Origin of the sequence: Wolbachia endosymbiont of Drosophila aff. chauvacae BK-2020 (assembly GCF_032848195.1) — a bacterium.
Classification (GTDB): domain Bacteria; phylum Pseudomonadota; class Alphaproteobacteria; order Rickettsiales; family Anaplasmataceae; genus Wolbachia; species Wolbachia pipientis.
On the sequence record NZ_CP136586.1, the window covers coordinates 57,672 to 173,014 of the forward strand.

Annotated in this window: 89 protein-coding genes, 4 tRNA genes and 9 pseudogenes (1 of these 102 only partly in view); 39 read left to right on the forward strand and 63 right to left on the reverse strand. The window is 35.4% G+C overall.

Features of this window, described 5'->3' with window-relative positions; all coding sequences use genetic code 11:
• The first annotated feature begins 101 nt into the window (after nucleotides 1-101).
• The 3 genes from secB (at nucleotide 102) to putA (ending at nucleotide 6,480) form a co-directional block, all read left to right on the forward strand.
• Complete coding sequence (gene secB, locus R0F62_RS00330) at nucleotides 102-605, forward strand: protein-export chaperone SecB (protein WP_006279761.1); 504 nt, start codon at nucleotides 102-104, stop codon at nucleotides 603-605.
• 14 nt (nucleotides 606-619) lie between these two features.
• A complete protein-coding gene (gene acnA / locus R0F62_RS00335) occupies nucleotides 620-3,205 on the forward strand; it encodes an aconitate hydratase AcnA (protein WP_274979155.1) in 2,586 nt (861 codons plus the stop codon).
• A gap of 134 nt (nucleotides 3,206-3,339) precedes the next feature.
• A complete protein-coding gene (gene putA / locus R0F62_RS00340) occupies nucleotides 3,340-6,480 on the forward strand; it encodes a bifunctional proline dehydrogenase/L-glutamate gamma-semialdehyde dehydrogenase PutA (protein WP_274979156.1) in 3,141 nt (1,046 codons plus the stop codon).
• 141 nt (nucleotides 6,481-6,621) lie between these two features.
• On the opposite strand, the pseudogene R0F62_RS00345 reads toward putA, so the two are convergent.
• From R0F62_RS00345 to R0F62_RS00380, 8 genes and pseudogenes are all read right to left on the reverse strand, one after another.
• A pseudogene (locus R0F62_RS00345) lies at nucleotides 6,622-7,773 on the reverse strand (transposase).
• A gap of 266 nt (nucleotides 7,774-8,039) precedes the next feature.
• Nucleotides 8,040-8,384 (reverse strand): DMT family transporter, encoded by a 345-nt coding sequence (locus R0F62_RS00350; RefSeq protein ID WP_274978947.1) that lies wholly within the window; start codon nucleotides 8,382-8,384, stop codon nucleotides 8,040-8,042.
• 16 nt (nucleotides 8,385-8,400) lie between these two features.
• Entirely contained in the window at nucleotides 8,401-8,715 is a 315-nt protein-coding gene (locus R0F62_RS00355) for a DMT family transporter (protein WP_010082606.1), read from the reverse strand.
• 99 nt (nucleotides 8,716-8,814) lie between these two features.
• Nucleotides 8,815-9,921 carry a D-alanyl-D-alanine carboxypeptidase family protein gene (locus tag R0F62_RS00360; protein WP_010082605.1) on the reverse strand — a complete coding sequence of 369 codons (1,107 nt, stop codon included), beginning with the start codon at nucleotides 9,919-9,921 and terminating at the stop codon, nucleotides 8,815-8,817.
• 1,141 nt (nucleotides 9,922-11,062) lie between these two features.
• The gene (locus tag R0F62_RS00365) at nucleotides 11,063-11,821 is read right to left on the reverse strand and encodes a cell division protein FtsQ/DivIB (RefSeq protein WP_010962363.1); all 759 of its coding nucleotides are present in this window, start codon (nucleotides 11,819-11,821) and stop codon (nucleotides 11,063-11,065) included.
• Entirely contained in the window at nucleotides 11,802-12,755 is a 954-nt protein-coding gene (locus R0F62_RS00370) for a D-alanine--D-alanine ligase (protein WP_274979028.1), read from the reverse strand. Before R0F62_RS00370 ends, R0F62_RS00365 begins: the two co-directional genes overlap by 20 nt.
• 79 nt (nucleotides 12,756-12,834) lie before the next feature.
• Nucleotides 12,835-13,620 (reverse strand): hypothetical protein, encoded by a 786-nt coding sequence (locus R0F62_RS00375; protein WP_010082602.1) that lies wholly within the window; start codon nucleotides 13,618-13,620, stop codon nucleotides 12,835-12,837.
• A gap of 193 nt (nucleotides 13,621-13,813) precedes the next feature.
• On the reverse strand, nucleotides 13,814-14,188 hold the full coding sequence (locus R0F62_RS00380) for a ferredoxin family protein (protein WP_010082601.1): 375 nt from the start codon (nucleotides 14,186-14,188) through the stop codon (nucleotides 13,814-13,816).
• 61 nt (nucleotides 14,189-14,249) lie between these two features.
• Between R0F62_RS00380 and dprA the strand changes: the two genes are divergently transcribed.
• Nucleotides 14,250-15,338 (forward strand): DNA-processing protein DprA, encoded by a 1,089-nt coding sequence (dprA, locus tag R0F62_RS00385; RefSeq protein WP_038199450.1) that lies wholly within the window; start codon nucleotides 14,250-14,252, stop codon nucleotides 15,336-15,338.
• A 74-nt stretch (nucleotides 15,339-15,412) separates the two neighbouring features.
• On the opposite strand, the gene R0F62_RS00390 is transcribed toward dprA, so the two are convergent.
• Together R0F62_RS00390 and R0F62_RS00395 are read right to left on the reverse strand one after the other, a co-directional pair.
• Nucleotides 15,413-16,141, reverse strand: coding sequence for a triosephosphate isomerase (locus tag R0F62_RS00390; protein WP_274979029.1), 729 nt, complete (start codon nucleotides 16,139-16,141; stop codon nucleotides 15,413-15,415).
• A gap of 24 nt (nucleotides 16,142-16,165) precedes the next feature.
• Nucleotides 16,166-16,238 (reverse strand) — tRNA-Thr (locus tag R0F62_RS00395).
• 78 nt (nucleotides 16,239-16,316) lie between these two features.
• Here R0F62_RS00395 and rsmA point away from each other — a divergent pair.
• From rsmA to secD, 4 genes and pseudogenes are all read left to right on the forward strand, one after another.
• Complete coding sequence (gene rsmA / locus R0F62_RS00400) at nucleotides 16,317-17,129, forward strand: 16S rRNA (adenine(1518)-N(6)/adenine(1519)-N(6))-dimethyltransferase RsmA (RefSeq protein ID WP_038228092.1); 813 nt, start codon at nucleotides 16,317-16,319, stop codon at nucleotides 17,127-17,129.
• Nucleotides 17,130-17,245: 116 nt separating this feature from the next.
• On the forward strand, nucleotides 17,246-18,739 hold the full coding sequence (gene guaB, locus R0F62_RS00405; RefSeq protein WP_065095043.1) for an IMP dehydrogenase: 1,494 nt from the start codon (nucleotides 17,246-17,248) through the stop codon (nucleotides 18,737-18,739).
• A 63-nt stretch (nucleotides 18,740-18,802) separates the two neighbouring features.
• Nucleotides 18,803-19,783 (forward strand): annotated as a pseudogene (locus R0F62_RS06705) (IS3 family transposase).
• A 164-nt stretch (nucleotides 19,784-19,947) separates the two neighbouring features.
• Nucleotides 19,948-21,453 carry a protein translocase subunit SecD gene (secD, locus tag R0F62_RS00425; protein ID WP_317051382.1) on the forward strand — a complete coding sequence of 502 codons (1,506 nt, stop codon included), beginning with the start codon at nucleotides 19,948-19,950 and terminating at the stop codon, nucleotides 21,451-21,453.
• A 16-nt stretch (nucleotides 21,454-21,469) separates the two neighbouring features.
• Here secD and R0F62_RS00430 read toward each other — a convergent pair whose 3' ends face one another.
• Nucleotides 21,470-22,255 carry an enoyl-ACP reductase FabI gene (locus R0F62_RS00430; RefSeq protein WP_006280349.1) on the reverse strand — a complete coding sequence of 262 codons (786 nt, stop codon included), beginning with the start codon at nucleotides 22,253-22,255 and terminating at the stop codon, nucleotides 21,470-21,472.
• A 233-nt stretch (nucleotides 22,256-22,488) separates the two neighbouring features.
• On the opposite strand from R0F62_RS00430, the gene R0F62_RS00435 reads away from it, so the two are divergent.
• The 3 genes and pseudogenes from R0F62_RS00435 (at nucleotide 22,489) to R0F62_RS06710 (ending at nucleotide 25,779) form a co-directional block, all read left to right on the forward strand.
• On the forward strand, nucleotides 22,489-23,304 hold the full coding sequence (locus R0F62_RS00435; RefSeq protein ID WP_010962355.1) for a PAS domain-containing protein: 816 nt from the start codon (nucleotides 22,489-22,491) through the stop codon (nucleotides 23,302-23,304).
• Nucleotides 23,305-23,366: 62 nt separating this feature from the next.
• Nucleotides 23,367-24,539 carry a porin gene (locus R0F62_RS00440; RefSeq protein ID WP_070356730.1) on the forward strand — a complete coding sequence of 391 codons (1,173 nt, stop codon included), beginning with the start codon at nucleotides 23,367-23,369 and terminating at the stop codon, nucleotides 24,537-24,539.
• Between the two features lie 162 nt (nucleotides 24,540-24,701).
• A pseudogene (locus tag R0F62_RS06710) lies at nucleotides 24,702-25,779 on the forward strand (IS3 family transposase).
• A gap of 463 nt (nucleotides 25,780-26,242) precedes the next feature.
• Here the strand turns inward: R0F62_RS06710 and R0F62_RS00465 are convergent.
• From R0F62_RS00465 to R0F62_RS00510, 10 genes are all read right to left on the reverse strand, one after another.
• A complete protein-coding gene (locus tag R0F62_RS00465; protein ID WP_317051383.1) occupies nucleotides 26,243-26,623 on the reverse strand; it encodes a hypothetical protein in 381 nt (126 codons plus the stop codon).
• Between the two features lies 1 nt (nucleotide 26,624).
• Nucleotides 26,625-27,023: a hypothetical protein gene (locus tag R0F62_RS00470; RefSeq protein WP_274979026.1), complete on the reverse strand. Its 399-nt coding sequence runs from the start codon at nucleotides 27,021-27,023 to the stop codon at nucleotides 26,625-26,627.
• Nucleotides 27,024-27,088: 65 nt separating this feature from the next.
• Nucleotides 27,089-27,478: a phage tail tube protein gene (locus R0F62_RS00475; protein WP_316659837.1), complete on the reverse strand. Its 390-nt coding sequence runs from the start codon at nucleotides 27,476-27,478 to the stop codon at nucleotides 27,089-27,091.
• The gene (locus R0F62_RS00480; protein WP_010962350.1) at nucleotides 27,453-27,863 is read right to left on the reverse strand and encodes a hypothetical protein; all 411 of its coding nucleotides are present in this window, start codon (nucleotides 27,861-27,863) and stop codon (nucleotides 27,453-27,455) included. The genes R0F62_RS00475 and R0F62_RS00480 overlap by 26 nt, the downstream gene beginning before the upstream one ends.
• A 306-nt stretch (nucleotides 27,864-28,169) precedes the next feature.
• Nucleotides 28,170-28,718, reverse strand: a complete 549-nt coding sequence (locus R0F62_RS00485; RefSeq protein WP_038199076.1) for a head-tail connector protein — start codon at nucleotides 28,716-28,718, stop codon at nucleotides 28,170-28,172.
• Nucleotides 28,719-28,854: 136 nt separating this feature from the next.
• A complete protein-coding gene (locus R0F62_RS00490) occupies nucleotides 28,855-29,166 on the reverse strand; it encodes an ECH_0659 family protein (protein ID WP_015588824.1) in 312 nt (103 codons plus the stop codon).
• 148 nt (nucleotides 29,167-29,314) lie between these two features.
• Nucleotides 29,315-31,717 (reverse strand): ankyrin repeat domain-containing protein, encoded by a 2,403-nt coding sequence (locus R0F62_RS00495; protein ID WP_274979116.1) that lies wholly within the window; start codon nucleotides 31,715-31,717, stop codon nucleotides 29,315-29,317.
• 1,207 nt (nucleotides 31,718-32,924) lie between these two features.
• Nucleotides 32,925-33,503 (reverse strand): RlmE family RNA methyltransferase, encoded by a 579-nt coding sequence (locus R0F62_RS00500; protein ID WP_010962344.1) that lies wholly within the window; start codon nucleotides 33,501-33,503, stop codon nucleotides 32,925-32,927.
• Nucleotides 33,504-33,579: 76 nt separating this feature from the next.
• Nucleotides 33,580-34,155 (reverse strand): PopZ family protein, encoded by a 576-nt coding sequence (locus R0F62_RS00505; RefSeq protein WP_010082598.1) that lies wholly within the window; start codon nucleotides 34,153-34,155, stop codon nucleotides 33,580-33,582.
• A 19-nt stretch (nucleotides 34,156-34,174) separates the two neighbouring features.
• Nucleotides 34,175-35,398, reverse strand: a complete 1,224-nt coding sequence (locus R0F62_RS00510) for a TolC family protein (protein WP_274979250.1) — start codon at nucleotides 35,396-35,398, stop codon at nucleotides 34,175-34,177.
• Nucleotides 35,399-35,527: 129 nt separating this feature from the next.
• On the opposite strand from R0F62_RS00510, the gene rplM reads away from it, so the two are divergent.
• From rplM to R0F62_RS00525, 3 genes are all read left to right on the forward strand, one after another.
• The gene (gene rplM, locus R0F62_RS00515) at nucleotides 35,528-35,986 is read left to right on the forward strand and encodes a 50S ribosomal protein L13 (RefSeq protein WP_010082596.1); all 459 of its coding nucleotides are present in this window, start codon (nucleotides 35,528-35,530) and stop codon (nucleotides 35,984-35,986) included.
• Nucleotides 35,987-35,996: 10 nt separating this feature from the next.
• Nucleotides 35,997-36,452 carry a 30S ribosomal protein S9 gene (gene rpsI, locus R0F62_RS00520; protein ID WP_006279875.1) on the forward strand — a complete coding sequence of 152 codons (456 nt, stop codon included), beginning with the start codon at nucleotides 35,997-35,999 and terminating at the stop codon, nucleotides 36,450-36,452.
• 146 nt (nucleotides 36,453-36,598) lie between these two features.
• Complete coding sequence (locus tag R0F62_RS00525) at nucleotides 36,599-36,910, forward strand: HU family DNA-binding protein (protein WP_010082594.1); 312 nt, start codon at nucleotides 36,599-36,601, stop codon at nucleotides 36,908-36,910.
• Here R0F62_RS00525 and R0F62_RS00530 read toward each other — a convergent pair.
• Entirely contained in the window at nucleotides 36,903-37,610 is a 708-nt protein-coding gene (locus R0F62_RS00530) for a pyridoxine 5'-phosphate synthase (RefSeq protein ID WP_190321110.1), read from the reverse strand. The genes R0F62_RS00525 and R0F62_RS00530 overlap by 8 nt on opposite strands.
• Nucleotides 37,611-37,746: 136 nt before the next feature.
• Between R0F62_RS00530 and R0F62_RS06715 the strand changes: the two are divergent.
• Nucleotides 37,747-38,849: pseudogene (locus R0F62_RS06715) on the forward strand (IS3 family transposase).
• 429 nt (nucleotides 38,850-39,278) lie between these two features.
• Here R0F62_RS06715 and R0F62_RS00555 read toward each other — a convergent pair.
• The 9 genes from R0F62_RS00555 to R0F62_RS00595 all read right to left on the reverse strand — a co-directional run bounded on the left by R0F62_RS00555 (nucleotide 39,279) and on the right by R0F62_RS00595 (nucleotide 48,156).
• The gene (locus R0F62_RS00555) at nucleotides 39,279-39,914 is read right to left on the reverse strand and encodes a hypothetical protein (RefSeq protein WP_274979102.1); all 636 of its coding nucleotides are present in this window, start codon (nucleotides 39,912-39,914) and stop codon (nucleotides 39,279-39,281) included.
• Between the two features lie 128 nt (nucleotides 39,915-40,042).
• Nucleotides 40,043-42,559 carry a leucine--tRNA ligase gene (gene leuS / locus R0F62_RS00560; protein WP_010962340.1) on the reverse strand — a complete coding sequence of 839 codons (2,517 nt, stop codon included), beginning with the start codon at nucleotides 42,557-42,559 and terminating at the stop codon, nucleotides 40,043-40,045.
• 12 nt (nucleotides 42,560-42,571) lie between these two features.
• Nucleotides 42,572-43,168: a murein hydrolase activator EnvC family protein gene (locus R0F62_RS00565; protein ID WP_006279879.1), complete on the reverse strand. Its 597-nt coding sequence runs from the start codon at nucleotides 43,166-43,168 to the stop codon at nucleotides 42,572-42,574.
• 45 nt (nucleotides 43,169-43,213) lie between these two features.
• Nucleotides 43,214-43,540 carry a MerR family transcriptional regulator gene (locus R0F62_RS00570; protein ID WP_006279880.1) on the reverse strand — a complete coding sequence of 109 codons (327 nt, stop codon included), beginning with the start codon at nucleotides 43,538-43,540 and terminating at the stop codon, nucleotides 43,214-43,216.
• Entirely contained in the window at nucleotides 43,540-43,845 is a 306-nt protein-coding gene (locus R0F62_RS00575; protein ID WP_006279881.1) for an integration host factor subunit alpha, read from the reverse strand. The genes R0F62_RS00570 and R0F62_RS00575 overlap by 1 nt, the downstream gene beginning before the upstream one ends.
• A 60-nt stretch (nucleotides 43,846-43,905) precedes the next feature.
• Nucleotides 43,906-45,093, reverse strand: coding sequence for an MFS transporter (locus R0F62_RS00580; protein ID WP_274979103.1), 1,188 nt, complete (start codon nucleotides 45,091-45,093; stop codon nucleotides 43,906-43,908).
• 694 nt (nucleotides 45,094-45,787) lie between these two features.
• Nucleotides 45,788-47,290, reverse strand: a complete 1,503-nt coding sequence (locus tag R0F62_RS00585; RefSeq protein ID WP_010962337.1) for a leucyl aminopeptidase — start codon at nucleotides 47,288-47,290, stop codon at nucleotides 45,788-45,790.
• Nucleotides 47,291-47,386: 96 nt separating this feature from the next.
• Entirely contained in the window at nucleotides 47,387-48,028 is a 642-nt protein-coding gene (locus tag R0F62_RS00590; protein ID WP_010962336.1) for a protocatechuate 3,4-dioxygenase, read from the reverse strand.
• Nucleotides 48,029-48,033: 5 nt separating this feature from the next.
• Complete coding sequence (locus R0F62_RS00595) at nucleotides 48,034-48,156, reverse strand: hypothetical protein (protein ID WP_255322264.1); 123 nt, start codon at nucleotides 48,154-48,156, stop codon at nucleotides 48,034-48,036.
• Nucleotides 48,157-48,494: 338 nt separating this feature from the next.
• On the opposite strand from R0F62_RS00595, the pseudogene R0F62_RS00600 reads away from it, so the two are divergent.
• The 11 genes and pseudogenes from R0F62_RS00600 to R0F62_RS00650 all read left to right on the forward strand — a co-directional run.
• Nucleotides 48,495-49,065, forward strand: a pseudogene (locus R0F62_RS00600) (DUF6444 domain-containing protein); the annotation flags it as partial.
• 54 nt (nucleotides 49,066-49,119) lie between these two features.
• Nucleotides 49,120-50,499, forward strand: a pseudogene (locus tag R0F62_RS00605) (IS4 family transposase).
• A 52-nt stretch (nucleotides 50,500-50,551) separates the two neighbouring features.
• Nucleotides 50,552-50,854, forward strand: a pseudogene (locus R0F62_RS00610) (PD-(D/E)XK nuclease family transposase); the annotation flags it as partial.
• Between the two features lie 450 nt (nucleotides 50,855-51,304).
• Complete coding sequence (locus tag R0F62_RS00615) at nucleotides 51,305-52,081, forward strand: reverse transcriptase N-terminal domain-containing protein (RefSeq protein WP_213863355.1); 777 nt, start codon at nucleotides 51,305-51,307, stop codon at nucleotides 52,079-52,081.
• Nucleotides 52,027-53,052 carry a group II intron maturase-specific domain-containing protein gene (locus tag R0F62_RS00620; protein WP_197907114.1) on the forward strand — a complete coding sequence of 342 codons (1,026 nt, stop codon included), beginning with the start codon at nucleotides 52,027-52,029 and terminating at the stop codon, nucleotides 53,050-53,052. Before R0F62_RS00615 ends, R0F62_RS00620 begins: the two co-directional genes overlap by 55 nt.
• 95 nt (nucleotides 53,053-53,147) lie before the next feature.
• Nucleotides 53,148-53,459, forward strand: a pseudogene (locus R0F62_RS00625) (Rpn family recombination-promoting nuclease/putative transposase); the annotation flags it as partial.
• A 214-nt stretch (nucleotides 53,460-53,673) separates the two neighbouring features.
• Nucleotides 53,674-54,621: a hypothetical protein gene (locus R0F62_RS00630; RefSeq protein WP_274979022.1), complete on the forward strand. Its 948-nt coding sequence runs from the start codon at nucleotides 53,674-53,676 to the stop codon at nucleotides 54,619-54,621.
• A 63-nt stretch (nucleotides 54,622-54,684) separates the two neighbouring features.
• Nucleotides 54,685-54,762, forward strand: a tRNA-Arg gene (locus R0F62_RS00635).
• 82 nt (nucleotides 54,763-54,844) lie between these two features.
• A complete protein-coding gene (dnaJ, locus tag R0F62_RS00640) occupies nucleotides 54,845-55,963 on the forward strand; it encodes a molecular chaperone DnaJ (protein ID WP_012673045.1) in 1,119 nt (372 codons plus the stop codon).
• 209 nt (nucleotides 55,964-56,172) lie between these two features.
• A complete protein-coding gene (locus tag R0F62_RS00645; RefSeq protein ID WP_274979021.1) occupies nucleotides 56,173-57,807 on the forward strand; it encodes a ribonuclease J in 1,635 nt (544 codons plus the stop codon).
• 5 nt (nucleotides 57,808-57,812) lie between these two features.
• The gene (locus tag R0F62_RS00650; RefSeq protein WP_274979020.1) at nucleotides 57,813-59,075 is read left to right on the forward strand and encodes a protein TolB; all 1,263 of its coding nucleotides are present in this window, start codon (nucleotides 57,813-57,815) and stop codon (nucleotides 59,073-59,075) included.
• 41 nt (nucleotides 59,076-59,116) lie between these two features.
• Here R0F62_RS00650 and gatC read toward each other — a convergent pair whose 3' ends face one another.
• The 3 genes from gatC to R0F62_RS00665 all read right to left on the reverse strand — a co-directional run bounded on the left by gatC (nucleotide 59,117) and on the right by R0F62_RS00665 (nucleotide 61,556).
• Entirely contained in the window at nucleotides 59,117-59,470 is a 354-nt protein-coding gene (gene gatC / locus R0F62_RS00655; RefSeq protein WP_010962323.1) for an Asp-tRNA(Asn)/Glu-tRNA(Gln) amidotransferase subunit GatC, read from the reverse strand.
• Nucleotides 59,460-60,386: a ribose-phosphate diphosphokinase gene (locus tag R0F62_RS00660; protein ID WP_010962322.1), complete on the reverse strand. Its 927-nt coding sequence runs from the start codon at nucleotides 60,384-60,386 to the stop codon at nucleotides 59,460-59,462. Before R0F62_RS00660 ends, gatC begins: the two co-directional genes overlap by 11 nt.
• Before the next feature lie 303 nt (nucleotides 60,387-60,689).
• The gene (locus R0F62_RS00665) at nucleotides 60,690-61,556 is read right to left on the reverse strand and encodes an ankyrin repeat domain-containing protein (RefSeq protein ID WP_006280296.1); all 867 of its coding nucleotides are present in this window, start codon (nucleotides 61,554-61,556) and stop codon (nucleotides 60,690-60,692) included.
• 413 nt (nucleotides 61,557-61,969) lie between these two features.
• On the opposite strand from R0F62_RS00665, the gene R0F62_RS00670 reads away from it, so the two are divergent.
• A complete protein-coding gene (locus R0F62_RS00670; protein ID WP_317051384.1) occupies nucleotides 61,970-64,555 on the forward strand; it encodes a WD_0033/WD_0034 family tandem repeat-containing protein in 2,586 nt (861 codons plus the stop codon).
• Nucleotides 64,556-65,183: 628 nt separating this feature from the next.
• Here R0F62_RS00670 and purD read toward each other — a convergent pair.
• Nucleotides 65,184-66,455, reverse strand: a complete 1,272-nt coding sequence (purD, locus tag R0F62_RS00675; RefSeq protein WP_138264878.1) for a phosphoribosylamine--glycine ligase — start codon at nucleotides 66,453-66,455, stop codon at nucleotides 65,184-65,186.
• 34 nt (nucleotides 66,456-66,489) lie between these two features.
• Nucleotides 66,490-67,767, reverse strand: coding sequence for a serine--tRNA ligase (gene serS, locus R0F62_RS00680; protein WP_038198549.1), 1,278 nt, complete (start codon nucleotides 67,765-67,767; stop codon nucleotides 66,490-66,492).
• A gap of 80 nt (nucleotides 67,768-67,847) precedes the next feature.
• Here serS and R0F62_RS00685 point away from each other — a divergent pair, with 80 nt between their 5' ends.
• A complete protein-coding gene (locus R0F62_RS00685) occupies nucleotides 67,848-69,035 on the forward strand; it encodes a Ulp1 family isopeptidase (RefSeq protein WP_274979234.1) in 1,188 nt (395 codons plus the stop codon).
• 25 nt (nucleotides 69,036-69,060) lie between these two features.
• Entirely contained in the window at nucleotides 69,061-70,023 is a 963-nt protein-coding gene (gene dusB / locus R0F62_RS00690; protein WP_274979235.1) for a tRNA dihydrouridine synthase DusB, read from the forward strand.
• Nucleotides 70,024-70,029: 6 nt separating this feature from the next.
• Here the strand turns inward: dusB and R0F62_RS00695 are convergent, their stop codons facing one another.
• The 13 genes from R0F62_RS00695 to R0F62_RS00755 form a co-directional block, all read right to left on the reverse strand.
• On the reverse strand, nucleotides 70,030-78,543 hold the full coding sequence (locus R0F62_RS00695; protein WP_317051385.1) for a DNA-directed RNA polymerase subunit beta/beta': 8,514 nt from the start codon (nucleotides 78,541-78,543) through the stop codon (nucleotides 70,030-70,032).
• A 58-nt stretch (nucleotides 78,544-78,601) separates the two neighbouring features.
• Nucleotides 78,602-79,003 carry a 50S ribosomal protein L7/L12 gene (gene rplL, locus R0F62_RS00700; RefSeq protein ID WP_316659910.1) on the reverse strand — a complete coding sequence of 134 codons (402 nt, stop codon included), beginning with the start codon at nucleotides 79,001-79,003 and terminating at the stop codon, nucleotides 78,602-78,604.
• Nucleotides 79,004-79,029: 26 nt separating this feature from the next.
• On the reverse strand, nucleotides 79,030-79,548 hold the full coding sequence (rplJ, locus tag R0F62_RS00705; RefSeq protein WP_006279539.1) for a 50S ribosomal protein L10: 519 nt from the start codon (nucleotides 79,546-79,548) through the stop codon (nucleotides 79,030-79,032).
• Nucleotides 79,549-79,560: 12 nt separating this feature from the next.
• Entirely contained in the window at nucleotides 79,561-80,214 is a 654-nt protein-coding gene (gene rplA, locus R0F62_RS00710) for a 50S ribosomal protein L1 (protein ID WP_274978951.1), read from the reverse strand.
• Nucleotides 80,215-80,218: 4 nt separating this feature from the next.
• Nucleotides 80,219-80,659: a 50S ribosomal protein L11 gene (locus R0F62_RS00715; protein WP_274978952.1), complete on the reverse strand. Its 441-nt coding sequence runs from the start codon at nucleotides 80,657-80,659 to the stop codon at nucleotides 80,219-80,221.
• A 2-nt stretch (nucleotides 80,660-80,661) separates the two neighbouring features.
• On the reverse strand, nucleotides 80,662-81,498 hold the full coding sequence (gene nusG, locus R0F62_RS00720) for a transcription termination/antitermination protein NusG (protein WP_070356705.1): 837 nt from the start codon (nucleotides 81,496-81,498) through the stop codon (nucleotides 80,662-80,664).
• Nucleotides 81,488-81,688: a preprotein translocase subunit SecE gene (secE, locus tag R0F62_RS00725; RefSeq protein ID WP_022626186.1), complete on the reverse strand. Its 201-nt coding sequence runs from the start codon at nucleotides 81,686-81,688 to the stop codon at nucleotides 81,488-81,490. Before secE ends, nusG begins: the two co-directional genes overlap by 11 nt.
• 19 nt (nucleotides 81,689-81,707) lie before the next feature.
• A tRNA-Trp gene (locus R0F62_RS00730) sits at nucleotides 81,708-81,780 on the reverse strand.
• Nucleotides 81,781-81,793: 13 nt separating this feature from the next.
• The gene (tuf, locus tag R0F62_RS00735; RefSeq protein WP_010962309.1) at nucleotides 81,794-82,966 is read right to left on the reverse strand and encodes an elongation factor Tu; all 1,173 of its coding nucleotides are present in this window, start codon (nucleotides 82,964-82,966) and stop codon (nucleotides 81,794-81,796) included.
• Between the two features lie 11 nt (nucleotides 82,967-82,977).
• Nucleotides 82,978-85,053 carry an elongation factor G gene (gene fusA, locus R0F62_RS00740; protein ID WP_010962308.1) on the reverse strand — a complete coding sequence of 692 codons (2,076 nt, stop codon included), beginning with the start codon at nucleotides 85,051-85,053 and terminating at the stop codon, nucleotides 82,978-82,980.
• A gap of 21 nt (nucleotides 85,054-85,074) precedes the next feature.
• Complete coding sequence (gene rpsG / locus R0F62_RS00745) at nucleotides 85,075-85,554, reverse strand: 30S ribosomal protein S7 (RefSeq protein WP_007549313.1); 480 nt, start codon at nucleotides 85,552-85,554, stop codon at nucleotides 85,075-85,077.
• Between the two features lie 5 nt (nucleotides 85,555-85,559).
• The gene (rpsL, locus tag R0F62_RS00750; protein ID WP_006279787.1) at nucleotides 85,560-85,934 is read right to left on the reverse strand and encodes a 30S ribosomal protein S12; all 375 of its coding nucleotides are present in this window, start codon (nucleotides 85,932-85,934) and stop codon (nucleotides 85,560-85,562) included.
• A 525-nt stretch (nucleotides 85,935-86,459) separates the two neighbouring features.
• Nucleotides 86,460-86,612 (reverse strand): hypothetical protein, encoded by a 153-nt coding sequence (locus R0F62_RS00755; RefSeq protein WP_007549315.1) that lies wholly within the window; start codon nucleotides 86,610-86,612, stop codon nucleotides 86,460-86,462.
• A 434-nt stretch (nucleotides 86,613-87,046) separates the two neighbouring features.
• On the opposite strand from R0F62_RS00755, the gene prmC reads away from it, so the two are divergent.
• Nucleotides 87,047-87,886: a peptide chain release factor N(5)-glutamine methyltransferase gene (prmC, locus tag R0F62_RS00760; protein ID WP_010962305.1), complete on the forward strand. Its 840-nt coding sequence runs from the start codon at nucleotides 87,047-87,049 to the stop codon at nucleotides 87,884-87,886.
• A 164-nt stretch (nucleotides 87,887-88,050) separates the two neighbouring features.
• Here the strand turns inward: prmC and R0F62_RS00765 are convergent, their stop codons facing one another.
• The 8 genes from R0F62_RS00765 to R0F62_RS00800 all read right to left on the reverse strand — a co-directional run bounded on the left by R0F62_RS00765 (nucleotide 88,051) and on the right by R0F62_RS00800 (nucleotide 96,265).
• Nucleotides 88,051-88,899: a P44/Msp2 family outer membrane protein gene (locus tag R0F62_RS00765; RefSeq protein ID WP_010962304.1), complete on the reverse strand. Its 849-nt coding sequence runs from the start codon at nucleotides 88,897-88,899 to the stop codon at nucleotides 88,051-88,053.
• Nucleotides 88,900-89,020: 121 nt separating this feature from the next.
• Nucleotides 89,021-91,024 carry a type IV secretory system conjugative DNA transfer family protein gene (locus R0F62_RS00770; protein WP_095742602.1) on the reverse strand — a complete coding sequence of 668 codons (2,004 nt, stop codon included), beginning with the start codon at nucleotides 91,022-91,024 and terminating at the stop codon, nucleotides 89,021-89,023.
• A 30-nt stretch (nucleotides 91,025-91,054) separates the two neighbouring features.
• Nucleotides 91,055-92,047 (reverse strand): P-type DNA transfer ATPase VirB11, encoded by a 993-nt coding sequence (gene virB11 / locus R0F62_RS00775; protein ID WP_182309112.1) that lies wholly within the window; start codon nucleotides 92,045-92,047, stop codon nucleotides 91,055-91,057.
• 1 nt (nucleotide 92,048) lies between these two features.
• Nucleotides 92,049-93,509, reverse strand: a complete 1,461-nt coding sequence (locus R0F62_RS00780) for a TrbI/VirB10 family protein (RefSeq protein ID WP_274979100.1) — start codon at nucleotides 93,507-93,509, stop codon at nucleotides 92,049-92,051.
• 16 nt (nucleotides 93,510-93,525) lie between these two features.
• Complete coding sequence (virB9, locus tag R0F62_RS00785) at nucleotides 93,526-94,326, reverse strand: P-type conjugative transfer protein VirB9 (RefSeq protein ID WP_174515708.1); 801 nt, start codon at nucleotides 94,324-94,326, stop codon at nucleotides 93,526-93,528.
• Complete coding sequence (locus R0F62_RS00790) at nucleotides 94,313-94,993, reverse strand: VirB8 family type IV secretion system protein (protein WP_010082650.1); 681 nt, start codon at nucleotides 94,991-94,993, stop codon at nucleotides 94,313-94,315. The genes virB9 and R0F62_RS00790 overlap by 14 nt, the downstream gene beginning before the upstream one ends.
• A gap of 72 nt (nucleotides 94,994-95,065) precedes the next feature.
• A complete protein-coding gene (locus R0F62_RS00795; protein WP_010082649.1) occupies nucleotides 95,066-96,148 on the reverse strand; it encodes a GTP cyclohydrolase II in 1,083 nt (360 codons plus the stop codon).
• Between the two features lie 29 nt (nucleotides 96,149-96,177).
• A tRNA-Leu gene (locus R0F62_RS00800) sits at nucleotides 96,178-96,265 on the reverse strand.
• A 190-nt stretch (nucleotides 96,266-96,455) separates the two neighbouring features.
• On the opposite strand from R0F62_RS00800, the gene R0F62_RS00805 reads away from it, so the two are divergent.
• Nucleotides 96,456-97,730, forward strand: a complete 1,275-nt coding sequence (locus tag R0F62_RS00805) for a metallophosphoesterase (protein WP_022626184.1) — start codon at nucleotides 96,456-96,458, stop codon at nucleotides 97,728-97,730.
• Between the two features lie 27 nt (nucleotides 97,731-97,757).
• Here the strand turns inward: R0F62_RS00805 and dnaA are convergent, their stop codons facing one another.
• On the reverse strand, nucleotides 97,758-99,140 hold the full coding sequence (dnaA, locus tag R0F62_RS00810; RefSeq protein WP_010962298.1) for a chromosomal replication initiator protein DnaA: 1,383 nt from the start codon (nucleotides 99,138-99,140) through the stop codon (nucleotides 97,758-97,760).
• Between the two features lie 326 nt (nucleotides 99,141-99,466).
• On the opposite strand from dnaA, the gene R0F62_RS00815 reads away from it, so the two are divergent.
• The gene (locus R0F62_RS00815; protein WP_010963182.1) at nucleotides 99,467-100,204 is read left to right on the forward strand and encodes a type I glutamate--ammonia ligase; all 738 of its coding nucleotides are present in this window, start codon (nucleotides 99,467-99,469) and stop codon (nucleotides 100,202-100,204) included.
• A gap of 3 nt (nucleotides 100,205-100,207) precedes the next feature.
• Here R0F62_RS00815 and R0F62_RS00820 read toward each other — a convergent pair.
• Nucleotides 100,208-100,929, reverse strand: a pseudogene (locus R0F62_RS00820) (hypothetical protein).
• A gap of 175 nt (nucleotides 100,930-101,104) precedes the next feature.
• On the opposite strand from R0F62_RS00820, the gene R0F62_RS00825 reads away from it, so the two are divergent.
• The 5 genes from R0F62_RS00825 to ubiA all read left to right on the forward strand — a co-directional run bounded on the left by R0F62_RS00825 (nucleotide 101,105) and on the right by ubiA (nucleotide 109,433).
• Nucleotides 101,105-104,179, forward strand: a complete 3,075-nt coding sequence (locus R0F62_RS00825) for an efflux RND transporter permease subunit (protein WP_274979097.1) — start codon at nucleotides 101,105-101,107, stop codon at nucleotides 104,177-104,179.
• A gap of 88 nt (nucleotides 104,180-104,267) precedes the next feature.
• Nucleotides 104,268-105,830 (forward strand): transcription termination factor NusA, encoded by a 1,563-nt coding sequence (gene nusA, locus R0F62_RS00830; protein ID WP_070357032.1) that lies wholly within the window; start codon nucleotides 104,268-104,270, stop codon nucleotides 105,828-105,830.
• Nucleotides 105,831-105,839: 9 nt separating this feature from the next.
• Nucleotides 105,840-108,164: a translation initiation factor IF-2 gene (infB, locus tag R0F62_RS00835; protein WP_274979096.1), complete on the forward strand. Its 2,325-nt coding sequence runs from the start codon at nucleotides 105,840-105,842 to the stop codon at nucleotides 108,162-108,164.
• A gap of 9 nt (nucleotides 108,165-108,173) precedes the next feature.
• Complete coding sequence (locus R0F62_RS00840; protein WP_006279769.1) at nucleotides 108,174-108,572, forward strand: ribosome-binding factor A; 399 nt, start codon at nucleotides 108,174-108,176, stop codon at nucleotides 108,570-108,572.
• Between the two features lie 3 nt (nucleotides 108,573-108,575).
• Nucleotides 108,576-109,433 carry a 4-hydroxybenzoate octaprenyltransferase gene (ubiA, locus tag R0F62_RS00845; RefSeq protein ID WP_010963177.1) on the forward strand — a complete coding sequence of 286 codons (858 nt, stop codon included), beginning with the start codon at nucleotides 108,576-108,578 and terminating at the stop codon, nucleotides 109,431-109,433.
• Between the two features lie 778 nt (nucleotides 109,434-110,211).
• On the opposite strand, the gene R0F62_RS00850 is transcribed toward ubiA, so the two are convergent.
• From R0F62_RS00850 to R0F62_RS00860, 3 genes are all read right to left on the reverse strand, one after another.
• Nucleotides 110,212-111,690 (reverse strand): UbiD family decarboxylase, encoded by a 1,479-nt coding sequence (locus R0F62_RS00850; protein WP_038198474.1) that lies wholly within the window; start codon nucleotides 111,688-111,690, stop codon nucleotides 110,212-110,214.
• 87 nt (nucleotides 111,691-111,777) lie between these two features.
• Nucleotides 111,778-112,782, reverse strand: coding sequence for a Fic family protein (locus R0F62_RS00855; RefSeq protein WP_317051386.1), 1,005 nt, complete (start codon nucleotides 112,780-112,782; stop codon nucleotides 111,778-111,780).
• Between the two features lie 85 nt (nucleotides 112,783-112,867).
• Nucleotides 112,868-113,020 carry a hypothetical protein gene (locus tag R0F62_RS00860; RefSeq protein ID WP_010081826.1) on the reverse strand — a complete coding sequence of 51 codons (153 nt, stop codon included), beginning with the start codon at nucleotides 113,018-113,020 and terminating at the stop codon, nucleotides 112,868-112,870.
• 256 nt (nucleotides 113,021-113,276) lie between these two features.
• Between R0F62_RS00860 and R0F62_RS00865 the strand changes: the two genes are divergently transcribed.
• A complete protein-coding gene (locus R0F62_RS00865; protein WP_274979354.1) occupies nucleotides 113,277-114,035 on the forward strand; it encodes a DsbA family protein in 759 nt (252 codons plus the stop codon).
• Between the two features lie 190 nt (nucleotides 114,036-114,225).
• Nucleotides 114,226-114,822: a TIGR02217 family protein gene (locus R0F62_RS00870; protein ID WP_138265061.1), complete on the forward strand. Its 597-nt coding sequence runs from the start codon at nucleotides 114,226-114,228 to the stop codon at nucleotides 114,820-114,822.
• Nucleotides 114,823-114,952: 130 nt separating this feature from the next.
• Here the strand turns inward: R0F62_RS00870 and R0F62_RS00875 are convergent, their stop codons facing one another.
• Nucleotides 114,953-115,343, reverse strand: the final stretch of a protein-coding gene (locus R0F62_RS00875; RefSeq protein WP_274979353.1) for a hypothetical protein. 398 nt of this gene lie beyond the right edge of the window; 391 of the gene's 789 nt are visible here — the last part of the coding sequence; its start codon lies off the right edge, out of view; it ends in the stop codon at nucleotides 114,953-114,955.

The window sequence follows — 115,343 nt, forward strand, 5'->3', positions numbered from 1 at the left end:
TTTCATATCAACTTATAATCAGGTTTGCTATTCGTTTGTAAATGAATATATTATATAAGAAAGTATTAAATATCTCAACTTAATTAAAGGAGACGTAAGAAATGCCACAACAAAAAATGAGAATTCACGGTCAATATGTTAAAGATCTATCATTTGAGAATCCGAATTCGCCATTCCTTTCTTCTAGTAAAGCCCCAGATATTAATGTAATGGTTAATATCAATTCAGCAAAATTAGAAGGGACGAAAAACAAAGAAGAAGTGAATGAAGAAAAATCTTTTCATGAAATTACTTTGCATATAGAAGTCAAAGCAACGGTAAAAGATGAAGGCATAAAAGATGGTGTAGCTTTCATTTGTGAGACGAAATATTGTGGCATTTTTTCAATAGAAAATTTAAAAGAGTTGAGTGAGGAAGAGGTAAGACAAGCTTTGTTTATTGGCGGACCTACTTTTCTTTTCCCTTTTGCAAGAGAAATAATTGCAAGAGTGACAAGTAGTGGTGGATTTCCCCCACTGATGCTAGATCCTATAGATTTTGAAACTATGTATGAGCAGCAAGGTCAACAACAAAAAAGTAACGGTAGTAATTCCAATTTTAACTAATATAGTGTGATAGGATGAACAATTCTTTAAATGCAAAAACGACTTTAAACATTGACGGGAAGTCATACAACTATTTTAGCCTAAGTAGTGCTAGTGAATTTTTAGGAATAGATGTGACTAAATTGCCTTGCTCACTTAAGGTTCTGCTTGAAAGTTTATTGCGCAATGAAGATGGAGTAAACGTAAAGCTAGATGACATAAGAGTACTAGCAGACTGCGTTAATAAACACACTAATCACGAAATTAGCTATAAACCAGCAAGGGTGTTGATGCAAGATTTTACAGGGGTTCCTGCTGTTGTTGATCTAGCTTCAATGCGGGACTATGTTAAGAAAAATGGAGGAAACCCAAGCAATATAAATCCGTCTGTACCGGTTGATCTTGTGATTGACCATTCTGTTCAAGTAGATAGTTATGGAAGTGTTTCCGCATTCAGTAAGAATGTTGAGTTAGAAGTAAAAAGAAATTTGGAGAGATATCAATTTTTAAAGTGGGGAGAATCGTCCTTCACAAATTTTAGAGTAGTGCCGCCTGGCACAGGGATTTGCCACCAAGTGAACCTTGAATATTTAGCGCAAGTTGTGTGTAATAATGATGGAGTCATATATCCTGATACTTTAGTTGGTACTGACAGCCATACTACAATGGTTAACGGGTTATCAGTTCTTGGTTGGGGTGTTGGAGGCATAGAAGCTGAGTCTGTGATGCTTGGTCAACCAATTAGTATGGTGATTCCAGAAGTAGTTGGATTTAAATTAATTGGCAGACTGCCGGAAGGAGTAACTGCGACTGATTTAGTGCTGACGGTTACCAATATCCTAAGAACAAAAGGCGTTGTTGGTAAGTTTGTAGAATTTTATGGTGATGGTTTAGATTATTTATCTTTGGCAGATAGAGCCACTATAGCAAACATGGCCCCAGAGTATGGTGCAACTTGTGGGTTTTTTCCAATTGATCAGAAAACACTCGATTATTTACATTTAACAGGGCGACCAGAAAAGCTGATTAAGTTAGTTGAGGCTTATGCGAAAGAGCAAGGATTGTGGCGTGGCAATAATGAGTTAGCATTTTTTGACGCACTAGAACTTGATTTATCGAGCGTGAAGCCAGTAATGGCTGGTCCTAAAAGACCACAAGATAAGGTTTTTCTTTCACAAGTGGCAGAGTCTTTTTCTAAATCATTTTCAGTTAATGAGTCAAAGGAAAGCGATAAACTCCAAGATGGAAGTGTAGTTATTGCAGCAATAACAAGCTGCACTAATACTTCAAATCCAAGTGTGATGATTGCTGCAGGTCTTATAGCTCGTAATGCAATTAAACTTGGATTAAAATCAAAGCCTTGGGTTAAAACTTCTCTTGCTCCAGGGTCACAAGTTGTAACAGAATATTTAGAAAAGTCTGGATTGCAGGTAGATCTAAATGCTTTGGGTTTTAATCTAGTTGGATATGGTTGCACAACTTGCATTGGGAATTCTGGTCCACTTAATAAAGATATAGAAGATGGCATTAAAAACAAAAACTTAACCGTTGCTGCAGTTTTATCTGGCAATCGTAACTTTGAAGGAAGAATTCATCCGTTAGTCAAAGCTAATTACTTGGCATCTCCGCCACTTGTTGTTGCATATGCACTTGCTGGTACTGTGCAAATTGATCTGACAAAAGATTCAATATGCAAAGATAAGAATGGAAATGATGTCTATCTCAAAGATATATGGCCAACAAACAATGAAATCGAAGATTGTGTTAAAAGTGTGGTAACACGTGAGATGTTTATACAAAAGTATAAGGATGTTTTTTCTGGTGATGAACATTGGCGGAAGATAAAGTGTGAAAAAAGTGAAATCTATAATTGGGATGCAAACAGTACTTACATACAAAATCCGCCTTATTTTGATAACTTATCACCTAAAAATAATAAAATCGATATAAAGGGTGCACAAATATTAGCAATGTTTGGCGATAGCATAACTACTGATCATATTTCCCCTGCGGGAAATATTGCCTCGAGTAGTCCTGCCGGTCTATATTTAAAAGGGCTTGGAATTGAACCACGGGATTTCAATTCATACGGGTCTCGCCGTGGTAATCACAATGTAATGATGCGTGGGACTTTTGCTAACATTAGAATAAAAAATGAAATGGTTAGCACCGAAGGTGGATATACAAAATATATTCCTTCTCAAGAAACTATGCCAATTTTTGATGCGGCGATGCGCTACAAGGAAGCTCTCATCATTGTGGCAGGAAAGGAGTATGGCACAGGTTCAAGTAGGGATTGGGCAGCAAAGGGTACTTTATTGTTGGGGATTAAAGTTGTAATTGCAGAAAGCTTTGAGCGTATACATAGGTCCAACTTAGTTGGTATGGGTGTTCTTCCACTTATATTCCAAAATGGAATAACCAGAAAGATATTTGATGGTAGTAAGGTAATAAGCATAAAAGGTGAAGTAGTGCCAGGTGGAAATCTAGAATGTATCATCAAAGGAAAGGATAATTCTGAACAATCAATTCAACTCAAATGCTGTGTACAAACCGCAACTGAGACTAAATACTTGATGTGTGGTGGAGTGTTGAGCTACATACTTGCACAATCTTTTTGATTTAGTGAAGTTATTGCATGGACTTCTTTTAGCCAGCCCTGATCCCTTTGTAAATAGCAATTTGCTCTGCGCAAAGTTATGATATAATTTCACCATACATATGGTGTCGGAGTATTTTTTGGAGATAATTATATATGATAAGCTCTATACAAGAACCTAATGAACTCAGAAAACGTTTACAAGGATTTTATCGTACTGATGAAAAGAGTTATATACGTTATCTTGTAGAAAAAGCAGAGCTTTCGGCTGATTCAAAAAATAGAATTTATAATATTGCAAAACAAGTTATTGAAAAAATCAAACACAATAAATTAAGTATTGTAGATTCCTTTATGCAGCAATACTCGCTTTCCAATGATGAAGGAATAGCATTGATGTGCCTTGCTGAATCACTACTTAGAATACCAGATGATTATACAATAGACGAAATAATCAAAGATAAAATTGCCAATCAGGAATGGAATAAATATTTAGGGCACTCTTCTTCGTTGTTTGTCAATGCTTCCACATGGAGCTTGATGATAGGTAGCAGTATATTGAGAGATAATGAAGGCGATTCGAAGTTCTATTACGCAATTTCTAAGTTACTTAAGAATTTAGGAGAACCGATCATTCGCAAAGCAGTAAAACAAGCAATGTCTATGCTTGGTAATCATTTTGTTGTTGGAGAAACCATAGAAGAAGCTTTAAGGTATGCAAAACTAGATGACAATAGTAAGTTTTTATACTCTTTTGATATGCTTGGCGAAACTGCTCACACAGCTGAAGATGCAGAAGAGTATTTTAATTCATACATGCACTCAATAAAAGCTATAGGTGAATCCACTGAAATAAATGATTGTTTTAAATCGCATGGAGTTTCAATCAAATTGTCTGCGTTACATCCATGTTATGAATTTGGTCAATTCGATAATATAGCTGAAGAGTTGAGAGCTAAACTGCTAGAGCTTTGTCATGAAGCAAAAAAATACAACATTTCATTATGCATAGATGCAGAAGAAACAGAAAGGCTTGAAATGTCCTTAATCTTGTTTGAACAATTACGGCTTGATGAATCACTTTCTGAGTGGGAAGGGCTTGGCTTGGCTGTGCAAGCATATCAAAAGCGCGCTTTATCTGTTCTTGACTTTGTTGAAGATGTTGCTATCCGATCAAAGCACAAAATTATGGTGAGGCTTGTAAAAGGTGCATATTGGGATTCAGAAATCAAGCGTACGCAAGAATTGGGATTAAATGATTACTCAGTATTTACAAGAAAAAGCTATACTGACGTATCTTACTTCGTGTGCGCACAGAAACTTTTGAGTAAACCAAACAGCTTTTACCCATGCTTTGGAACTCATAACGTCTATACTTTTGCTTCTATCATGGAACTTGCTGATAAAAACCACCCTGGATTTGAATTTCAACGCTTACATGGAATGGCAAAAGACTTATATGATTATGCAATGTCAGAGCTTGCAACAAATGTTAGCTGTCGTGTCTACGCACCCGTTGGGGAACATAGTGACTTGTTGCCTTATCTTATAAGACGCCTTCTTGAAAATGGAGCTAATAGTTCGTTTGTTAATCAAATAAGTGATCCTAACGTTAAAATCGATGAGTTAATTTCAGATCCACTGGAAAAAGCTATAAATTTTAATTATGAACCTCATCCAGGCATTCCATTACCACAAGATATTTTGGGACCAGAAAGAAAAAATTCCTTGGGGATGGATATTAGTGATTCTGTGATAGTCTCACAATTTGCAGATGATATAAAGGGTTTTAGTGAAAAAAAGTGGCAAATTGGACCAATAATTGATGGAAAAGCACTATTTGATAATGCTGAATTTATCGAAGTAGTGAATCCTACACATTTGGAAAATGTAATTGGAGAAGTGTCAAGTGCAACAAGCGATCAAGCTTTAAACGCTCTTGAAATAGCACACAGTGCTTTTGCTAAGTGGCAGAATGTTTCAGCAGAAGAGCGCGCTAAATGCCTTGAAAAAGCTGCAGATTTGCTTGAGGAAAGGATGAAAGAGTTAATTTACATTCTGATTGTGGAAGCAGGAAAAATTTTATCCGATGCAATAGCAGAAGTAAGAGAGGCAATCGACTTTCTGCGTTATTATGCAATGATAGCAAAAAATGAACTGAGCGACTGGAAAAAATTGCCGGGCCCAACAGGTGAAGATAACTTCATCTTTTTTGAAGGCAGAGGAGTTTTCTTATGCATATCACCGTGGAATTTTCCGCTCGCTATCTTCATTGGGCAGGTCTCAGCTGCACTTGCAGCAGGTAATGCAGTGCTGGCAAAACCGGCAGAGCAAACGCCGATTATTGCCTACGAAGCTGTTAAGATACTACATGAAGCTGGGATACCAAAGAATGTGTTACACCTCATTCCTGGGGATGGTGGATATTTAGGCAAAATATTAGTTCCAGACAATAGAATTGCCGGAGTAGCTTTTACTGGCTCAACACAAACTGCTCAAATAATCAATAAAATGCTTGCAAATAGGGATGGTCCTATTGTGCCACTTATTGCTGAAACAGGAGGGCTCAATGCTATGATAGTTGATAGCTCTGCTCTTTTAGAGCAAGTGGCTATGGATGCTTTGCTTTCTGCGTTTCGTAGCAGTGGTCAACGCTGTTCTGCACTTAGAGTGCTGTTTATTCAAGAGGACATAGCAGAGAAGCAGATAAAAATGATATGCGGTGCAGCGCAAGAACTCAAGATTGGTGACCCAATACAACTTAGTACTGATATTGGTCCAATAATTGACAAAGCATCTATCGATATGCTAACTCAACATACGCAAAAAATGTCAGAGGACGAAGATTCAAATCTGTTATTTAAAGTACCCATGGATACAAATTCTCATAATGGTTATTTCTTTCCTCCATATATTTATGAGATACAAAAAATTTCGCAATTAAAGCAAGAAGTATTTGGTCCTATTTTACATATCATACGTTTTAACAAGTCACAATTAAATGAAGTTATAAGTGATATAAATAGTACTGGATATGGGCTTACGTTTTCTTTGCAGAGTCGTATACAAAGTCAAATTGACACTATAAGTAAAAAAATATCAGTTGGAAATGTCTACATCAACCGTAACCAGATAGGTGCAGCAGTTGGGATACAACCATTTGGTGGTAGAGGACTATCTGGCACTGGGCCAAAAGCTGGTGGTCCTCATTATTTACAGCGTTTTTCTACAGAAAAAGTTGTAAGTGTTAACACTACAGCATTTGGTGGTAACACTACACTTATGTGTTTGGATTAATTTGCGGGCCCTAATTTTTCTTACCCCTAAACTAGACGTTCGTGCAGTTATGTACACAGCGCTAAAACCCGAAAAGGACCAGCTCATGCACTGAAATAAATCGTATCCGTTCAGCCAATGGCGTCAACTTAAGAACTTTCATTAGCAAACTCTCCTAAAGACATGATGGCGTTTAGGCTTATCTACTTTATTGCGGCTGTCCCGGTCGGATTTTAACTTTAGCGCGTATACTTAAAAAGGGCTTGAAAGTTTTTTGGCGCAATAAGTACCTGATAGAGTTTCTGTCTCATTACACTAAATAAAACTGAAAAATTTAAACGATACTCAGTAATTTGATCTGGGTTCCAAGGCCCTTGTGCATCACATATATGAAGCGATAATATATTGCACATGACCAAGTTTGCCCAAAATTCTTGTAATACAGCCTCTCCAGAAAAATTCTCTAACTCTGCTCCTACTTTGAGTCGTTTATAGCACTCCTCTATGTGCCACCTTAACACATAAGCTTTGCTCCAAAGTCTCGGTCAAAAACTCTGTTTCTCAGTTGGCTAATGTCAGCACTATAACTCTTACTTTCTGTCCTTTCATTTTATTTTTTAGCTTTTCATTTTCTAATATAAAATCAAAATCTAATTCGCCAGCGTTCCCATAGCTTACTATAATTTCTTTAATTTCTTTTTGCAAGCGAAAAATAAAATCTACTTCCAAATTATAATGCTGCTGAATGAATTTTACTGAAGACGATCATAGATAAATAATAATTTCTCTTGATTTAATAAACGCATTTGAGTGATAACTTCGGGTAATTGCTCTGCCGCCAACGTTTGTTCACCTATATTCCAAGCTGCAAGACGAGCACTGCAAATCAGCGAAGTACACAAATCAACAAACAAATTGCCAATGGTGCCTGTTGTTCCATTTGGTTCAAACTCGGATACAATTTCCCCAGAGCTGGGTAATCTCATACCAGAACCATCTGCTGCAATAAGTCTATAGCCTCTCCAACTCAGGTTCATCCTGATAGGCTCTTTGGATGCTTAAATTCTTGAAAGCCTGTATGGCAAATCTTATATCTTGCTTTAGAAAAAGCTTGCTTTGAGGGTACATGTCAATGGCTCCATAAGTTCACATTCTATTCCCAAACTTTTTTTAACTAACTTTAAAATCATAGAAAATACTGTCGAAAAAGGAAGTTTTCTTGTTCGTGTAAAACTCAACACAATGGATTTTCTGAAAAGTTTTCGAGTATATTATATTTTTAATTTGTAGAATAAGGTTTTTTCCTTTTTGCATATTTCACCTAAAAAGGACACATTTTAGACTTCTTTGTTGAAATAAAACAGAAACAAAAGTGCTGTCCCTTGCACTCTTTGGATAATTTAATGATAAAAAATTTGGAGAGAAATTTTATACACAATCTCTGACATTTTTCCTTAAGTTGACGCCATTGTGTGAACGGTTACGGTTTCCCGTCTTCACCATGCTATATAGAAAAAAGTCTGGATTCCAATTTGCATGACAATATGGAGTATCTGCTTCTTTCATCCCAGTGGGATCTTTTATTCCATTTTATCAACAGTTTGTTTTGCAGTATCAAACAATTTTAATCCTATAATCCCGAATGTAACTAAAATAAAGCATATTACTTCGAATAAATTAACTGGTTCATCAAATAGGTAAACTCCAAGTATCGAAGCTCCTATAGCGCCCACTCCAGTCCAAATTGCATAGCATACTCCGATAGGTATAGAACGTGTAGCGAGCGAAAGTAAATATGTACTAAGAGCCATGGAGAGTATGCTAATTATTGATGGTACGAGATGAGTAAATCCATAACCATGCTTAAGTGTTATGACCCAGAACACTTCAATTAGTGACGATAAGAGTAAATATATCCAATTCATGCATAAATTTTTAGGTTTAAATAGAGAGCTTTAGCCCTATGCTTCCTATTACAATTAAAACGATACATAAAACTTGAGATAAATTAATATTCTCTGTGAAAGTGGTTGCACCAATTATAGTTATTCCAATTGTGCATATTCCAGAGGAAACTGCATAGCATACCCTAATAGGTAGAAAGCATGCTGCAAGAGATAAAAAGTAAATGCTAATGATCATAATTACCAATGTTGCAATCGAAGGCACAACTTTAGTAAAACTGTTACTAAACTTTAGCGTTACAGCCCACAGTATCTCTAGGATACTAGACAGCAACAAATACAACCAGCACATTTTCGTAACATTTCAATCTTGTATTGTAACAGAAATTGTTAGTTAAAACTACACTAAAGTGCAATAGATCTCTCTTTCGGAATTGCTTTAATATCAAACTTAAAACAACATCCTAAAAAACTTTTCTACGAAATTCAATTCCTGCACGTCATTTGCTGCATAAAGTGGTGTAGTTTGTTGCTCAATACCTGGTATTTCTACAAAAACTTTGCCCACTTCTTGACCTTTTTTAATGGGTGCAGGTATCATATCTTTATATTCAATACGCACCTTAATTTGGTCATGCAATTTGCGGTTGTAAGTTATGGTAACATCGTTTGCAACTGTAATAGGCACTTTTCTATCTTTTCCATAGAGAACATTTACTTCCTCAACTACGCTGTCTTTAACGAATATTTTCTTAGTGTTAAAATGATTTAAGGAGTATTGTATCAATCTTTTTGCTTCTTCTATTCGCTCTTTCTCAGTGTTTAAACCATTTACGACAGCAAAAATTCTCCTATCATTTCGTTTTGCAGATGCTACAATGCCGTAACCACCAGCATTTGTATAACCGGTTTTTAAGCCATCAACACCAATATCGTGAAAAAGTAGAAGATTTTTATTCTTTTGTACAATTTCATTATATGTCAAATATTGTTCGGAAAATAAATCATAATATTCAGGAAAATCGGTGAAAATCCTTTTTGCCAGCATTACCAAGTCTTTTGCGTTCATAAAATGATCTTCATCTGGCCACCCGCTTGAGTTGACAAAATGACTGTCATTCAGATTCAAATTTTGTGCAACTTCATTCATTTCAGCCACAAAATTCTCTTCTGATCCTGCAATGCCCTCGGCTAGTGTTATGCAGGCATCATTGCCTGAGACTATTGTAATTCCTTCAAGTAATTCCCTCACCGTAACGGATTGACCTTCTTTCAAAAACATAGAAGAGCCTCTCCTTTCCCACGCTTTTCTACTTACTCGAAATTTATCCTCCATGTGTATTATTCCAGCTTTTAGATAATCGAAGGCTATATATAAAGTCATTAGCTTGCTCATTGAAGATGGGGCCATTTTTTCATCAGAATTATGGTCAAAAATGAATGAGTCTGAAGCTAAATCTAAGACTACTGCTTGCTTTGCTTTGGTTCTAAACTGGTATGAGTATGAAGAAAAAGGAAGTATAAAAACTAATAGCAAAATTACCAATCTGCTTAACATATCTATAATTTTAAATTTATAGTGTACTAATTAATAGTATAATTTTACAGGGGCATTTCAATAGATCTCTTGCATAAAAATTCCTTGACAAACCTCGCCAGCCCCCTTACCATGAAACTGAAGCTATTTATTTATCTTCTCTGTACAGATTAAATGACAAAAAAACTCACGTATCTGGCGTCTCATGTTTAATTTTTTGCACTATGTGCACCTTATGTCTTTATAAAATTTTTAGGTTTTTACCTAATATAAGCTAAAATGCGCTTATAAAGCATTTAAAACATAAAAAAACGCCAACTTAAAAAATGGATAGTGAATAACTAGCTACCCTAGGGTTTCTTTTGCCTTTTTTTCTGTTTAGTAAATTTCTTAAACATTTATGACTAAAGGTTAGTTGCATTAAAAAGCAGCTAAATCGCGGTTATTAAGCGTTTAGAATAAAAAAACGCCATACTTGAAAGTATAATGTAAGTAATTAGCCAACCACGGGGCTTCTTTTGCCTTTTTTTTCGTTTGGTAAATTTCTTAAATATTTATAGCTAAACGACAACCGTCATCCCGCTACGTGTTAGCGGGATCTATGTTAAGGTATGGCGGTTAAATAAGGGATCTATGTTAAGAGATACCGTGAATGAATCGCGGTATGACGGTTCGTGACGGTATGACGGTTCGCGGTGACATGACGATAACCTCGTCATCCCGCTACGTGTTAGCGGGATCTATGTTAAGGTATGGCGGTTAAATAAGGGATCTATGTTAAGAGATACCGCGAATGAATCGCGGTATGACGGTTCGTGACGGTATGACGGTTCGCGGTGACATGACGATAACCTCGTCATCCCGCTACGTGTTAGCGGGATCTATGTTAAGGTATGGCGGTTAAATAAGGGATCTATGTTAAGAGATACCGCGAATGAATCGCGGTATGACGGTTCGTGGCGGTATGACGGTTCGCGGTGACATGACGATAACCTCGTCATCCCGCTACGTGTTAGCGGGATCTATGTTAAGGTATGGCGGTTAAATAAGGGATCTATGTTAAGAGATACCGCGAATGAATCGCGGTATGACGGTTCGCGGCGGGATTCCAGTGTCTGGGCACTGGGATGACAGGAAAAGGGGCTACTTGGATTACAGCAGATCACCTCTTCACAAAGATTTTATCAGTAATACGCATATCAATAATACTCCAATCGCTGAAAGTAAAATCAGTTGTATTGTGTAAGTGGTTTAAATAGTCCCATGCACTATAAGGGTTATCTTCAGGCAGTTTTACTGTGGAATCGTTATCAAGTATGATATTCCATCTTCTATTCCCTATATAAGCAAAAGAAGAAATGTGGTCACTTAATTGAGTTTTACTCTCTAACACATCTTTAACAAATTCTAGGTTTGATAATGAGTTTTGTCCTGTAATTACAACAAGATCATCTACTAGATAGTCATCTACGATCACTTTACCTTCAAAATCAATTACCGAGGTTTTGTTATTATCTTTCCAGAGAGCAAACGGTTTATGCTCATCTATATTAATGTGTAGAGTATTGGGCAAAATTCTGTGAACTCTTACGTGTTTTATCCATCTGCTTACGGATTGTATGTTACCGGCAAGTTTTGAAAGTGATATATACAGGATAGGTTGCGTTCTATCTGTCAAACTTAGAATATCCTTTTTGTTTGTAAATTTATTGCCGCTCACGACTACTTCGTCGATTGAAAATCCACTACTGAGTAATAAACTAGATAGGCAGTCATTGTACCAAGTAAAGTAGTAATTAAATCGATTTATTATTTTATCAAGTGAGCTGTAAAGTATTAGCGTAAGAAAAAGTGCTGTGATAACAACCAAGGCACACTTACGCAAAAAACTCCTTTGGCTTCTAGTAATACTGCTCAACATGACTTAAATCCCTAATATTTTTGTGCTGCAAACTATCTTCAATAATAATTTTAACTAATTCATTAAAATTGATTCCTTTTGCCAATTTTGCAATTTCTGGCACTAACGATAACTCAGTAAAGCCAGGATGTGTATTAATCTCAAGCATTTTTAAAGTGTTATTTTTGGGATTATAACGGAAATCTGAGCGGGAAATAGTTTTGCATCCTAAAAATTGATGTATTTTCAGTGCGTGTTCCAAGGTCATTTTATATATATTGTCAGGAATTTTAGCAGGAAATATATGTTCTGCAAATCCATCTGTATACTTTGCTTCATAATCATAGAATTTATTTTTTGGTCGTACTTCTATAGTGCCAATTGCTTCATCCAGCAATACAGCAGTATGTAACTCTATGCCCGGTATGTATTCTTCTACGATCATCTTTTCCATTATAGTAGAACTATTATTTTTCAGTTCTAAGTAATCCTCGTGCGAGAAAATTATGTACACTCCAATACTTGAACCTTCATTCATTGGTTTTAAGACGTACGGATAATCGATTTTAATATTATTTTTTAGTACATCTTCTCGGCTAATTACATAACCTTTTGGAGTGTCGATATTAAGGGATCGAAATATATGCTTTGACATCACTTTATTTATAGCAACGGCAGAAGCCATAACTCCTGAGTGTGTATATTTTATACCTAAGATTTCCAATAAACCTTGAATGCAGCCATCTTCACCATAAGGTCCATGCAGAGCGATAAAAGCAAGGCCCGGATTAATTTTTTTAAGCTTTTCAGCAATATTGCTGTCAACATCTATTTCTATTGCATTATATGAAAGGCTATCGAGCGCCTTCTTCACTGCTTTTCCGCTCATAAGCGATATTTCTCTCTCACAAGAAAATCCACCACTTAAAATTGCTATAGTTGGAATCATAAGCATTCTATGTTTTGCTATATAGCATACATAATGGTTACATTAAGCTTATTAAATACCTACTTTGGCTAACTATAAACTTTCTTCAAGCACTTTTTTTATCCACTTCAAATAGCGTGCTCTGCAACGGTAGTGGCGTGTTTGCTGCACCTTTATACTGTTCACAGATAAGCTTTTCTAAATCCTCAGCAGATTGTTCTTTTGCTTCTTCTTTTTTCACTACTCCACTAGTTACTAAATCAATTAAGGCTGTAGTGTGTATTATCATTCGATTATTTAGCTCAAATATCTTTTTTGTATCAAGTGAAGAGTTTCTAATTAAGGCAGATAGTGCATGCATATATTTGTCTATATCAGAAAGACTTTTGCTTATATCATAGTTGCTAACTAACATATATTCCTTCAAACGCTCAATTTCTTCTGGAGTAAACTTGTAAACTTCATCAAGTTTCCTTATTAAAGATATAGTAAGTATTCTACTTAGAACTCTCAATTCTCTAATAAATTGTACTCCTTCTCCTTCAGGATAAGACATTTCTTCTTTTTTATATTTCTTAAATAATTCTTGATCATAAGACTTTCTGAGATCTGACGTCATTGCCAATGCTAACTCTTTTGAACCTAGCTTAAAAACTTCGTTGAAGCTGCTTGCGTTGGCATCTTGTGCACTGCCTGCAGTAATTCCACAACTCCAAGAAATCTTTTCAAACAAGCTATGATACTCTTTTATCATCTCTTCCAGCAATATTTTAATATCATCTTCGGTTAACTCTACTGTTGATAATAGATCACATGCTTTTTCAAGATTACCGTTCGCTTGAAAAAGTAACCCTTCAATCTTTTTAATGGTTTCTCTTTTATTTATACTCATAACTTACCCCCAAGATTTAATGCTAACAGCTAGTTTTATAATCAAATATTTCAAAAGTCAATAAGCCTTTTTCCTTAATCCTTAAATTAATCGATACTAATTTATCAGCATAACAACTTAGATAACGCAACTATTTTCAGCAACCAAAAACAACAACCCTGAAATACAAAAAGTTTCTTTTCCTTCAGTAGCATTATTCTAAATTTTCATCAAAATAAGCTGTTTTATCCTTTTTTTCCTTATACTCTTCTGCAGTATAGAGGGGTTGCTTTTTAGCTGTGATATTTGGCCACTTTTGTGAGTATTCTACATTTATATCGTAAAATAACTTGAAAGTTTTTTGTTCGCTGCTCAGCAACTCTTCATCTAGTTCTAAAATATCTTTTATGGAATCATCAGTTACAATTGCATCTACTGGACACTCAGGTATGCACACTCCGCAATCAATACATTCATCTGGGTTAATCACGAGCATGTTTTTGCCTTCATAGAAGCAGTCAACGGGACATACTTCCACGCAGTCTGTATATTTACATTTTATGCATTTATCTGTAACAAAATGCGTCATAAAACACTGTATATTTGCATTATCTTGGGTACACTAAATTGATAAGAAATTCAAGCTTTTTATGAAGATAAATAAATTGAACAACAAAGAATTAGAAGTATGGTTAAGCCTGGCTAGAACCATAGGACCAATAAAGTTTTTTAGTATACTAAGAACACACGGATCGCTAGATGAGGTGCTAAAATATCTCAATAGGGTGGCTAATGATAAGGTGTATGGCATTCAAGATGCACGAGAAGAAATCAATAATGCAGAAAGAATTGGAGCTAAAATTATACCCGCATGTGACCCAGATTACCCTGATCTTTTAAGAAATATCCCTAGTTGTCCTCCTGTAATAACTGCGCTTGGTGATATATCATTATTAAGCCGTGAGATAATTGCAATAATCGGTGGGCGTAACTCTTCAATGAATGGAAGAAATTTTGCCAATAAGTTGGCACTTGATTTAAGCGAAGCTGGTTTTATTATCGTTTCTGGACTTGCAAGAGGAATTGATACTGCAGCAAACAGTGTAATATACAAAAATCATCCCACTATTGCTGTTACAGCAAGCGGAATTGATGTGGTGTATCCAAAAGAGAATTTTGATCTATACAAAAAAATCACTGGGAACGGTGGGTTAGTAATTACTGAGCTTCCATTTGCTACTAAACCAAAGCCTCAGTATTTTCCTCAAAGGAATCGAATTATATCTGGCCTATCGCTAGGTGTTGCAGTGATTGAAGCATCGAAACGTTCTGGCTCTCTAATAACAGCAGATTTTGCTTTAAATCAAGGGAGAGAGGTGTTTGCAGTTTCTGGTTTCCCTTTAGATTCACGCTGTAGTGGTAGTAATTATTTAATTAAAAACGGTGCTAAGCTTATCGAATCCGCTGATGACATAATAGAGAGTATTAGGTTTAGTTTACCTCCGCAGCAAAAAAACCTATTTGATGTTGAGCACCATTTTGTTAACCAAAAACAAGAAAAATTACAACAGGCAAAATCTGTTATAGTTGATCATATTAACTCTGTACCTGTTGATATAGATGAACTTATATTAGCAAGCGGACTTTCTACCAACATAGCTCTAATGGCTCTTTTAGAACTAGAGTTGGAAAACAAAATAGAGCGTTCACCGGGGAATAAAATATCGTTAATTTTCTAGATTACTTTAGCTATACTAGATGCTCGTACAGACATATGCTTGACACTGAAATGATGCCATTTGTTATAGGATTCTTAGTTGCTGATTTTAGAATTGATAAGAGAAAACTTTTTTTCAACTTGTTGTATAATTTTATAAAAGTGATCGAAATCTAAGCTTGCACTGCCAATTAAAACTCCTGATAAATTTGAGATACTGAGCAAATTTTCTATATTTTCTGAACTGACTGAACCACCATATATAATGTGTTTTTTACTAGTACACAATTTTATTACCTCTATCACCTTAGCAATTGCATCATTATTTGGCACATGACCTGTGCCTATTGCCCATATTGGCTCATATGCTACGGTATATTCACCGTGTGTTGGCAAACGGTTTTTGCATTGATATTCTATTACTTCTTTTGTTTTTTCATTCTTATAATCTTCTGAATTTTCACCCACACAGATAATTAGGTGTAAGCCTGATTCTATTGCTATTTCCGACTTAAGTTTTATTTCACTATCTTTTTCATTAGCCCTTTCAGAATGCCCAAGTATTACGTAAGTGCACCCTAGTTCTTTTAACATTTCTGCACTAATTTCACCTGTGTAAGAACCGAACTTTTTATGATGGCAATTCTGTGCTCCTATATTAATATTATTGTTCAACTCTATACTGCTTGGAAATGACGTAAAAGGAGGGCAAATCACTAGCTTAGAGGTAATTTCGTTGCTCTTGTTGTTAAGTTTGCCTATAAAGTCAACAAATGAAGAACGCATTCCATTCATTTTCCAATTTGCTACTATTAAAAAGGACATCAACTTTACTTATATGGGCGAGAGTGCCGGCTGTCGGACTTGAACTGACAACCTACTGATTACAAGTCAGTTGCTCTACCAATTGAGCTAAGCCGGCGTTAAACACATTAATAATATACAATTATCAATGAATTTTCGTCAACTAATTTTTAAAATACTGTATAATGAAAATAATATGAAAAAATTTTTACTGAAGCCAAAAAAGAGTCTAGGGCAAAATTTTATTTTATCGAGTGAGATAACAAAAAAAATCGTCGCTTTAGCTGGTAGTCTGGAAAATTTTAATGTCATTGAAATTGGTCCTGGATATGGTGCATTAACAAGAGAAATATTGGTGCATAATCCAAAGTCTCTACTTTCTATAGAAAAAGATAGAGATTTAGTAAAACACCATGACCAACTGCTAAATGAGCATCAAGGAAAGTATAGAATTATAGAAGCGGATGCACTGCATATTATAGAAGAAGAGCTGATAGAGCGCCCAGTTAAAGTTATTGCTAACTTGCCTTACAATATCTCGGTAGCGTTATTTTTAAAGTGGTTAGATAGTATAAAATTTTTTACGAGTTTGACATTAATGTTTCAAAAAGAGGTAGCAGATCGCATTACAGCAAGACCCAATTCTAAAGATTATGGTCCTCTATCAGTGCTAAGCCAGTTACTATGCGATATAAAAAAGGAATTTGATATTGAACCTAAAGAGTTTTTTCCAAGACCAAAAATACATTCTTCAGTAATTACAGTAAATCCTTTGCCTACCCCAAAGTTTGTAGTAAACTTGGAAACCTTAATAAAATTAATACGTGCTGTTTTTGCTCAAAGAAGAAAGATGCTGAGAAATAGCTTGCAAAATATAACGAACCACGCTGAAACTGTCCTTGAAAACGCTAAATTGAGTGGAAATGAACGTCCAGAAAACTTAACTATTGAGCAGTTCTGTTTGCTGGCAAATAATGTAGAATGCTTATTGTGCAATAAAATGTATTAGCAACTATATAGCTTTTCTATCTCCTAAAAACAGTTAGAGCTATACAATTAAAGGCTCCTAGCTAATTTTGCCTATTGCAATTTAATTAATTGGCGTATAAGCTTTAAATAAAGCCTATGAAAAAAATGGAAGCTTGTTATTCGTTTGACGATATACTTCTTTTGCCAGCCTATTCTAATATATTGCCTTGCGATGCAGATACAAAAACTTATTTAACAAATAGTATAGAACTAAATATCCCTCTCATATCCTCTGCAATGGATACTGTTACTGAATCGGGCTTTGCAATAGCTATTGCCCAACATGGAGGGATAGGTTGCATACATAAGAATTTATCAATAGATGAACAAGTTTTAGAAGTGAGAAGGGTGAAAAAATATGAAAGTTGGATCGTGTATAACCCAATTACGATTTCACCGGATAAAACAGTTGCGGAAGCAATTTCATTAATGAGAGAGCACAATTATTCTGGCATTCCTGTAGTCGATCAACGCAAGTTAGTTGGAATTTTAACTAACCGAGATGTGAGATTTATTGAAGACCAGAACATGAATGTAAAAGTTTCTGAAGTGATGACAAAAGATAAGTTAGTGACAGTGCGGGAGCAGGGCGTGAATAGTGCCTCAGCAATGAAATTGTTGCATGAAAATAGAATAGAAAAGCTTTTGGTCGTAGATGAAAATTCTTGTTGTATAGGTTTAATTACGGTTAAAGACATTGAAAAATACAATAGATACCCAAATTCATGTAAAGACAGTAAAGGGCGTCTCAGAGTTGCCGCTGCAATTGGCACTGGTAAAAAAGATGGTATAGACAGATGTGAAGCTTTGATCGGAGAAGAAGTTGATGTAGTTGTTGTGGATACTGCTCACGGTCATTCCGAAAACGTTATCAATACCATTAGGGAAATAAAAAAGATGTATCCTAATACGCAATTAATTGGCGGAAACATTGCAACAAAGGAGGCTGCTGAAGCGTTGATTGATGCGGGTGTTGATGCAGTGAAGGTTGGAATAGGACCAGGATCAATCTGTACAACCAGAATAGTTACAGGTGTTGGTGTGCCACAATTCTCTGCAATCAAGAATGTTGCAGAGGCGTGTAGAGCAAGAAACGTCAGACTAATTGCTGATGGTGGGGTAAAATACTCAGGAGATGTTGCAAAAGCTATTGCAGCTGGTGCTGACTCTGTGATGATTGGTTCGATTTTTGCTGGCACTGACGAAAGCCCAGGTGAGATTATTATGTATAAGGGCAGAGCATATAAAGGCTATCGAGGAATGGGATCTATTAGTGCAATGAAACGAGGTTCAGCTAGCCGTTATTTTCAAGATAAAGATTCAAAACTCAAATTAGTTCCACAAGGAGTGGAAGGAAGAGTTCCATTCAAAGGTCCAGCTTCAGGAGTAATCCATCAATTGATTGGCGGATTGCAAGCTGCAATGGGGTATACTGGTAATAGGAATATAGAAGAGATGAAAAAAAATTGTAAATTTGTTACTATTACTGCATCAGGATTAAGAGAGAGTCACGCTCATGATATAGTCATTACACAAGAAGCTCCAAATTATGCTTATCAAACGTCCAATTTGTCAACCGATTCGGAGTAGTCCAGAAAAAGTAGAGAGAAAGTTAAAACGTTTTTGGAGTAAAATAAAACGTTTTTTCAAAATATGACAAATAGAAGAGAATATACAGCAGAATTCAAATTAGAAGCTGTTAAGCTGGTTAAAGAAACAGGTCAAGCAAGTACAAAAATAGCAAAAGATCTAGGTATAGATGGCAGTATGTTAAGTAAGAAAATATAATGGAAAAATGTCTGGAGCATACGCATTTCCAGGCAAAGGCTCCTTATGACAAAGAAAGATTTGATCTAAAAAAAGAGCTAATAAGAGAAAGAGACATCTTAAAAAAAGCCCTGGGCAAAGAAAAAGAGTAAAGTATTCTTTTATATAGAAATTGCTATAAAACACAGGAACTATGTAGGGTTTTGTACTGGTGGTATGGGTTGCTAAGGAAAAAAGCAGTAAAGAATTAGCAAAAGAAGGGCTTCTAGCAGATATTCAAAAAATACATCGAGCTTCTAAATGCAGATATGGAGCCCCTAAAATTCACGCTGAATTAAAAGCTTTAGGCAAAAATTAAAACAGTACAAAGTGTTATGCAAGAAAATGGCATTAAAGCCAAGTTTAGACGAAGGTTCAAAAATAAAAAACAGCAAATAAGCAACCGAGTTGTGGCTCCGAACACATTGGATCAAAATTTTACTACTGATCAGCCAAATAAAGTTTGGGATTACCTACATAAAAACTAAAGAAGGTTGTTGGCGGCAATAATTGACCTATATTCACGCATGGTGGTTAATGAGTAACATGATAATTAGTTATAGATTCTTTATTGATGGCCGTTGATAAACGCAAACCCGATAAAAATCTGCTGTTACATAGCGATCAAGGGTCACAGTATACCTCTCAAAATTACCAATTTCTATTGAATACAAAAAACATCATTTCCAGCATGAGCCATAAGGGCTGTTGTTACGATAACTCTGTTGCAGAAAAGTTCACTTAAAAGGGAGCTGCTTATTGATACTTCTCGCTCAACAAACCAGAACTGCCATATTTGAATACATAGAAATCTTTTATAACAAATAACGTAGACATTCTACTATTAACTATTGCATTCCTGCACAATTTATTCTCATGATAAAAACGTCTTAACTTTCTCTCTACTTTTTCTGGGTAAGGTCAAATAGAGAATTTTACAAAAATCTATTTTTAACTTACAATCAATTATTACAATTTTAAACCTACAACTTATGTATAACAGACTTATAGTCAAATCTTTTTCAGTATTATGCATCTGTTTATTTGCTTTATACATAACACTGCCAAATTTCTTTGATAATAAGCTTTTTATTTCGAAAAAAAGAATAAACTTAGGCCTTGACCTGAAAGGAGGGGCATCTTTGCTTTTAAACATAGACTTAGACTTCTATTTTAAGGAAAAGCTAAGCATGCTAGCTAACGAAATAAAAGAGACATTGCTAACAAAAAATATTGAATCTAACGTACAAAATAGCGTTATAACTTTAAATAGTATTGATGATTATAAAAAAGCATCTGTGTTGATTAATGCGATAAATCCAAATTTAGAGCTAAATAGAAAAGATTCTTCGATTCTCATTTCGTATAAACCACATTATAAAAATTCTTTGATCAGTGAAGTAGCTGCAGAATCAATAAACAATGTCCAGCGCCGTTTGGACAAACTTGGCACAAAGGAAGTCAGCGTTCAAAAACAAGGGCAGAATAAAATATTAGTGCAGGTGCCTGGAGTAGAAGATACCAAGCAGATAAAATCTCTGCTTGGCAAAACTGCTAAGCTAGCTTTTCATTTGGCAAACACTAACATAGCCAAGGTGCAGGATATAGACCATGAAACCACTGTCATGCTCAAGGATTCTTTAGGTAATTCTTATCCAATATTCCGCAAAACTGAAATAGGTGGTGATTCGCTGGTTAACGCATCAGTTAGATTCGGCAATTTAGGTAAACCGACAGTGCATTTTAAATTTGACAGTATAGCGAGTAAAAGATTCGCGAAAATCACTAAAGAAAATGTAGGAAAGCCTTTTGCAATTGTTCTGGATAACACAGTTTTAACAGTACCTACAATACGTGAGCCAATTTTAAATGGAGAGGGAGAAATTAGCGGTAATTTCACTGAAAAACAAGCAAGCGAACTTGCAATACTTTTAAAATCTGGAGCACTGCCAGCATCACTTAAAATAATTGAAGAAAAAAACATTGGCCCAAGTCTTGGAGAAGAATCAATAAAGGCAGGGGAAATGGCAGCAACAATCTCTATTATAGCCGTGGCTTTATTTATAATCATCACTTACGGCAAATTAGGTGTATTGGCCTCTGTTGCACTTTTTTCTAATGTAGTTCTTATATTATCAATTCTCACTCTGCTTGAAGCAACTCTAACTTTACCTGGAATTGCCGGTATTACACTTACTGTTGGTATGGCGGTGGATGCAAATGTTTTAATATTTGAGCGAATTCGTGAGGAAATCAAATCTGGCAAGAGAGTGGAACGTGCTATTGAAGAAGGGTTTAAAAACGCTATAAAGACAATACTGGATTCAAATATCACTACATTAATTGCTGCAGGAATAATGTTCATTATTGGCAGTGGAGCAATAAGAGGCTTTTCTGTCACTCTATCAATAGGAATTTTATGTTCGATGTTTTCTGCAATCACAGTCACAAAACTCCTGATAGAGTTGTGTATGAACCCGAAGGAACTAGCGCTTTGAATTAAGGATTTAGATCTCAGTCAACCACCTTCATTCCCACAACGTTATATCCTGAATCAACGTGCAAAATTTCTCCAGTAGTGCCACTACTTAAGTCGCTTAATAAGTATAACGCTGCCTTGCCAACATCCTCTATTGTAACATTGCGTCTGAGCGGAGAGTTATTTCTATTCCATTCTGATATGGAGTGAAAATCGCTTATTCCAGAAGATGCTAAAGTTCTGATTGGACCAGCGGAAATTGCATTTACTCTGATATTTTGTGGCCCGAGATCACATGCTATATATTTTACACTTGCTTCAAGTGCCGCTTTACATAAACCCATAACGTTATAATTTGGCATAACTTTTTCAGCGCCATAATAAGATAAAGTAAGTAAACTACCACCATTTGACATCATTTTTTCAGCCCTTTGCGCTAAAGCAGTAAAAGAATAGCACGATATATGCATTGCATTGAGGAAGTTATCCAGTGAAGTATTGACATATTTACCATCTAACTCATTTTTATCGGAGAATGCTATTGCATGCACCAAAAAGTCAAGAGTACCCCATTTTTTCTCTATTATTTCGAAAGCGTTATCTATGATTTTTTCATTTGAAACGTCGCAGTGTAATATTAGCTCCACATTTAGTTCATCTGCTATTGGTGATAGTTTTTCTTTTATTATTTCATTCTGGTAGGTGATTGCAAGTTCTGCTCCGTGCTCTGAGAGAGTTTTTGCTATACCGTATGCTATTGATCTCTTATTTATTATTCCGGTTATTAATCCCTTTTTGCCTTGTAATAGACTTGTCGTCATAGAACTATCTGTTTTTTTATAATTTGGAATATTAACTAGGTAAAGTCAAGATATCACTATGTTTTAAAATATTTTTTGCAGTAACTTGAAGTCTATAAACAGTAATCTTGATTCTTCTACAACAAAGCCATTCCATATGACATTCTGCCTATACCCAATTAAGCATATTAATAAGTAAGTAAATCTTAATATAATCTTATTATACTTATAAATACGCTGTATAGAATGAAAGTATGGATGATTTCATAACTGCAAGAAGAAAAGATGATGCTGTGGTATCTGTTTGTCAGGATAATAAGAAAAAAAACGTGTTAATTTTAGGGCTCAATCAAGTTGCAAGGGATTTGTTAAAATATGAAGAGAAGAATTTGCTTAATAAGCCATTAATTAATATCTTAAGCACAAGAGCAGCTGACAACGTGAAGAATTATTTAGAGTATACCGAAAATGGACACGATTTACTTGATATACTACCTAAAGTGATAGATTTTTCCTTAATTGATGCTAAGGGAGAAGATATCAGGACAAAAGTAAAAGTTTTCCGCACTGCACAATTTGCCAGTAATAAAATAAATTATGAGCTATTAATACGTGATATCAGTTTGTCCCATAAACTAGGAATCTTTAGAGATAAATATCTAATGGGTAAAAAATATAAAAACCATGACTTATTCGATATACCGGGCAATGAGTCCACTATTCTAGAGTTATACGTTATATTAAATTTTGCCTTTCAACATCAAATTAATGCAGCTATAGGAGTGATTGGCTTAAATAGTAGCTGTAGTGAGACAAATAATGCACTGAAAGTTATCATAGAACATTTTTATAAAAATTGCCGTAGTGATGATTTTCTAGGGTATATTGATGAGAATAAAGTGCTTTTTGTTTTGATTAACTGCGATGTAAAAAGTATATCTAAAATAATTAATCGTATACATTCTGCCATTAATAAGCAGTTATTAAAGCGAAAATTACCAAGTGTATCAATAATTTATGGGAATATAGCTCAAAAACAGGCAGCAAAATCTACCAGCGGTGCCTTCTGAAAAGTTGTTTTTTATTTATATTGAGTTTAAACTTAAATTTTTATAAAGATTTAAGTTTATTTATGAAGTTAAAGTACTACCTGGTAGCACTGCTTTCATCATTGTTTTTGCAGAATAGTGCTAGCTCTAAAACAATTTTGGATAAGGAAATATTTTATGCAGAACTAGACGGAAAAATAGATTTGAGATTCGGCTACGCCTTCAACAGAGATTCTTTCAATGCTAAGCCTAAGGATAAAACTTCAAGTTATTCATACTTGCGCTTTCTTTATTTACAGCAAGTTTATCCAAATACTCAAATGGGGGTTAATGTTAAGGCAGGGGTTTCTGGTATTGCAAACCTAAAAGCGTTAGACATAGAAAAGTTAGACATGGAGGAATGGTATTTTATCATAAAAAACCAGGAACTTGGATCAATTGAATATGGTAAAAGAAGTTTAGTTGGTCAGAGCATGTTAATTAACACTTCAAAAATTTATGCAGCTGCTGGAGGAGTAAATGGTCATTGGACAAACTATGCAAATTTGCGCGGTGATCATAAAAAAGATGGTGACCCTGGATATAATCAAGACAAGGTGTTCTGGGTCAAGCCCAATATTTATAGCGATTATAATGAACTCGAACTAGGGTTAAAACAATCATCAATTAACTACATCTCCCCTGAAATCTATAACTTTCAACTCGGATTCAGTTATGTTCCAGGAAAAAATAACTTACAGTACAGCAATTTAATTGCTGCTGGCCTTTCCTATAAAAACAGCTTGTCAAATGATATAGGTTTTACTACTGCTTTGACTGGTGAATTTGCAAGAGAAAATTTAACTGGTTGCTCAGATGGAACTTCTAAAAATTATGAATGTCGCAATCAATTACTGCACTGGAATTTTGGTTTGAAGCTAAAATTGTTCGATCTTGATTGCATTTTTTCGTATGGTAATGGTGGTGAATCTGGTGAGAGGCGTAATCCTGAAATAAATAATACGTATTATATGAATGCAGGTATCGCTTACCATTCTGATTCTTACAAATCAAGCTTAACATATTTTAGTAGTGGTAGGGATATTGCAGGCGAAGGTACAAACGAGTTAACATCATATGCTTTAAGCCTTGAAAATTCTCTTTTTTTAGGTACTTCATACTATTTCGATATTGTAAAATTTAGTACCAAAGAACCTAAAATAGAAAATAACAACTCTGGTTATGTGCTCTTGGCTGGACTGAAATTAAGTTTTTAATATTGCCTCCTTCCAACACTCTTTTCTGTCATCCAAGGTAACCGTTCACACTTAATTTTTCAATCTCACTCATGGAGAGGCCAGTAAACTGACCTTACCCAGAAAAAGTGGAGAGAAAGAAAAGAGTTTTTTTGGGTAAAATAAAATTTTGGAGGATTAGAAATGGTAAGAGAATATACGGCAGAATTCAAATTGGAAGCTGTTAAGCTGGCAAATGAACAAAGAAAGGTAGGTCAAACAATTACAAAAATAGCAAGAGATTTAGGAATAAAGGGTGGTTTATTAGGAAAATGGATAAAGAAACACAACGAAAAAAAGTCAGCGGCAAATGCATTTCCAGATGTAGCACCTTATGACAAAGAGAGGTTTGATTTACAAAGCAAGAGTAACAAGGGAAAGAGACATTTAAAAAAAAGCCCTGGCCAGTCAAAAAGAGTAAAATATTTTTTTATATAGTAACTGCTATAAAGTACAGGAATTATGTAGGATTTTCTGCTAGTGGCTACTATAAGTGGACCACAAGAAAAATAAGCAGTAGAGAATCAGCAAATAAAGAGCTACTCGCAGCTATTCAAAAAATATATCAAGTTTCTAAATGTAGATATGGAGCTCCTAAAATTCATGCTGAATTGAAGGCTTTGGGTAAAAGTTGCAATTTGAAAACGGTGCAAAGTATTATGCAGAAAAATGACATCAGGGCTATACTGAGAAGAAAGTTTAAAATTAAAAAACAACAAACAGATAATAGAGCTGTAGCTCCCAATATACTAGATCAAAACTTTATTGTTGATCAACCAAATAAAGTATGGGATTACTTACATCAAAACCAAGGAGGGATGGCTATATTTGGCAGCAATAATTCTCACGTATGGTAGTTAATGAGTAGTGCAATAAATAAACAATTGGTTATGAACTCTTTATTAATGGCCATTAATAGGCGTAAACCTGTTAAAAATCTACTGCTGCACAGTGACCAAGGTTCACAATATACTGCGCAAGGGTATCAATATCTCTTAGCTGTAAAGAATATAGATGAGTAATAAAGGCTGTTGTTACGACAATTCTGTTGCAGAAAGCTTCTTTAGCTCATTGAAAAGAGAAATACTTATTGATACTTCACAACACTCTGCTCAACAAACTAGAACTGCAATATTTGAATACATAGAAATTTTTTATAACAAACAACGTCACTATTAACTATTGCATTCCAGAACAATTTGATGCATCATTCTTTTTGTAAAAAATATTCCACACTTTCTCTCCACTTTTTCTGGGTAAGGTCAATTTTCATTGCACCCTATATTGTCCATTCCATTAGCTTTACTACGCTCGTTACCTCACGCAGCATAATGGTCTGTTCTAGGCTGTTGGCTAGACTTTGCCTAAGTTGGATTTTCACCAACTGTATTCTAAACGCTTACTTGGCGCACCCATAACAAAAATGCCTGAAAAACGTTAATAATTATATACTATTATTAATAATTATTCAACCATATTTTAAGCTTACAATTTTGAGCTTAACTGACGCTTATGGATAGGGGCAACTCTATCACCCTGTGTTATGTTTATTTTCTAACGGACGCTGATTTTTGTATCGTAATTTCTTGCTATAAATTGGTTATATAAGAGCTGGCTTCTAAAATTTTATAACCCTAATTTGAATTAACAGACAGTAGAATCGAAAGATTATTACAAGGAGAAATCTACACAGATCGACCCTTTTGTGAATCTGCGTTTCTGCTTTCTTCAACTTGTTTTGCAAAAGATGTTTCCGGTTTCTGAAGTGGCTTAGCAATTTCACGCACAACGGCAATAACTGCTGTTAAAAACGTTTTTAACAATGCACCTAAAGCTCCACCAACTGCTTCCCTGCCATATATATGAGCTTGCTTTTCGTTACCGTCAGCAGTTTCCCCTGCCCTCCTTCTTGGATCCATCCTATGAGCAATCACCGAAAACAACACTCCCCTGATTGAAGACTTCACTTTTTCCTTTGCTTCGTGGACATCCCCATCTTTTGCTGTTTCATGTCCATGACTTAAGTGTTTAGCGTTCATTAGCTCCTTTTGTTGCTGGGCAAACATGCTACTTAATACTTCTTCTATCACTTGCTTTCTTCTCTCTAACTCTTTTCATAGATTCTGATTTATCGCGAGTGTGTTTGGTAGTTTCAAATTCTGCATCAATATCTTCGGACGCAGCCTGACTATATAAAGTCTCTATGAGCCTGTCTATGCTTCGCTTTATTTGCATAGTCCTTTCGTAACTATCCGAATTATCAATTCCTTCGTCGATCTGATTTAGAATATCCTCAAAAACTTTCAAATAGTCTTGAATATACTGTATTATGTATTGCTTATCTTCCTCTTTGTGTTGTTCTTCTTGATTTTGCTGATTTTCATTTTCTAAACTTCTCTCTCTTTTATCATCGTTATTTTCTTCAATATTATCACCGTCTTCCTCGAAAAGGTTTTCGTCATTCATGATTTTTTTTAATTTAGTTAAAATCCTCACCAGTTATTATTGTATATGAAAAAATTAAATTAACATTAATGAAAAGCGTTTACAACTTCAGCACTATTTAAAACTACAGTAAAGCTGTCAAAAGTAACAGGATCATAATACCTCTCATACAATTCAACTGAACACCTAAGCCTTATCTTTTCCTTAGCATTAAAACTAATTTCATAATCATTATTAGAGTTTAGCATAGCAGAATTACGTAATAATTCATCAGCTAATACAGAGTCTAAAATTCCATTAATTTTTATCGTAATGTGTCTGCTTCCAGCACAATTGAGCACTTTCCTCCAGCCAAAAGAAGAAATATCTTTCACCTCTTCTCTGTTATTACGCAAAGTAAACCTTAGGTTTCTTATATTATTTAATACAATAAAATTATTGTCATGATCTTTAATTTTTAGCTGTAATTTGCTCATTATCACCTCCTTTTATTAAAATATCAAAATTAATTGTTGAATGTAAAATTTCATCGTGCTGATCCATAGCACAATTACTTTCTAAAATGGCCTCATTATTAAAACCTTCAATGCTCTTAAGTATCAAGTTAATATGCCTTATAATGGCAAACATACTGTCTATATGATAAGTATATATGTCGCATGAAAATCTTGCCTTTGTAGCAAAATTGGACAGCATATGCAGGTTATTATAATTCACTACACACAATCTCAGGTAAGGAATGGTGACCTGTTTAGGTAAGTAGTCATAAATGTTAGTAACATATTTCCTTAAATCAGAGTTTGCTTTTAGTGCTTCATAAATGCTACTGTACAACTCGTTTATAGCTTGAATTTTTTTCATAATTAACCCTCGAAAGATATATAGAAACTCGTCATCCCGCTGCTTGTTAGCGGGATCTATGTTAAGAGATACCGCGAATGAATCGCGGTATGACGATAAGGTTTATACCTCGTCATCCCGCTACTTGTTAGCGGGATCTATCCGTGACGGTATGACGTAGGACTGCTGTCATTCCGCTACGTGTTAGCGGCTGAGATACCGCGGCGGTATGACGATAAGGTTTATACCTCGTCATCCCGCTGCTTGTTAGCGAGATCTATCCGTAACGGTATGACGTAGTAGCCCAGTTTGAATGACCAGAAAGAGCTACAAAACAACCTTTGGTTCGCGAAATGGAGAATATACCTTCTTCACTTCAGATAAATGGCTACTTACCTCCGATTCACGATTTTTGTAAAGAGCAGAAACATGCCGCATAATACCTAGTTTTATCTGCTCAGGAACATTGTTATAACCAGCTTCGTATACAACATCAACTCTTATTGCATTCAAACAATTGAAAAACTCAACATAGCCCCCTACATCACTAAAATAATACTTAAGTGTACTCTTCTCTTGATTTTTAGACATCATTGCAGTAGCCAATACTATCTTACTCACAGGGCCATAGCTTAAATAGATCCTACGAGGTACATAATCTTCATATGAAACTTGCCATGTTTGTTTCACCAGTGACTTTTCCATATGCCATTCAGCGTAATCAGTTGCCATAAAAATTAGATCTGAAATCAACTTATCATCCTGGTCGTTCTCAATGCGTAAAAAAGATTTAACCTCTTCTAAAGTAACTGGAAAAGATTCAGGCTTAGATTTACGTTGCACAGATATTCTTGGTGAAGTAGATCTTATTGACATAATAACCCTCCTTTTTGATATAGCTAGAATAAGTAAGGTTTACCTCGTGACAGCGTGGGGCAAATCTTACTTACTTTAGCTATGCAGCTTGCATGCAACATTAAGTTAAATTGGCGCAGCAACAACTCTGAGTGCTTTATCGTATGAATATATTAAGAAGAGAACGTATTAAAGCTGTTTCTCCTTTTTTGTTGATAAAATTTGAACTTATAGCATATTCAACTAGGCTGGATTTTAGTAGATTGACATTTTGAGAATGAATATTATTGAAGGTGGAGTTTAACTCTTTAGCAAGCAGACTGCGAAATTTTTGCACACTGTCATATGCGATATTTTCAAGTTCATGTGCAAATTTATCTTGAGCTATAGTTGTTATATCTTCAATTTCCTTATTAAACTCCTCTAGCTTTTTTTCGTTATTTTTAAAATTTTTCGTAAAAGTTTTCATACCAATTAAACTCAACTATTATTATGATTATAATGACAATGAAAAACTACCGAAGTAAAAAATTCACACTACTGTGTAACTTACAAATACTTTTTACTACATTCCAGCGTCACGCGCTGGAATCTATAGCAAGTGTACAAATTAAATTTTACAAACACCGTTGTGCTGAATCTTGAATATTCACTTCTTTCAATTCAGTGGTAGGTTTTGGTTCAGCGATGGGTTTTGATATTGTGTATGTAATGCCACCAGCTATCAGTGCAGGTACCACAGAAGCTGCAACTATTAATAGAGCAGACAATCCGGAAGCAATACTAAGAGCAGCACCTACTGCTAACATAGCTGCAAGGCTCGCATAGGCAACTTTTGGGGAAAATTGTCTTTTTCCTACTTTTTCTAGTGACACTTCATTTGTTTTAGTTTTGCCCAGTTCACCATCAAGTGGTGTGTTTTCATTCTCCAGACTTCTTATTTTTTGTGTTAGTGATTCATTCTCTTTATTGAATTCTTTCAACTTAGTCTCATGTCCAACTATGCAACTTTTTGATTCTGCTAGTTCCTTTTGCGCTTTTTCTAACAACACTTTTGTTTTAGAATGCTTATTTTCGTTTTCTTCTAATTCGCTATTAAGTGTTGTATTTTTACTTTCTAGATCTTGTATTTTTTGTTCTAGTGATTCATTCTCTTCATTGAGTTTCTCCAGTACTTCCAATTTAGTCTCATGTTCAGTGACACAATTTCTCAATTCTGTTAGTTCCTTTTGCGCTTTTTCTAATGGTACTTCGTTTTTTTTAGTTTTTGTTTTTTCTAATTCACCCTTAAGTGTTGTGTTTTCATTTTTTAGATTTTTTATTTCTTGTCTTAGTGATTCATTCTCTTCATTGAGTTTCTCCAGTGTGTCCAGCCTAGCTCCATGTCCAGTGATATAACTTTTCAATTCTGTTAGTTCCTTTTGCGCTTTTTCTAATGGTACTTCGTCTGTTTTAGTTTTTGTTTTTTCTAATTCACTATTAAGCGTTGTGTTTTTACTTTCTAGATCTTGTATTTTTTGTTTTAGCAATTCATTCTTTTTCTGCTCATCCTTTAGCTGAGTACGTAATTCTTTTAACTTAGCTTTACGTTTTTCAACCTTTTCTGCTTTTTCTGGAGTTTCCGTTGCGTTGTGTGTTTTGGAATGAGAAAAGGTACTAGGTACAACCTCAGATGGCTGATCACACATACTGTTTAGTCTATCTATTAGGTCTTCATCCTTTATCAATGAGCGATCTGCTCCATGCTTTATCAAAAGCTTTGCTAATTTTTTATTGTCATTTGCAAGAGCATAATATAAGGGAGTATGCTCAACTTTATCTTGTGCATTAACATTTGCTCCACCTTCTACTAGATATTCTGCAATCTCTACACAACCATATGCAGCAGCATAATGTAAAGGGGTCAGTCCATCTTTATCCTGTACATCAACTTTTGCTCCACATTTTACCAAAAGTTCCACTGATTCTTTATTGTTATCTGCAATAGCCCAATGTAAATGGGTCACGCCATCTTTATCTTGTGCATTAATATCTTCTCCATTTTCTAATATAGATTGGCCTAAAGCTTCAGATTCATCTGCATCAAAATATATTCCACTATCGCCACTATTACTTTTATTTAAAAAGGTCTGTTCCCCATTATATGTAGTATACTGCTCTGGATGTTGACTGTGCAAGTCATTATGTTCTATGCGCTTCTGATTATTGGCAAGTCTTTGTTCTGCCTCTTGCAACTTTTGCGCCATAGCATCTCTTTCTCTTATAGCCTGTTCTTTTTCTAATGTATCATCTACTTTGTCTGTATTGTTTTCATTAACGATTGAGTTTGAAGAAGTCTGTTCATCCTCATCTTGTACATAGACTTTTTTGTTGTTTGGTGTAATTCTACTATTCTCTTCCTGATGTTTTGCACCCCATGCTTGTACTGCAGCAGTTACGTTATTTCCGTTCAAAGCTAAATTTCCTGGAGTTTTATTATTAGGCTGCAGTAAAGTGCCTTGTCTATAAGGTTGTCTTCTCGTAGCTCTTGTCTCAGCATAACGTTGTTCTCCTTCCTCTAACATTTTTATTATAGCCTTTTTACCTTCTACATCGCCGACAATATCCCTTGGAGTTCGGCCTTGACTATCTTTTAGTAAAGGATTTGCGTCATTATTCAATAAAAGCTGAACTATCTCTTGATGACCATGCAAAGCAGCAATGTGCAAAGCAGTTAGCTTAGACTTCGCTTCATCAAGTTCATATATTGGTTCATTAACTTTTGCTTCCTTTGCTAGTAGGAGTTTTACTATTGGTACACTGTTACATTCCACAGCAAGATGTACCAACATATAATTTACAATTTTGTCTGAATCTAATATACTGAACATCTTATCTATCTTCAAATTGTTATAAGTGCTATATACTATTGAGTCTGCATCTTTTAGCTTATTCCCTATTCTTTCAAGTAAATTATTCTCATTTAAACCTTCACTCTTGCTTACCTCATTTATTATTTCAAAAAACTTTTTCTTTTCCATTGCCGTAACCTTTCCTCTCAATTTATTTATTATTGCTGAACCATCTCACAAAAAAGTTAAGTTTGTCGAAATTCCATGTTTGATCTAAAAATTAGTCATAAACATTTTCTATGCAAGTAGCTGACACTGGTTCATTCTATAATGGTGTCACAGCAGTCCTACATCATGCCACCGCGAACCGTCATACCACGATTCATTCGCGGTATCTCATCCGCTAACTGTTCTCCCTCATCATACCGTCACGGTATCTCCAGATCCCGCTAACAAGTAGCGGGATGACGAGTTACTATACCACCGCGAACCGTTATACCGCGATTCATTCGCGGTATCTCATCCGCTAACTGTTCTCCCTCATCATACCGTCACGGTATCTCCAGATCCCGCTAACAAGTAGCGGGATGACGATTGTCAGGGTGTCATCCCAGCGCCCCTATGATGTCATCCGAGTAGCCGACACTGGTTCCTTTATGATGGCAGTGCCCCTATGGTGTCATTCCAGTGCTTGACACTGGAATTCAGCCTTTCCATAATCATCAAAACATTGTATTTTAACGTAAAACAGCTATTTTTATGCTCACCAACTTAATAAAATTCCTGGATCCCAGTGTCAAGCACTGGGATGACAAGACATAAACCTTATCGTCATGCCGTCGCGAACCGTCATACCGCCGCGGTATCTCCAGATCCCGCTGGGATGACGATTGTCGTTTAGCTATAAATATTTAAGAAATTTACCAAATGAAAAAAAAGGCAAAAGAAGCCCTGGGGTTATTATCTGCTTTAAAATATTGGCGTTTTTTATGTTTTAAACGCTTGACAAGCAAGATTTAGCTGCTTTTAATTGCAACTCACCTATGCTGCAAATGTTTAAGAAATTTACCAAGCAGAAAAAAAGACAAAGAATCCCCGAGTTAGCTAGTCTTTTACTATCTCTGTCGAGTATTGGCATTTTTTGATGTCTTGTAACGCTTTATAAGCGCGTTCAGCTTATTTAGATAAAAATCTAGATGTAGATGAAGTTTTGTAAAGACATACAGTATCTATATACTGCAAAAAATTGAACATAAGACGCCGATACATTAAGTAATCCTTACCTTTTAATCTGCAGATTGGCGAAAGCAAATACAATAGCTTCAGTTTCATGATAAGGGGGCTGGCGAGGTTTATCAAGCAAGTTTTTTGTTTCTGCGGACTACCTAGATTAATATTATATAGAAGGTTTGCTGCCAATAAAGCCTAAACTTACCAAATACATTTCTGTAGATTCAGATCTACTTGACTTTGGTTTAAAGTATTTTACTGTTTTAAACATTTTTTTTAGCTCGTTACAAAAATCTTTGTCAGATTCTCCTTGGAAAATTTTTACTACAAACGTGCCACCATGACTCAAGAAATGCTTTGCAAAATTGAGCGCTGCTTCGCATAAAAGCATAATTCTGATATGATCCAACGATTTTAAACCACAAGATTCGGGCGCCATGTCAGATAAAATTACATCAAATTTTTGATCCTTGAATTTTTCTCTTAAAATTTCAAACTCATTGATAATATCACATTGTATAAACTCTACTCCATTAATTGCGTTCATTGGTTTTATGTCAAGAGCAACCACATTTGCACCTTTCTGAGATGCAACTTGTGACCATCCACCAGGAGAAGCACCAAGATCAATAATTTTTTGCCCTTCTTGGAATAATTTAAATTTGTTATCCATTTCTACCAGCTTATATGCTGAGCGTGACCTATAACCATCCTTGCTAGTTTTTTGCACATACTGATCATTCAAATGACGATGTAGCCACCTTGTTGAAGATAGTTTTCTGCCTCTAGCCGTCTTTACTCTAGTTTTTATTGCTAATACCCTACTTATTATTGATTATATCTTTAAGCTCTTTTTCAACTACTTCTTTTACCAGTGCATGTAGATATTTATTCAGCCATTCTGAGAGCTGAGGTTTTAAAAGAGATGTAACTAATTCTTCAACAGTAAGGTTCGCTTTTTTTTGTTGTTTATGCTGTAATTCGTTTTGCATTTTTCCAAGCAACGCTTTGATCTCTTCCATATTCTCTTTTAAAATTAGATGATCGTTATTTTGCGCTTGTAAGCCGCTATTACTCGCTTTGTTATTACTCATTTGGATATTATCGTACAAATAAATATCTTTTTTTTCTTCTGAATTGTAGCTATGGCCATTAAATTGGTTATTGTTGCAAGCCATTTCCTCACTTTGGTCATCATTATCAATGTCCTCTTTTTCATTATTTTCTTTTTTGCCATCTTCTTCTATTTCTTCTGGATACTCTTCCTCAAGGTATAGCACATCATCATTTTCATCCTTTATTTCTGCTTTATCGTTACTCGCGTTTTTACCCGATATAGCTTTTTTTATATCTTCTAGGATATCTTTTACAGATTGATTACCTTGTTCATCATGCATAGTGCTAATACCATTAAATTTAGAGGTTTATACTATTTATCATAAAAAGCAAGTTGTAAACACTAATCACATAATTGCTTTTTGCTTCAACTAAGTCTGAACGTGCTTTAAATAATGCATCTTCAGTGTCCAAAAGGTCAGATGTACTCTTTAAATTTAAGCTTACTTCTTGCTCAACTCCTTCCAATGCTAGAGCTGCTGCTTTTTCCGCTTCTTGACTTGCTTTGATAATGGCCTTTGCTGTCAACACATTATTCCAAGCATTTACAACTGCTTGTTCTATATTTTTTACCGTTTCATAATAATCGTAGGTAGATTTTTTTGCATCCATTTTAGCTTTACTGACACCAAAAGCATTAACTCCTCTCTTAAAGATTGGAACATCAAGAGTAAAAACTACATGAACATTTTCTAATAGTTTGTCTACCTTCATACCATCCTCCCCAAAATTTTTGCTTGCACTTAGATTTAAAGAAGGAAGCCACTTGGAGCTTTCAGCAATCACTTCCATTCCGGCTGCTCTTTTTTGATAAACTGCTGCTTTTAGAGATAAATTATTGGTTTTTGCTAACTGTAAACATTCATTTAGCTCTGGAACAGAAGGTAGTTTATCATTAGCTTCAGAAAGGTCATCAGCATCTTCGCCAATCAAATGATAATAAGCAATATTTACCAACTTTAATTTACCTTCAGCATCAACTCTTTCGGATATAGAAGACGAAAATTTTGCTTTTGCTAACAAAACTTCAGCATTGGTTACCTCTCCAAGGGAAAAGCGTTTTTTCATAGCTGACAAATGTTCCAAAGAAACGCGTTCTTTATGTTCTCTGAGCTTTAATATTTCTGTCTTTTGTAAAACATTAACATATGCTTTCACAGCATTAAGTGCAAGCTCTTGTTTTAATTGCTGAAATCGCATCTTTTCTGCTTTGAGAAGATGGCTTGATCGACTGAATGTGGCAAAGGTACCACCGCCATCGATTAATTTCTGGCGCAATGTAAGTTTTTTTTCAGATGTATCAAGATTAAAGTTACTATCGAAATTGTATTGCAAATTAATGTCAGGTAAAAATCCAGCTAACCCAGAAGATTTATAGTGTTTTTCTGCGCTTTTATATTGGTAAAATTGAGACTTTATTTTTGAGCTATTTTTGATGGCTTTGCTTATCACTTCTCCCACATCGGTTGCATAGCAACTTATAGTATTACAAATGATCGCAAGTGTGATAATCAATCGAAACATTCTAATTCCTATGCATATTGGTTGCGCAGCTCAATTACTAACATAAATTACTTTAATAATCAATAACTAATATTGTTGACACTATTGAGAAATTAAGTATATCATAGCTTACTATTGTTGGATCAAATAATGAAGACTTTTTTCTTAAAGGAGAAACAAATCAATAAAAAGTGGTTTGTCATAGATGCAGAAGGATTAGTGGTAGGGAGGCTTGCAGCATTTGTAGCGACACTATTACGTGGAAAGCATAAACCTGAGTATACACCTCATATGGATTGTGGCGATAATGTAATTATTATCAACGCAGAAAAGGTGCATTTCACCGGAAAGAAGCTTAAAGATAAAATTTACTATAAGCATACAGGTTATTCTGGTGGTTTGAAGAAAACTACTCCAGATAATATTTTAAATGGCAAATTTCCTGAGCGTGTAATAGAAATGGCAGTGAAAAGGATGCTTGATGATGGGCCTATGGCACGTAGACGCTTTGAAAATTTGTATGTTTATTCTGGTTCAGAGCATAAGCATCAAGGACAGCAACCTGAAAAGATAGATTTTGCCTCTTTGAATCGTAAAAATAAAAAGTAATGGAGTAAAAATGAAGAGTTCTACAATAAATAACAATGATTGGTCAGAAAAGACAATTAAATCAGCAGTTGATTCGCTTGGTCGTTTATACGCTACAGGCCGAAGAAAAGAATCTGTAGCAAGAGTATGGATAAAGCCGGGGAGTGGAAAATTTAGTGTTAACAAAAAAGGCGATCTAATTTCTTATTTTAAAAGAGAGTCAGTATGCCAAATAGTAAAAATGCCATTTGTTGCAACTTCCACATTGGATAAATACGATGTATTTGCAACTGTAAAAGGTGGAGGGCTATCTGGTCAAGCAGGTGCTCTAGCTCATGGAATAAGCAGAGCTTTAAGTAGTGTAAGCCAAGATTTGCATTCTATACTACGTAATGGTGAGTTCTTAACTAGAGATTCACGTGTTGTTGAACGTAAGAAATATGGTCAACATAAAGCTCGGAAAAAGTGTCAATTTTCTAAGAGATAGTTATTTTATAGGGGTGTTTTTTTGTAAGTATTATACAAATATTTGCAAAAATGTATGATATCCTCTATTTTTGTGATGAATTTAGTTGACTATCGGTGTCAACATAATATGCTATTTATGTGATTTTTTCAATATTAAGGTAATTTATGAGTAAAGAAGATATAATAAAACAATTAAAGGAAGATTGTTCTAGTCAGAATATAGATATAACAAAATCTGATTTGAGCAAGATTCATGATGCGTTTATTAAAATAATAAAGAATGAGCTGCATGGGAAAGGTGAAATACGTTTGCATGGAATAGGAACATTTTCTACTGCTATCAGTCAGGAAAAACAATGTCGTAACCCCCAAAGTGGTCAGATCATGACTGTTCCTAAAAAGACAAGGGTAAAATTTAAAGCAAGCCAAACTCTTTTAAGTATTTTAAATGAGAAGGAAAAAGCAGCAGTTAGTTAGACATTGTCATTTTCATTGTTTTTACTACGCTGTGTAAGCCGTAAAATACAGCTTCGCTAATTAAATAGTGGCCTATGTTAAGAGCTGAGATGTGAGATATTCTTGTCATCTTCTTAGCGTGTTTATAAGTTATGCCATGTCCTGCGTGGCATTCTATTCCTAATTTATTGACGTACTCTGCAGCATTAGTAATTAACTGTAACTTTTTTTCTGATGGATTATCACAGTAATCCCCTGTGTGAATTTCTATTATGTCAGGTTTTGTCCCTAGCTTTTCAAGATATTTTAGTTGATCAATATTTGGATCGATAAACAGTGAGACTTTTATGCTAGAGCTATGCATTTCCTCTATTATACTAGAAAGTTTACTGTGCATATTCACGATATCCAGGCCACCTTCGGTTGTTAATTCTTCTCTTTTTTCTGGTACTATACTAATCGAATAGGGTTTTACCTTTTTTGCTATTTCAAGCATTTCTTCCGTGGCTGCAATTTCAAGATTTAGCTCAGTGCTAATGCTTTTTTTTAGGTTAAATACGTCTTCATCTCTAATATGCCTTCTATCTTCTCGTAAGTGTACAGTAATAAAGTCTGCTCCAGCGTCAATGGCTATTTCTGCTGCTTTCAATGGATCTGGATAAGAAGTTCCACGTGCGTTGCGGAGGGTTGCAACGTGATCGATATTAACACCTAGTTTCACAATCTACCTCAGAAATTATTTATAGATTATACATGTTATTAGGTTTTTTGCATAGTCATTGTTTGACCTTATCCAGAAAAAGTGGAGAGAAAGAAAAGAGTTTTTTTGGGTAAAATAAAATTTTGGAGGATTAGAAATGGCAAGAGAATATACGGCAGAGTTCAAATTGGAAGCTGTTAAGCTGGCAAATGAACAAAGAAAGGTAGGTCAAACAATTACAAAAACAGCAAAGGATTTAGGAATAAAGGGTGGTTTATTAGGAAAATGGATAAAGAAACACAACGAAAAAAAGTCGGCAGCAGATGCATTTCCAGGTAGAGGTAACATGGCTCCTTACGACAAAGAGAGATTTGATTTACAGAAAGAGTTAGCAAAAGTAACAAGGGAAAGAGACATTTAAAAAAAAGCCCTGGCCAGTCAAAAAGAGTAAAATATTTTTTTATAAAAGAGTATAGTAACTGCTATAAAGTACAGGAATTATGTAGGATTTTCTGCTAGTGGCTACTATAAGTGGACCACAAGAAAAATAAGCAGTAGAGAATCAGCAAATAAAGAGCTACTCGCAGCTATTCAAAAAATATATCAAGTTTCTAAATGTAGATATGGAGCTCCTAAAATTCATGCTGAATTAAAGGCTTTGGGTAAAAGTTGCAACTTAAAAACGGTGCAAAGTATTATGCAGAAAAATGACATCAGGGCTATACTGAGAAGAAAGTTTAAAATTAAAAAACAACAAACAGATAATAGAGCTGTAGCTCCCAATATACTAGATCAAAACTTTATTGTTGATCAACCAAATAAAGTATGGGATTACTTACATCAAAACCAAGGAGGGATGGCTATATTTGGCAGCAATAATTCTCACGTATGGTAGTTAATGAGTAGTGCAATAAATAAACAATTGGTTATGAACTCTTTATTAATGGCCATTAATAGGCGTAAACCTGTTAAAAATCTACTGCTGCACAGTGACCAAGGTTCACAATATACTGCGCAAGGGTATCAATATCTCTTAGCTGTAAAGAATATAGATGAGTAATAAAGGCTGTTGTTACGACAATTCTGTTGCAGAAAGCTTCTTTAGCTCATTGAAAAGAGAAATACTTATTGATACTTCACAACACTCTGCTCAACAAACTAGAACTGCAATATTTGAATACATAGAAATTTTTTATAACAAACAACGTCACTATTAACTATTGCATTCCAGAACAATTTGATGCATCATTCTTTTTGTAAAAAACATTCCACACTTTCTCTCCACTTTTTCTGGGTAAGGTCATTTTTGCCTTGACCAAGAAAAAATTCAGCTATTGCCTTACTTTCTCTTGCAACAACTTCTTCCTTAACAATTTTTCCTTTCTCATCAACGATACTTATAAAAGTTTCTTTTAGTGAGATCGCTATAATATTCCATGAGACTGCTCCTACTAATAAAAGTTTAAATTATTTTTGAAGAACTTATTCTACTGAATTCGTTACTTCGTGCTAAAATAATGGACTCCATCATTCAACAGCAATTACAGTATGTTTACCCTTTTTCTTGTTATTTTTCTAATCTATAGCTAGCGTTCAAAACCATATTCGAAAATACGTTTTCGGATTTTTTTTAATGCTGTTTATTTCATCCTCAACATCGTCTCTACCTTTATGAACTAAGTAGCAGCATTAAAAATTATAACGTACCCCTATCTCTAGAGTTGCATCTGGTATTTGTTTTGCTTTTATACCACTTAGTTGCCCACCCATGGTCATACCAACTGCACCAATTATCTGCGGAATAATTTCATAATCAACACCTAACTTTAGTTTATAGGAAATAGAACTCAGTATTTTATCTACTACAGATGAACCAGCAGCTTCACCACCTGATTCTGGAGCACCTTGTGTTTCTTCTTCCTTTTCTTTTTCTTCTTGTGAACTATTGCCATCACCATCAACTGTATCACTAACACCAAAGCCAAAAGGTGTTATTTGGAGATATCCTCCTAAACCTCCGCTGACATATAGTTTAACGGGATCAATATCAAGGTCAGGATAGAAGCGGTAGTTTGCCAATAAGCTAGCTCCTATGCTCTTTAATGACTTAATATTACTGAGAACCTCAAGTTCAAATTTAGAGTTTTGGTCATAATGGTAACCAAGAACAACACCAGGTTTCATTTTAAAGCCACCACCCCAACCAGCACCAAAGTTTAAACCTGCATAGTACTTATCTTCTGACTTACTTGCACTATTACTAGCTGCACCTGCTAGAGATGAAGTAAGCAACACAGCCAAAACGCACAATCTCTTTATTTTCATATAACTCCTCATACAAAAAAATATATAATGCATAAGTATATATCCTTTATATTAAAAAAGATATAACTACATGTCAAAAAAAGTATAGCCATAAAATCAGATTATATAAAACGTACTACTCAGGTCTTTTATATAACTATATTTACTATCTTATTTGGTACAGCATATACAGTGCGAACTTTGCTTTGATCGATCTTACTGGACACAGAGTCTATCGCTATTTTCTTCAATTCTTCTTGAGGTAAGTTAATTGCCACCTTGATTGTTGTACGTAATTTTCCATTGATTTGCACTGCTATAGTTACCGTATCGTCAACTAATAATGATTCATCAGCTTTTGGCCAAGGTTGACCTCCTATTTCTTGCCATAGGCTTTCAGCTAGATGTGGTATGAATGGTTCGATTACTCTGATTAATATACATATACCTTCATCAATAAGAGATTTTCCAGTTTTTACGTCTATTTCAGCTATTAAATTCGTCATCTCACGAAATTTTGCCACTACACAGTTTAATCTGCAGTTTTCCAAGTCATCTGTAAGTCCGTGTAAGAGTTTATGAATTTTTTTTCTGTACTCTAGAAGTCCACCCGTAACATTTTCATTATCATAGTGTATATTTACAGGTCTTAGCTGCATGACCATACGCCACAATTTATTTACATAACGAGAACAACCTTCCACGCCATCATCGGACCATTCCATATCTTTCTCCGGAGGAGTGTCGGACAACACAAACAAGCGAGCAGTATCAGCACCATACTTTTCTATGATAAAGTTTGGGTCAACTGTATTCTTTTTCGATTTGCTCATTTTTTCAACTTTGCCCACTTGAACTTTTGCACCTCGCGCTATTAATTCTTTTGCTTCTGCGGGAAATAGCCACTTACCATTTTCGTCTTTATAAGTTGCATGGCAGACCATTCCTTGAGTGATTAAAGTAGAGAAAGGCTCTTTAATATCAAAATAGCCACATTTGGTTAAAGCACGGCAGAAAAATCTTGAATAAAGCAAATGCAGAATTGCATGTTCTATCCCACCTATATAATAATCAACAGGCATAAAACGATTACATGCATCTTTGTCTATTGATTTATCTTCACTACAGAATGCAGCAAAATACCAGGAAGATTCAAAAAAGGTGTCGAATGTATCAGTTTCACGCTCTGCTTGCTTTCCGCACTTTGGACAATCAACAAATTTCCAAGTTGGGTGCTTATCCAGCGGATTGCCACCACTTGTAAATTCTACATCTATTGGTAGAACTACAGGAAGGTCTTTTTCTGGCACTGGAACAGTTCCGCAATCTTTGCAATATATGATAGGTATAGGGCATCCCCAATAACGCTGCCTTGAAACTCCCCAATCGTGCAAACGATAGTTTATTGTTTTTTTGCCTATTTTTTTTTCTTCAAATTTTTTAACTATGGCTTCCTTTGCTTCACTAACCATTAATCCGTTTAAGAATTCGGAGTTAAACATTGTCCCGTCTCCAGTATACGCCTCCTTTGTCATCTGAGTAGCTTGACACTGGGATCCATTGTAAGAATTCTGGTCACGCGCTGGAATGACACCTAAGTGGGCTGAAGAAATAACGGGAATTATCGGCAAATTATATTTCTGTGCAAATTCAAAGTCACGCTGATCATGTGCAGGGCAACCAAAAATCGCGCCTTCCCCATATTCCATCAACACAAAATTCGCTATGTAAAGCGGCAATTCCTTATCAAGAAATGGATGTTTGACGTTTAATCCGGTGTAAACTCCTATTTTTTCATCGTTCTCTCTTTTTGATTTTATTTCCTGGATCCCAGTGTCAAGCACTGGGATGACAACAGAAGAACCATTCTTTAAATCCTGCACAATAGGATGCTCTGCTGCCACTGCACAAAAAGAAGCCCCAAACAAAGTATGAGGATAAGTTGTAAAAACTTTTAATTTCTTATTCAGGCCAACTACTTCAAACTCTATAGTTGCTCCTTCAGATTTTCCTATCCAACGCTCCTGCATTGTTTTGACTTTTTCTGGCCAATTTTTCAAACTTTGCAGGCACTTGAGTAAATCTTCAGCGAAATCAGTAATCTTTAAAAACCATTGGGACAACTTACGTTTTTCAACAACTGCACCTGATCGCCATCCTTTTCCATCAACCACCTGTTCATTTGCAAGCACTGTTTGGTCCACTGGATCCCAGTTAACCCATGACTCTTTTCGATAGGCAAGCCCATGCTTTAAAAAATCCAGGAAAAATTTTTGTTCGTGTTTATAATAGTCAGGTTCACATGTGGAGAGTTCACGCTCCCAATTATAAGAAAGACCTATAGATTTCAACTGTGTACGCATATTATCTATATTCTCTTTTGTCCATGTTTCGGGGCTAATATTGTTATCCCTTGCTGCATTCTCAGCTGGTAATCCAAACGCATCCCAGCCAATTGGATGCAAAACCTCAAATCCATTAGCTCTCTTGTAACGCGCTATCACATCCCCTATTGCATAGTTACGTAAGTGTCCCATATGAATTTTACCAGATGGATATGGAAACATTTCCAACACGTAACACTTTTCTTGTTTACCACTCTTGCTTACAGAAAAATCCCATTTATCTTGATAAAATTTTTCAACACTTTTAAAATCATATTTCATATAAATCCAAATTCAATTACAGTTCATATGCATCAAAGGATCAACCGCTTGGCCATTATGTCGTATTGTGAAACACATCTGTGGATCTTTATCTTGTGTGCTTGATTTACCTGCAGATCCAATTACTTGACCTTGCTTTACTTTATCGCCAATTTCAACATGTATGTTTTTTAAATAGGAGTACACAGTCATGTAATTATCTTTGTGTTCCACTATAATTAAATTCCCATACCATCTCAGCCCTTTGCCTACATATATCACTTTGCCTGGTGCAGAGGAAACTACGTTCGTTCCATTTTGAGCAGCAATTTTTATGCCATCCTTACACATTTCATCAGAAGAGGTAGCTGAACCTTTAACTGGCATTACAAATTTACAATTTACCCCCACATTTTGTGTATTATTGTTATCTTTGTATATCCTATTTATGATGGCTTTTCTACTTTCTTTTTGCACTGAAGGCTCCCTAATTAAATGGTACTCTCTTGTATATTCCAGATCTCTTTTTCCGTAAAATTCTTCGCCTTTAAGCAGCACAGGTGCAGGTTTTTGCAGGCCACAGCCTATTAATATTGCTAATAACATAAGAAATGAGGCTATATGCCACATTTTAAACTCTCACAAAACTCCAAAATTTTAGCGAGACGTAGTGTTTCACGCCTGCTTGTTACTTTCCTCGTTATTTATTTTACTAGTTAAATAGTCCCTCAAATCGGTGAGTTCTTGCAACAAATTCTTTGTGACTTTTATATCATTACCAAATTCTTTTTGCACTCCTTTTATTGTATATCCTTTATCATATAGCATGTATTTTACTTTCTTTATGGCCTCTATACACTTGCGATCATATAGCCTTCTTCCTTTACGCTTTGTAGGCTTAATTTGATGAAATTGACCTTCCCAAAATCTCAAAACATGCTGTTCCAAATGTAGCTCTTCAGCTACTTCCCCAATCGTATAAAATAATTTTTCCTTGTTCATTAATTATTGATTGATTTTTTTATAATTTTTGAAGGCCTAAAAGAAACTGAATTTCTTGCCTGAATCATCACTTTCTCCGATGTATTTGGTATATTTCCTGGTCTTTCCTTCTTTTTCTTAACCAAGAATGTTCCAAATGACGATATTTTTACTATTCCATCCTTTACCAAGCTTGTCTTTATTTCGTCCAATATATCATCTATTATCGAAACAGAGTCTTCCTTTGATAATCCTATTTCTTGGTTTATATCTCCAGCTATCGTTGCCTTAGTTACTGTTGTGTCTTTTGTTGTAACGTGATCCATTATTGATAAATATTACAATACGTAAATATAATATAGCAATCGACTCGAGATTCAGCTACTTTATTTTTTAGAGTATGTCTCTTTTGTTGCATAATTTAAAATACCGGCAACTATCAATATCGCAAATATTGCAAAAAGTTCCATTTTATGATCTGTAAAAAGTGCTAACATTGACACTATAACTCCACTGCCAATAAACATAAATCCATTGATAATGGATGATGATGTGCTGATGTATTTTCGTTTCACAATCTCGCTGCCGACAGTAAAATTAAGCATATGTCCTCCCGCAAAAAACCCGAACATTAACATACAAAAGTACACAACGTGGACTGTTAAATGGCTGTATAGTAAAATAATAATTGAGACGCCTTGCAATAAAGCAAAAGCAGAAATTACATGTTTCCTATTTTTAAATAAGTTTGAGATTCGATCTGCAATTGGAGCACCAACTGCAAGACCAAGCCATAGTATTGCAGTTGCTATACCTGACTCCATTGCATTGAGTTCTGAGTTGCCCAGTAACCTTGGAGCCCACAAGGTATTAAGTGCTAAAAATGTTCCAAAAGTAATAGCACCCACCACTGAAGTTATCCAGATATATCTTAATTTTAGCACTGTTAATATAGAGCACATTACTGTCTTCATAGAGCTTTTTATTGTGCGCTTTTCTGAGCTGCTTTCTGGAAGTGTGTTTGGACAAAAAAGCGTAAGTACAAATATCAACACACCAAATAGTATTATGCATACAATCAGATTTTTCCAATATGCATCTTCGGCAAGCAAGTTAGAGAACAGTATTTGAATTACCAAAGCAGAAAGGCTTGAAATTGTCTGCACTAGTGAAAACATTAGTCCAAATTGGGCAGCGGAAAAACATATGCTACTTGTGTGAGCAGCACCAATAAAACCAAATGATGCTCCAGTTGCAATCAACACTTGAGACAAAATCAAATGGGGGAAATTGTCACTATTAATAAGGACAAAAAACCCCAAGATCATAGTTGATAACGAGAAAAAATAAATTTTTTTACTGGAAAAAACATTAAACGTTGCTCCACTAAAAAATTGTAAGATGGCGAAAGTCCAAGTATATGCTGAATTAGCCAGTGCAACTTGCGCGATTGTAAGTCCAAGTTCCTTTTCGAGATTTACACTTATAAAGGTATAAATTATCTGCATGTTGCTGAATATGACAACCAAGTTACTAATCAGCCAAATGAACCAAGCCTTAGCTCTGCTTTCCATAAGATTTATTTTTATAAGTAATCTATTAGAAATTTAACACTAAGTCTCTTTTTAAGCTATTGTTTCCTGACTACTGTTATAGCTAACCCAAAAAACGGTTTCCCTACGTCATGCCGCCGCGGTATCTCTTAGCCGCTAACAAGCAGCGGGATGACGATTGTCAGGGTGTCATCCCAGCGCCCCTATGATGTCATCCGAGTAGCCAACACTGGTTTCCATCCAAGACGGTGTCATTCCAGTGCTTGACACTGGAATCCAGACTTTAATTGTTATACTTGTAAATAATCTGGTGAAAATAAACGTTCATCTCAAAATGCAGTATTTTTGTTGAAATAGCTCAACTGGATCCCAGTGTCTGGGCACTGGGATGACACCATAGGAGGCTACTTGGATGACAAAAAAAGGAGCACTGGGATGACAGCAGTCCTACGTCATACCGCCGCGGTATCTCTAGATCCCGCTAACAAGCAGCGGGATGACGAGCTTATCGTCACGCCGCCACGAACCGTCATACCGCGATTCATTCGCGGTATCTCAGCCGCTAACAAGTAGCGGGATGACGGTTGTCAGGGTGTCATGAAAGTAGCTGACACTGGAATCCAGAAAAAAAGAAATATGTATCAGCTACTTTCATTTGCTGCGCCTCGAAAATAAACGTTCATGTAGCTAAGCCATAAATCCAGTATAAAGACCTTTAATCATTGGCTTCGTAGTACTTCTCAACCAACTTATTAAGTAACCTTACACCAAAACCTACTGCTCCTCTTGGACAAATGTCAGTACCTTTCTCGTGCCAAGCAGTGCCTGCGATATCTAAATGTGCCCAGCAAGTTTCATTCACAAAACGCTGTAAAAACTGTGCAGCCATTATGCTATCTCCACCAGAGCCTGCAGGAGCGATGTTTTGAACATCAGCAATCGGTGAATCAATAATTTTGTCATAAGTTTCATTCATAGGAAAACGCCATAACTTCTCATTTACTTCATTTCCTGCATCAATCAGACGGTTTGCTAATTCATCATTATTTGAAAAAAGACCAGCATATTCGTTATTTCCAAGTGCAACCACTATAGCACCAGTTAAAGTTGCAAGATCAATCATAAATTTTGGTGAGAATCTATCTTGCGTATACCATAAAGCATCTGCAAGTATGAGCCTTCCTTCTGCATCGGTGTTCAACACTTCTATTGTTTGTCCAGACATTGAAGTTACTACATCACTTGGTCTTTGAGCATTACCACCCACTGCATTTTCTGCAAGTGCGACCACACCGATCGCATTTACTTTTGCTTTTCGTCCTGCTAAAGCATGCATCACCCCAACCACAGTAGCAGAGCCTGCCATGTCATATTTCATTGACTCCATACCACGTGAAGGTTTGAGTGATACTCCACCAGTGTCAAACGTTATACCTTTACCAACAAAAGCTATAGGCTTTTGTTCTTTAGAAGCTCCATTCCATTTTATCACTACTAATTTTGGTTCTTTACTACTTCCTTGTGCAACTCCAAGCAAGGCTCCCATTTTTTTCTCTTCCATCTGCTTTTTATCAAGCACCTCGATTTCAAGGCCAAGCTTAGTAAGTTCTTTTTTTATATGATCAGCATAGGATTCTGGATATAGAATGTTAGGAGGCTCTGTTATAAAAGAGCGCGCAAGGAATATACTCTCACCTTCTTGCCTTAAGTGCTCAAATGATCTTTCAGCATTACTTAATTGTTCATCTTTTACTAATACGGTAATCTCCTCTACCTCTGTAATTTTCTCATCCTTTTTAGTTTTATACTTATCAAACTTAAAACTACGCAGAAACGCACCATATGCAACATTTGCTGCACTACCTTCGATTAAAACCGCTGCTTTTTTAATTTTTAATCTGCTTAGCTCACAATATATTTTACCACCAATATTTAATTCTTTATTTTCATTCCATTCATCCTTCTTACCCAGTCCAACAACTATAACATTTTTTTCTTCTGGCAAAGCAGTAGAGAAAAATTCACCAAAACTTCCATTGAAATCGCTAAATTGCTTTATATTATCTATGACCTGTTTTCCTTGCAAAACTCCGCCATCATTTACGGTTTCGTTGTCTTCAAATAAACCCATTACTATTGTTTTAAAATCGGGCGAAATTTTAGAAATTGTTATTTTCATTGCTGGTATCTCCGTTGCAAATAATTGTAAACTGTACATAAAACATAGCAGAAACATCAGTAAGATATTTTTCATATACATCCTAAGTACAATAACACTTAAGTTTACTATGGACTCCCTTACATGCAAGGTTTTTTATCTTTTATTAGAGAACTTATTATATCCGCCCAAGGTAATGTTAAACGTATAGGTTTTTATGACCTGATCACTGTAAGTAAATGGTGTTATGAGAAGGCTTGCAAGCCCATTACTAACAAAATCTTCAAGAACAGGATCAGCGCAATTATCGCAATTATGGTCAGCAAAAAACATTTGCGTTGTGAATTCTGGAAAATCCGGATGTTGAACTAGAAAGTTGATATGTGGAGCTCTATCACCAATTTTACCAGGTGCTATCGTAATAAAATTATAATAGCCAAGATTATTCACTACAAACCTTCCTGATCCAGCAAAATTCAGATCATCCTCTATATTCTTATCGTAATGGTTCACGCCGCGTGAATTCGCGTGCCATATAGAAACTACAGCATTTTGTATTGGTAAGCAGTTTATATCAGTAATTCTACCCACTATGTGTATTAATTCCCCTATTGCACTATTTGGAGAACCAGGTTTCCTTCTTAAATTGTTTGAAGAGCTAAAATTTTTTGGCCTTGCATCAAGGTCATATATTTCCGGAGTTTTAATGCAGTTGAGCAAAACAGGATCAGCTGCAAATAGCGGCAAACTGAATATCATTTGTACTAAAAGTGCTAACAAGATATTTTTCACATTCATTTCATTTATAATAGACTTCTTGCATAACCATATAACAAACTTTTATTGGAAATAGAAACGAAAAAACTTGCTTGACACCCTTCGCCAGCCCCCTTATCATGAAACTGAAGGTATTCAGTTATCTTCATCTGTGCAGATTAAACAGCAAGAAAACAACGTAGTTGGCGTCTTATTTTTAATTTTTTGCACTATGTGCACCTTATGTCTTCACAATATTTCTAGGTTTTTACCTACACAAGCTGAAACGCGCTATTTAAAACATTAAAAAACGCCAACTTAAAAAATGGATAGTGAATAACTAGCTACCCTAGGGTTTCTTTTGCCTTTTTTTCTGTTTAGTAAATTGTATCCGTTCAGCGGAGTGGTAGAATAAGGTAGACAAAGCAAGATAATAAAGATAATCATAGAGCAAAAGTGAGGTAATGTGGTAAACCTTTGAGAACTTTGCAAAAATTTACAGCAAAAAATAGAAAAACTGAAAGCAGAGATAGAAAACTTAAAAGCAGAAAATAAAGCTTTAAAGATAGAGAACGCTGAATTAAAGGAAAGGCTTGGTTTAAACTCGAAAAATTCATCTCTACCGAGCTCTAAAGAATTGTACAAAACAAAAAAGGACAAGCCAAAAAGCGAAAGGAATGTTGGCGATCAGGTTGGGCATAAAGGAAATTTTCATGCCACAATGGAAGCGGATAAAGTAGTAAAAATAGAGTTGCCTAATATTTGCGAATGCGGAGGAGAGCTTGTAATATGCGAAAAACCTTATGTTCACCAAAAAGTTGATCTTCCGGAAATTAGGCCTTATGTAGTAATTGGAACATGGTCGTTGTTGGAGATGCAGAAAAAGAAAAAGTAGCAAGTTACCAGAAGGTGTTACGCCAGATACATTTGGTCCAAGGGTTAAGTCTATAATTGCAGCACTCAGCGGATTTTACAAAAACTCAAAGCGTGAAGTGGCTAGTATCATAAATGACATTTTTAATTTGAACATAAGTGTTGGCAGCATATCAAATCTTACTATTACCCACAAATATAAATGTACTTATAAATAAAGTATTACAATATTAAAGTTTGCAAATATTGAGGGTATAAAAATGGCAAACGAGAGTAATGAATGGGCTAAAAATGAATTTGGAGATGCTGTACTTGGAGATAAAAGATTAACTGACCGATTAGTAAAGATTGCTGATAGTTTGATAAGTTTACCTGAAAGCTCAATTAATGAGGCATGCGGAAGTTGGTTAGAAGCAAAAGCAGCATAACGTTTTTTTCAAAATGAGAACGTAAAAGAAGTCGATATTCTAGCTTCACACATTGATAAAACAGTTGAAAGAACAAAAGCTCATAAAAGAATTCTTGTGATTCAAGATACAACTTATATTTCATACTCAAGCCATAAGCGGATTGGGAACTATTGCTGAAAAAGGAGCAGTAATGCATACAGCCCTTGCTGTTAGTACGGAAGCTGGGAATACTGGATCAAAAGATTTACTCGAGGCAACTCATTTCTGAAGAAGAAAAAAGACTAAAGAGCCATCGTAACAACGTTCATATTGAGGATAAAGAAAGTATGAAATGGCTAGAAAGTTTAAAGAAAACAAATAATATTATAGATCTGGCCCAAACCGAAGCTATAACTGTGTGTGACAGAGAAGCAGATATGCATGATTTTTTTGAACTTGCACATAATCTTAACTCAGCAATTTTAGTAAGAGCTCGCCACAACAGAAATGTAAATAAAAAATTCATGCATACCAGGAACAAGCAAAAATTATGGTCATTTATCCAAGGCCTCCCTTGCGCTGGAAAAGTAGAAGTTGAAATCCCTGCTAGAGATAACAAGCAAAAAAGGACAGCGTTTTTAGAAATTAGATTCGGAAAATTTATCACATGAAGGCCATATAAAATGTAAAGAAGGTCACATAAAATATAAACCGACAGAGTCTACAACTTCACGCAATTCATGTTGTTGAAAAAAACTCTCCTCCCGAAGCAAGTCCTCTAGAGTGGATGCTTTTTTCCGGTCAGTACTTTTGAAGAAGCTGTTGAAAAAGTTAGTTGGTATTGTTTGAGATGGAAAATAGAGATATTGCATAAGATTTTAAAATCTGGTCTCAAAGTTGAGGAATGTAGACTTGGAACAGCAGAAAGATTAATGAGGTATTTAACAGTCATGAGCATTATTGCTTGGAGAATTTTCTTTATTACATCAATTGCAAGAACTAACCCAACATTACTATGTACTGCCTTATTAGCTGAGGAAGAATGGAAAGTTTTATATGTTAAAATACACAGGAAACCATGTCCAAATATAGCCCCTACTATAAAAGAAGCCGTTTCGTGAACTTGGAGGTCATTTAGCAAGAAAAAGCGACCCAAAACCAGGACCAATTACTCTTTGGAAAGGGTGGAGACGTCTCTTTGATCTAGCAGAAGGATGGAGACTTGCTCATGAACCTCATATTTGTGGGTAATAGTAAGGTTTCTAAGGGAGGGAGTAGTAGTAATACTGCTTCCTTACCTGACCAGTTTGCTCGTGATAAAGGTTTTGAGAAACGAGCTCAACTATATGCTGCTAAGGCTTACTCAAGGCAAGCTGATAAATCTGGTAAGTACATTGATTTAAAGAAGGTTTTCTTTATTGCTATCTCTAATTGTAATTTATTTCCTGATAAGCTTGATTATATATCCAGCCACACTATAAGAGATGAGAAAACCAATGAGCATGACTTAAAAGATTTTCAATTTGTATTTATTGAACTACCTAAATTTCCTAAGAATAAGGAAGAACAGCTAGAAAGCATAGTGGATCGTTGGTTATTTTTCTTCAGTGCGACCCGGAAAGCCGTGGTTTTGTGATGGTTAAATTCCATCTTCCCTAGACATCGGGGATAATGTATGTCTCACATTTCAAAGGATGGCAACCTTTGGGATGCAAGTATGAGATAAAAGCAGGTAACACTAAACCTCATGGTGAATCCCTGCAAACAGAGTTAGATATGATTACGAGAGGAACCTATGTTTGAATTGTCGTCAAAGCATAGTATGCGAAAAGAGGTTGAACTACGCATAGACCAAAATGGTACGAAGCAAAAGGGGAACTAAAGATTGAAGACTTTAGTTATTGATGTTCCCAGCTTCCGGCAAATAGTAGGAATCTAAGTTTAACGTGAAACGAAGCTATGGAACGGAGTAACCACATAAAAGCTCTTATATTCATTAAATATAAGTAGGTAGCCAACCACAAGCTGCTATGTGGAAGGATTGTTTAAGAAGCTAATGCCCAAAGTAATATCTGGGATATGCAGACGTAAACACTTTAATTTGGAAGGTAAAGTGGTGAATAGTAGTGAATATGTTATGGACCAGCAAAAAGCTAGGTATGAATGGAATGGAATTCCTTGGCGAAAGCTGAAGAAATCTTCATTTAAGCTACAAAAACGAATTTACCAAGCCTCTAAATGTAATGATATCAAAAAGATGCACAACCTTCAGAGATTATTACTCAAATCAACAAGTGCAAGAACGATCGCAGTTAGAAGGGTAACTCAGGACAACAGAGGGAAAAAAACTGCAGGTATTGATGGAAAAGCTAACCTTAGTCAAAAAGAAAGATTGCAATTGGCAAACTCCTTAGATATAAGAGAGAAGGCAAAGCCATCAAGACGTGTCTGGATCCCAAAACCTGGTAAGCCATCGGAATATCGCCCGCTTGGTATACCAACTATATCGTGTCGAGCAAAACAAACGCTTGTAAAAATGGTGTTGGAACCAGAATGGGAGGCAAAACTTGAGCCAAACACTTATGGTTTTAGACCTGGTAGATCATGTCATGATGCAATTGAAGCCATATTTAATGTGCTAAAACAGAAAACAGCATATGTATTAGATGCTGATATTTCTGGATGCTTTGACAATATTAACCATAATAAACTGCTTGAAAACCACACCAGCGTTAAAGAAAATCATAAGAGGATGGTTAGAAGCGGGTGTTATGGAAGATGGAAAGCTTCAATCCACAAAACGTGGTACAATTCAAGGAGGCACCGTTGCTAGCTTGTGTTGCATTACACGGATTAGAGCAACATGTCAAAAAAGCATTAACAAACGAACTCTTTCAATGCATGAAAAGAAAATATGGTAGGATATCGCATAAAAACGCGCAAAAGTCTATTAGTGTAATTTTCTACTGTGATGATTTTGTCATCATACATGAAAACGAAGAGATTATTCTTAAAGCAAAAATTTTAGTTGAAGAATGGTTAGAAACCATTGGACTAAAATTAAAGCCCTCTAAAACAAGAATTTCTCATACATTAAGAACCATTGACGAAACAAAACCAGGATTTGATTTTCTTGGATTTTCAATAAGACAATATCCAACAAAAGAAAGTAAAAAAGGTTACACATTATTAATAAAACCAAGTCGTAATTCTATAAAGCAGCATACATTTGCTATTAAACATAAACTTAGAGAAATGCGTGGGGCGCCACAGGAAGTAATAATAAGGAATCTCAATCCAATAAACAGAGGATGGAGTCAATATTACTCTTCGGTAGTTTCATGTAAAATCTTTAGCTCATTGGATAATACTATACATAGAAAGCTCTGGAAGTGGGCAGTCTTTAGGCACCCAAACAAAGGGAAATGCTGGATAAAAAGAAAATACTTTAAAAAGTATAATAACGATAACTGGCGTTTTATGACAAGTAACAAGATACATCTTATTATACACAGCGATCATGTTATTAAACGACATATCAAAGTGCAAAAAACCAGATCTCCATATGATGGTGATTGGGTATATTGGGGTAATCGTCTTAGAGAAATACCAGATAAGCCATCGAGAGTAATAAAACTATTGAAGTTACAACAAAGTAAATGCGGTAATTGTAGACTATGGTTTGAAAGTGATGATATAATAGAAATACATCATAAAGACCGGAATAGACGAAACAATATGATCAAAAATTTATCTTTGTTACATGGGCATTGTCACGATGAATTACACAGGAGGTGTGCATGACAAGCACCAAATTAGAGAGAAGCCGTATGAGGCGCAAAGTCTCACGTACGGTTTTGAAGTCGAGTGAGGAGGGGCGACCTTCTTCACTTAGACAACAGTATGCAGATGAAACTACAGATGAAGACCTAAGGAATATAGCAGAAAAATCACCAATAATAAAGTTAGCCTACGATGAATTAGACAGGTTTAGCTGGAATGAAAAAGATTTAGTAGCATATGAAGAAAGAATAATGGATCTGCGGAAAGAAGAAGCCATTCTTGAATACAAACTTGAGGAAGGTATAGAGAAAGGAAAAATCGAAGTTGCAAAAAATTTACTTAAAGCTGGTGTATCTGTTAATTTAATAGCTGAATCCACTGGCCTTTCTCAAGCTGAAATTGTACAGCTTAAGCAAGAAGTGGCCTAAGTATCACGTTTTTCAGGGCTTTTTTAGCTCGGCAGTGGTCTGAAAAGTCCATTTTTCACTTTATAAAATGTTTATATTTTACCACCTACTTTATTTGAATAAGTTCTTCTGCCACACTCTGAACGGATACTTGAATCAGGCTCAAGTTGACAAGTAGATGTTATCTTGTTATAATAAATATTTATTAATTTAATCTTAACTTAAGAGGGTATTTATGGTAGCAAGTGATAGTGTTTTAAAAAGGTATGCGTTAGCCTATATAAAGAAATTAGGTAATAATAATAATATTGAAGGGCTTCTACAGTATTGTAATAATACACCGAATTTAACTTGGAGCAAGGAGAATTTTAAAAATGTGTATGAAGAATTTACACATCCAAATTCAAGCAATAGGCACGATACAGGAAGCAGAAATGATCAATATAACGCAGGGAATAACGCACAACCTACAGGCTCTCAGATTACACATATACATGTACACAATAGAGGTTTAGACTTTTGGGATTATTTGCTATTACAATGCTGGATGGATTCTTTATTCGGTGGACGTGGGCACACTACGGTTAATAATATAACGAATATTAACAATGGTAATACCACTCATCAAGGGAGAAAAGAGAATAAAAAAGAATCAGAAGACAGTAGAAAGCTATTAGCTTTGGGTATAGTAGCTGCAGTTGTGTGTGTTGCTTTCCATGCTGGTATGTGTTTTTGGTATAACAGCAGCAGAAAAGTGGCTAGAAAAGAAGAAAAAACAGATTACCTGGATAGTAAATTTAAAACGTTCAGAAATATAGAATTTGCGGTTGGCGTTGTTTCTTTGGCAGCTTTGGTAGCTTGTGCTGTTTACCCAGTCTTACCAGTGTGGGGTTTAGCTATCCTTGGCGTTAATTCTCTCGTATGTTTTGCTGGTGGTTTAGCTTTTCATATGAAGCATGAGGAAGAATTAGAAAATATCGAGAAAGCTAAAGGAGCGGTAGATAGCTGTCTTAGACAAGGGCATGGTTATGGAGATTCTTCTCGTTATGATGCACCACCTCCTTACTTTTCTCAAGATCCTAATACTACTCCAACTGCTCCTCCTTGTAGTGAATTTGATAATTCTAATGCGAAACGGCAGTTTGAGAATTGTGAGGGGTTCACGTATGATAGAAATCAATAGTTTTATTTTTAGCCAAATTAATTGAATCAAGCTACAAAACCTGCTAAAGTTAACTTTGTGAAAGCACCCTTAGCTCAGTTGGATTAGAGCATTTGACTACGGATCAAAAGGTCGGGCGTTCAAGTCGCTCAGGGTGCACCACATTTTATAGGAAACAGAAGTCACACTTGAAATTAATATATGTAATACCTATCTTTAAAGGTTAAGCACTAAACTATTATATATGAGCAAAAAAGACTACTATGATCTGCTGGAAGTAGGCAGAAATGCCAGTATTGATGAGATAAAAAAAGCGTATAAAAAATTAGCATTAAAATATCATCCTGATAGAAATCCTGGCAATCAAGAAGCAGAGGAAAAATTTAAAGAAGTAACAGCTGCATATGAAGTTCTGTCTGACTCTGAGAAAAGGGCAGGCTATGACCGTTATGGCCACGAAGGTGCTTCTGGTGGATTTCAAGGCTTTAGCTCTGCAGGAGATTTTAGCGACATATTCAATGACTTCTTTGGTGGAGGATTCGGTGGTGGTGCAAGTAGATCGAGAGCAAAAAGAAGTACAACAGGAGTATCTGGAGCAGACCTACGTTATGATCTTGAAATTACCTTAGAAGATGCATTTAAAGGAATACAAGCGCCTATACATTATGTGACAAATGTAAAATGTGATACATGCCAAGGCACAGGTGGCGAAGGAGCAATTAAACCAGTTCAGTGCCACACATGCCAGGGAAGCGGTAGGATTAGAACTCAACAAGGCTTTTTTACCATCGAAAGAACATGTACTACATGCTATGGGGAAGGAGAAATAATACAAAACAAATGTAAGAAATGTGGTGGAAGTGGACGTAGAAGAGATGAAGTAAATATATCCGTTTCAATTCCAAAAGGCATAGAAGAAGGAGCTAAGGTAAGGATAAGTGGTAAAGGAGAAGCTGGAACAAAAGGTGGAAAAAGTGGAGATTTATACGTATACGTGAAAATAATTTTCCATAAAATCTTTGCTAGAAATAAAGCAGATTTACACTGTAAAGTGCCTATAAGAATGACACTAGCAGTGCTTGGTGGTGAAATCGATATTCAATCAATTGATGGAGCTAAAATAAAAGTAAAGGTCCCTGAAGGCACTCAAACTGGTACCAAACTACGTTGTAGGGAAAAGGGTATGCCATATATGAACTCACATGCTCGTGGTGATTTATACGTACAGGTAATAGTTGAGACTTTAAATCCAAAAAATTTAACTAAAAAGCAAATTGAACTATTAAAAGCGCTTGAAGAAGAGGAAAATGCAAGTGTACAACAGCAATCTGAAGGGTTTTTTAGTAAAGTAAAAAAAAAATAAGAAATCTGCTAAATGACATTAAAGGGGTAACTGTTTACGGGTTTTCATTTAATCCTGCAATTCTTTGACCTTATTAATGGAAAACTTAACAATAGTGTTATTATTAGCCAACAGAAACTTCTTAGTTCCTTAAAACTATGTAAAAGCAATAAATTTCTTTATTTAAGGTCGAAGTTTTGCTATTCTCAGGTTTTAATAATTTAAATTTAATGAATATAAACAAAAATGAGTTTTTATTTCTTCCGCTTGGGGGAGTAGGAAGAATCGGGATGAATGTTAGCCTATATCATTACCAAGGTAAGTGGATTATGATCGACCTTGGTGTTGGTTTTGCAGATGAAACTATGCCAGGTGTTGAGCTGCTCATTGCTGATATAGATTTTATTGCTCAAAGAAAAAAAGATTTACTTGGAATAATAATTACACATGCACATGAGGACCACTGCGGTGCAGTGCCCCACTTGTGGGAAGAGTTGCAGTGCTCCATATATACAACAAAGTTTACGGTTAATTTTCTTAAAGAGAAACTAAAAGAATTTCGATTGGAAGGTATAGTGCCTGTGAAAGAGGTAGACATAAATGGCAGCATAAATTTGGGTCCTTTTACCGTCGAGTTTATAAATGTAACTCATTCAATTCCTGAGGCAAATTCAATATTAATTAGCACTGAAATGGGTAGTGCACTCCATACCGGAGACTGGAAATTTGATCCAAAACCTGTTGTTGGATTAACTTCTAATATGGAGCATCTAAAAGAAATTGGCGATAAAGGTGACCTGCTTGCAGCAATTTGCGATTCAACCAATATATTAAGCAAGCATCACCCTGAGTCAGAAGGTGAAATTTATAATAATATTTATAACATAATAAAGCGGTCTAAAAAATTAGTTGCTGTTTCGCTATTCGCTTCAAATGTGGCACGAATTGAAACGATAAGCCAAGCTGCAAAAGCACTAAATAGAAAAGTAGTTTTACTTGGTAGATCTTTATGGAGAATAGTGAAAGTTGCGCAAGATAGTGGTTATTTAACTGATTCTCCTCAGTTTCTTGAAGCAAAGGAAGCAGTAAATTTTCCAAGGGAAGAACTGGTGCTACTTTGCACAGGTTGTCAAGGTGAGCCACTGGCAGCTACCGCAAGACTTGCTGCTAAGAGTCATCAAGCATTTAAAATGCAGCAAGGTGATACCATGATCTTTTCGTCAAAAATCATTCCTGGAAATGAAACTCGTGCGCACAACATGCTCAATGCCTTTATTGAGATGGGGGTAGAAGTTATTACTGAAAAAACAGAGCATGTTCATGCTTCTGGGCATCCAACAAGAGAAGAGCTAAAGGAAATGTATTCTTTAATAAAACCGAAGATGTCTATTCCAGTTCACGGCGAATATATTCACACGCATGCACATGTAAAATTTGCTAAAGAGTGCGGTGTGGCAAAAGCAATAATGATTGCACCAGGTGATATTGTTAATTTGGAGAACGGAGAAAAGGTTGATTCAATTGATGTTGACTACTTTGGTATTGATGGTATGTTGCTACGTCATCCGGAGAGCAGTGTTATAAAAATGCGTAAAAGAATGAGAGATGCCGGAGTTATTGTGGTAACAGCAGTTGTAAACAAGAAAAATAAATTGCTTGCTAAACCAAAAGTATTTGTACCTGGTGTTTTTGAAGTGCTAGAAGATGCAGCTACCATACAGAAAATTGTCAAGAAAGTTGAGTCGTTGTTTAGTTTGCAGCCAACAAAAAAAATTAAAAATAAGATTGAAAGTTCAATATTGAGTATCTTAAAGGAATATTTACTAAAAAGGCCTATAATTGAGGTTCAGATAGAACAGGTATGAAATGAATGAAGCTATTCGTTCATCTGGTGTTATTTATTTCGTTATTTATTCCTTATTTTACAAAAGCTGCTTTATATGTTGATATAAAAAAAAGCAGTGTTGGTAACATTGGTCTTGTTGTATCTAAATGTACATGTAAAACAGCGTTGGAAAGCGAATTAAGCGAAAATATTGCAAAGGTAATAGGAACAAATTTATCTAATTGTGGCTTATTTAATGTAAAACGTGGCGCGGAAGCTGAATCTAAATCTTGGAAAAGCGATACTGTAGTCACAGTAAGTTTAAGCGAAATATCTGGTAGTGCATTAGAGCTATCATTTCGTTTATTTGACGCTTTTACAAAAAGAGAATTACTTACTCAGTCAGTTGTTTTTCCAGCAAAAGACTGGAGAAAAATTGGTCACCTCGTTTCGGATGTGATACATGATAGATTAATTGGTGAGAAAGGGCACTTCAACACAAAAATCACGTATATCGCTGAAGAAAAAGATAGCAACTACAAATCTGTGCGTAAAATTGCTGTGATGAATCAAGATGGAAGTAATATAAAATACTTAACAAATGGCGATAGATTTGTGTCAACACCGAGATTCTCACCAAATGGAAAGGGTATTGTTTATATCTCGTACGCAAATGGTAAAAGTTATATAATATTAAAAAATTTAAAAGATAACACTGAATCAATAATCAGCGCATTTGAAGGAGTTGTTTCTGCACCAAGATTTTCTCCCGATGGTAAATCTCTTTTAATTTCCCACTCATTGGGTGGTGAAACGAATATATTATCTTTGGATTTAAGTAGTAACCGAACAAAAAAAATTACTAAAGGTTCAGCTATAAGCACTTCTCCCTCTTTTTCTCCAGATCAAAAGTATATGGCTTTTAGTTCTGATATAAGTGGGAGTCAGCAACTGTACGTTATCGATTTTACTAACAAAAGTAAAAAACCTAAAAGAATTAGTTTTGGAAGTGGAAGATATGCTACGCCTGTTTGGTCGCCAAAAGGAGATCTGATAGCTTTTACAAAGATTCAGTCAGGAAAATTTTACATAGGAGTTATGAAGCCAGATGGCAAAGAAGAACGTCTGCTTTCAGAGGGGCATAAAATTGAATCCCCGGCATGGTTACCAAATGGTAGAGAAATCATTTTTACAAGAACAGAATCACCAAGCAACTCTAAACTATATTTAGTAGACTTAGTAAAGAAAAATCAAAAAATGGTTTCCACTCCCACAAATGCTTCTTTACCGGATTGGTCTTATTTTTGAAAGTAGATCTATTATAGATTTGATATGAGCCTTATTTTACTTTAATTGCTTATAACCTTTGGCACTACGAAATACCCATGCTCAGGTTTTGTATTGGACAATATCTCTTTTTTAATGTTTTGAGAATTTATAACATCATCGCGTACATGAATGTCCTTGTCTATGCTGCCATAACGCATAGGAGAAACACCTTCAGTATTAACTTGCAATAAAGTATCATGTATCCAATCCAGCATTGTCAGTTCTTTGGAGTAGTGATCAATCTCGTCATTTGATAACTTAATCCTTACAAGCTGTGCAATTTTAAGCATTTCTTCTTTGGTAATTGTTATTTTTCTCTTATTTGCAAATTCTATTAGTGAAGTAATAACGTCTTCTGTTGACTTAGCTGGCATCTTTACCTCCTTGGATAAAGTGAGTTAAAATATCTACGACCGAAACAACTTCTATTTTACCAGTTTTTTCAAATTTGTGAAGTATGGTATCCGTAATCACTAATTTATCTAAAGAAGAGGAAGAAATTTTCTCAACTGCACTTCCTGAAAGCACGCCATGTGTGATGCATGAAATTACGGACTTTGCTCCGTGGCCTTTTAAAGCAAGAGCTGCATTACACAATGTTCCACCAGAGTCAACTATATCATCAACAATGACACAATTTTTATTTGCAACTTCTCCTATTATGTTCATTACTTGAGATGTGCCTGCTTTCTCCCTATATTTATCTACTACAATAATCTTATCATTTAACCCTATCTTGTACTTTTCCTCTAAAGTCTTTGCAAAAGCACGTGCTCTGCCAATTGCTCCAACATCAGGTGCAACAATTGCCAAATTTTCTGTGTGTATAGAGTCAACAAATGCTTCAAAGCAGTTCAAATTAGTTATCGGTACATCAAAGAATCCTTCAATTTGACTTGAGTGCAAATCAATAACTGCAACGCTACTTGCACCTGCAGTTTGAATAAGATTTGCAACTAATTTGGCACTTAAAGCAGACTGCACATTATTGTTCTTGATAATTCTATCTTGCCTGCTATATCCATAATAAGGGATAATTACTACTATCCTTTTGGCTCCTAATCTATTTACTGCATCAATTATAAGCAGAAGCTCCATAAGATTATCATTCACAGGGGGAGAAAGAGATTGTATTATATATACTTCTTGATTATATAGATCATTTGCTACTTCTACATTTACCTCACCATCGGTAAACTTTGATATCCAAGCAGAGGATGGTTGAACATCTAGCCGGTTAACTACTGATTCCCCTAATTCCTTACTAGCATTACCTATTATTATCTTCATAACGCACTAATTGAGTTTTTAAGATTATACAGAAATTGTGAAATAATTGAAATGTAAGTGTCTTTATCTAGCATTCTTGTCGGTGAATTAGATACCTCTTGTACAATGACCTGTCATTTTCACGCGTTGTTTCAATATATAGACCCAAATTGAAACAACTATACAAAATCCTGCTTATGTTTCAAGATAAATGACTTTAATGAAATATAATTTATCTAGTCATTTGTATCTGCTAACATACTACACTTCCCATTGTAGAGCCTCTGCAACTTACTGAAATTTATAATCGCTTTATAAAAAGCTTTATACTCTTTGCTTAATTGGAGGCGCTACCTCTGCACTTTCTGCTCTGTCTAGGGTACTACTTGGTTTTTCTGCAGTAATTTTTTGAATGCTACCATCTACCTTATTCTTGATATCTGCTCCATATGATCTTAATACTTCAATAGCTTTCTCGTTTCCACTATTCAGCGCAATATCCAAAGCATCCATTCCATCATTATTTTTGTGGTTGATAAAATTCTCTAACTCAAAGATTTTTATATATTGCTCAATGATGAATTCTACCACTTTTCCAGGGCAATTATTAGCGGCAGGAAAGAGTACTGCATTGTTATTATTGTCTTTCTTTGTTACATCTGCTTTGAGCTTGTCTATCAAATACTTGATAATTTCTATTCTGCTATCATCTTCTGCTTCAGTGCACTGCCTAGCAGCTAAAAACAGAGCTGTTCGCCCATTATTGTCCACATCTTCAATATCTTGTCCCTTATCAATTAAGGCTTGTATTATATTTTTGTTCCCATATAAAGCAGCAAAGTGAAGAGGAGTATACCCTTCGGTACTTTCTCTTTCATTAATCAATGCACCATGGCTAGCTAGTAATTCTATAAATTCTGGCGTATTTGCAAAAACTGCAAAGTGCATTGGTGTTAGATCATCTTTACCATGATTTTGAGTTTTTGCATTAACGTTTGCTCCATTTTTTATCAGCAATTTTGCTATTTCTAATTGTTTGCGTCCGATGGCAATATGCAGTGGCGTACGATTGCGTTCATAATGATCATTGACGTTTGTGCCACATTTTATTAGTAGTTCTGCAGCTTCAATATTACCTTCCTGAATTGCAACGTATAAGGAAGCATATCCATCTTTTGTTTCCTCTGTCATACGAAATTGCAAACATGTTAGTTCATATATTATTAAGGATTATTATTAAGTTTTTATTAATACAATATTAATGTAGCGGGATGACGAGCTTATCGTCATCCCGCCGCGAACCGTCATACCACTGCGAACCGTCATACCGCCGCGGTATCTCTAGATCCCGCTAACAAGCAGCGGGATGACGGTTTTTCAAATTATCGTAAGTCAGTTTAGCTATAGCTACAAGTTTCATTCTTCCCTTACAAATAACTTTACTGCGTCCTTTTTTCGGATTCAGAATTAGCAAGAAACGTTCTTGTAAGGTGGTCTACTAAAATTTTGCTTTATAAAACAATGTCTGAACTATGCAATTAATACATTATCAACACAACTGATTCATAAAAGCAAATATTATAACCACGAAGAGAGAAAATGTTATGCTTAGTTTAATAAGAAAGACCTTGAGAAAAAAAATGACTCATCAGGTAAACGATTCGAAATTGAAAGAGAAAGATGAAAAAAGTATTTTAAAATTAGCATCAAAAATAGAAGGCAAAAAAAGTAGCATTGCTGAAGAACTAGAAAAAATATCTGAAAAGGAAAAACAAAGGATTCTTACTACGGAAGTAAGTAAACATCGGGGTAAAGAATCAACTATTATATCACTTGCTTATGCTATACTACGTAAAGATAGTATAGCTGTTGAGAAAATGTTAAGAGTAGCTAAAGAAAACGGTATTCTGAAAGACATTCTTGACGCAACAACAACTATAAAATATCCAGGTGGTCAGGAAGAAACTTGCACACCACTTACTTATGCCATATTATGTAAAAATAGCAAAACTATTGAAGAAACTTTAAAAGTCTCTAAAGAAAACGGTATTCTGAAAGATATTCTTAACGCAACAACAACTATAAAATATCCAGATGGTCAGAGAGCAACTGTTACACCACTTGCTTATGCTATACTATATGAAGATAGTATAGCTATTGAAGAAATTTTAAAAGTCTCTAAGGAGAACGGTATTCTGAAAGATATTCTTAACACAACAGCAACTATAAGATATCCAGATAACAAGGAAGTGACTTACGCGCCACTTGCTTATGCTATGTTCTGGAAGGATAGCAAAGCTATTAAAGAAATTCTAGTAGCAGCTGAAGAGAACAGTATTCTGAAAGATATTCTTAACACAACAACAACCATGAAATATCTAGACCGGGAAGTGACTTACACACCACTTGCTTATGTTATACTACGTAGAGATAGTATAGCTGTTGAGAAAGTGTTAAGAGTAGCTAAAGAAAACGGTATTCTGAGAGATATTCTTGACACAACAATAACTATAAAACATTTAGATAGCCGGGAAGTGACTTACACACCACTTGCTCATGCTATGTTCTGGGAGGATGGCAAAATTATTAAAGAAATTCTAGTAGCAGCTGAAGAGAACAGTATTCTGAAAGATATTCTTGACGCAACAACAACTATAAAATATCTAGATGGTCAAGAAGAAATTTACACACCGCTTACTTACGCCATATCATGTAAAAATAGCAAAACTATTGAAGAAATTTTAAAAGTCTCTAAAGAAAACGATATTCTGAAAGACATTCTTGACGCAACAACAACTATAAAATATCTAGATGGTCAGAAAGAAATTTACACACCGCTTACTTACGCTATATCATGTAAAAATAGCAAAACTATTGAAGAAATTTTAAAAATCTCTAAAGAAAACGGTATTCTGAAAGATATTCTTGATGCAACAACAACTATAAAATGTCCAGATGGTCATGAAGAAACTTGCGCACCACTTACTTATGCTATACTACGTAAAGATAGTATAGCTGTTGAGAAAATGTTAAGAGTAGCTAAAGAAAACGATATTCTGAAAGACATTCTTGACGCAACAACAACTATAAAACATTCAGATAGCCGGGAAGTAACTTACACACTACTTGCTTATGCTATACTGCGTGAAAATAGTATAGCTATTGAAGAAATTTTAAAAATCTCTAAGGAGAACAGTATTCTGAAAGATATTCTTAACGCAACAATAACTATAAAATGTCTAGATGGTCGGAGAGTAACTGTTACACCACTTGCTTATGCTATACTACGTAAAGATAGTATGGCTGTTGAGAAAATGTTAAGAGTAGCTAAAGAAAACGGTATTCTGAAAGACATTCTTGACGCAACAACAACTATAAAATATCCAGATGGTCAGGAAGAAACTTGCACACCACTTGCTTATGCTATACTACGTAAAGATAGTATAGCTGTTGAGAAAATGTTAAGAGTAGCTAAAGAAAACGGTATTCTGAAAGACATTCTTAACACAACAATAACCATAAAACATAAAAATAATCAAAAAGTAACTGATAAGTTACTTGCCGCATTACATGATCGCAAAGTTATTCAAAAAATTTTAGACATAGCTAGAGAAAATGATATTCTGAAAGACATTCTTAATGCAACAATAACTATAAAATATCCAGATAGTGAAGAAAAAATCTGCACACCACTTACTTATACAATATCATGTAAAAGCAACGAAGCTTTTAATACAACAAGAGCTATAAATCAAGATGGTCAGGAAAAAACTCACATCCCATTTCCTACCCTTGATAAAAGAGAAACTGAATTAAAATTAAAAGAAAAAAGACAAAGTAGAAGAGATGAGGGATTAAATTTTAACAATGGTAGTAGTGACAAAAATGTTGAAATAAAAGTTAATGGGGATATCTTGTTGCAGCATAGTAGTGGAATTGAAAATGAAATAAATCATACTGCTGTACGTAATGATGTAAGGGGGGTAAAGCCTCTAATAGAAAGTAGAGTAAATGTTAAAGTACAGAATATAAATGCAGTGATTGCAACTTCTGTGACATTTAAAATGATTGCAACTTCTGTGACACTTGAGTTGGTAGCTAGTAAAATAACATGTGTACTGTCAAAACCCACCACTAAATTGGAAGAAGTAGCTATAACATATTTTCAAGGTTTAGCACTATATTTGTGAAACTTAATTTATATGTGCTAAACAAGATGCTGATTAGTTTTATAGCTAACCCAAGAAAGGTTTCCCTACGTCATACCGCCGCGGTATCTCTAGATCCCGCTGCGGGATGACGATTGTCGTTTAGCCATAAATATTTAAGAAATTTACCAAATAAAAAAAAAGGCAAAAGAAGCCCTGGGGTTATTATCTGCTTTAAGATATTGGCGTTTTTTATGTTTTAAACGCTTGACAAGCAAGATTTAGCTGCTTTTAATTGCAACTAACCTATGCTGCAAATGTTTAAGAAATTTACCAAGCAGAAAAAAAGACAAAGAATCCCCGCATTAGCTAGTCTTTTACTATCTCTGTCGAGTATTAGCATTTTTTGATGTCTTGTAACGCTTTATAAGCGCGTTCAGCTTATTTAGATAAAAATCTAGATGTAGATGAAGTTTTGTAAAGACATACAGTATCTATATACTGCAAAAAATTGAACATAAGACGCCGATACATTAAGTAATCCTTACCTTTTAATCTGCAGATTGGCGAAAGCAAATACAATAGCTTCAGTTTCATGATAAGGGGGCTGGCGGAGTTTGTCAAGGAAGTTTTTCGTTTCTGTGAACCACCTGCTAACCGACAGCTAACATTAACTACCGATATCGTATCTGAAGAAGCCCCCTGGCCATTCTAAAAAATTTAATGCTGAGTACACCTTACTTTTGGCTTCCTCTATAGTGCTCCCTTCTGCTACTATATTTAGCACTCTTCCGCCATCGGAAACTAAGTTACCACTTTCATCGAATTTAGTACCAGCATGAAACACCAACACACCAGGAATGCTTTCAATCTTATCTAATCCTTTAATTACTTCTCCCTTTTGATAATCACCCGGATAGCCTTTACTTGCAACAACTACACAAACTGTAGATTTGTTGTTAAGTTCCACCATTTTGACATTTAACTTTCCTTCTGCAACTGACAACATCAATTTTAACAAATCGCAATTTGAATCAAATCTAGGTAATATAGATTGCGTTTCTGGATCACCGAATCTAACGTTATACTCGAGAAGTTTTGGGCTATCTTTGCAAATCATTAAACCAGCAAAGAGTACTCCTTTATAAGACGTACCCATGTTAACCAATGCTTGAGCTGTAGGGTATATTATTTTTTGGATAATTTTTTGCTCCATGTCCTTACTTATAATTGAAGGTGATGAGTACGACCCCATACCTCCAGTATTTTGGCTTTCATTACTTTCATCAACTCTCTTATAATCTTTTGCACACCCAAGAGTTACTACTTTCAACCCATCAATAAGAGCAAAAAAACTTACTTCTTCTCCAACTAAAAACTCTTCTATGATTATTTCTTCACCTGATTCACCAAATTTTTTCTCCACTAGCATTGAATTTATTGCTGAAAAAGCTTCGCTTTCTGTATTACATATAACCACCCCTTTTCCTGCTGCAATTCCATTTGCTTTCACTACAAGTGGAAACTTTATTTTATTGCTACGTACAAAATCTTTAGCTAACCCTTCATCAACAAAACACTCGTACTTGGCAGTTGGTATACCATATCGCTTACATAGTCCCTTGGTGAAAGACTTCGATCCCTCAAGTTTTGCAGTTGCTTGACTTGGAGCAAAAACATTTATTCCCTCTGCAACTAAATCATCAGCAAGCCCATCAATTATTGGTTGTTCTGGACCAATAACAACCAACTCTATATTTTCTCTCTTGCAAAATTGTGTAACATCCACTGAATTTTGAATATTTACATCCACAAGAGCCCCAAGATCTTTCATAGCTTGGCGACCAGGAGTTACATATAACTCAGTCAAGATAGGAGATTTTTTTAGAGCCCAAAGTAGAGCGTGCTCACGCCCACCAGAACCTATAACCAGAACCTTCATCTTTATTTCCTCGCTTTTCTATATGTCAAAATTATTATTTGCTTATAACAGTATCATTACTCATGTATTTTTGCAACACGTTTGGTATTGCAATCGACCCGTCAGAATTTTGATAATTCTCCATTATGGCAATAATCGTTCTTCCTATAGCTAAAGCTGAGCCGTTTAAAGTGTGAATATATTTTTTCATCTTTTTATCAGTTTCTGAAGAGTATTTAGCGTTCATCCTTCTTGCTTGAAATGCACCACAATTTGAGCAGCTTGATATTTCTCTATATTTATTTTGCCCAGGTAACCATACCTCTATGTCATAAGTCCTTTGTGCAGCAAAACCCATATCGCCACTGCAAAGCAGCATTACTCTGTATGGCAATTCTAATTTTTTTAATATCTCTTCAGCAACACTCGTCATACGCTCAAGCTCATCATTTGATTGGTCTTCAGTTGTGATGCTTACCAACTCCACTTTACCAAATTGGTGTTGCCTTATCATGCCCCTGGTATCGCGACCTGCACTACCTGCTTCTTTACGAAAGCACTCCGAATATGCAGTAAAGCGAATAGGCAGTTCTTTTTCTTCCATTATTTTGTCAGCAACTAAATTTGTTAAAAACACTTCACTTGTGGGAATCAACCTCAATTCGTCGGTAGTTAAATACGAATCGTCAGAAAATTTCGGTAGCTGACCAACATTATACATAGCTTCGTTTTTCACCAAAGCCGGGTGGTACACCTCAGTATAGCCAAATTCATTAACATGCATTTCAAGCATACAATTTATTAGCGCTCGTCCAAGCTTAGCTAACTGTCCTTTTAATATCGTAAATCTTGATCCGGAAATTCTCGCCGCTTGTTCGAAGTCCATTAACCCTAATTTTTCTCCGAGTTCATAATGAGATTCTGGTACAAAATCAAACTGTCTTTTTCCTCCATATCTTCTCACCTCTAAATTAGAGTTCTCATCTGCGCCTATTGGCACATCTTGCGCAGGAATATTCGGCAAGTTAGATAAAACATTCACTAACTTATCCTTTTCTGCTTGTTCTTTTAAGCTGATTGCCTCTATCTCATTTGTGATGCTTTTTGACAACTCTATTTGCTCTTCACAGGGGCTCTTGCTCATTTTAAGCTTTTTTATTTCCTCTGTGATTTCATTGCGCTGCCTATTCAAATCCTGCAGTTTAGTGGTTAATGATCTTTTCTCGTGATCGATTTCTAATATCTCTTCCGCAGTAGATTCTCTAATTCCCCTGCTTTTCATTGCCTTTTCAAATCCTTCAGGGTTTTTGCGTATATATTCTATATCGTGCATATATTGTGCTATTACTAACATTGTTACTGTACTCCAAAAGCTCTTAATATTCAATATATTCTCATACTACTAAAATTATTATGGTTGATTTTTTTGTTAGAATTTGTTTAAATTTAATTAACTTACCGTTCATAGGGTGTAGTATGCTGGGCATTACAAAAAATAATCAGAAAGAGAGCACTTACTTTGCTGGTGAGGAATTCGTTATCTACGCTACTTGTGTATGCCTAGCAGCCACATTCGCTGCTGGCTGTTTAGGGGCGGTAATAGGATCCCCTCTATTGACCTTTCCACTTGCTATGCTCATCTCTAACCCCGTAGTTTGGGTTTTAATGGGAACAATTCTTACAGTAGCATACAAAATGGTTGTTGAACCTTTATTTTACTTAGCGAAGGGTTATATTAATGGAAAAAGAGCAAGTCAAGGTGAGCAAAAAACTCCAGATGAGGATAGTGGTATTTTTCCTGGACCAGATAATGAAGATGGGTCAACTGTTTCAGAGAACAGTAGTCGCAGAAGTTCTATTGCTTCAAAAGATAGTGGTTTGGGTGGTAAAGAGTTTCATGAAAATTTGGACACTCTTGTGCATCAGACAAACAGAGGAAATTATGCTTACTGGTTATGTGATGATGACATTACACATATTGCAAGAGTTGTGTATGGGTACTCACAAAGTGAACATAGTAATAATAATGTCTATTTTCTTGCTCCTAGCTATTCTAATGGTTGGGACGAACTCACAAAAGAATTTCTTCAGAATTATAGAGGTGAATTAAAACAAAATTCTAAATTGATATTTACTTCGGTTCTTCATATTAACAACAATCATTGGGTAACTTTGGTTATTAAACCTGATGCAGGTGATAAAAAATTTAGAGCTTATTACTGTGACTCATTTGGTAATCAATTGCCAGATAATGTGCTAAATATTGTTAAAAGAGAACTGCAAAAAGAGGAATGGGTATTAGACATAAGAATTTCCCCAACTAAGCAGCAAAGTGACGGGTATAACTGTGGAATATTTGCGTTAGAAAATGCTCATAAAATTACACAAATGCTTAACGAAGACAAATCATTTGACGAAATTGACAAAAAGTTATCAGAATATAAATTTGATTTGAATGAGAAAAGAGAAGAATTTACAAGAGCGCTTATGGAAGATGAGAAATGTAAGGAAGATCTAAGAAATCGTAAGCGTCCGCCAAGGACGAAAACATCTCAGTCTTCTATTTCAAGGGAGAATGCAAGTTTGTGTTGCATTATGTAATCAATGAAAAATTACCATTGACCTTATGCCCCTCCAAATAGGAAATTTGACAATTGATTCTCCAGTTATTTTAGCTCCAATGTCTGGAGTGACTGATTATCCGTTTAGAAGTATTGTGAAGAAACTTGGTGCAAGTTTGTTAGTTTCAGAGATGATCGCAAGCAGAGCTATGATTATGCAAACTCGCCAGAGTTTGCAAAAAGCAAAAGTCGATGCATTAACTGCTGTGCAGCTTGCTGGGTGTGAGCCAGATGTTATGGCGGAGGCTGCAAAATTAAACGAGGACATGGGAGCAAAAATTATAGACATAAACTTTGGTTGCCCTGTTAAAAAAGTTGTAAACGGTTATGCAGGATCAGCGCTAATGCGTGATGAGAAAAAAGCCGCTGAGATAATTGAAGCTGTGGTCAAAGCAGTGAATATGCCAGTTACGGTGAAAATGCGCACTGGATGGAACGATGAAAATCGCAATGCCCCGAGACTTGCGAAAATTGCCGAAGACTTAGGAGCAAAAATGATCACTGTGCATGGAAGAACAAGAGCGCAGCTTTATAATGGTCAAGCAGATTGGAAATTCGTTAGAAATGTTAAAGAGCAAGTGAAAATTCCAGTTATAGTAAATGGCGATATTAAAAATTTAAATGATATTCAGAATGCTTTCAAAGAATCTGGAGCAGACGGAGTGATGATAGGTCGTGGTGCCTACGGTAAACCTTGGCTGATTAATCAAGCAATGAACTTTCTCAGTGGAAGTGAAACTTCTGAGCCAACAGCTTCAGAGAGATTAAGCATCATACTCGAGCATTACGACAATATTCTTGAGTACTATGGAAATGACACAGGAATAAAGATGGCCCGCAAACACATAGGTTGGTACAGTAGCGGGCTTCAAGGCTCATCTGAATTTCGTGTGAGAGTAAATAACATGACAGATAGCACAGAAGTGAAAGAAAATATTATTGGCTTTTTTGGTCAAGAGACACACTAGCTGTACTCAATTCGACTGATCGTATGCCACTACGCTCTCTTCCTCACCAGAGTGTAAATGACAACCATTATCCATCAACCATTCCTCGTCATAAGTTTCAATATCAAAATATTTTTCATATTTATCCACATTATCACAAAGTGAAAGTGCTCTGATCTTATTCATAATCAAACCTGTACCAGCAGGAATTAATCTTCCTACTATAACATTTTCTTTTAATCCACTTAAAGGATCACTCTTCCCGCAGAATGCTGCTTCTGTAAGTACTTTTGTTGTCTCTTGGAAAGAGGCAGCAGAAATAAAGGAGCTAGTTTCAAGACTTGCCCTAGTAATCCCCTGCAGAATAGGAAGATAATGAGTAGGCCGTTTGCCAGAGTTACTCATAGCATCATTTTCCCTATCAACTTCCAGCTTGTCAATGCTTTCGCCAACCAAGTACATAGTATCACCAGGATCAGTAATTTCCACTTTTTGTAGCATTTGTTTTAAGATCACCTCTAAATGCTTATTGTCTATACGAACACCCTGCAGTCTATAAACTTGCTGCATTTCAGAAATCATATAGTGCGCTAAAGCTTCTAACCCAAGCACACGTAAAATATCATGGAGATCAGGGTCACCATCCATCAATAGATCACCTTTACGTACAAAATCACCTTCATTGACTATTACATGCTTACTTCTTGATACCAAATATTCAACTGGAGAAATTTGTTCATCTACAGGTTTAATTAATATACTGCGTTTTCCTCTACGGTCTTTTGCAGAAAACGTTACATAGCCATCTATCTCACTAACAATAGCATGCTCTTTAGGACGACGTGCTTCAAATAACTCTATAACCCTCGGTAAACCACCAGTAATATCACGAGTTTTAACTGACTCTCTTGGTGTTCTTGTAATAACATCACCTGCATGAACCTTCTGGCCATCTTGTACATTGAGCACTGCACCGATTGGTATAAAATAACATGCTTCAACGCCACTTGCGAGTGTCATTACTTTACCATTATCGTCAAGCAGCACAATACGAGGACGTAAATTAGCTCCACCAGAATGCAATTTCCAGTCTTTTACTACTTTGCTTGATATTCCTGTAGATTCATCCATCACTTCAGTGATCGAAATTCCATCTTTTAAGTCCTGATAAGACACTGTACCAGTCTTCTCCGTGATAATAGGCAATGTATAAGGATCCCATTCCGCAACTTTATCGCCAATTTTTACTGACCCACTCTCATCTACATAAAGCTTAGCGCCGTAAGGTACACTGTGCTTCAACTTCTCACTACCAAGGCTATCAATCAACACGACTTCACAGGAACGGCTTATCACAATTTTATTTCCGTTTCTATCTATAATTATATTACTATTGTTTAACTTTATTTTAGCATTAATAGAAGCTATAATATTCGAGGATTCAACGCCTCTAGTCATTACTCCACCTATATGAAAAGTACGCATCGTTAACTGAGTACCTGGCTCTCCAACAGATTGAGCAGCTATAACACCAACTGCTTCACCTATTGAAACAATTTTACCAGTTGCAAGGTCTCTTCCATAACATAAAGAACATACACCAGGACTTATTTCACAAGTTAAAGGCGATCTAATTTTTACAACATCAAGACCTGCAATGCTGATTTGCTTTACTTTATCCTCATCAATTAATTTCCCTGCTTTTACTAATAATTCTTTTGTCACTGGGTTATATATATCATTTGCAGCTGTTCTACCCAGCACAACACTCTCTAGAGATGCAACTATAGTACTTCCTTCAACTGTAGCTCTCACAACAAGACCATTTTTTGTTTTACAGTCATGCTTTGTAACTATGCAATTTTGAGATACATCAACTAAACGACGAGTTAAGTATCCAGAGTTTGCAGTTTTAAGTGCAGTGTCAGCTAAACCTTTACGCGCACCGTGAGTAGAATTAAAGTATTCAAATACGTTCAATCCTTCACGGAAATTAGAAATTATAGGTGTTTCTATAATCTCACCAGAAGGTTTGGCCATGAGCCCTCGCATTCCTGCTAGCTGTTTCATCTGTGAAGTAGAACCCCTTGCACCAGAGTTAACCATCATATACACTGAGTTGTACTTACTATTTCCATCATATATAGATATTGCTTTTAACATATCATTAGCTATCATATCCGTACACTTAGACCATTCATCTATAACCTTGTTATACCTCTCACTTCTAGTTATTAGCCCATCTTGATATTGCATAGAGAATTTCTTAATTTCACCCCTCGCGTGATCAACATGTGTAGCTTTAGTTTCAGGTATAACCATATCACAACGACCAAAAGAGACACCAGAAAATGTGGCATACTCAAAGCCAAGTACCATTAATTTATCAGAAAATGCCACTGTAGCACTTTGACCACAGTTACGATATACCAAATCAACTATACCAGTTATTTCCTTGACTGTTAATATCTGATTTATTAGATCGAAGCCTAGATTCTCATGCTTAGGAAAAATTTGCCATAATATTAAACGGCCAGGAGTTGTACAAACAGTTTTATAGTGAGTTTCACCGCTGCTATTAATATACTCCATCCTATACTTTATACTAGAATGAATATGTAAAGTACCATCACTCAAGGAATGCTCAACTTCACAAAAAGCACCAAAAGATGGTAAATTATCTTCCTTAGGTTCTTGTAAAGTCAGATAATATATACCAAGTACTATATCTTTACTAGGAACTATAATCGGTCTGCCATTAGAAGGACTTAAAACGTTATTAGTGGACATCATCAACACCCTAGCTTCAAGCTGAGCTTCCAATGAAATTGGCACATGCACTGCCATTTGATCACCATCAAAATCAGCATTAAACGCCGTACAGACAAGCGGATGAAGCTGTATTGCTTTGCCTTCAATAAGGATTGGCTCAAAAGCCTGAATACCAAGTCTATGTAGCGTAGGCGCTCTATTCAACAAAACAGGATGCTCTTTTATTACCTCTTCAAGCATATCCCAAACTTCTGGTTTTTCTGCTCTTATCAACTTACTAGCAAACTTAATAGTTGGAGCCATACCATACATCTTAAGCTTTGAGTAAACAAAAGGTTTGAATAGTTCAAGAGCCATTCTTTTTGGTAATCCACACTGATTTAGTTTCAAAGTTGGACCAACAACTATTACAGAACGTCCAGAGTAGTCTACCCTTTTTCCTAAGAGGTTCTGGCGAAAACGACCCTGTTTTCCTTTTAACATATCACTAATGGACTTTTTATATCCAACAGCACCAGCTTTATTTACCAAAGTATTACGACGACTATTATCAAAAAGAGAATCAACTGCTTCTTGTAACATCCTTTTTTCATTACGAATCATAATCTCAGGAGGATTTAAGCTCAACAATTTTCTCAACCTGTTATTTCTATTAATAATAGTCCTATAATGATGATTCAGATCAGAAACTGCAGGACGACCACTCTCAAGCGATACCAAAGGACGCAAATCAGGTGGTAAAATAGGTATAGTTGTAAGTATCATCCACTCAGGCCTATTTCCAGATTTAATGAAGTTTTCAACAATACGCAATCTCTTTATAATTTTCTTTCTTCTTATCTCAGAAGCAACAGATTCTAATTCTAGTCTTAAATCCTTCCTAATTTCATGTAAATCAAGGCGCGTTAGCAACTCTCTTATAGCTTCAACACCTTGCATAGCTACAAAACTATCGATCCCATAGCTATCTTTAGCTTCATTATAAGCTTTTTCACTAATAATCTCACCTTTTTCAAAAGGCGAAACAAGAGGATCTATTACGATATAATTATCGCTATATAAAATATTCTCAATATCTCTGAGAGACATATCCAATAATGCTCCCATTCTTGAAGGAAGCGATTTCAAAAACCATATATGAGCAACAGGAGATGCAAGCTCTATATGACCCATCCTTTCTCTTCTTACTTTAGAAGATGTAACTTCTACTCCGCATTTTTCGCATATGCGACCTCTGTGTCTTCTTTTTTTGTATTTTCCACATAAACATTCATCGTCATTGACAGGGCCAAAAACCTTAGGGCAAAATAATCCACCTTTCTCAACTTTGAACGTACGATAATTTGCAGTTGAAACATCTTCTATCTCACCACAAGATATACGCTTAATACTTTCAGGGCTAGCAATCGATATGCTAACCTCATTAAAAGGTTGTGCAATGTTAGTGTGAGATATATCTTCAATCACTACATCATTTTGCTTTAAATCTACATTTAAACATAAAGAACGTAGTTCTTTTATCATCACATTAAAGGATTCAGGAATTCCACATTCAAAATTACTGTCACCTTTTATTATCGATTCATAAATCTTAACTCTACCATTAATATCATCAGACTTCACAGTTAACATTTCCTGCAAAGTATAAGCAGCACCATAGGCTTGTAATGCCCAACATTCCATTTCACCAAAACGCTGACCACCAAAATGAGATTTTCCTCCAAGAGGTTGTTGAGTAACCAAACTATAAGGCCCTACTGAACGCGCATGAATTTTACCATCAACCAAGTGGTGCAACTTAAGCATGTACATGTAACCAACTGTAACCTTGCGGTCGAATTTTTCACCACTGCAACCGTCATATAATACAGCTTGTCCAGAGTTATCTAAACCAGCAAGTTCAAATAATTTTGCTATTTGTTCATCTTTTGGACCCTCAAATACAGGTGCAGCAACAGGAACGCCATCACGTAATTTGCGTGCAAATTCAATGAGATTATTATCACTAATATTACGAATATCATTACAGATAGATACGTTACTGCCATAGCTATAAACCTCAATCAGGAAGTTACGTAAATTGCTGTATGAACTTTTACAAGAGTTCAAATAGTTCTCTACTAACTCATTCAACTCGTCATTTAGTGCATTCTTATTAGGTGTATTTAAAACAGAAGCCGTTATTTCATCATCATCAATATTTTCAATTTTTTTATTATCAAGGTATGCTACTGCAAATTGTGTAAAATTATCATCGTTAAGGGACCTAATTCCCTTGCAAAAAGCACTTTTGATCTTATTGATCTCATCGAGAATATTACTTACCTTTTCCCCTAATTTTCTACAAGCCCAACCTACATGCGTTTCCAGTATTTGCCCTACATTCATTCGTGAAGGAACACCAAGAGGGTTAAGAATAATATCAACAGGAGTACCATCTTCCAAATAAGGCATATCTTCCACTGGCACAACTCGAGAAATCACACCTTTATTTCCATGTCTACCAGCCATTTTATCCCCTGGTTGCAGACTATGTTTCACAGCAATGAAAACTTTTACTGACATCGACACACCTTGAGGCAGGTCATAACCTTCATGTAATTTTTCTACTTTTCGCTTAAACTGTGCTATTGCATGTGATACTTTTTCATCAAAATCTTTTTTTAAGCTCTTAACTTGCTCAGAAATGGATTGGTTTTTTAATCCTATACCCCACCATTGCTCACGTTCAATAGAGTCAAATTTTTCTCGATCTTGAGAACCAGAATTAATAAGAAGTTTCTTCAGTTCATCATAGAAATATTCACTAGTAACATTGATTATATAATCTCGCTCTTCCTCAAAGTCATTTATCTCTTTTTGTTTGATGAGTAATGCCCTTTCATTTTCTTCAACCCCCCTGCGTGTAAAGACTTGTACATCAATTACTGTCCCTTCAACATCTGGAGATGTATATAAAGAGGAATCCGCACAATCGAATGACTTTTCACCAAAAATTGTCATTAATAACTTCGTTTCAGGAGGCAATGAAAGAGAAGGTTTAGGTGTAACTTTACCTACCAGAATATAGCCTGGACCAACTCTTGTACCAATTTTCACTATACCACTATCATCCAAGTGATATAGATTTTCTTCATTAACACCAGGTATAGCACGAGTTATTTTTTCTGATCCTAAAGGGGTATCATGTACAACACAGTCAAATTCTTCTATATGAATAGAAGTAAAGAGATCTTTTTTAACAACTTCACTAGAAATAATAATAGAGTCTTCAAAATTATAACCTTGCCAAGACATAAAAGCGACTAGCAAATTTTTACCAAGCGCCAACTCACCACTATTAATTGCAGGACCATCAGCTATTACATCACCCTTTTTAACATAATCACCTACGCACACTAGCGGTCTTTGATTAATACAAGTATTATGGTTAGAACGCTGAAATTTCCTTAGATGATAAATATCTACGTCCAAGTAGTTAACCCTTTCTTTATCAAAAGCACGTATAACTATAGAATTATTATCAGAACTATCAACTATGCCATCGCGTTTTGCTAAAACTACAGCACCAGAGCCAGAAGCTACAAAAGACTCCATACCAGTAGCAACCAGAGGAGCGGTAGGCTTCAATAAAGGTACGGCCTGACGTTGCATATTTGAGCCCATTAATGCTCTATTAGCATCATCATTTTCTAAAAATGGAATCAAGGAAGCTGCAACTGATATTACCTGCTTAGGAGATACGTCAATGTAACTAACTTGGTCGCTACTTACCATGACGAAGCTACCAGCATATCTACAGTATAGCATGTCATCAACAAAGCAATTATTTTCATCAAGCTTTACGCTAGTGTCAGCTATATGATGTGAGCCTTCGTCTATAGCAGAAAGATACTCAATTTGATCAGTAACAACCCTATTGACTACTTTTCTATAAGGGCTTTCAATGAAACCATATTTATTAATACGCGCGTATATAGCTAAGCTGTTGATTAACCCTATATTTTGCCCTTCAGGAGTCTCAATAGGGCAAATTCTTCCATAATGAGTTGGATGAACATCACGCACCTCAAATCCTGCCCGTTCTCTTGTTAAACCGCCAGGACCTAACGCGGATAACCTTCTTTTATGTGTTATTTCAGATAACGGATTAGTCTGATCCATAAATTGAGATAATTGAGAAGAATTGAAGAAATCTCTTAAGACATTAGTTAACACTTTTGGATTAATAAAATCAGATGGAGAAACTTTATCTAAACTAGAAGTGGACAGAGAATCAACTATTGCGCGTTCCAATTTCAACAACCCAGTTCTAAATTGATTTTCTATAAACTCTCCAACTGATCTTACTCTTCTGTTTCCTAAATGATCAATATCATCTACAGATCCTTGACCGTCACGTAACAATACTATTTTTTTCACAATTTCAATAATATCTTCATGCGTTAAAACAGTTAAATCCTCATCATAATTTAATCCAAGGTAAGAGTTAAGCTTCAACCTACCAATGTTAGACAAATCATAATATTCCGGACTGAAGAAAAGATTACGGAAAAACTCTTCTACTATCTCTAAAACAGGAACTTCACCAGGACGCAAAACTCTATATATTTCATATAGTGCATCCTGATAAGACATGTTTTCATCTAAGAAAAGCGTATTTAATATATAAGGTCCAACAAACAAATTATCTATGTTCAACACTGATATTTCATCTACAGATAATAACTCAAGCTTCTTTATGTCTTCCAGCTTTATAGATTCACCAGCAGATAAAATTTTCGTAGAGCTAGCACTATCCATTAAATCTTCTGCGAGGAATAAACCACATATAGAATTAAACGGAACCAGATACTCTTTCAATTCATTATCATATAGCTTTTTAGCTAGTCTTGAGGTAATACGAACGTTAGCTTTAAGCAGCACATTACCTTCAATATCCATTAAGTCGAAAGGCAGCCTCACTCCTTTAAATTTATCAGGAACAAAAGGCACTTTCCAACCATCTTTATGTTTTACATACTTTATTTTCTCATAAAATCTATCGAGTATATCATTATTTGATAGACCCAACGCCTTTAATAAAACTGAAATTGGCAATTTTCTTTTTCTATCAACACGAAAATACAAATGGTCTTTAACATCAAATTCAATATCAAGCCAAGAACCCCTATAAGGAATAATTCTAGCAGAATAGATCAATTTACCAGAATTGTAAGTTTTTCCCTTATCGCTATCAAAAAATACACCAGGAGACCTATGCATTTGTAAGACGATAACTTTTTCCACACCATTAATGATGAAAGTGCCCTTATCAGTCATCATAGGCAACCCACAAAAGTGGACTTTCTGCTCTTCTATAGATTTTACAACGGTTGCAAGTTTAGAATGATCTCCACTCTCTTTAATCGATTTATATTCATCAAGAGAAATACCATCCTGCATAACAACAAGACGTATAGAAGCAATAACCTGAGCAGAAAAAGTTACACCACGCTTTATACACTCAGATTCATCATACTTAGGATCATCTACCCTACAACTCATAAACTCAATAGTAGCCCTACGCAAAGGATCATTTATTGGAAAGATTGTATGAAAGATAACTTCAAGTCTTTCATTACCCTTATTCTTAGGAGTAAAAGAATCATATGATTCTTTTTGAACCTTAACCAAATCCAATAAAGAATCTTTTAAATCAATCGACCTAGAATAAGAAACTCTAGGAACAAAAGCACCAGAAGCGTACATATAAGAAGAATCAACCATTAAAATACCCCAAACTAATTAAAAGAGCTATATCAATATAAAATTAATACATTAAATATTATTCAAGCTCCACTTTAGTTGCTCCTGCTTCAATAAGTTTTTGCTTGATTTTTTCTGCTTCGTCTTTAGGAACATTAGCAGTCAAATCTTTAGGTAAAGATTCAACCAACTCTTTTGCTTCTTTTAAACCCAATGTAGAATTAACCTCTCTCACAGCTTTAATAACTCCTATTTTTTTACTCGCATCAATTTCTTTAATCACAACTTTATACTCAGCTTTTTCTTGAGCAGCAGGAGCAGCAGCATTATCACCAATAGGCGCCCCAGCACCAACAGCTCCACCAAGAAAAGAACCAGCAGGCAACCCTATTTTCTCTTCTAAAACTTTTACAAATTCAGAAGCCTCTAATAGGTTTAAAGATAATATTTTATCAACCAAATCACTTGTTACATTACTCATAATTACCACCTTACTTAACAACAAATTTATTTTTTAGAACTATAATAATCCAAAACTCTCATAAGCCTCATAGAAGATGAATTAATAGACAACGCTAACCGAGCAGGAATATCATAAGATATTAAACGCATAATTTTAACACGCAATTCATCCAGAGAAGGCAACTTAGCCAGTTTATTAACATCTTCCACTGTTAACAATTCATTTAAATGAGCTGCGCAAATCACAGACATTTTTTCTTTGTTAGCATTAGTAAAATCAACTATTAATTTTGCAGCTTCTACTATGCCACTAGAGTATATAATAGCAACAGGACCGGAAAATTTGCCTGATAAATAAGAGAATTTACCAGTCCTTTCCAAAGCCAAGCGCGCTAGAGTGTTTTTAACTACTAATACCCCACCTGCTATAGACTTCAGACTATTCCTCAGAGTTAATGAATCATTAGCATTTATAGATTTAAAATTTACTAATATCAAGAAATCATTATTTACAAATACGTTTATTGTGCTCTGTATAAATTCATCCTTATCTTTACGCTTCACGGTATCACTCCCTTAAATTATATCTTCCACTTTGCCTATCTTATAAGCTTTACCCATAGTTGAATTTAAAAAAACACCCTTAAAGTAAATTCCTTTCGCAGAAATAGGTTTATTATCTTTAATTACTTTAAGAAAGGCTTTTAAATTTTCTAGCAAGTCATCAATATCAAATTTAATATTTCCTAATTTACCATGAATAACACCATTTTTATCTGTTCTAAATTTTACCTGACCAGACTTAATGGTTTTAATAGCTTCTGCAATGTTAGAAGTCACAGTACCAAATTTAGGGTTAGGCATCAGCCCTTCAACACCCAATACTTTTGCAATAGGAGTGATTTTTGCCATAAAATCAGGAGTAGTAATGCACCAATCAACATCTAACTTTCTACCTTTTTTTATTTCTTCAACTAAATCCTCTCCTCCTGCAATATCAGCACCAGCTTTTTCAGCTTCTAATAAATGTTTATCTTGAGCGAAAACAGCTACTTTAATATTCTTCCCGATACCTTTAGGCAAAACTACTGTACCACGCACCTGCTCTTCAGATTTACGTGAATCTACGCCTAAATTGACCGCAATATCAACTGATTCATTAAATTTTGCTGAAGCAGACTCAACAATCTTCTTCAAACACTGCTTAGGATTATCATTATATGTATTCATTTACCTAACCTTCCACAACTTCTATACCCATAGATTTTGCAGTGCCTACAACCATTTTCACTGCTGAATCTTCATTATCCACTTTCATATCAACCATCTTGCACTTTGCTACTTTAATTATAGCAGACATAGGTAATTTAGCCACTAATTCTTTACCAGGATTACCAGAACTTTTACTTAATTTAGCCTCCTGCTTAAGTAAATAAGCCACAGGCGGACCGCTGACAGTAAAATCATGAGAGCGATCATCCTTTATGGAAATTCGCACTGTTACTAAATCGCCTACTTTATAATTAGCGTTAGCAGCACTAGTAACTTTATTAAAAGCTTCACAAAACTTAGGAACAGATATACCACGTGGACCAAGTACTGAAGCAATTTTCGGTCCTGGAACTGCTTTCCCAGCTTCCATAAGTAAGTTAATCTTAGCAACTATAACACTCATAATTAATCCTCTATTTTCTCTACTTGAGCCAGATCAAGCTCTATTATTGTCGGCTTACCTAAAATCGATACTTCCACATTAATAATTTTTTTCTCATCGTTTACCATATTTACCTTACCAGTAAAATTTTGAAAAAGACCATCATTAATTTTCACTTTTTCACCTTTTTCATAACCATAACCTAACTTCTTTGTCTCTTGAGCATTATAAAGTGCATTACACATTGAGTGAATCTCATCATCCAAAATCACCTTTGGAATATTACCGTTTTTCAAAAATCCATAAACCTTAAGAGATTTTGGTATATTATTGATAAAATTCAATACTTCATCGCATAAATTCACGTATAAAAAGACATAACCAGGAAAGCATTTCCTTCGTGTAGCAATTTTCTTAGATTTCAACTCTACTTCACTTAGCTCTTCATATGGAATAAAAACTTCCTTAAAGTAATCATTAACACCCAATCTCATAGAATTTTCCAATATATGTTGGCGCACTTTCTCTTCACAATTGGAAGCAACTCTCAAGATATACCATTTATATCTATTAAATTCTTTACACTTTAAACTTATCTCATCATCTGAAATCATCTCAAAATCACCAGATTCGCCACTGCAGAATCCAGGCGTTTGATTCAAAATATTTTTGCTTTCATCACACAGATGCATATATACATACACTTCACATAATTCTTTTATATCAGACTTTGAATTACATACCGTTTGATAAGGAATAAACACTTCCTTAAAATAAACAGCATTACTTACCAATTCGCGTATGTTTTGCTCATATCCATAATCAACTTTAATGATATACCATTTATATTCACATTCCATAAATAATTCCAAATAAAGCCTTAATTACGTAAAGAGACATAAAATCCACAAAACAGAAGAAAATCGAAAAGCATAATATAACAATCATTACAACAAATAGAGATGACAACACCTCCTGTTTCTTTACCCAAGCAATTCTTCGTATTTCTTGCTTTATATCACAGAAAAAACCACACAAACTTTTTAACATTTCCACCACAACATTAATGCAGGAGCGATAGGAATTGAACCTACAACCTCTGGTTTTGGAGACCAGCGCTCTACCAATTGAGCTACACTCCTATAACTCAAACTCTCACTCCAAAATTTCAGAAACAACACCAGAACCAACAGTTCTACCGCCTTCTCTTATCGCAAAACGCAATCCCTTATCCATTGCTATCGGTACTTGCAATTCTACTTCTACACTCACATTATCTCCTGGCATTACCATCTCCTTCCCATCTAGCAATTTTATGCTCCCAGTTACATCCGTTGTCCTTAAATAAAACTGTGGCTGGTAATTCGCAAAAAATGGTGTATGCCTTCCTCCTTCCTCTTTCTTTAATATATAAACCTCCGCCTTAAACTTTCTATGCGGTGTTATCGTCCCCGGTTTCGCTAATACTTGCCCTCTCTCCACTTCTTCTCTTTTTGTTCCTCTTAACAATATTCCTACATTGAGTCCTGCACTTCCCTTATCCAGCAACTTCTTAAACATCTCAACACCTGTGCATATCGTCTTTTGCGTCGCTTTCAGACCTATTATCTCTATCTCTTCTCCCGTCTTTATCTCTCCCTTCTCTATTCTTCCTGTTACCACTGTTCCTCGCCCCGATATCGAAAATACATCTTCGATTGGCAATAAAAATGGTAAATCCACAGGCCTTGGTGGAACCGCTACATATTCATCTAACTTTTCCATCAATTTATCTATTGATTTCTTTCCATATTCGCTGCTGTCATCCTCCAGCGCCTTGAGCGCTGAACCAACCACCACAGGCACTTCATCCCCTGGAAATCCGTATTTACTCAGTAATTCCCTCACTTCCATTTCTACTAAATCTATCATATCAGCATCAGCAACATCAGCTTTATTTATATACACCACGATATATCCAACACCTACCTGCTTCGCCAGCAATATATGCTCTCTCGTTTGTGGCATTGGCCCATCAACCCCCGACACTACCAATATCGCCGCATCCATCTGTGCTGCACCTACTATCATGTTCTTTACATAGTCAGCGTGTCCAGGACAATCAACGTGTGCATAATGCCTTTTCTCTGTCTGATACTCAACATGCGCTGTTGCTATCGTTATCCCCCTCTTCCTTTCTTCTGGCGCTTTGTCTATCTGATCGTACGCTACAAAATTTCCATAATGCTTCGTTATCGCCGCTGTTAACGTCGTCTTCCCATGATCCACATGTCCTATTGTTCCCACATTTACATGCGGCTTTCCAAATGCTTCCACTACTGCTGTCATAATTATTACCCTTAATTATACTCTAACTTTAACTCATCAACCACATATTGTGGCACTTGCTCATAACAAGAAAAATGCATACTATACTGCGCCCTTCCCTGAGACATAGAACGCAAAACGTTGATATAACCAAACATATTTGCAAGAGGTACCGAAGCAGTAATTATTTTACTATTATTACCTAAATCGAGCATATCAGCAACATTTCCTCTTCTACTATTTATATCACCCATAACATCACCCATATATTCTTCAGGAGTAATGATTTCAACTTTCATTATAGGCTCCAGCATTTTTGGACCAGCTTTATTTGCCATCTCTTTAAAAGCACCTTTAGCAGCAAGTTCAAAAGCTAAAGGACTAGAATCAACCTCATGAAAAGCACCATCAAGAAGGGTAGCCTTAAAATCAATCAACGGAAATCCCGAAATTATACCACCTTCTTTTATCAACTCCAAGCCATTTTCTACCCCAGGAATATACTCTTTTGGAATAGCACCACCTACAATTTTACTTTCAAATTGAAACCCAGAACCAGGCTCAAGAGGTTCAAATTTTATTTTAACCTTAGCAAACTGACCAGCTCCACCAGATTGTTTTTTATGAGTGTAATCAATTTCAACAGATTTAGTGATAGTTTCACGATATGCAACCTGAGGAGCACCGACGTTAGCCTCAACGTTAAATTCGCGCTTCATTCTATCAACAATAATCTCAAGATGGAGCTCACCCATGCCTTTCAATATAGTCTGGCCACTTTCCGCATTTACTGACATTCTCAAAGAAGGATCTTCTGCAACCAACCTATTTAGAGCAATACCTAATTTTTCCTGATCTGAAGTGGTTTTAGGTTCTACAGCAATTTCAATAACAGGCTCAGGAAATTCCATACGCTCCAATAATATAGGAAAATCAACAGAACATAAAGTATCTCCGGTGGTTGTTTTCTTTAGCCCAACTAAAGCAACTATATCTCCAGCCCTAGCCTCAGTTATATCTTCTCGGTTATTTGCATGCATAAGTAACATTCTGCCAATCCCTTCAGTTTCGTTTTTTAACGCATTTGAAACGGTAGATTTAGACTTTAATTTACCAGAATAAATACGGATAAACGTCAAGCTGCCTACAAATTTATCCGTCATCACTTTAAATGCAAGAGCAACAAATTTCTCTTTTTCTGAAGGTTTGACCTCAATTTTCTTTTCTGAATCTTTAGGATCAATTCCAACAATTACATCAACATCAATAGGAGAAGGTAAAAAGTCAACCACACCATCTAAAAGTGGTTGTACGCCTTTATTTTTAAAAGCTGATCCACATAACACAGGAACAAATTTTCCTTTAATGGTCCCATTTCTCACGCATTTTTTCAGTAAATCCACTGGCAGATCATTAGACTCAAAGTAAGTATTCATCGCTTCATCATCCATCTCAGCTGCAGCATCTAATAAAAGATTTCGATATTCTTGAGCCTTATCAAGCAAATCAGAAGGAATATCTTCATAAGAAAATTTAGCGCCCAACGTTTCTTCTTGCCATATAATGGCTTTCATAGAAATAAGGTCAATTATACCTTTGAAATCTTTCTCACTCCCTATTGGTAAATGAATAACTAAAGGTGCTGCACCAAGCTTCGTCTTTATCATATCAACACATCGATAAAAATTTGCCCCTATTCTATCCATCTTATTAACAAAGCAGATACGAGGAACGCTATATTTATCAGCTTGACGCCACACTGTCTCAGATTGAGGTTCAACTCCAGCAACTCCATCAAATACAGCAACTGCACCATCCAAAACCCTTAAAGATCTCTCAACTTCAATAGTGAAATCAACGTGACCAGGAGTGTCTATTATATTGACCCTATGATCATTCCAAAAACATGTTGTTGCAGCAGATGTGATTGTAATACCACGCTCTTTTTCCTGCTCCATCCAATCCATAGAAGCTGCACCATCGTGCACTTCACCAATTCTATTTTGCTTACCAGTATAAAATAAAATACGCTCTGTTGTGGTAGTCTTACCAGCATCTATGTGAGCCATTATCCCTATATTTCTGTATTTAGATATTCCAATTTCCATATCACAATTAATTAGCTAACATTAAAAACGAAGATGAGAAAATGCCTTATTAGCTTCAGCCATTTTATATTTTTCTTCGCACATCTTAAACGCACCACCGCGTTTATTATAAGCATCCAGTATTTCAGATTGCAAACAATCAACAGTGGTTTTTCCACTCTTTTTTCGAGCAGCAGAAGTTGCTTTAGCAATCCACCTTAACGCTAAAGAAACCGCTCTATCTTGTCGAACTTCAACAGGTACTTGATAAGTTGCACCACCAATGCGTCGAGAACGCACTTCTATAGAAGGAGTAACATTTCCTACTGCTGTCTCAAAAATTGATAACCCACCTTCGCCTATTTTCTTTTCAGCTAAAGACAAAGCGTCATAGATAATCTTTTCTGCAGTAGATTTTTTACCACATTTCATGATTGTATTAATGAAACGCATCAGCAAAACACTGCCGTAACGCGAATCAGGACTTATTTCTCTTTTTTTTGCTTTATTTCGACGAGCCATAAACTTTAACCAGATTTCTTTACACCATATTTTGAACGAGCTTTCTTTCGATTTTGCACACCACGCAGATCAAGGGCACCTCTTATTATGTGATAACGCACACCTGGCAAATCTTTAACCCGCCCACCACGTATCAAAACAACAGAGTGTTCTTGTAAATTATGACCTTCACCAGGTATATAAGCCGTCACTTCACCATACCCACTAATTTTTACTCTGGCTACTTTACGGAGTGCTGAGTTAGGCTTTCTAGGAGTTGTAGTATACACCTTAGTGCAAACACCTCTCCTTTGAGGGTTGCTTTCTCCCAAAGCTGGTACCTTTTTCTTATGGGTCAATCCTAATCTACCCTTACGTATTAATTGATTTATCGTAGGCATATGTTATAAACTCAAGCTCATTAAAATAACTAAGTTTTTAGTTATAAAATAATAAACCTCAATAGTCAATATAAAAATAAACATTACTACTCTAATAATTAAGCTCAACTGCCTTGAAAGCCATCAGTAGACTTCTTGCACTACCTCCCAAGCCACAACTGTCATTCAGTAGAAACGAAAAAACTTACTTGACACCCTTCGCCAGCCCCATTATCATGGTACTGAAGGTATTCATTTATCTTCAATCTGTGCAGATTAAATGACAACAGTATTACGTAATTGGCGTCTTATTTTTAATTTTTTGCACTATGCACACTTTACTTCTTCACAACATTTCTGGGTTTTTACCTATATAAGCTGAAACGCGCTTATAAAGCGTTTAAGACAGTATAGTACGCCAATTTGCAGGATTAGAGAGTGACAACTAGCTAATACGGGATATCTTTTGCCTTTTTTTTGCTTAGTAAATTTCTTAAACATTTAAACTAAGGTGAGTTGCATTTAAAAGCAGCTAAATTGCAGTGTTTAAGACTTAAAAAACGCCAATACTGAAAATAGACAATGACTAGGGCTTCTTTTGCCTTTTTTTTGCTTGGTAAATTTCTTAATATTTATGGCAACATGAACTGGACAGGAAGGTGTCATTCCAGTGCTTGACACTGGAATCCAGTTTTCCATATAATCTCATCGAAAATGTTGTAACCACTTTCTGTGCTAGTTTGCTTGCTTACAAGCAAACTTTTCTGGATCTCAGTGTCTGGGCACTGGGATGACAGGGGAGGGAGGCTACTTGGATGACACCATTCTTTTTCCTGGATCCAAGTAGTCAGGGCACTGGGATGACAGGAGAAGGTACTAGGATGACACCCTGACCTCGTCGTCCCGCTACGTGTTAGCGGAATCTAGAGATACCGTGACGGTATGACGTAAAGCTCGCATTAGCTATACTTTTATGCTCACCAACTTAGCTGGATCCAAGTAGTCAAGCTACTTGGATCTGCAAATTGCAATGTTCGTACAGCTGCGTGCTTGACACTGGGATTTAGTGCAGCTACCCTAAACTGGAAGCTCATCTTGCTATTTTTGGCTGAAAGAAACATATTTTTAGAATAATGAAAACAATCAGCACTTTAATTCAAGAAGGATCGGAGTTATTATCGTCACATAAAGTTGAATCACCACATTTAGATTGTGAAATCATCATGCAGCACGTACTTGGAGTGGAAAGATCATTTATAATTGTGAACCATGCTGATCAAGTGCCGATGGAGAAAGAACTTTTATTTTGGAAATTAACAAAAAAAAGAGCGGAAAGATATCCAATATCGCAAATAATAGGTAATCGTGAATTCTGGAGTAAAAATTTTATAGTTAACCAGCATGTTTTAGATCCAAGGCCAGATAGTGAAACAATAATCCTAGCAGTGTTAAAATATTACCCAAACAAAAAACAGAAACTAAAAATTGCAGATTTTGGTACAGGCACAGGTTGTTTATTGATATCCGTACTTAGTGAGTATGAATATGCTGTTGGCGTCGGTTTTGAAAAAAGCTTGGAAGCATATAAAGTTGCCTATCAGAACACAAAAAAACATGATCTTCTCAGCAGAGCCAAAATATTTCCAAGTTCGTGGACAGAGTGCAGAGGTTCATTCGATCTTATAATCAGTAATCCTCCATATATTAAAAGAAGCAAATTGAAAGACTTGCAAGCTGAAGTGCAAAAGGAACCAAGAATTGCCCTTGATGGTGGTATTGATGGTTTGAGCTGTTACTTGAGCATTTTTCCAATATTGAGAAAGTGCCTTAAAAAAAATGGGTTTGCGATATTGGAGATAGGTGAAGATCAAAGCAATATTGACAAAATAATCCCCTCATACGAATTAGCTTTTCAGGAATATGTATATGACTTAGCGGGAATGAAGAGATGCATTGTTGTGAAAAGAACATAGCTAATGTTTTTTTGCCTTCATCCCATATTATCCTATATCATCCCAGTACCCTCTACCTAGTCATCCAAGTAGCGTGACTACTTGGATCTATATTTAACTAGATCCTATGGTCAAGCCATAGGACGACAGGAACGGTTTTATGCATTTTTTAAAGGGCAACATGTTTAAGCTTTGCTGGCAAAATGGAAAGTAAGACCAGCCTCTATACCGTGTGTGTGAAATAGTTGATTACCTATATTTATTTCCTCAGTTACTTTGCTACCTGAGCTAGGATTAAGCTTCTTTTTTTTATCATTATTAGGGTCGTCTACCACTTGTCCTAACCTTTTTGCTGTAAGCTTAATATCGCTACCAATAGCACCAAAACCTCTATATCCGATATGCATATTTACATCTTCGTTTATGCGATAGTCAAAGCCAGCTTTTAATTGACCTGCGGGTCTTATTGACGGTTTTTCAAACATCGTCATTCTTGTTGCACCGATCCCAATACCAACGTAAGGAGAAAAAGAGAAACGGTCACTTTTCCAATGATGATAAACATTTGCCATTACAGATATGTTCTCAATTTGGTCATGACTAACTGCAGCACTATAGAGATAAGTTTCTTTATCAGGATCCTCACCAGTCTCCTTTAGGTATGAAACAGTTATTTGGCTACTTGTTAAACCAATATTATCCACTTTTACAGAAGAATACATCCCTTCCAATTCAGCCCTATAGCTGTTGTTACCCAATTCCCCTGTGTAACCAAATGCCACATTTGCAGCAAAAGGTGGATTATAATCTCCTTTATACTCACTTAGTGACTGACCTTCTGTGTTCTGAGCACCCCTGTCATTTATAGACAAATTTTTGATACCTGTAGTGCTTGTTTTTAGTACGCTTGTGTTATTTAAATATTGACCGTAATACCCACTACCAAAGTAAAACCCTTCTGTTTCACTTGCAAAAGATTGTTGTGACAACAATAAAGCAAATGCTGTAACCGCTAATGTTTTTTTACTAATCATTACTACTCCCCTAGTTAAAATAGCTAAGCTAATACTAATTAATTAAAAATGGCTTAATATGAAAAACCTAATTATTTGCATAACTTGCACTTTTCTGAGCTAAAAATAGGCAAAGTTAACCTTACTTCTCGTCATTTTTTAATTTATCCTCATCTTCAAATTCATCCTCCTCTTCTTCGTCATCAAACCCATCATCGCTCCTATCCTCATCTTCCTCGTCATCATCTTCAAACTTATCGTCGATATCTTCATCATCAATATCTTCGTCTGCAAATTCATCTGATTCATCATATACTGCATCTTCGGTTTTAGTTTCAGCAGGATAATCAACTGAATTAGGTCCCTCAAGAACATTATTCCCCTCGTTATTAACCTTATCTTTGCTCGCAGCGGCAGAAAGAACTTTGTTTGGGTCATATGGTTCTTGTGTAGGCACACGAGTTTGTTTGAGCAGCCTTCTTGTGAAGGTGGTATCACTGTAGTACAAAATTTTCTTTGATTTAATTGGGTAAGTCGACTCTATTAAAATTATCTGATCGTCACGTGGCAACATAATAACTTCTTGAGGCAATAGCAATGCTCTCTGTATTTCAGAGATATGTAATGACCTTGAAGCAGGATTTAAATCTAAAAATTTAGGCTTATTCAACGATTCTTGTTGTACAGTTTTGTTTCCTATAAGTTGCGATATTAAATTAGCTGTTTCAATATTATTGGCTGCAAAAGTTATTCTGTAAGTCGAGTTTGACAAAAAGGAGTTCATCCCTGCTTCTTCGTATATTCCTTTGAGCTGCTCAGTATCTTGAACAATTAAGAATAACCTAACTCGATAACCACGAAAATATGCAATACCTGTTTGAAATTGCTCCATTTTTCCAAGTGTAGGAAACTCATCCATTAAAAACAATACGCCATAAGGCTCGTCATCCGATGGCAATTTTCTACATAAAAACTCAGTTGCCTGTTGGTAAAAAACCTGCATTAAAGGCCTGAGCCTAGTCAAGTTGTCAGGAGTTAAACCAACATAAACTGTAATTTTCTTCTTTTTAAAATCTAGAATATTAAAATCACTTGACGCAGTTGCAGTATCAATCAATGGGTTTACCCACAATTCAAGTGATGAGTTCATGGTTGATACAACACCTGACCTTTCTTTATCAGCTTTTTGTAAAAAAGCTGCAATATTCATATATGCTACAGGGTGTAGTATTTTACCCATTGTATCAAGAGCAACAGCAAGATTATAAACCACGTCATCACTACGCATCGTACGCACAACTTCACCAAAAGATTTAACTTTCTCTGGTGCAGCAAGTAAGTATAATACCACTCCAACAAATAAGCTTCTTGCTTCATTCTGCCAAAAGTCTTGTTCAGGCATGATTAGGTTAGCTATTTTCTGCACATCGTCAACCATCTGCCCAGGTTTTTCACTAATCCATTGTAATGGATTGTAACAGTGACTTATTCCATCTGGCTGCGCTGGATTCCATACGTATACTTTTTGTCCTTGTCGTTCTCGCCAACCACTTGTTATTTCATAGTTTTCTAATTTTATGTCGTGTACAATTACCGAGTCAGTCCAAAATAATAAATTAGGAATTACAAAGCCAACACCCTTACCAGAACCTGTAGGTGCAAATAACAATGCATGCTGAAACCTATCAGAAATGAAGTATCCTCTTTTATCTTTACCAAGCAATAATCCCTTTTTGCTTCTTAATCCTGCTTTTCGTATGTCTTTCTCTGATGCCCACTGCGAATCTCCATGAAGTGATTCCTTCTTTTTAAATGGTCGCCACTCAATTATCCTTTCTCTTAAATTCCATAAGATAATCATTAAAACAATGATAGGCAGTGCAGAAGATATAATTAATGTGATTTTGAGCTCAAGGCTATATAACTCTGGATGATGCCAACAATATTGTATATGATCAAAAATCGTTGGCCAAAGAGCTTGAGGGAAAGGCGTCAAACTAGGATTAATTGCCTTAAAATCCACAGCATCCGGACCATCAGCAAACAGAACAAACAATATACCAGATAGATAGAAGCAAAACTCAAGTACGCTAAAAGCTACTACACCTCCTATGAGAATATTACGTAGGTGATTTCTATTACTCATAAACTACTCTTCCTTAACTTATATATAAATTTAAGCATTTTCGCTCGCAGATCTAGTAAATAATATCTCAGAAATGCTTCTTTTGCCCCCACCGGTTCTTTTTAGCTGAATAACAATATCAATCACATTTCTAATGTATGGTATAATTTGGTCTGGAGGAATGCCAAGGTTTGCTTGCATAACCATCAGTTTTATTTGCTCAAGGGCCATTGTTGGACTATCCGCATGAAGGGTTGATATTGATCCAGGGTGACCAGTATTTATCGCCCTAAGAAAACTAAAAGCTTCCGCTCCACGGAGCTCACCAACTATTATTCTGTCTGGCCTTAAACGTAAGCACGCTTCTATCAAATCTTGAGTGGTTACTTTTGCTCTGCCCTGCCCTCCTTTAGAGGCAATTAGATGGACTTTATTGGGATGATCGTTCAAAACGATTTCCCTTGCATCCTCAACAGTAATAATTCTTTCCTCATCTGGAATAGCACGCAAAGTAGCATTAGTAAAAGTAGTCTTACCAGTGGAAGTTCCACCACTAATTATAATATTTTTCTTACTTATTACAGCGTATTCTAAAAACTCTTTTATTTTTTTTTGCCTTAACAATAAATCCAAATGACGGTCAACTGGATTATCAGTTGCTTCTGTAACAGTTTCAGAAAAAGCCCCCATTTTTTCGTAATCATCGAGTGCTAACTGCATGCTAGAAGGCTTACGAATCGACATGACTACTTTATCAGGTTCACATGCTGGCGGAAATACTACCTGTATACGATAACCATTTGGTAATGTTGCCGAAAGTAACGGCGCTTCTTCGCTAAGTTTTTGTTCTGTAGCTTGAGCAATCAGTCTGCCAAGAGATTTCAAATGGTTAAGATCGAATACTTCTAATTTTTCACACCTTATTTCACCGCGATTTTCAATCCATACTTCCTTTGGCTTATTTATTGATATTTCATTTACGCCTTCTTCTTGAAATATGCCTTGTAATGGCTCCAAATATGTATCAAGTGCAGCATAGTTCATTTCATTGATTTAATATTGCCTGTGGAGGAAATACTATATCTTGGTTAACAAATACTTTCAATGCAGTGCCTTGATCAACATAAATAGTTGGTTTTTTATCTGTATATCTGCCCACTACATCCCGCATATCTTTAGAAAAATCCTCGATTGATTTCCCGATTGCTTCATCATAAACAGACTTGCTTTTTCTTTGAATTTGTTCTAACAGTTGATTTACAATTTCCAGGCTTATATTTACCTCGTCTTCTTCAATTTCTAGTGCTTTTGCTATTTCCTCTTTCATTATTTTTAGTAAATCTTGTCTGCTTTTGGCACTCCGAATTCTTCCGATAGCCCCAAGGCCTAATTTCCATTTGTCACTAGATATCTTCTTTTCTGGGTCAATAATGAGTTGGAGAGAAGAAAAATCTATTTCGGTTGCAGTGATAGACTTTACTGCATCTCTGACAGTTAGCGCATCAACAAGATTAGAAGCCTTTTGCCCTATAACAGCAGAACCAATCGAAACACCAGCAAGTGTCACCGCAGAGAATAACGCACTTACTATTTTGCTATCAACTATTCCTGCTATTCCTGCTCTACCAAGCTCGTCAGTACTAAGTGATGAGATTGCAATATCTATTCCATGTGGCAGAATCACTCTATTCCAGTTTATATTTACACGAGATTTAGCAACATTCGAGTCAAATGAATAACTGCCTATCAATCTTGAGCCTTTAGGTATTAAAACTGTATCACCAGTTTCTGCATAAACATCTCTACTCACCATAGCACGCAGCATTCCTTGCAGATCAGAGTTTATTGCAGTTTCAAGAACAGCATCAATAATTTTACCTTGAGTAATCATTAAACCAAGCTTTCCTACTCTGGTAGCTTTGCTCGATTGTGCTGAAGTGTCGGATAAAATAGCATCAGCAGCCTTGTTCTCTCCACTACCACCTGAAATTGTCAACATCTGTGCACTACGTCTGTCTCTAGGATAACCACCACCCCCTATTGTAGGAAACGAGGTAGGTAAATTGCCCATAACATTACTAGAAGGAAAATTTTGCTTTGGCAAAATAGGTATATTTGACACAGGAGTTTCTTTTGGTTTCTCTTCTTCTTTTTTCATCACTTCTTCTTTTCTAATTTGTTTTATTTCTGGTATGATTAGTGGTGTAGGAAGAGGAGGTAAGGGTGGTAAGGGATCAGTTATTATTCTTTCAGGAACCATTACATTATCTGGAACTTGTTCCAACTTTCCTTTCAATTCTTGAACGTTTTGCTTTGTTTCCTCTTTTTTAATAACTTCTGAACCCTCTTTAGGAGAAGGACTAAAATAGAGATAATACACTCCACCAGCCAGAAGCACTAAAATAATGACCATCAATGCCCTATGACCTTGATTAGAGCCAACTGTTACTACCTTATTCTCTATTTCTGATTCATCTTCTGAATTGTTACGCCTTTCTTTATTCATATTGCATGTACCACAGCTAAAGTGACCTATTTATAATTTCAACTTCACCATCTTCATAACGCATAAATAGCTTTTTATGTACTCCTTTTATTATAACATAATCATCAAATAACAGCCTTTTACAAGGTTTATCCTCCCCTTCTACAAAAACCTGAGGTATTTTATTATTATTTCTAAATTTTAAATAGGTTAAATAACCATCATCAAATAACTCGATCGGAACTATATCCGCATTACCACCTTCATCAATATATGTATAATTGTACTTCGTATCATTTTCTTGTATTATTTTTTCTAGCTTGTCTGTAGTATATTGCATTTGAGTAGGTAAAGAAACCTCATCTAAATCAACATCAAATTCACCTTCTTCTTGAGGATAATAAAAACGTACTACGTAAGATATATCCTTTTCAGCAGAATAATCGTGATCTACTTTCTTAGCATCAGTATCCGGGTATTTATCGTAGTTTGGCCTTGAGATTAAATCAAAAATGTAATTTCTTTTTTTAGTTGTCGTAATAATCATGTTAGTGCGACTACTAACTTCAAATGGCATGATAAGCAATTTATTGTCATAAGGATTAATTTTCCAACTTGATGCATCACCAACAGCGATATTTTTAACTTTTTCTCCTTCCGCAAATTCAATATAAGAATAGTAACCCTGACTAAAAACCACCGTAAATACTTCATTAGGGCTATACACAAAAGTCTTTATTCTACTATCTATAGAAATAGGCTCATTATAATTAATGGATGCGTTTAAATTGCCACTTACAAGTAAAGCTAAAACTAATAATATCCTATACATATTCATCATCTACTCTATATGAAATAACTTGAAATCCTAATGGGTTAATATATCTTTGCTGATCATCCATTTCAAGCGATGCATATCTATATGACATAATAACTATCTTATTTTTTCTCGTAGAACTTCCATCTTTCCGTGTAAATTCCACAAAAAATCTCACCTGAAGAGCATCGTTACCCAACTTTTGAATTGAGCGAATTTTAAATTCACTTTTGGTATCTGAATATAAATTAAAAAGATCATCCATATTCTGCGATCCTACATAATTTCTAAATTCATTATACACATCAGGTGAGGAAAACAACCTCACCTTTGTATAATAGTTATAATTATAATGATATGGATCAAAAACCTCCCTTGCTTTTATATACTCTGAAATAAAATAATCGTTTAGCGCTTCATCTGCAGAATACTGTTTTACTGTGACAGGATCAACCAATTGCACTATTCCTGATTTCTTGTCAATTTCTATAACAAATGGCTCAATAGTGCTACTTGTGCTAATTTTAAATATGACTAATATGCTGATAGAGATCGTTGCTAATAATATTAATGCAAATAAAAGTAGAATATTCCTTTGAGCAATAACTGTGCTGTAGCGGTTTGAATTCCAATTTATATCCTTATCTAAGGATTCAGTATTTTTTTCTCGCTTAAAAAATCTTAGCATTTTAGTATTCCTAAAAATCTTAACTTATGTTAATAAACATAGCAAATTAACAAAGTAGTTACAGCAAAAAAGCTAAAAAACTCTTAATCTATGGCCTAATTTACCAAACTTTGTCTCCATATATGAATCGTTATATTTATTACGTTCCACAATAAGTGGTAGACACTTTGTAACTCCTATACCACTACTTTCCAATTCTGACAATTTCCTATCATTGTTTGTAAGTAATTGGATTTTGTTAATGTTCAATTTCTTAAGCATTTTAGCTGCAACAGCAAAACTCCTTTCATCATCTTCAAAACCCAATATTCTATTTGCATCAACAGTATCAAGATTATGTCCTCTTTGCATACTGTACGCTCTTAACTTATTAGTTAAACCAATGCCTCTTCCATCTTGCATCAAATACAATATAATACCACTTCCAGAGTCAGCTATCATTTGAATTGCTTGATGTAACTGACTTCTGCAATCGCATGACAAGCTATCTAACAAGTCACCCGTATAGCACGAAGAATGAATTCTCACTAATGGTTCGTCATCTTTATCTGGATTGCCAATGATAATTGCATGATGTTCTCTTCCACCACTTTCGGTTCTATAAGATATGATATTTACTTCTTGAGTCTGTTTTAAAAATAATGATGTTTTGCACACTTCATATACATCCTGATTTTCTTGAAAATTATTTATGAATGACGTGTCCAGTGCAATAACGTCATTTTTCTCGCACCAATTTCGCATTTCATGGTTATTCTCAAAAGTCATATCAGCCACTAACGCGTATGGCAATAATTCTGAGAACTTAAGCAAGGCAATAGCACATTCATCTATTGTCTTTGAGCATTGCAACTCTTTTATGCAATCTTCCTTTGAACAGTTTATTAAATAGAGCAGTTCATCAAAATTATTCACCAACAGACGTTTGCTGTTATGTTCTTTATTCTGAGATATGTATTTTACCTTACTTGAAGTTAAAGTAACATATACATTACTTGATGTAAGCTTGTATTGATTAAATAAATCTCTTTCTAAAGCCTCAGCAGCAGCAAACAATAGGTAATTACTTTCATCATATATTACAATTGGCCGACCGCGCCTGATTTCGCTGATAGCTCTTTCTACCTTATTGCTACTCTGATTTCCTATAAACATTTTTACCCATATTAAACAGCGATAAAAACTGGTGCGGCCGAGAAGACTTGAACTTCCAAGGCCTTATGAGCCACAGCGACCTCAACGCTGCGTGTCTACCAATTCCACCACGGCCGCACTATATTCTAGTTTTTATATAATTATTTTAAATTACTTAATCATTTTAGAATTTTTCATCTAGAGTGTCAATCTGATACTAGAATAATTTAGAAATTGTTTGTATAATTTGATTATGAATTTTGTGATTATAAGTTTTAATCATTTAAGATAACCTTACTACTAATTTTTAACTTAGGTTTTTATACAAATGAATATAGCTAATATCTTTATTTTTTTAGCTCTCTCTCTTATAACTAGCTTTCATTTCGTCCATGCACAAATATTATACACATGGTCTCAAGTTATCCCAGAAAATAAACTAAGCATACGCGCAATTACGGACAATGACATGTGTCCCATTGTTTATGTTGATGGCGAGGAAACAGAAATGCTGAATCGCAGCTCAATTAACAATGGTGGTCATAACGAAACAGTTTGTGAACTGACAGTACAAACAAGTGCCAAAAACATTAGTATTGAGGATCTACGGGTTCCTATATTACCAAAAAAGGTTAATAAAATTGCTTTCATTGGTGACACGGGCTGTAGAATAAATATGTTATTTCAGCAGGAATGTAATTCGGTAGATAGCTGGCCTTTAAAAAAAAATTTAGATTCAATCGCCCTTCATAAACCAGATTTAATTATCCATGTTGGTGATTATCATTATAGACAAACAAAATGTAGAAATACAAAAAAGTGTGGCGATATTTATGGATATAATAAAGAAGTTTGGTACGCTGATTGGTTTGAGCCTGCAAAGGATATTTTATCACAATCCCCTTTCCTTTTTGTTCGTGGAAACCATGAGAGTTGTGATAGAGCTTATGAAGGATGGTTCAGGTATCTAGATTCATACCCCTTTTCGTCTGAAAAATGTGGAAACTTCGTTTCTAGTTGGTCCTTAGATGCTGGACCGATGAAATTTTTTATCTTCGACTCTTCATCCGGTGAGGATATTTTTACAACCCAAAGCACAATTGATGCTTTTGAGAGGCAATTTGATAAATTGATACAAAATAGTTCTGACAAGCCCATGTGGTTTTTAACTCATAAACCGCTTTGGAGATCTCCAAAAAAAGAATTTTTGACATTAAAAAGCCATGGTAATCTTACACAAATCGAAGCTTTTGGAGATAAATTTCCAAGCAATGTTACTACCATAGTTTCTGGCCACATTCATATAGCCCAGATTTTATTAATGGATAATGTTCCAGACCAAATTATAGTTGGAAACGGTGGTGCATCATTACACGCTCAAGATCAAGAATCTGTTTATCAAAATGTAGAATTTGACTATTCAAATGGTAAAAACTACTTAGCACACGAGGTTAGAAACTTTTTTGGCTTTGGCTTTGCAATACTAAATTTAGATGATCACGAATTTACCTTCTATAATCAACACAATAAGGAAATGTATTCTGCGAAGCTAACAGAAGATTTTAAACTTAAACGGATTAAAACTATAGTCGATTCATTTTAGGATTTGTTATTAGCTATTTTAAAAACGCTACTTAAACATTTTTTTTAATCGATTGATTTCATCAGCAAATTTTGAGTCGGTCTTTATAAAATTTTCTACTTGTTTTACTGCATGTATAACAGTAGCATGGTCTCTGCCACCAAAGTTTCTCCCAATATCTGGTAGGCTTTTTTGCGTAAATTTTTTGGCAAAATACATAGCTATTTGTCTTGGCCTTGCAAGACTGCGAAGCCTTCTATTGGATTGCATATCTGCAACCTTTATATTGAAAAATTCAGCTACTTTCTTTTGTATTTCTTCTATTGTGACTGACCTATGATTTGACCTAAGAAGATCGATTAGGGTTTCACTAGCTGATTCTACCGTCATACTTCTTCCAATTAATGAGGTATGGGTAACCTTATTTAATGCTCCTTCTAATTCTCTTATATTAGATTTTATGTTCCTTGCTAAAAACTCTAGGACATCTTTCGGAACATACATATTCATCTGCTCCACTTTTGCCTGCAATATACCAAGTCTTAATTCAAAAGTTGTTTCATTAATATCTGCCACCAACCCCCAACCGAGTCGTGATTTTATTCTTTCTTCCACTCCATCAAGATCACTAGGAGACCTATCAGCTGATATAACCAATTGTTTATTTTGGTCTATCAATGCATTGAAAGTGTGAAAAAATTCTTCTTGTGTACTATCTTTACCACTGATAAATTGCACATCATCTACCATCAATACATCTACTGATCTAAATTGCTCTTTAAATAACATAATATCTTTGCTTCGCAGCGCTGTAATATATTGGTACATGAATTTCTCTGCTGATAAATACACCACTTTTCTTTTTGCTGATGGGGAATTGACTATGTGCCAAGCTATAGCATGCATTAGATGTGTTTTACCAAGTCCCACTCCACCATATAGAAACAAAGGATTGCTGCCTAATATTGGATCTATAGATTCTGCCACACGCTTTGCCGCCGTAAATGCTAATTCATTTGGCTTTCCCACTACAAAATTATCAAAGGTGAACCTTGGATCTAGCGGCGAACCAAGATTATGATTACTTTCCTCTCTGTTTTTTAGTATAACATTAAAATTTGAATTCCTCTCCTCAATTACTTGAATATCAATAGAACGTATACTTTTATCTTCGCTTTGCCATAATGATAATATTTTTTTCATGTAATGAACTGTAATCCACTCTTTTATAAACCTTGTTGACACGGATAAAAGAACTTCCCCATTTCTGCTACTGACAAATTTTAGTGAACTCAGCCAGCTATTATATGTTGCTTCTCCATAAAGATTATAAAGACAATTTTGGATTTTTTCCCAAGTAACATTGTGATCCGTTACTGTAATAATCTGATCAAAAAACATAGTAGAAACCTTAGGGCTAGTTAAGTTCATATACCACACCAAGAAAAAAGCAATAATTAGAAAAATATAAGATAATCAATAGCTTACTGCAAAATGAAAAGCTAATACTACTTAATACATACTAAAAATTATGGTGATTTTTTGATGGGTTGTAAAGGGTATAAAAACATTAAAATTGATCATTTTTATTTCAAAAAAATGAAAAATTTGTAAATGTCGCTTGTATCGAGGATTAGAAGCATGCTATTAAAAACAGTAATACATTATGTATAAATAAGATGTTAAATTTACTGGCAAATAAGTAAAGTATTCATATAAATATAGCTAACCTAATATAGATTTACTGAAGCAAATTTATGATTATATTAAGTAATTTGAGTTGTTATGCTGTATTCGGTATTGAACTAGAGTTTTACATTGAAGGAATAGAAAAAGAATACTTATTTCTGAATAGCATCAAAAATAAAATAGCATCTCTTGAATTTTCTTGCGAGAAGGAGAATTCTACACATCAGTATGAGATAAAAAGTGGTTGTTATACGAACTCCTACAATTTAATTAAGCATTTTGAGTTAGCAAAACAATCACTTACTGAAACAGCACAAAAACTAGGTGGGAATGTTTCTTTTAAAGCAAAGCCTTATTTGGATAGAGCAGGCAGTGCATTAAATGTGCATGTTAATCTCGTGAATTCAAATAACGGTAACTTATTTTATATCAATGAGCAAAAGTACAGTGACTATCTGATTCATAGTATTGGTGGATTATGTGCAATGATGAAAAAACATATGTTGTTTTTTGCTCCAAATGATGATTCATATTTAAGATTTCAGTATCCGGATATTCACACTCCAACTACGATTAGTTGGGGAGTAAATAACAGAACTGCTGCGATAAGAATTCCCTATTTTGGCAACGATTCCAAAAGATGCCGCCTAGAGCACCGTGTTCCTGGAACAGATTGTAACCTTGAAAAAGTACTCACAGCAATAATTGAAGGTATAGTTTTTGGTATAGAGAACAAAATTGCTCCGCCAAATAGAGTGTATGGCATTGCATCTGATCCTCAATATAAGATGGAGAGTTTGATATAGCAACTACCTGTTAAACCCTAACCCATTAAACTCCTTGAGGTAATTGGCCATTCTAGCACTTTCCTCACATCATTATTTACATTCCCATACTGTAATAGCAAGTCTGCAGCAGATAGTTTCTGCGTACTTTTAGATGATCCAAGCCCTATATTGGTAAGGTTGCTCGGTGGCTGCTCAGGAAGTGGATTACCAGATACATCCATGTGTTCAGGGAGAGATTTTATCTGATTCTTTATAGAGCTAGAGTTATTTTGTGCAGGATTTCTATCATCTGACATGTCAAGAATAATTTTCTCAGGTACTACCATAGTTTTTGTATAATCAGCAGAATGACTGCCTTCAGTGTTCTTAAATTCATCAAGAATTGGTTCGCCAAACGCATTTATAGGGCCACCAAGTGATCCTTTCTCCATGCGCTCTTCTGCTCTTTTCCTTATTATTTCTTCTGCTAGCTCAGTTTCAGTTCTTTTTGGTTCTTTTACGGTACCTTTTTCTTCACCTTCATCTCCTGAAACACCAGTAATTTCAGCAGCCTGTTCTTTTTTAGTTCTTATTTTATGAATCAGCGAAAGTAATAAGTAAGTAACTGCAGCAGCAGAAACGATAATGGCTATCTTTGCGGCAATGTGGATTGCTGTTAAAAATATTAAAGCTGATAAAGCTCCAGCTAATCCAGACACAATAACTTTATTTTTGCCTTTTGTTATATTGAGAATTGCCACCATAATAACCTCTCAAATACTGCTCTAGAATTATTATACAGAAATTTTCTTATACTTGCAATTTTGCAAAAATTTTAATTATTTGCGTAAAGTTTTAAAGCTACACAAGGATTAATTAATATGCAATGTATCTCGACTATAATATTGTACAAACGCACATATTCAGCTAACATTCAACATGCAGAGCTTACTCATAGAGCGAAACAGGGCGGTGGTATTATTACTTATAGTAATTTTTATCTTCGGTTCATACGTTTATGTAAAAATGCCAAGGGAAAGCAATCCTGGTATACAGATTCCTATAATCAGCGTGTTTGTTGGACTTCCTGGGATTTCTGCTCAAGATAGTGAAAAGCTATTAGTGCTTCCTATAGAAAATGAACTAAGATCCATCGAAGGTGTAAGAGAATTGAGAGCTTTTGCAACTAATGATGGTGCTCACATGATACTCGAATTTGGAACAGAGTATGATAATAAAGAAGTGCTCGATAATGTCCGTTCAAAGCTTTCAAACATAAAATCGAAGTTACCTGTTGAAGCGGAATCTCCGATAATCAATGAAATAAACTTGAGCTTATTTCCGATACTCAATGTCGGCTTAATTGGTAATTTGCCAGAAAGAGCCTTAACTGAAATAGCACGCAAGCTAAAGAAAGAAATAGAATCTCTGCCAAATGTTCTCAAAGTTGAAGTGGCAGGTATGCGTAAAGAAACAGTGGAAGTGATAGTTGAGCCCACAGTTCTAACAAAATATAACATTCAATCAAACGAAATATTCCAAGCTATATCAAGCAATAACAGACTAGTGGGAGCTGGGTCACTGGAAAATGATACCGGTAAATATTCGATTAAAATATCAGGGTTATTAAAAGATATAGAAGATATTATGAATATTCCTATTAGATCTCAAGGCGATGCAGTTTTGAGAATCAAAGATATAGCAAAAGTATACCCTAGGTTTGAGGATCACCAAGGATTTGCTCGCATTAATGGATTACCTAGTGTCGTGCTAGGAATTTCAAAACGTAACGGAAAAAACATAATAGACACAGTAAATCAAGTAAAATACTTAATGGATAAGGCAAAAGATCAATTACCTGAAAATTTAAAAGTGGTGTACTTAAACGACCAGTCAAAAAACGTCCGCGATGTGCTTGATGACTTGGAAAACGGCATAATATTTGCTGTGTTGTTAATATTGATCATAATGATGCTTTCTATGGGAACAAGGATTGCTATTCTTGTGGCACTCTCGATACCCGGTTCCTTTCTCATTGGGATAATAGCTCTTTACTTTATGGGTATAACCTTAAATATCGTTGTGCTCTTCAGTTTAATTATGGCTGTTGGCATGCTGGTTGATGATGCAATTGTGATCAGCGAATATGCCGATGGAAAGATGATCTGCGGAATGGACAAAGTAGAAGCTTTTTACACTTCAGTTCGTGATATGTTTTATCCGGTTCTATCATCAACGTTAACTAAATTAGCAGTGTTTTTTCCTCTATTATTCTGGCCTGATACTGTTGGTAAATTCATGCAGTACATACCAATTACAATAATCCTAACTTTGACTGGATCGCTCATTATGGCTTTGGTTTTTATACCAACACTTGGTGCAATATTTGGTAAGCCTTCGATAACTTCAAAAAAAGAAATAAAAAAAATGAGTGCTATAGAAAGTGGTGAAATAAAAAATGCTGGGCCTATAATAAGAGCTTACGTACGCATGCTAGAGAAGGTTTTGGATCATCCTAAAAAATTCGTATGTGCTACTGTATTCGTTTTGTTTTCATTTAGTGTGCTGTACTTTACTTTTGGTCCTGGAGTAAAGTTTTTTCCGAAAGTGGATTCAGATAATATTTTAATCAGTGTTAAAGCAAAAGAAAGCTTATCAGCCAAAGAACGAGATCTGATACTCAAAGAAGTGGAAGAACGCATTTTGAGCATTGAAAAAGAAATTCATGTTTCTTATGCTAGATCAGGAGCATTTTCAGACAACGTTATCGCCAGAATACAACTAGAACTTATGGATTGGCGCTTCAGGCGCAAAGCTAAGCACATACTAAATGATATAAGGAGCAGTGTGCAAGACATGAAAGGAATAATAATTAATGTTCAAGAGGAAAAGCCAGGACCGTCGGCTGACAAGCCAATACAAATTAACCTCAGCGGGAGTGTATCCAGTTTGAATTTAGCAGCAGAGAAAATTCTAGAAATTATGAACCAACCTTCATCCGGGTTTATAAATATTCAAGATAGCAGATCAGCACCTGAAATAGAGTGGAATATGAGTGTTGATAAGAGTAAGGCTACAAGCTCTGAAGTAAGTGTTGCAACCATTGGCGATTTTATAAAGATGGTTACAAATGGAGTATTGATTGGAAAATATAGACCAAATAACACGGATGAAGAAATCGATATTGTACTCCGTTTCCCCAGAAAGGACCGCAATATGAAGACTATAGACAATCTTTTTATCAATGCAGTTAATGGCCCGTATCCTATGAGCAACATAGTAAAATATGCTCCCGAAAAAAAGGTAAACAAACTAAACAGGATTGATGGATTACGCACAGTGACAATCTCTGCTGACGTTGATACTGGCTATCTTGTTGATGAAAGAGTAAAGTTCATTCAGAATTCTATTGCCCAGGATTGGGACAAGGGAGTAAAAATTGATTTTAAAGGCGACAAAGAAGATCAACAAAAATCAGGAGCATTTTTGTTAAAGGCTTTTATATTAGCGATTACACTAATGATATTGGTATTAGTGACACAGTTTAATAATGTATACCATACATTTATCGTAATGACAGCAGTGTTTTTATCCACAACATGTGTGTTTTTTGTTTTCTTTCTTATCCAACAAGTTTTCGTAGTTGTTATGTGTGGAGTGGGGATAATTGCTTTGGCAGGAATTATAGTGAATAATAACATACTATTGCTTGATGCCTTTCATCATCAAATTAAGGTACACAAAAATGACATCAAGCGATGTGTAATAAACGCTGCAATTTCTCGCGTTAGGCCAATATTGCTTACCGTTGCAACCACAGTTCTTGGTTTAATACCGATGATTACCAGGTTAAATATCAATTTTTTTACGCTACAAATCACATATGATGCTCCATCAAGCCAGTGGTGGGTTGACATTTCAACAACCATAGCAAGTGGAATATTGGCTGCAACGGTTTTAACTTTATTCTTTACTCCTGCGTTGCTTGTTATACAAAAACATGAAAAAACTTGACTTAAATTAGCAATCATTTAACATTTAAGATAGTGTTCTTTGCCCGTTGGAGCTATAATTATAACTAATTACATTGGATTTATTTATTATGATTGCTAATCGTAAAAGCAGTGTTAAGCAGAAAAGTAACAAGAATAACATAGTTGGAAGCCTTGATGTAATAAAAACAGCAGGAGAGCTTTCACTTCAAAAAGGTTTAGATTTTGATGTTGTAATAAAGGCACTAGAAAGTGCTATAGAAGCAGTGGCTCATCAAAAATATGGTAGCAAAAGTAAAATTGTAGTTGATATAGATAGAAACACAGGCAAAGTTACTTCATATAGAAAACTAAAAGTTATTGATGATGAATCAAATGAAAAAGAGAATACTGAGTGTGAATCAATTACGCTTACACAAGCTAAATTAATAAAAGGAGATGCAAAAGTTGGAGATACTGTTAGTGAATTGCTCTCTCTTAACACTGATCTTGCTTCAGCAAGAATTGCCCAGCAAAAGATTGCTCAAGTAATTAAAGATGAAGAGTCAAAAAAGCAATATGAGGAGTTTAAAGATAAAGTGGGAGAAATAAGGTATGGTATTGTTAAACAAGTAGAATATTCAGATCTTATTATAGACATAAATGGCACTAGGGCATATCTTCCATTGCGAAATTTAACTGGTGGTGAATCATTTCGTGAAGGTGATAAGGTTAAAGCTTACATACAGACTGTTAAGCGCTCTGATGATGGACGTCAAATTATTCTTTCTAGGACTCATGAAGGCTTTTTGGAGGCATTATTAAATCAAGAAATACCAGAAATTGCTGACGGATTAGTGACAATTAAAGGTATAGCTAGAGATGCTGGTTCAAGGTCTAAGGTTGCCGTTTTCTCTCCCGACAAGAACATTGATCCAGTAGGTGCTTGTGTTGGAGTTAAGGGAGATAGAATAAAAACTATTATACACGAATTAAATGGTGAAAAAATTGACGTTATAAATTACTCCTCAGATTTGGGTCAATTCGTTATTAAAGCCATTACTCCTGCAGAAGTATCGAAGGTTATTATTGATGAAAATGAAAATTGCATAGAGTTAATAGTTGCTGAAGATCAATTGAGTTTAGCGATAGGAAAAAAGGGCCAGAATGTAAGATTAGCTTCAGAGCTTGTTGGATGGAAAATTGAGATATTAAGCACTCAGCAAGAATCAGAAAGGCGAAGTAAAGAACTTAGTCAATGTTCAGCTTTATTTGCTGAAGCTTTAAACTTAGAAGAGATTATGGGTCAGCTATTGGTAACAGAAGGTTTTTCAAGTGTAGAAGACATATCTAGCGCTTCAATTAAAGAGCTTGCTTCAATAGAGGGCTTTAATGAAGATATTGCAAACGAACTTCACAATAGAGCAAATAAGTACCTGAAAGCAGAAAATGATAGAAAAATAGAAGAGCTAAAAAGTTTAGGTATGGAGGATGATGTAATCAATTTAACTTTATCAATAGACAATAAAATTGCTCTTAGTAAGCATGATATTAAGACTTTAGAGGACATAGCAGATTTATCAAGTTATGAGTTTTGCAGCATACTCTCTTCCTCATCCGATAGCAAAGAAGATCTAAAAGATACAGTAGATTCAATAATCATAGAAGCACGTAAAAAGCTTGGATTAATATAATAAAATAATATGAATAATGAAGATATCAGTGATAAAAAATTAACGCTCCAAGGTTTAAGCAAGCTTAAATTAGACCTCAATTTAAACTCTTCAGCTAGCCCAAGTACTGGAGCTACAGTAGTAAAAAAAAGAAGAAAAAAATCTCATGATGCAGAAGAACATAATTTATTTGACGAGAGTAAATTATGTTCTTTAACAGAGAAAGAACAAATTTTTCGCATTAATGCTGTGCAGAATGCTGCTTTGCTGAAAGAAAGAAATCAGAGAGAAGAAAAAGAGAAAACAGCAAAAGAAGACAGCAATAAAGAGATTGACGAGAAAAATGAAGCGGACGCTTTATCTAAGGAAATAAATAAGCAAGTTTTAAGTAATACCCACTTAGTTGAACCAAAAGAAGATAGTATTGACCATGAGGACAACGATAAAAAGTCTTTTAAAGTCAACAAAGATATATATTCTAAGCATTCTAAACTGGTAATTGCACAGGCAATAGATGAAAAAACTGAACAACCCCCTGTATTTAAGCAAAGGTTTGGTATAAGAGGTAGAAAGTCAAAGTTTACTAAGGGTAAAAATATATCAAGAGAAGTTATTATACCAGACAAAATAACTATCAGGGAGTTATCTATTCGCATGGCAGAAGATAGCAAGAGTGTGCTAAAAATGTTCAAAGAAGAAGTCGGTGAGAGTTATAGAGTAGATGATCTGGTGGATCCAGATATAGCATGTGAAATAGTGGAAAAATTTAATCATACGGCTAAACGAGTGAGCGATACCAACAGAGAAAAAGATTTATTTTTTATAGAAGGCAGAGAAAGCCTGCCTAAAAAACCTAAACCACCAATCGTCACTTTTATGGGACACGTCGATCATGGTAAAACCTCATTGCTCGATGCATTTCGTGAATCTAATGTTGCAGAAAGAGAGTCAGGTGGCATAACTCAACACATAGGTGCTTATCAAATAACGACAAAAGATAAGCAAAAAATTACCTTTATTGATACACCAGGACATGAAGCGTTCACTGCGATGCGTGCACGTGGTGCCAATATTACTAATATAGTTGTAATAGTAGTTGCAGCTGACGATGGAATCATGAAACAAACAGTTGAAGCAATAAATCATGCAAAAGCAGCAAATGTTTCCATTATAGTTGCTATTAATAAAATTGATAAATCTGAGCCTGGTGATGTAGAAAAAATAATTAATAGTTTGCCTCAATATGATCTCATCCCTGAAGGGCTTGGTGGTGATGTTATGATTATGCCAGTATCAGCAAAAAAGAAAACTAATTTAGATAAACTAGAAGAGGCGATTTTGTTAATCGCTGAATTAATGAAGCTAGAAGCAATAGAAGATTGTCGAGCACTTGGATGGGTAATAGAATCCAAAATAGATAAAGCAAAAGGAATATCAGCCACATTGATAATTGAGGAAGGAACGTTAAAGGTTGGTGATATATTGGTAGTTGGTACAACATACAGCAAAGTACGTAGTATGGTTAATCACCTCGGTCAAAGAGAAAAAGCAGCACTACCCTCCGCTCCAATTGAAATTACTGGTCTAAATGGTGTACCAAATGCTGGAGATAAATTTGTTGTTGTAAATTCTGAAAAGCAGGCGCGTGAAATTGTTGAATACAGGTTAGAGTTAATCAAGAAAAAGAAAGAAGATTTGGGCGACAATAATTTAGATATATTCAGTCGTAATAACAGCGAAACAGAAGAACTATCTGTAGTTTTAAAGTGCGATGTAACTGGTTCTATTGAAGCAATATCAAGTTCAATTGATAAACTCGGTAAAGACCAAGTGAAATTAAATATCCTACACAAAGCAGTAGGAGGGATAACAGATTCAGATGTGCTGCTTGCAGAAGCATCAAGTGCAGTAATTTTAGCTTTTAATGTAAAAGTGGACTCAAAAATAAGGGACTTGGCAAAACAAAAAGGTATAGAAATACATACTTATAACATAATATACGAGCTCATTGACGACATGAGAATGTATTTAACTAAAATGTTAAAGCCTGTTACACGAGAGGTTTGTGTTGGCTTTGCATCTGTGAGGCAAATATTTAACGTATCTAAAGCTGGTAATATCATTGGATGTTACGTAAGTGATGGAGTCATAAGAAAAGATTCTTTAATTAAGGTAATGCGTGGTGGCAAATTGGTGCATGAAGGAAAGTTAAAAGCACTACGTAGATTTAAAGATGATGTTAAAGAAGTAGGTGTAAACTTTGAATGCGGAGTATCACTAGAGGGTAATGTCGATATTAAAGTTGGAGATATTTTGAAAGCTTATCAATTAGTGCAAGAAGAAAGGGTGTTATAGTAGCTGGATATGAAAAAGGAAATTAGAAACCTAAAGATAGCATCGGTATTGCATAGAGCAATATCAAGAGTTCTAATGGAAGGTAAGGTGTTCAATAAAAATGTAGCGGTATCTGACGTAAAATTAAGTAAAGATTTGAAAAAAGCAGATGTATATATTGTGTTATCTTCATTGAATATTCAAGTAGCTGACTACTTAGATCCAGAAAAAAGACGCACTGGAGATCCTTCTGAGAATAATTGTGATATTAACACTGTTGTTAATGAAATGAACCAGTCTGCATGGTCAATACGTAAATCTATATTGTGTTATGTTGATTTGCGATTTATACCTGAGTTAGTTTTCAAGCCTGATTTAGCGTTCGATAATTTTGTTAATGTAAGCAAAATATTACATAATCACACTTAATTAATGTATTTCAACCATTACTTTTCATTAATGAGGTTGCACAGTTTAACAGGTTTGTGGCTTGTGCTATTTCCCAGTTTGAGCGGTATTCTTTTAGCCTCAACTTCTCTATCGTATCAGGTTCTTTTTCTCCTTGTTTTGTTTACTATAGGTGCATTTTTAATGAGACCCGCAGGGTGCATAATCAATGATATCTTCGATAGAAAAATAGATGCGCACGTTGAACGAACAAAATATAGGCCACTTGCAAGTGGTGCATTAAACATAAAGCAGGCTTTAGCTTTACTTTCACTGTTACTGTCTATTGCCCTGGTAATCTTATTATTAACTAATAAAACTACACTCATACTTGGAATAATCTCAATGTGTATGATAGCTACTTACCCTTTATTAAAGCGGTATGTTTGGTGGCCACAATTGTTCTTAGGGTTTACCTTCAATATGGGATCGCTCATGGGCTCAGCAGCAATAACAAACCAGATCAGTATAGAATCCTTGCTGTTTTATATAGGATGCGTCTTTTGGACACTTAGCTATGACACCATATACGCCCATCAAGATAAAAAAGATGATGAAAAACTCGGGATGAAATCTACCGCATTATATTTTGGTGATACAACAAAATCTTGGTTGAAAAGATTTTATTTAATATCTCTTATGACGTGGCTATATGCTGGTATCTTATCATCATTAAATAACATTTTTTATATTGCTCTACTTGCTGTAGGGTTCATATTTCACCGCCAATACAAAAATTTCAATCCTGACGATCCCAGTCAATGCATGTCCATATTTAAAAATAATTCCTACGTAGGGTTGCTTCTCTTTTTTGGCATCCTTTTAGATAGAATTATCACCTAGGTCTCAAGAGTTTTGGCTCTAATGAAGTCAATAAACTCAGGTACTCGCAGAAACGAAAATTGCTTGACAAACTCCGCCAGCCCTCTTATCATGAAACTGAAGCTATTGTATTTGCTTTCGCCAATCTGCAGATTAAAAGGTAAGGATTACTTAATGTATCGGCGTCTTATGTTCAATTTTTTGCAGTATATAGATACTGTATGTCTTTACAAAACTTCATCTACATCTAGATTTTTATCTAAATAAGCTGAACGCGCTTATAAAGCGTTACAAGACATCAAAAAATGCCAATACTCGACAGAGATAGTAAAAGACTAGCTAACTCGGGGATTCTTTGTCTTTTTTTCTGCTTAGTAAATTTCTTAAACATTTGCAGCGTAAGTTAGTTGCAATTAAAAGCGGCTGAATCTCGCTTGTCAAGCGTTTAAAACATAAAAAACGCCAATATTTTAAAGCGGATAATAACCCCAGGGCTTCTTTTGCCTTTTTTTTCATTTGGTAAATTTCTTAATATTTACAGCTAAACAACAACCGTCATCCCTAAGTATCCCGCTGCTTGTTAGCGGCTGAGATACCGCGAATGAATCGCGGTATGACGGTTCGCGGCAGGATGACGATAAGCTCGTCATCCCACTACTTGTTAGCGGCTAAGAGATACCGCGGCGGTATAGCTATAGGATGACAAAAAAAGGGCACTGTGACGAACTTAAATCACAATTATCAGTTAATGCGGCATTATAAAAAACGCCAAACTTTTTTCTGCTTTTATGCAAGAAGTCTAGTCCATATATTCCTCCCACTTCTCCGCGACTTTCCTTACTATTTCCTCACTCATCTCAATTTTCTTTCCCCACTCTCGTTTGGTTTCAGGCGGGATTTTATTTGTCGCATCAAATCCCATCTTACCTCCAAGTCCACTTTCAGGGGAAGCAAAGTCTAAATAATCAATAGGTGCATTTTCTATCATGATTGTATCACGCACAGGGTCCATCCTTGTTGACATTGCCCACATCACTTCCTTCCAATCACGTACATTTATATCATCATCAACAACGATAATAAACTTCGTGTATAAAAATTGCTTTAGAAAGGAAAGTATGCCCATAACAATTCTTTTTGCCTGCCCTGGATAGGATTTTTTTATCGACACTACCGCTATTCTATATGAGCAACCTTCCGGTGGCAGATAAAAGTCCACTATCTCTGGAAATTGATTGATAAGAATGGGCACAAAAATTTCGTTGAGTGCTTCACCAAGAATCGATGGTTCATCAGGTGGCTTGCCAGTGAAAGTGCTGAGATAAATTGGATTTTTGCGCATAGTAATTGCAGTAATATTAAATTCAGGAAATTGCTCAACAGAATTATAGTAGCCAGTGTGGTCTCCGTATGGCCCTTCGTCTTGATAGCTATCCAAACTCACATAGCCTTCCAGAACGATTTCTGCGTGAGCTGGCACTTGAAGTGGAATAGTCTTACAATTTACAAGCTCAAGCGGCTTCTTTCGCAGTAGTCCAGCAAATTGGTATTCTGACAATGTTTCTGGCACTGGAGTTACCGCAGCAATAATCGTTGCAGGATCACTACCGATCACAGCAGCAGCAGGAAATTTCATATCTCTGCCTTCTTCCTTCCAACGCTTATGGTGAGTTGCGCCACCTCTTTGTGCAAGCCAACGCATTAGTGTTGTTTTTTTATCTATAACCTGCATACGATATATTCCAAGATTAAAATTATCTTGCTTTTCTTTCGTGGGTCCTTTTGTTACCACAATCGGCCAGGTGATAAGTGGTGCAGGTTCATTTGGCCAGCATGTTTGAATGGGCAGTAGACTTAGGTCCACTTCATCTCCGGTTAGCACTACCTCTTGACATGGAGCCTTGCTCACGACTTTACTTCGCATCGATAACACGACTTTCAACAAAGGAAACATTTTTATAGCATCCTTAAAGTTTTTTGGCGGCTCAGGTGATTGCAAAAATGCTAAAAGTTTACCAAGATCTCTTAGTTCATCAGGATTTATGTTCAACCCCAATGCAATCCTCTTAATAGTACCAAATAAATTCACCAAAACTGGAATCGAATTTTTGCCATTTTCTGTGATAACATTTTCAAAAATGATCGCTGGCCCTTTGCTTGACAAAACTCTGCGATGAATTTCTGTCATTTCAAGAACTGTTGAAACTTCCTCCTTAATCCTAATCAGATCTTTTTTTTCTTCTAAGGCTTTGATGAAGTCGCGTAAGTTGTTGTACATATTCCAGTTTTTAAAATTTTAAGTTTATATCTAGTTTTCAAGCACTTTATTGAAATTTGACCTATGCACTGTCTAGCGAGCTTTCAGTTAATTTGAGATCAAATCTTCATATTGCTTACTAAGTTTGTATTTCCTTCCTCTATTGGAAAAATCTACAATCTTGATAAACCCCATTTCCACCCACTTTTTACAAAGTTGCGCACTGGTACGAGGCTTAAAATTAAATAGTTCGCCAACCTGACTAGCTGTAATAGCGGAAAACTCCTGGAAGAGCTCAAGAGCTTTGCGTTGTTTAGGATCAAGCTTACGTATAAGATCAGTCTGATCAGTGTGGTATTCTTCTTCATTTATACGTTGTAAAACGTTCTCAAATGAATTTGCCATACCTTCTACGAAATACTCCACCCACTTAGTGATATCTGCTTCAGCTCGTCCCATATAATAATTGTGCGATGGACCTACACTGATTGCCTCATAATAAGCTCCTAGATTCTTAGCATAATATTCTTCCAATGAATAAAGCCCTTTTAGGTCATACCCACCAAGGTGTAAAATTAATGTAGTCAACAATCTTGCAGTACGACCATTACCGTCATAGTAAGGGTGAATTGTTACAAATTGATAATGCGCAATACCTGCAATAATTGGGCAAGGCACTTGCTCACTGTTACGAATCCAATCAATCATACTGCTCATGAGCTTTGGTACATCCTTTGCTTCAGGTGGCATATAAATTATTGCACGTGTAAGACTATCGCGGATAACATTTTGACCATCACGATAAGGTGTTGATTTTATTTTAGATTTTCCACTTGCTATTACTAGAGCATGTAGTGTTTGAACAGCTTTCTCAGTAATGGGTATTCTCCTTGCTGCCCATTGTTCAACTTGAGTTAAAGCTGCATAATATCCTTTAACCTCATTTTCATCTCTCCTATATTTTGGAAAGTGGCTTTTACCACTTAAAACCTCTTCAATCTGTTTAGGTTCAAGTCGATTTCCTTCAATCATAGTAGAATAGTGTGTGGTATAAAGCCGTGCAGTTTCACGAAGAGACAAAAGCATTGATACAGTGAGCGGCAAATGTAACACTTTTTCTTTTGCTGCTTCAATCCTTATAAGACAACTAGCAATTTTAGAAGTAATCGTATAATTTGGCATCGGCATAATATCTGCATTACATTACTTCTATATTATGCTGATAAAATGCAGATAATACAACATTTACACGACGCCGACCATAAACAGCAATAAATTCGGCTGATTGAGAAAGAAGTTTGTCTTGTAGAATAGCTATTTCTTTTTCTCTACCAATTATTGGCTCGTTCATATGTTTATTCCGCGGAAAATTATACACAGCGGAAACAACTTAAATCTACGCTCCGCGCGCCTCTGCTACCAAGTCTTCTGATGAACTTTGTGGTAATGTGCTTGAGTTTTATTGTGTAAAGTTTGCATTTGAGGCAAAACTGGTTATAAAATACACTTGATATAAATGTTTTTATATATTAACATTAGATGCTCCTTTTAATATATAGATAAATGTGTACTAAAAGTTTTATATTGTAGGTTTTTAAATAAATTGTATGTCTAGAATATCGTTTTTATTAATTTTAGTAATAGCAATAGCAAGCTTGCCGATAATAAACAATTGGCTTTCAAATCGCAGCCAAATGCTAAACGATGATTATATAGGTGAGAAATTAGATAATTATATAAGCAGAAATTTTGATAAGATCGTAAAAACTCTCAAAGAGGAGTCGATTAAAAGTAGTTACGCTGCTCGAGATAATGTAACCAAAAGTAAAATTTCACAATACAAGGATCAAATATTTGACCTTACTTATCCTTACTCCGGAAATGAAAATAGTAGTGTTATAGCTGTAGGCTTCCTTGACTATTCTTGTGGACATTGCAAAGCTATAAAGAATGATATAAAGCAGTTAATTAACGACGGCAAAATTAAGTATATCTTTAGGGATGCTCCAATACTTGGTAACGCTTCTTTAAAGGCAGCAAAAAGTGCTTTAGCTGTCTATTTTCTCGATAAAGAAAAATATTTCGATTTTCACCATGCTGCTTTAAGTCACAAAGGAGAATTTTCAGACAAAAGCATATTGGATATAGTGAAAAACATAGGGATTGATGAGGACGATTTTAATGATTCCATAAAAGATAACGCGGACAAAATTGAGCAAATGATAAACAACAGTAGGCTTCTAGTAAGAGATTTGGGAGTAGGTGGTACACCTTTTTTAATAATTGGAGATAGCCTGTTTGTAGGAGCAACTGATTTGAATGTATTACGCAAAAAAGTAGATGAATTAAGTCACAAGCAAGGCTAGTTACAGTTTGCCATAAAATTTTATTTTTTTGCTTGACAACTCAAATGAACCTGAGTATAGTAATTGTGGGTGTGACAGCAGTTTAACTCAGTAGTCTCATCCACTTTCCATAGCGTCATTTACTATGTGAAACGCTTTCAAATTACAACATTTTCTTCAACCAAACTATTTTACTTTCACAGGAGGACATATGTCATTCACAGAAATTAGATTTCCAGAAAATATATCTTATGGTTCCACTGGAGGACCGGAATTTTCCACTGACGTTGTAACAACGCACAATGGTTGTGAACAGCGCAACATCAATTGGTCTCATGCACGCACTAGATACAACATAGCTTACGGGGTCAGATCAAACGAGCAGCTACTAGAACTAATAACATTTTTTCATGCACGAAAAGGTAAAGCAATAGGGTTTCGTTTTAAGGATTGGTCGGATTTTATAGCCATCAACCAAGAGATTGGTATAGGAGATAACAAAAAAACGACTTTTCAGCTAATCAAAACTTATGTAAGTGGGGAAGATAAGCATATACGTATGATCAAAAAGCCAGTGCATGGGACAGTAAAGATTTATTTAAATGGTAAAGAAGAGAGTGAATATTCAGTAAATTATTCAACGGGAGAAATAACATTCATGAAACCGCCAGTAAAAGATGCAATAATCACTGCGAGCTTCGAATTTGATGTGCCCGTGCGCTTTGATACAGATTACTTAAACGCTTCTATTGATGACTATGGAAGCAATAGCTGGAATAATATCCCCTTGGTGGAAGTGAAATTTTAGTTATAAGCGAGCATAGATCCACATCATAGTAGGGCTACTAGTCTACCATAAATTGAAAAATTAAGCACCACTGAGGCTCTATACCTAAATGAGCCTCAGTATATGCAATTATTTTAAACTTTATCACCAGCTATATACTACAATGTTGCTGAGCTTTGCTAACATTTACACTTGAAGCTTGGGGAGATTCTAACTCAGTGCTTTTTTCTTCCTGCAAAATAGAAAGCTTCAACAACTCCTTTAGAGTTGATTTTGCAAGTGTTGTATCATCTTTGTTTAAGATGTAGTCTAGCATGCCGTTTTTCTGTAAGAGATTAACAAAATATCTATCTTCCTCATTAAGAACCTCTATCTTGTTAATACAAGATAATACTAAATCCGAATTCTTTGTTGCTAAAATTCCATTCAAAAAGATATCTAATTTTGTTTTATCTTCAGTTAAGTCTTCAGCTAACCTCTTTCTGATATTCTCATTGTCAAACACAATGTACTCGAGGTACGAGGAAGGCTCAATAAGTATA

Bases quoted from the DNA above. Each gene is read 5' to 3' on its own strand.
- R0F62_RS00495 (WP_274979116.1), bottom strand. From the start codon at position 31,717: ATGGAAAAGAAAAAGTTTTTTGAAATAATAAATGAGGTAAGCAAGAGT.
- R0F62_RS00435 (WP_010962355.1), top strand. From the start codon at position 22,489: ATGGATGATTTCATAACTGCAAGAAGAAAAGATGATGCTGTGGTATCT.
- ubiA (WP_010963177.1), top strand. From the start codon at position 108,576: ATGTATTTCAACCATTACTTTTCATTAATGAGGTTGCACAGTTTAACA.
- R0F62_RS00355 (WP_010082606.1), bottom strand. From the start codon at position 8,715: ATGTGCTGGTTGTATTTGTTGCTGTCTAGTATCCTAGAGATACTGTGG.
- R0F62_RS00685 (WP_274979234.1), top strand. From the start codon at position 67,848: ATGGTTGATTTTTTTGTTAGAATTTGTTTAAATTTAATTAACTTACCG.
- R0F62_RS00485 (WP_038199076.1), bottom strand. From the start codon at position 28,718: ATGTCAATAAGATCTACTTCACCAAGAATATCTGTGCAACGTAAATCT.
- R0F62_RS00825 (WP_274979097.1), top strand. From the start codon at position 101,105: ATGCAGAGCTTACTCATAGAGCGAAACAGGGCGGTGGTATTATTACTT.
- leuS (WP_010962340.1), bottom strand. From the start codon at position 42,559: ATGAAATATGATTTTAAAAGTGTTGAAAAATTTTATCAAGATAAATGG.
- secB (WP_006279761.1), top strand. From the start codon at position 102: ATGCCACAACAAAAAATGAGAATTCACGGTCAATATGTTAAAGATCTA.
- rsmA (WP_038228092.1), top strand. From the start codon at position 16,317: ATGAAAAAATTTTTACTGAAGCCAAAAAAGAGTCTAGGGCAAAATTTT.
- R0F62_RS00715 (WP_274978952.1), bottom strand. From the start codon at position 80,659: ATGAGTGTTATAGTTGCTAAGATTAACTTACTTATGGAAGCTGGGAAA.
- rplL (WP_316659910.1), bottom strand. From the start codon at position 79,003: ATGAGTAATGTAACAAGTGATTTGGTTGATAAAATATTATCTTTAAAC.
- rpsL (WP_006279787.1), bottom strand. From the start codon at position 85,934: ATGCCTACGATAAATCAATTAATACGTAAGGGTAGATTAGGATTGACC.
- R0F62_RS00590 (WP_010962336.1), bottom strand. From the start codon at position 48,028: ATGAATGTGAAAAATATCTTGTTAGCACTTTTAGTACAAATGATATTC.
- R0F62_RS00585 (WP_010962337.1), bottom strand. From the start codon at position 47,290: ATGTACAGTTTACAATTATTTGCAACGGAGATACCAGCAATGAAAATA.
- R0F62_RS00580 (WP_274979103.1), bottom strand. From the start codon at position 45,093: ATGGAAAGCAGAGCTAAGGCTTGGTTCATTTGGCTGATTAGTAACTTG.
- R0F62_RS00555 (WP_274979102.1), bottom strand. From the start codon at position 39,914: ATGAAAATAAAGAGATTGTGCGTTTTGGCTGTGTTGCTTACTTCATCT.
- R0F62_RS00865 (WP_274979354.1), top strand. From the start codon at position 113,277: ATGTCTAGAATATCGTTTTTATTAATTTTAGTAATAGCAATAGCAAGC.
- R0F62_RS00440 (WP_070356730.1), top strand. From the start codon at position 23,367: ATGAAGTTAAAGTACTACCTGGTAGCACTGCTTTCATCATTGTTTTTG.
- nusG (WP_070356705.1), bottom strand. From the start codon at position 81,498: ATGGAATGTGAATATAAATGGTATATCATTAAAGTTGATTATGGATAT.
- R0F62_RS00375 (WP_010082602.1), bottom strand. From the start codon at position 13,620: ATGAGTATAAATAAAAGAGAAACCATTAAAAAGATTGAAGGGTTACTT.
- R0F62_RS00615 (WP_213863355.1), top strand. From the start codon at position 51,305: ATGCCCAAAGTAATATCTGGGATATGCAGACGTAAACACTTTAATTTG.
- R0F62_RS00480 (WP_010962350.1), bottom strand. From the start codon at position 27,863: ATGAAAAAAATTCAAGCTATAAACGAGTTGTACAGTAGCATTTATGAA.
- dusB (WP_274979235.1), top strand. From the start codon at position 69,061: ATGCCCCTCCAAATAGGAAATTTGACAATTGATTCTCCAGTTATTTTA.
- virB11 (WP_182309112.1), bottom strand. From the start codon at position 92,047: ATGAACTATGCTGCACTTGATACATATTTGGAGCCATTACAAGGCATA.
- R0F62_RS00620 (WP_197907114.1), top strand. From the start codon at position 52,027: ATGGAAAGCTTCAATCCACAAAACGTGGTACAATTCAAGGAGGCACCG.
- nusA (WP_070357032.1), top strand. From the start codon at position 104,268: ATGATTGCTAATCGTAAAAGCAGTGTTAAGCAGAAAAGTAACAAGAAT.
- R0F62_RS00475 (WP_316659837.1), bottom strand. From the start codon at position 27,478: ATGAGCAAATTACAGCTAAAAATTAAAGATCATGACAATAATTTTATT.
- purD (WP_138264878.1), bottom strand. From the start codon at position 66,455: ATGAAGGTTCTGGTTATAGGTTCTGGTGGGCGTGAGCACGCTCTACTT.
- R0F62_RS00805 (WP_022626184.1), top strand. From the start codon at position 96,456: ATGAATATAGCTAATATCTTTATTTTTTTAGCTCTCTCTCTTATAACT.
- R0F62_RS00645 (WP_274979021.1), top strand. From the start codon at position 56,173: ATGAATATAAACAAAAATGAGTTTTTATTTCTTCCGCTTGGGGGAGTA.
- R0F62_RS00575 (WP_006279881.1), bottom strand. From the start codon at position 43,845: ATGGATCACGTTACAACAAAAGACACAACAGTAACTAAGGCAACGATA.
- R0F62_RS00660 (WP_010962322.1), bottom strand. From the start codon at position 60,386: ATGAAGATAATAATAGGTAATGCTAGTAAGGAATTAGGGGAATCAGTA.
- prmC (WP_010962305.1), top strand. From the start codon at position 87,047: ATGAAAACAATCAGCACTTTAATTCAAGAAGGATCGGAGTTATTATCG.
- rplA (WP_274978951.1), bottom strand. From the start codon at position 80,214: ATGAATACATATAATGATAATCCTAAGCAGTGTTTGAAGAAGATTGTT.
- dprA (WP_038199450.1), top strand. From the start codon at position 14,250: ATGAAGATAAATAAATTGAACAACAAAGAATTAGAAGTATGGTTAAGC.
- acnA (WP_274979155.1), top strand. From the start codon at position 620: ATGAACAATTCTTTAAATGCAAAAACGACTTTAAACATTGACGGGAAG.
- R0F62_RS00525 (WP_010082594.1), top strand. From the start codon at position 36,599: ATGAGTAAAGAAGATATAATAAAACAATTAAAGGAAGATTGTTCTAGT.
- R0F62_RS00510 (WP_274979250.1), bottom strand. From the start codon at position 35,398: ATGTTTCGATTGATTATCACACTTGCGATCATTTGTAATACTATAAGT.
- fusA (WP_010962308.1), bottom strand. From the start codon at position 85,053: ATGGAAATTGGAATATCTAAATACAGAAATATAGGGATAATGGCTCAC.
- R0F62_RS00790 (WP_010082650.1), bottom strand. From the start codon at position 94,993: ATGCTAAGATTTTTTAAGCGAGAAAAAAATACTGAATCCTTAGATAAG.
- R0F62_RS00565 (WP_006279879.1), bottom strand. From the start codon at position 43,168: ATGTGGCATATAGCCTCATTTCTTATGTTATTAGCAATATTAATAGGC.
- gatC (WP_010962323.1), bottom strand. From the start codon at position 59,470: ATGCCAGCTAAGTCAACAGAAGACGTTATTACTTCACTAATAGAATTT.
- R0F62_RS00370 (WP_274979028.1), bottom strand. From the start codon at position 12,755: ATGCTTATGATTCCAACTATAGCAATTTTAAGTGGTGGATTTTCTTGT.
- R0F62_RS00815 (WP_010963182.1), top strand. From the start codon at position 99,467: ATGATTATATTAAGTAATTTGAGTTGTTATGCTGTATTCGGTATTGAA.
- R0F62_RS00595 (WP_255322264.1), bottom strand. From the start codon at position 48,156: ATGAAGATAACTGAATACCTTCAGTTTCATGATAAGGGGGCTGGCGAA.
- R0F62_RS00380 (WP_010082601.1), bottom strand. From the start codon at position 14,188: ATGACGCATTTTGTTACAGATAAATGCATAAAATGTAAATATACAGAC.
- R0F62_RS00670 (WP_317051384.1), top strand. From the start codon at position 61,970: ATGCTTAGTTTAATAAGAAAGACCTTGAGAAAAAAAATGACTCATCAG.
- rplM (WP_010082596.1), top strand. From the start codon at position 35,528: ATGAAGACTTTTTTCTTAAAGGAGAAACAAATCAATAAAAAGTGGTTT.
- rpsI (WP_006279875.1), top strand. From the start codon at position 35,997: ATGAAGAGTTCTACAATAAATAACAATGATTGGTCAGAAAAGACAATT.
- secD (WP_317051382.1), top strand. From the start codon at position 19,948: ATGTATAACAGACTTATAGTCAAATCTTTTTCAGTATTATGCATCTGT.
- rpsG (WP_007549313.1), bottom strand. From the start codon at position 85,554: ATGGCTCGTCGAAATAAAGCAAAAAAAAGAGAAATAAGTCCTGATTCG.
- R0F62_RS00795 (WP_010082649.1), bottom strand. From the start codon at position 96,148: ATGTTTATAGGAAATCAGAGTAGCAATAAGGTAGAAAGAGCTATCAGC.
- R0F62_RS00490 (WP_015588824.1), bottom strand. From the start codon at position 29,166: ATGAAAACTTTTACGAAAAATTTTAAAAATAACGAAAAAAAGCTAGAG.
- R0F62_RS00765 (WP_010962304.1), bottom strand. From the start codon at position 88,899: ATGATTAGTAAAAAAACATTAGCGGTTACAGCATTTGCTTTATTGTTG.
- R0F62_RS00770 (WP_095742602.1), bottom strand. From the start codon at position 91,024: ATGAGTAATAGAAATCACCTACGTAATATTCTCATAGGAGGTGTAGTA.
- R0F62_RS00665 (WP_006280296.1), bottom strand. From the start codon at position 61,556: ATGACAGAGGAAACAAAAGATGGATATGCTTCCTTATACGTTGCAATT.
- R0F62_RS00465 (WP_317051383.1), bottom strand. From the start codon at position 26,623: ATGTTTGCCCAGCAACAAAAGGAGCTAATGAACGCTAAACACTTAAGT.
- putA (WP_274979156.1), top strand. From the start codon at position 3,340: ATGATAAGCTCTATACAAGAACCTAATGAACTCAGAAAACGTTTACAA.
- R0F62_RS00870 (WP_138265061.1), top strand. From the start codon at position 114,226: ATGTCATTCACAGAAATTAGATTTCCAGAAAATATATCTTATGGTTCC.
- R0F62_RS00755 (WP_007549315.1), bottom strand. From the start codon at position 86,612: ATGGAAAACTGGATTCCAGTGTCAAGCACTGGAATGACACCTTCCTGT.
- R0F62_RS00850 (WP_038198474.1), bottom strand. From the start codon at position 111,690: ATGTACAACAACTTACGCGACTTCATCAAAGCCTTAGAAGAAAAAAAA.
- R0F62_RS00430 (WP_006280349.1), bottom strand. From the start codon at position 22,255: ATGACGACAAGTCTATTACAAGGCAAAAAGGGATTAATAACCGGAATA.
- R0F62_RS00350 (WP_274978947.1), bottom strand. From the start codon at position 8,384: ATGAATTGGATATATTTACTCTTATCGTCACTAATTGAAGTGTTCTGG.
- dnaA (WP_010962298.1), bottom strand. From the start codon at position 99,140: ATGAACTTAACTAGCCCTAAGGTTTCTACTATGTTTTTTGATCAGATT.
- R0F62_RS00650 (WP_274979020.1), top strand. From the start codon at position 57,813: ATGAAGCTATTCGTTCATCTGGTGTTATTTATTTCGTTATTTATTCCT.
- R0F62_RS00780 (WP_274979100.1), bottom strand. From the start codon at position 93,509: ATGAATAAAGAAAGGCGTAACAATTCAGAAGATGAATCAGAAATAGAG.
- R0F62_RS00505 (WP_010082598.1), bottom strand. From the start codon at position 34,155: ATGCATGATGAACAAGGTAATCAATCTGTAAAAGATATCCTAGAAGAT.
- R0F62_RS00360 (WP_010082605.1), bottom strand. From the start codon at position 9,921: ATGTTAAGCAGATTGGTAATTTTGCTATTAGTTTTTATACTTCCTTTT.
- infB (WP_274979096.1), top strand. From the start codon at position 105,840: ATGAATAATGAAGATATCAGTGATAAAAAATTAACGCTCCAAGGTTTA.
- secE (WP_022626186.1), bottom strand. From the start codon at position 81,688: ATGTTAAAAAGTTTGTGTGGTTTTTTCTGTGATATAAAGCAAGAAATA.
- dnaJ (WP_012673045.1), top strand. From the start codon at position 54,845: ATGAGCAAAAAAGACTACTATGATCTGCTGGAAGTAGGCAGAAATGCC.
- R0F62_RS00470 (WP_274979026.1), bottom strand. From the start codon at position 27,023: ATGAATGACGAAAACCTTTTCGAGGAAGACGGTGATAATATTGAAGAA.
- R0F62_RS00570 (WP_006279880.1), bottom strand. From the start codon at position 43,540: ATGAACAAGGAAAAATTATTTTATACGATTGGGGAAGTAGCTGAAGAG.
- R0F62_RS00695 (WP_317051385.1), bottom strand. From the start codon at position 78,543: ATGGTTGATTCTTCTTATATGTACGCTTCTGGTGCTTTTGTTCCTAGA.
- serS (WP_038198549.1), bottom strand. From the start codon at position 67,767: ATGCACGATATAGAATATATACGCAAAAACCCTGAAGGATTTGAAAAG.
- R0F62_RS00365 (WP_010962363.1), bottom strand. From the start codon at position 11,821: ATGTTGAGCAGTATTACTAGAAGCCAAAGGAGTTTTTTGCGTAAGTGT.
- R0F62_RS00390 (WP_274979029.1), bottom strand. From the start codon at position 16,141: ATGTCCTTTTTAATAGTAGCAAATTGGAAAATGAATGGAATGCGTTCT.
- guaB (WP_065095043.1), top strand. From the start codon at position 17,246: ATGAAAAAAATGGAAGCTTGTTATTCGTTTGACGATATACTTCTTTTG.
- tuf (WP_010962309.1), bottom strand. From the start codon at position 82,966: ATGACAGCAGTAGTGGAAGCATTTGGAAAGCCGCATGTAAATGTGGGA.
- R0F62_RS00840 (WP_006279769.1), top strand. From the start codon at position 108,174: ATGAAAAAGGAAATTAGAAACCTAAAGATAGCATCGGTATTGCATAGA.
- virB9 (WP_174515708.1), bottom strand. From the start codon at position 94,326: ATGAATATGTATAGGATATTATTAGTTTTAGCTTTACTTGTAAGTGGC.
- R0F62_RS00860 (WP_010081826.1), bottom strand. From the start codon at position 113,020: ATGAACGAGCCAATAATTGGTAGAGAAAAAGAAATAGCTATTCTACAA.
- R0F62_RS00630 (WP_274979022.1), top strand. From the start codon at position 53,674: ATGGTAGCAAGTGATAGTGTTTTAAAAAGGTATGCGTTAGCCTATATA.